This is a genomic window from Cytophagaceae bacterium ABcell3 (assembly GCA_030913385.1).
In the GTDB taxonomy this organism is placed as follows: domain Bacteria; phylum Bacteroidota; class Bacteroidia; order Cytophagales; family Cytophagaceae; genus ABcell3.
This window is the reverse complement of the sequence record CP133159.1, coordinates 1,560,245-1,675,587: the sequence shown is the minus strand read 5'-3', so window position 1 is coordinate 1,675,587 and position 115,343 is coordinate 1,560,245. Positions and strand designations below refer to the sequence as shown.

67 protein-coding genes (2 of these 67 running past the window's edge) are annotated in these 115,343 nt (G+C 41.9%); 22 read left to right on the top strand and 45 right to left on the bottom strand.

Annotation, left to right across the window (positions count from 1 at the left end; genetic code table 11):
* From RCC89_06840 to RCC89_06830, 3 genes are all read right to left on the bottom strand, one after another.
* On the bottom strand, window positions 1-194 hold the 5' end (the start) of the coding sequence (locus tag RCC89_06840) for a response regulator (GenBank protein WMJ72879.1). The gene continues 223 nt to the left of window position 1, outside the view; 194 of the gene's 417 nt are visible here — the first part of the coding sequence; it begins with the start codon at window positions 192-194; the stop codon falls past the left edge of the window.
* 90 nt (window positions 195-284) lie between these two features.
* Window positions 285-1,859: an aldehyde dehydrogenase family protein gene (locus RCC89_06835; GenBank protein WMJ72878.1), complete on the bottom strand. Its 1,575-nt coding sequence runs from the start codon at window positions 1,857-1,859 to the stop codon at window positions 285-287.
* A 126-nt stretch (window positions 1,860-1,985) separates the two neighbouring features.
* Window positions 1,986-3,491 carry a Do family serine endopeptidase gene (locus tag RCC89_06830; protein WMJ72877.1) on the bottom strand — a complete coding sequence of 502 codons (1,506 nt, stop codon included), beginning with the start codon at window positions 3,489-3,491 and terminating at the stop codon, window positions 1,986-1,988.
* Window positions 3,492-3,806: 315 nt separating this feature from the next.
* Here RCC89_06830 and RCC89_06825 point away from each other — a divergent pair, with 315 nt between their 5' ends.
* Window positions 3,807-4,193, top strand: a complete 387-nt coding sequence (locus tag RCC89_06825; protein ID WMJ72876.1) for a hypothetical protein — start codon at window positions 3,807-3,809, stop codon at window positions 4,191-4,193.
* Window positions 4,194-4,224: 31 nt separating this feature from the next.
* Window positions 4,225-5,145 (top strand): transposase, encoded by a 921-nt coding sequence (locus RCC89_06820; protein ID WMJ72875.1) that lies wholly within the window; start codon window positions 4,225-4,227, stop codon window positions 5,143-5,145.
* A gap of 377 nt (window positions 5,146-5,522) precedes the next feature.
* Here the strand turns inward: RCC89_06820 and RCC89_06815 are convergent, their stop codons facing one another.
* From RCC89_06815 to dut, 16 genes are all read right to left on the bottom strand, one after another.
* Window positions 5,523-6,794, bottom strand: a complete 1,272-nt coding sequence (locus tag RCC89_06815) for a M28 family peptidase (GenBank protein WMJ72874.1) — start codon at window positions 6,792-6,794, stop codon at window positions 5,523-5,525.
* Window positions 6,787-7,176, bottom strand: coding sequence for a VanZ family protein (locus tag RCC89_06810; protein ID WMJ72873.1), 390 nt, complete (start codon window positions 7,174-7,176; stop codon window positions 6,787-6,789). Before RCC89_06810 ends, RCC89_06815 begins: the two co-directional genes overlap by 8 nt.
* Before the next feature lie 9 nt (window positions 7,177-7,185).
* Complete coding sequence (gene gcvH / locus RCC89_06805; GenBank protein WMJ72872.1) at window positions 7,186-7,566, bottom strand: glycine cleavage system protein GcvH; 381 nt, start codon at window positions 7,564-7,566, stop codon at window positions 7,186-7,188.
* An 88-nt stretch (window positions 7,567-7,654) separates the two neighbouring features.
* Entirely contained in the window at window positions 7,655-14,827 is a 7,173-nt protein-coding gene (sprA, locus tag RCC89_06800; GenBank protein WMJ72871.1) for a cell surface protein SprA, read from the bottom strand.
* Between the two features lie 12 nt (window positions 14,828-14,839).
* Window positions 14,840-15,430 (bottom strand): Holliday junction branch migration protein RuvA, encoded by a 591-nt coding sequence (ruvA, locus tag RCC89_06795; protein ID WMJ72870.1) that lies wholly within the window; start codon window positions 15,428-15,430, stop codon window positions 14,840-14,842.
* A gap of 4 nt (window positions 15,431-15,434) precedes the next feature.
* Window positions 15,435-17,708 carry an NADP-dependent malic enzyme gene (locus RCC89_06790; GenBank protein WMJ72869.1) on the bottom strand — a complete coding sequence of 758 codons (2,274 nt, stop codon included), beginning with the start codon at window positions 17,706-17,708 and terminating at the stop codon, window positions 15,435-15,437.
* A gap of 346 nt (window positions 17,709-18,054) precedes the next feature.
* Window positions 18,055-19,413 carry a transglycosylase SLT domain-containing protein gene (locus RCC89_06785; GenBank protein ID WMJ72868.1) on the bottom strand — a complete coding sequence of 453 codons (1,359 nt, stop codon included), beginning with the start codon at window positions 19,411-19,413 and terminating at the stop codon, window positions 18,055-18,057.
* Complete coding sequence (gene gatA / locus RCC89_06780; GenBank protein ID WMJ72867.1) at window positions 19,410-20,840, bottom strand: Asp-tRNA(Asn)/Glu-tRNA(Gln) amidotransferase subunit GatA; 1,431 nt, start codon at window positions 20,838-20,840, stop codon at window positions 19,410-19,412. Before gatA ends, RCC89_06785 begins: the two co-directional genes overlap by 4 nt.
* Window positions 20,841-20,843: 3 nt before the next feature.
* Window positions 20,844-21,047 (bottom strand): twin-arginine translocase TatA/TatE family subunit, encoded by a 204-nt coding sequence (gene tatA / locus RCC89_06775; protein WMJ72866.1) that lies wholly within the window; start codon window positions 21,045-21,047, stop codon window positions 20,844-20,846.
* A 217-nt stretch (window positions 21,048-21,264) separates the two neighbouring features.
* Window positions 21,265-21,825: a hypothetical protein gene (locus RCC89_06770; GenBank protein WMJ72865.1), complete on the bottom strand. Its 561-nt coding sequence runs from the start codon at window positions 21,823-21,825 to the stop codon at window positions 21,265-21,267.
* 304 nt (window positions 21,826-22,129) lie between these two features.
* A complete protein-coding gene (locus RCC89_06765; protein WMJ72864.1) occupies window positions 22,130-23,674 on the bottom strand; it encodes a SulP family inorganic anion transporter in 1,545 nt (514 codons plus the stop codon).
* Between the two features lie 443 nt (window positions 23,675-24,117).
* Window positions 24,118-25,281 (bottom strand): peptidoglycan DD-metalloendopeptidase family protein, encoded by a 1,164-nt coding sequence (locus RCC89_06760; GenBank protein ID WMJ72863.1) that lies wholly within the window; start codon window positions 25,279-25,281, stop codon window positions 24,118-24,120.
* Window positions 25,281-26,042, bottom strand: coding sequence for a DUF4292 domain-containing protein (locus RCC89_06755; protein WMJ72862.1), 762 nt, complete (start codon window positions 26,040-26,042; stop codon window positions 25,281-25,283). Before RCC89_06755 ends, RCC89_06760 begins: the two co-directional genes overlap by 1 nt.
* On the bottom strand, window positions 26,035-27,681 hold the full coding sequence (locus tag RCC89_06750) for a tetratricopeptide repeat protein (GenBank protein ID WMJ72861.1): 1,647 nt from the start codon (window positions 27,679-27,681) through the stop codon (window positions 26,035-26,037). Before RCC89_06750 ends, RCC89_06755 begins: the two co-directional genes overlap by 8 nt.
* 92 nt (window positions 27,682-27,773) lie before the next feature.
* Window positions 27,774-28,778 carry a sugar phosphate nucleotidyltransferase gene (locus RCC89_06745; protein ID WMJ72860.1) on the bottom strand — a complete coding sequence of 335 codons (1,005 nt, stop codon included), beginning with the start codon at window positions 28,776-28,778 and terminating at the stop codon, window positions 27,774-27,776.
* Window positions 28,779-28,875: 97 nt separating this feature from the next.
* Window positions 28,876-29,310 carry a dUTP diphosphatase gene (dut, locus tag RCC89_06740; protein ID WMJ72859.1) on the bottom strand — a complete coding sequence of 145 codons (435 nt, stop codon included), beginning with the start codon at window positions 29,308-29,310 and terminating at the stop codon, window positions 28,876-28,878.
* A 237-nt stretch (window positions 29,311-29,547) separates the two neighbouring features.
* Between dut and RCC89_06735 the strand changes: the two genes are divergently transcribed.
* The 4 genes from RCC89_06735 to RCC89_06720 all read left to right on the top strand — a co-directional run bounded on the left by RCC89_06735 (window position 29,548) and on the right by RCC89_06720 (window position 34,248).
* On the top strand, window positions 29,548-30,681 hold the full coding sequence (locus RCC89_06735; GenBank protein ID WMJ72858.1) for a pyridoxal phosphate-dependent aminotransferase family protein: 1,134 nt from the start codon (window positions 29,548-29,550) through the stop codon (window positions 30,679-30,681).
* Window positions 30,682-30,687: 6 nt separating this feature from the next.
* Entirely contained in the window at window positions 30,688-31,305 is a 618-nt protein-coding gene (bioD, locus tag RCC89_06730) for a dethiobiotin synthase (protein ID WMJ72857.1), read from the top strand.
* Window positions 31,298-32,557: an adenosylmethionine--8-amino-7-oxononanoate transaminase gene (bioA, locus tag RCC89_06725; GenBank protein ID WMJ72856.1), complete on the top strand. Its 1,260-nt coding sequence runs from the start codon at window positions 31,298-31,300 to the stop codon at window positions 32,555-32,557. The genes bioD and bioA overlap by 8 nt, the downstream gene beginning before the upstream one ends.
* Before the next feature lie 125 nt (window positions 32,558-32,682).
* On the top strand, window positions 32,683-34,248 hold the full coding sequence (locus tag RCC89_06720) for a hypothetical protein (GenBank protein WMJ72855.1): 1,566 nt from the start codon (window positions 32,683-32,685) through the stop codon (window positions 34,246-34,248).
* A gap of 496 nt (window positions 34,249-34,744) precedes the next feature.
* Here RCC89_06720 and RCC89_06715 read toward each other — a convergent pair whose 3' ends face one another.
* Together RCC89_06715 and RCC89_06710 are read right to left on the bottom strand one after the other, a co-directional pair.
* The gene (locus RCC89_06715; GenBank protein ID WMJ72854.1) at window positions 34,745-35,818 is read right to left on the bottom strand and encodes a type IX secretion system membrane protein PorP/SprF; all 1,074 of its coding nucleotides are present in this window, start codon (window positions 35,816-35,818) and stop codon (window positions 34,745-34,747) included.
* 5 nt (window positions 35,819-35,823) lie between these two features.
* Window positions 35,824-66,921 (bottom strand): gliding motility-associated C-terminal domain-containing protein, encoded by a 31,098-nt coding sequence (locus tag RCC89_06710; protein ID WMJ72853.1) that lies wholly within the window; start codon window positions 66,919-66,921, stop codon window positions 35,824-35,826.
* Between the two features lie 262 nt (window positions 66,922-67,183).
* Between RCC89_06710 and RCC89_06705 the strand changes: the two genes are divergently transcribed.
* Complete coding sequence (locus tag RCC89_06705) at window positions 67,184-69,106, top strand: OmpA family protein (GenBank protein ID WMJ72852.1); 1,923 nt, start codon at window positions 67,184-67,186, stop codon at window positions 69,104-69,106.
* A 132-nt stretch (window positions 69,107-69,238) separates the two neighbouring features.
* Here RCC89_06705 and hemH read toward each other — a convergent pair whose 3' ends face one another.
* The 3 genes from hemH to RCC89_06690 are packed head-to-tail and all read right to left on the bottom strand — an operon-like array spanning window position 69,239 to window position 72,368.
* Window positions 69,239-70,258 (bottom strand): ferrochelatase, encoded by a 1,020-nt coding sequence (hemH, locus tag RCC89_06700; GenBank protein ID WMJ72851.1) that lies wholly within the window; start codon window positions 70,256-70,258, stop codon window positions 69,239-69,241.
* A gap of 10 nt (window positions 70,259-70,268) precedes the next feature.
* Complete coding sequence (locus RCC89_06695; GenBank protein ID WMJ72850.1) at window positions 70,269-71,507, bottom strand: cation:proton antiporter; 1,239 nt, start codon at window positions 71,505-71,507, stop codon at window positions 70,269-70,271.
* A 9-nt stretch (window positions 71,508-71,516) separates the two neighbouring features.
* Window positions 71,517-72,368, bottom strand: coding sequence for a universal stress protein (locus RCC89_06690; protein WMJ72849.1), 852 nt, complete (start codon window positions 72,366-72,368; stop codon window positions 71,517-71,519).
* Window positions 72,369-72,490: 122 nt separating this feature from the next.
* Here RCC89_06690 and RCC89_06685 point away from each other — a divergent pair, with 122 nt between their 5' ends.
* On the top strand, window positions 72,491-73,969 hold the full coding sequence (locus tag RCC89_06685; protein ID WMJ72848.1) for a glycine--tRNA ligase: 1,479 nt from the start codon (window positions 72,491-72,493) through the stop codon (window positions 73,967-73,969).
* 439 nt (window positions 73,970-74,408) lie between these two features.
* Here the strand turns inward: RCC89_06685 and RCC89_06680 are convergent, their stop codons facing one another.
* The 9 genes from RCC89_06680 to RCC89_06640 form a co-directional block, all read right to left on the bottom strand.
* Window positions 74,409-75,698, bottom strand: a complete 1,290-nt coding sequence (locus RCC89_06680; protein ID WMJ72847.1) for a DUF4105 domain-containing protein — start codon at window positions 75,696-75,698, stop codon at window positions 74,409-74,411.
* Between the two features lie 17 nt (window positions 75,699-75,715).
* Complete coding sequence (locus RCC89_06675) at window positions 75,716-76,912, bottom strand: M20 family metallopeptidase (protein WMJ72846.1); 1,197 nt, start codon at window positions 76,910-76,912, stop codon at window positions 75,716-75,718.
* 9 nt (window positions 76,913-76,921) lie between these two features.
* Complete coding sequence (locus RCC89_06670; GenBank protein WMJ72845.1) at window positions 76,922-77,443, bottom strand: SPOR domain-containing protein; 522 nt, start codon at window positions 77,441-77,443, stop codon at window positions 76,922-76,924.
* Between the two features lie 12 nt (window positions 77,444-77,455).
* The gene (gene secA, locus RCC89_06665; GenBank protein ID WMJ72844.1) at window positions 77,456-80,818 is read right to left on the bottom strand and encodes a preprotein translocase subunit SecA; all 3,363 of its coding nucleotides are present in this window, start codon (window positions 80,816-80,818) and stop codon (window positions 77,456-77,458) included.
* A 109-nt stretch (window positions 80,819-80,927) separates the two neighbouring features.
* Window positions 80,928-81,701: a diaminopimelate epimerase gene (dapF, locus tag RCC89_06660; protein ID WMJ72843.1), complete on the bottom strand. Its 774-nt coding sequence runs from the start codon at window positions 81,699-81,701 to the stop codon at window positions 80,928-80,930.
* A gap of 108 nt (window positions 81,702-81,809) precedes the next feature.
* Window positions 81,810-82,208: a 50S ribosomal protein L19 gene (rplS, locus tag RCC89_06655; GenBank protein ID WMJ72842.1), complete on the bottom strand. Its 399-nt coding sequence runs from the start codon at window positions 82,206-82,208 to the stop codon at window positions 81,810-81,812.
* Window positions 82,209-82,277: 69 nt separating this feature from the next.
* A complete protein-coding gene (trmD, locus tag RCC89_06650) occupies window positions 82,278-82,976 on the bottom strand; it encodes a tRNA (guanosine(37)-N1)-methyltransferase TrmD (protein ID WMJ72841.1) in 699 nt (232 codons plus the stop codon).
* Window positions 82,977-82,982: 6 nt separating this feature from the next.
* A complete protein-coding gene (gene rimM, locus RCC89_06645) occupies window positions 82,983-83,534 on the bottom strand; it encodes a ribosome maturation factor RimM (GenBank protein ID WMJ72840.1) in 552 nt (183 codons plus the stop codon).
* Between the two features lie 16 nt (window positions 83,535-83,550).
* A complete protein-coding gene (locus tag RCC89_06640; protein ID WMJ72839.1) occupies window positions 83,551-84,105 on the bottom strand; it encodes a 30S ribosomal protein S16 in 555 nt (184 codons plus the stop codon).
* Window positions 84,106-84,290: 185 nt separating this feature from the next.
* Here RCC89_06640 and RCC89_06635 point away from each other — a divergent pair, with 185 nt between their 5' ends.
* The 10 genes from RCC89_06635 (at window position 84,291) to prfB (ending at window position 92,097) form a co-directional block, all read left to right on the top strand.
* The gene (locus tag RCC89_06635) at window positions 84,291-84,869 is read left to right on the top strand and encodes a non-canonical purine NTP diphosphatase (protein WMJ72838.1); all 579 of its coding nucleotides are present in this window, start codon (window positions 84,291-84,293) and stop codon (window positions 84,867-84,869) included.
* 17 nt (window positions 84,870-84,886) lie between these two features.
* Window positions 84,887-85,507 (top strand): uridine kinase, encoded by a 621-nt coding sequence (gene udk, locus RCC89_06630; protein WMJ72837.1) that lies wholly within the window; start codon window positions 84,887-84,889, stop codon window positions 85,505-85,507.
* Window positions 85,497-86,189: a TrkA family potassium uptake protein gene (locus RCC89_06625; protein ID WMJ72836.1), complete on the top strand. Its 693-nt coding sequence runs from the start codon at window positions 85,497-85,499 to the stop codon at window positions 86,187-86,189. Before udk ends, RCC89_06625 begins: the two co-directional genes overlap by 11 nt.
* A gap of 66 nt (window positions 86,190-86,255) precedes the next feature.
* On the top strand, window positions 86,256-86,507 hold the full coding sequence (locus tag RCC89_06620) for an acyl-CoA-binding protein (GenBank protein WMJ72835.1): 252 nt from the start codon (window positions 86,256-86,258) through the stop codon (window positions 86,505-86,507).
* Window positions 86,508-86,615: 108 nt separating this feature from the next.
* The gene (locus RCC89_06615) at window positions 86,616-87,005 is read left to right on the top strand and encodes a response regulator (protein ID WMJ72834.1); all 390 of its coding nucleotides are present in this window, start codon (window positions 86,616-86,618) and stop codon (window positions 87,003-87,005) included.
* Entirely contained in the window at window positions 86,995-87,444 is a 450-nt protein-coding gene (locus RCC89_06610) for a response regulator (GenBank protein ID WMJ72833.1), read from the top strand. Before RCC89_06615 ends, RCC89_06610 begins: the two co-directional genes overlap by 11 nt.
* Window positions 87,445-87,759: 315 nt before the next feature.
* Window positions 87,760-88,431, top strand: a complete 672-nt coding sequence (locus tag RCC89_06605; protein ID WMJ72832.1) for a GNAT family N-acetyltransferase — start codon at window positions 87,760-87,762, stop codon at window positions 88,429-88,431.
* A gap of 306 nt (window positions 88,432-88,737) precedes the next feature.
* The gene (argG, locus tag RCC89_06600; protein ID WMJ72831.1) at window positions 88,738-89,931 is read left to right on the top strand and encodes an argininosuccinate synthase; all 1,194 of its coding nucleotides are present in this window, start codon (window positions 88,738-88,740) and stop codon (window positions 89,929-89,931) included.
* Window positions 89,932-89,985: 54 nt separating this feature from the next.
* On the top strand, window positions 89,986-90,957 hold the full coding sequence (gene argC, locus RCC89_06595; protein ID WMJ72830.1) for an N-acetyl-gamma-glutamyl-phosphate reductase: 972 nt from the start codon (window positions 89,986-89,988) through the stop codon (window positions 90,955-90,957).
* 50 nt (window positions 90,958-91,007) lie between these two features.
* Window positions 91,008-92,097, top strand: a protein-coding gene (gene prfB / locus RCC89_06590; protein WMJ72829.1) for a peptide chain release factor 2 whose coding sequence is annotated in 2 segments (ribosomal slippage) — window positions 91,008-91,067 and window positions 91,069-92,097 — 1,089 coding nt in all. Because the reading frame shifts where the segments join, the coding sequence is not laid out codon by codon here.
* Window positions 92,098-92,169: 72 nt separating this feature from the next.
* On the opposite strand, the gene RCC89_06585 is transcribed toward prfB, so the two are convergent.
* The 8 genes from RCC89_06585 to RCC89_06550 all read right to left on the bottom strand — a co-directional run bounded on the left by RCC89_06585 (window position 92,170) and on the right by RCC89_06550 (window position 103,003).
* Window positions 92,170-93,375, bottom strand: coding sequence for a PLP-dependent aspartate aminotransferase family protein (locus RCC89_06585; GenBank protein WMJ72828.1), 1,206 nt, complete (start codon window positions 93,373-93,375; stop codon window positions 92,170-92,172).
* Between the two features lie 800 nt (window positions 93,376-94,175).
* Window positions 94,176-94,901 (bottom strand): SDR family NAD(P)-dependent oxidoreductase, encoded by a 726-nt coding sequence (locus RCC89_06580; GenBank protein ID WMJ72827.1) that lies wholly within the window; start codon window positions 94,899-94,901, stop codon window positions 94,176-94,178.
* Between the two features lie 84 nt (window positions 94,902-94,985).
* Entirely contained in the window at window positions 94,986-95,798 is an 813-nt protein-coding gene (locus tag RCC89_06575) for an ABC transporter ATP-binding protein (GenBank protein ID WMJ72826.1), read from the bottom strand.
* 34 nt (window positions 95,799-95,832) lie between these two features.
* Window positions 95,833-96,690: an ABC transporter ATP-binding protein gene (locus RCC89_06570; protein ID WMJ72825.1), complete on the bottom strand. Its 858-nt coding sequence runs from the start codon at window positions 96,688-96,690 to the stop codon at window positions 95,833-95,835.
* Between the two features lie 260 nt (window positions 96,691-96,950).
* Entirely contained in the window at window positions 96,951-97,964 is a 1,014-nt protein-coding gene (locus RCC89_06565) for an ABC transporter permease (protein WMJ72824.1), read from the bottom strand.
* A 17-nt stretch (window positions 97,965-97,981) separates the two neighbouring features.
* The gene (locus RCC89_06560) at window positions 97,982-99,379 is read right to left on the bottom strand and encodes a CmpA/NrtA family ABC transporter substrate-binding protein (GenBank protein WMJ72823.1); all 1,398 of its coding nucleotides are present in this window, start codon (window positions 99,377-99,379) and stop codon (window positions 97,982-97,984) included.
* A gap of 740 nt (window positions 99,380-100,119) precedes the next feature.
* On the bottom strand, window positions 100,120-101,796 hold the full coding sequence (locus RCC89_06555) for a gliding motility-associated C-terminal domain-containing protein (protein ID WMJ72822.1): 1,677 nt from the start codon (window positions 101,794-101,796) through the stop codon (window positions 100,120-100,122).
* Window positions 101,753-103,003: a hypothetical protein gene (locus tag RCC89_06550; GenBank protein ID WMJ72821.1), complete on the bottom strand. Its 1,251-nt coding sequence runs from the start codon at window positions 103,001-103,003 to the stop codon at window positions 101,753-101,755. Before RCC89_06550 ends, RCC89_06555 begins: the two co-directional genes overlap by 44 nt.
* A gap of 614 nt (window positions 103,004-103,617) precedes the next feature.
* On the opposite strand from RCC89_06550, the gene RCC89_06545 reads away from it, so the two are divergent.
* Both RCC89_06545 and RCC89_06540 read left to right on the top strand, forming a co-directional pair.
* The gene (locus tag RCC89_06545; protein ID WMJ72820.1) at window positions 103,618-105,030 is read left to right on the top strand and encodes a hypothetical protein; all 1,413 of its coding nucleotides are present in this window, start codon (window positions 103,618-103,620) and stop codon (window positions 105,028-105,030) included.
* Window positions 105,031-105,414: 384 nt separating this feature from the next.
* Window positions 105,415-106,032: a hypothetical protein gene (locus tag RCC89_06540; protein ID WMJ72819.1), complete on the top strand. Its 618-nt coding sequence runs from the start codon at window positions 105,415-105,417 to the stop codon at window positions 106,030-106,032.
* Between the two features lie 321 nt (window positions 106,033-106,353).
* On the opposite strand, the gene RCC89_06535 is transcribed toward RCC89_06540, so the two are convergent.
* Window positions 106,354-106,833 carry a GAF domain-containing protein gene (locus RCC89_06535; GenBank protein WMJ72818.1) on the bottom strand — a complete coding sequence of 160 codons (480 nt, stop codon included), beginning with the start codon at window positions 106,831-106,833 and terminating at the stop codon, window positions 106,354-106,356.
* A 277-nt stretch (window positions 106,834-107,110) separates the two neighbouring features.
* On the opposite strand from RCC89_06535, the gene RCC89_06530 reads away from it, so the two are divergent.
* Both RCC89_06530 and RCC89_06525 read left to right on the top strand, forming a co-directional pair.
* On the top strand, window positions 107,111-109,006 hold the full coding sequence (locus tag RCC89_06530) for a transglutaminase domain-containing protein (protein ID WMJ72817.1): 1,896 nt from the start codon (window positions 107,111-107,113) through the stop codon (window positions 109,004-109,006).
* 42 nt (window positions 109,007-109,048) lie between these two features.
* Window positions 109,049-109,864 (top strand): hypothetical protein, encoded by an 816-nt coding sequence (locus tag RCC89_06525; protein ID WMJ72816.1) that lies wholly within the window; start codon window positions 109,049-109,051, stop codon window positions 109,862-109,864.
* A gap of 640 nt (window positions 109,865-110,504) precedes the next feature.
* On the opposite strand, the gene hslU is transcribed toward RCC89_06525, so the two are convergent.
* The 3 genes from hslU to lon all read right to left on the bottom strand — a co-directional run.
* Window positions 110,505-111,914: an ATP-dependent protease ATPase subunit HslU gene (gene hslU / locus RCC89_06520; GenBank protein WMJ72815.1), complete on the bottom strand. Its 1,410-nt coding sequence runs from the start codon at window positions 111,912-111,914 to the stop codon at window positions 110,505-110,507.
* A 5-nt stretch (window positions 111,915-111,919) separates the two neighbouring features.
* Window positions 111,920-112,969 carry a type IX secretion system protein PorQ gene (gene porQ, locus RCC89_06515; GenBank protein ID WMJ72814.1) on the bottom strand — a complete coding sequence of 350 codons (1,050 nt, stop codon included), beginning with the start codon at window positions 112,967-112,969 and terminating at the stop codon, window positions 111,920-111,922.
* Between the two features lie 84 nt (window positions 112,970-113,053).
* Window positions 113,054-115,343, bottom strand: the 3' portion of a protein-coding gene (gene lon, locus RCC89_06510) for an endopeptidase La (protein ID WMJ75646.1). It continues 155 nt past the right edge of the window; 2,290 of the gene's 2,445 nt are visible here — the last part of the coding sequence; its start codon lies off the right edge, out of view; its stop codon occupies window positions 113,054-113,056.

Sequence of the window (115,343 nt, the reverse complement as noted above, 5' to 3'; positions counted from 1 at the left end):
AACATTTCTACAGGTCCTGTAGCAAGTTTTTCGATATTCTTTAAAAACTCAATAGCACTTTTTGCTCCGGAATGCACAAATATATGTTCACACAGATCTGATGCCTCTATCATTTTTTGATTAATAAGATTATCAATCTCATTGTCGTCCACCAGCATTACTGCATGATACTTTTTACCGCCATTTGTAGTCATATTATTCTGCTCCTGTTGAAAAAAATCTAAATACTAAATTATATAAATTAAAAACAACTGCAAAAAATAAATTAATTTACAGTCAATTTATTACACATCAAATTTAATTCCTTGGGCGAGCGGCAACTGGCTACTATAGTTAATAGTATTTGTTTGGCGTCTCATATAGAACTTCCAAGCATCAGAACCAGACTCTCTGCCACCACCAGTTTCTTTTTCACCACCAAAAGCACCTCCTATTTCAGCACCTGATGTACCAATATTAACATTGGCAATTCCACAATCAGATCCTTTGTGAGACAAAAAAGCCTCCGTTTCAGAAATATTTGATGAGAAAATTGAAGAAGATAGTCCTTGTCTTACATCATTTTGGATATCTATAGCGTTTTGTACATCGCCAGAATATTTCATCATATAAAGAATAGGCGCAAAGGTTTCTTCCTGAACAGTTGCGTAGTGGTTTTCAGCTTCAACCAATGCAGGACTTACATAGGTACCAGATTGAAACTCGTCCCCTGACAAAGCTTTTCCTCCTGCTATTAACTTTCCTCCCTCTTTCTGTACATTTTCTAAAGCTTTAAGAAAAGCATTGACAGCATCTTTATCAACCAAAGGCCCTACAAGGATCTTATCTTCTAAAGGGTTACCAATAGGAAGGCCGGAATATATTTTACACAACCTGTTTTTCACTTCATCATAAACAGATTCGTGTACTATCAACCTCCGGGTCGAAGTACATCTTTGACCACATGTTCCTACAGCAGCAAAAGTTATACCCCTTACAGCCAAATCCAAGTCGGCATGTTCTGTAACTATTACGGCATTATTCCCTCCAAGTTCCAACAAAGATTTTCCTAGCCTCGCACCCACAGTTTCAGCTACCTTTTTACCCATGCGGATAGAGCCTGTCGCAGACACTAAAGGAATACGCACATCTTTTGAAATTTGCGCCCCAATTTCTGCATCCCCTGACAAAAAGCTAAAAACACCTTCAGGCACATTGTTCGCCTTAAGAACATCTTTAATAATTTTTTGACAAGCTACTGCTGTAAGAGGCGTTTTCTCAGATGGCTTCCAGATACAGACATCTCCACAAACGGCCGCTATCATTACATTCCACGACCAAACAGCGACAGGGAAATTAAATGCGCTAATAACCCCGACCAAACCAAGTGGGTGATATTGTTCGTACATTCGATGTTCAGGCCTTTCTGAGTGCATGGTAAATCCATACAACTGCCTGGACTGCCCCGTAGCAAAGTCGCATATATCTATCATTTCCTGAACCTCGCCTAAGCCTTCAGGAAGGATTTTGCCTGTTTCAAGCGTCACTAGTTTTCCTAGAGGCTCTTTGTACTTCCTAAGCTGATCACCGATCTGACGCACAACTTCTCCCCTGGCAGGAGCTGGGACTGTCCGCCATTCTTTAAATGCCTTCTGGGCCGTACTTACCACATGCTCATAATCTTGCTTATCGGCCATCTCAACACTGGCAATAAGCTGCCCATTGATAGGAGAGAAAATTTCTTTGACAGTCCTTCTTTTATCAGAAGCGAAAAAATCACAACCAGTGCCTCCTGCCGGATTTACCTTATCCATATTCAGGGATTCCAGCAACGCATCTATATCTTTTTCAAAATCCGGATTTGTAACTTTTATTCTCATAATTCTAAAAATATTTTGGTGTCGCCCTAATTAAATAAAAAAGGCGCTTTAATAAAACTTAAAGCGCCTTTTAATGTTCAGACTTTGTCAATTTAAACTCATAACATAGTCTACGTCTTAATTAGGTCAAAATCCTATAGCATAAAAACCTTTCTGCCCATTGCTGTAAATACCCTCTATCAAGACACCTCCAGTTCGGTTTTCGTCTAAAATACTCATTATATCTTTCGGCTCTTTAACCTTAACTTTATCAATAGAGGTAATAATAAAGCCATCTGATATTCCAGCGTCTCTAAATTTGCCAGGGCCCACTTTCATTACTTTCACACCGCTTTCTATCTTTAATTTCTTTAGTTCCTCGTTTGACAATGAAGACAAGCTAGCCCCTAAAAATTCATTTGTAGAAGCAACTTCTCTTTTTACAATACTAGTATCACCTCTTTTATTTTTCAAAGTTGCGTCCACTTCTTTTACTTTACCCTTTCTCACAAAAGTTATCTTCACCACATCACCTGGGTTGTGCATGGCTATACTCTCCTGCAATTGTGCCGCAGAGTTTACCGCCCTATCATTGACTTTGGTTATCACGTCCCCTTCTTGAATACCAGCACCTGCCGCAGCACTGGTTTCATTGACAGATGCCACATAAACGCCTTTAATATTCTCAAGGCTCTTCTCCCTTGCTAGCTGAGAGTTTATATCAATAATGCTTACCCCTAGCAAGGCGCGCTGAACGGCACCATACTTAATAATATCACCAGTAACCTTTTTGACGATTGCAGCAGGAACTGCAAAAGAGTATCCTGAAAATGACCCGGTAGGCGTAGCAATTGCCGTATTGATACCAACTAGATTGCCACGAAGATCAACCAAAGCCCCACCACTGTTTCCTGGGTTAACGGCAGCATCTGTTTGAATAAAAGATTCTATAGCCAGATTATCCCGGTCCCGAAGTATATTTATATTTCTAGATTTTGCACTTACAATACCCGCAGTAACAGTAGAAGTCAAATTAAATGGGTTTCCAACAGCCAATACCCACTCCCCTATCTTCACTGATTCTGAATTTCCAAACGTTAAATGCTTTAACCCTTCTTCCTCTATTTTTAACACTGCCAAATCTGTAGAAGGGTCTGTACCTACCACTGTAGCGGTGAAAGACCGCTTATCATTGAGGGTCACTTCTATCTTGTCAGCCTTGTCAATAACATGATTGTTAGTAGCAATAAAACCATCAGACGTTATAATAACCCCGGATCCTGTACCTCCTTCCATAGGACTATTACCGCCACCCCGTTCTTCTCCTCTGTGCTGAGGAAATTGCTCTCCAAAATAGTCTCTAAGCATATCTTCAAAGGGACTCCTTTGAGCGCTTCCCCTATTTGATTCAAAATAGGTTTTTATATGCACTACCGCAGGAGTAGAAACTTCAGCGGCCTGAATAAAATTCATACCTTCAGGCACCAGCATGGTAGTATCTGCTATATAATTAGAAAACTTTACTGGCTGTGTGTGCTCAACGGTATGATACACTTTATCTTCCTCCGAGAACATCTTGTACCCAAACAAAGACACACCGCCTCCCATTACAGAGGAAAGCAATGCTATGATCGATATCTGCTTTACATTCATTTTATACAATGGTGATATGAAACAATTTGACAAAAAAAACGGGTAACCGTATAGATAACCGCAACATAATGGTTTAGTTTCTTTTCGTCAATAGTTTTCCTGAATATGTTTCCATCTGATGAACGTAAAGTTGTGCAATATATTTCTTCCAACGCCCAACCTAAATGGCAATGGCACTGTTAGGACTGAGTTTTTGCTTACATATCCAAAATCAGCGCAGAACTCACCTCTGCAAACATTTTTTATGTAGGAGATAAAAGGGCTCACACGTAAAAGTTGGGGAGTTTTGGTTTGATTTGTTAATTTTAAGGCAAGATGAAAGAAAATATTATTGCCCCTTTTTTGCCGGAAGGCATACTAGATTTTTTTGAAATAGAAGCTGTAATAGAGCTATGTGACCTGAACAGCAAAAGATCCTTTTATAAAATCAACCTCATTGAGCAGAACCGGCTATTAGGAAAACATAATCCTGAAGAGTACGAGTCTAAAGGTTTTTATGAACCTAAAATTGTGCAAGATTTCCCTATAAGGGGAAAAGCCGTTTATCTTGAATTTAAGCGACGAAGGTGGAGGCATAAAACATGCAAGAACAAAATAGTTTACAATGACTATTCATTTGTAGCTGAAGGCTCTAAAATCACTCAAGAGCTTTCAGATTTTTTAAAAGGTACAGGTCGAGACCCGCGAAGATACCATTGGTAACATTGGCAGCTATTATGAGGTCAAAGGGGATTTGTTGAGGAGGCACTATAAGAAGAAAAGCAGTGGGTTTAAGCAGTGGGAACAAAAAGAGCATGCAGAAGACTATTTGGTCTTTCCGGACAATATCGGAGAGCATCTCAGTATAGACGAAGTTGCACTGTCAAAAGGAGAGTTGTACACTTTTATTACCAATAAAAACGGGAGAGGCAAAAGAGGCTCTTTGGTAGCTTCTGTAAAAGGCACATTGTCGGCAAATATCATACAAGTTCTGGAGAAAATCCCTCTGGAACAAAGGAATAAAGTAAAGGAAGTAACCCTTGACATGGCAAAAAACATGGAGTCATCCGCAAGAACATGTTTCCCCATGGCAAATTTGGTTACAGACCGCTTTCATGTAGTAAGGCTGGCCCTGGAGGCTCTACAACATATAAGGGTCAATCAAAGATGGGTTGAACTGGATATGGAAAACAAGGCTATCGAAGCTGCCAAAAAGAATGGCGTTAGGTATAAAGCACCCTTATTGCCCAATGGGGACACCCCAAAGCAACTTTTGGCCCGCTGCAGGTATGTCTTTGCCAAAAAGAAAGCTGATTGGACTCAAAGCCAAGAGCAGAGAGCCAACATAGCTTTTGAAAATTATCCAGACCTCAAAAAAGCTTATGACCATGTTCTTGAGTTTAGGCTAATATATGAAAGCAACACAAAAATTTCCGCTGAAAAAAAGTTTAATGAATGGATCAATAAAACTCATGAGATGGAAATTAAAGAATTTTTAACGGTAGCAAATACAGTAAGCAACCATATGAGCAATATTCTAAACTTCTTTGACAATAGATCTACCAATGCAAATGCGGAATCTTTTAATTCAAAAATAAAGCTCTTCAGGGCAAACTTAAGAGGCGTTGTAGATACCAGGTTTTTCTTGTTCAGGCTCTCTAAGCTTTTTGCTTAAATCCCCAGAAAAATACGGTGACCCGATAAAAGTGCTTACACTCTACAAGTCATTTGCTATAAAAAAGAACTGCAGAGTCACAAATACAGTTTTATTAGGGAAAAACAGATTCAACAAAGAGCTACCAAGCATTTTCAAATAGCTCAGAACAGAACGGGAATCAGAACATAACTCTAATCCACATGCAAGGCCATATGCATGCATTACTTAAACCTGAAATATGCATTAGAACTTTCTATTGCGTGGCAAAATAACTTCAAATCAGACGTTTCGCTCGCATTTGGTTTTTAACCATAGAACCACTACGCTTTGCAAACCAAATACGCTGTTTTTTTGTTCTTTTGCCTCTCATAACAAAATCTAATGCATAACCCAGGTTAAAAACCTCCAACAAACTTATTAAGAAGTGTAAAAACCTCTTCGAATCTTGTAAGAGGGAGTGTTTCAGCCTTATCAAAAACATCATGATAAGCAGCGATACCTCCAAGGGTATATAAGAAAAAACATGGGACACCCCTTAAGTAAAAAAAATAGTGATCGGAATTGGCCGCTTCGCCTCTGGCTTTGATTTGAGGAAGCAAGTTGTGTTCTTTATTGATTGCTTTTAAAGTTTGAAATTCGTTTTCAAACACTTTTCCGTTAACTACCATTACCCCATCATCACCAGTCCCCATCATATCAAGATTCACTAAAAACTTGATATTCTTTAAAGGGAACAAAGGATTGTCCACAAAATATTTAGATCCCACCAAGCCCGCTTCTTCAGCACCAAAAGCAATAAAAGCGATTGAAAAGTTCATTTGATTTTCTGGCTTTGCATAATAATCTGCGAGTTCCAAAAGCATAGCTGTACCACTCGCATTGTCATTAGCACCGGGGAAATAAGTATCTTCTCCCAAACGTCCTAAATGGTCGTAGTGGGCACATATTACCACTAAAGAATCAGGGTTTGTCTTACCTCTCACATACCCAATTACATTTTGCGATTCGTAATCTTTAATTAGCTCAGCCTCTACTTTAAACCTCGCCCTACGGGCACTCTGATCAAAAGAGTCGGCATACACCTGAAAGAAAGGTCGGCTATATTGTTTTGAAGAAAGACCCATCGTCAACTTATTACTTTCCAGTTCAACGACAGCTTTGGCTTCATGCACTTTTTCTACAATTCCTGGAAACTCAATCATGCGACCATAATAATCTCCATCATAGACAACTATTTTCCTTTTTAAATTCTTTTTAAGAAACTCATTGCGCACCTCTGAATCTTGCAATGCCAAGGTATCAAAATATACCAGTCTGCCCCTGCCTTTACCTGCACCGGAAAAAGGTTTTAAAATATAGTCTTCTCCAGGAACAAACTTCCGCCTGTTAGAATGCAACTTCACCTGTCCAGGGAAAGTATTGATATCGAAGGTAAATTTTTGAAAATAACTATTCTTAATTTTTTTAAGGCCAATTTGCTCAAACCTTTCCTGAATATATTCAGCAGCAATCTTATCACCATTGTTTACATATCCCCGGCCATGCATATCAGGTGCGGATAATATCTCAATGGTTTCTCTTGCCCTATTTATATCTTGCGAATAAAGGGAGAAGGACAATAATGTAACCAGAAATAAGGCAAGGCTATAGAAAATCTTTTTACTCATTGTACTCAGACCTAAATTGATAAACGAAATAAAAGCCTACCCAACCAAGCACGCACCCAACAAAATCAGCAACAAGGTCAAAATAATCAAAACCTCTGCCAGGAATAAGACTTTGGAAAAACTCTATAAGAAAACCAAGCAAGAAAGAAAAAAGTATAGCATATCGAACCGGATGCTTTCGCAGTGTATCGAAGGTGTATTGTTTGGTAAACCCAACAATTAGAAGAAAGACCTGAACAGCAAAAACAAAAATATGTGCAAATTTATCAAAGCTAAACATATCCCAGACAGAAAGATCAGGCATCTCCTGTCCGGGAAATAATGTCAGAAATAATACAAGTATTCCCCAGGCAATCGCAAAAATATTGTATCTGAGAAACATTAACTTCTACTATTGCCCAATAACTTTTTTATATCCTTCTGCATCAAGAAGATCATTTATCGAAGAAGGGTCTACAGGCTTCACTTTGATAATCCACCCTTTGCCATAAGGATCAGAGTTTACCAGTTCTGGGTTAGACTCCAACTCTGGATTTACCTCTAGGACTTCAGCGGTAACAGGCATATAAAGATCAGAAACAGTTTTCACAGCTTCTACAGAGCCAAAAACAGAATTGCCGTCCACTGTTACTCCTACAGAGTCGATATCAAGATATACAATATCGCCTAATTCGCTTTGGGCAAAATCAGTGATACCTATATAAGCAACATCGCCCTCGGCTCTAACCCATTCATGTTCCTCAGTGTACTTTAAATTTTCAGGGAAATTCATAAAAAACGCTTTTAGTTAAAAATTTCAATTTTATTACCATTATAAAAACGATTCGTTCAAAAATAGCTATATTTTACCACTATTAATATTAAGAAAGCGTAAATCTTAGCTGCACACCAAATGCGGTTGTCGACCGCTTAAATGAAGTTGAGATCAATGGATCGTTCACACTTCTCTCAAAGTAAAACTGCAAAGTCAACCTTTGGTTGACCATATAGTTAATTGTAGGCCTTAACTGCCAGTTAATATTACCAGCGGTAACGGTACTTTGTTCATCCAGTTTTCTTTGAACGGTCACACCGTTTCTTACAGCAACGTCTAACCGCAAGGTAAGCTCATTTTTCAATACCGTATACGGGTTCCCGTCTATAGGAATAGGAAGCTTCATGCCTGTTTTTGCATACCCCAGACCAAAAATAATCCCTTCGTTCCTAATTTCCGTCACTTGACTGTTCGACATATTCAAAGTTAAAGTACGGTCTTTTGTATAGTCTAGTTTAAATGAAAGCTTGCTTTTTGTCCTAAAGTTGACCCCTATCAGAGGAGCAAAGCGTTCAACGATACTAATCTGGTCCAAAACAAATACCGGGATATAACGTCCGTCTTCATTTGTTAACATATCGCTACCGTCAATAGGGTCAAAAAGTCCCATGTTAGGTCCCACCATGCTCGGCCCATAAATTAACGATGAGGTATAGTTTGAAATGTTATACATACTTTGGTAAGCATGTGAAACAGTAAATGCAGGGAAAATATCTTTCAGCTTCTCAATGCGGGTAAGCCCGTTAAAATCTATCCGCCAGTTTGGAAGGGGCAATCTTTGGGGCGACAGACGTGAAGTACCTTTGTCTTCTCCTGCATAAGTAGCCAAAAAAGCAGGGATTAACACATCTTGCGAATTAAGCCCATATCCTTCAAAATCCTGATCATGCCTCCGTTCGGCATTTAGCCTGGCCCTAAACCTTGCCCTGTTTTGCTCTAACTCACTAAACAACTGGTCAGGGTCTCGAAAGGCAGTTCTAATAGATATAAAAGTGGCACTATAACTACCGTTTTGAAATGGGTTTTCTGAGTTAAACCGATAGTTTTCCCTAGTCGGGTTCTGCACATACGCCGTATCCATCCTGTAAAACTCTTGATAGTTAGACATTTTGGACATTTTAGCATCTACACTTATTTTAAGGTCTTTGAAAGGTTCCAATGCAGCCCGAGCATTAAAATTCTGATTCCGCGAATAGTTAAATGTATTGTTCAGGGCCCGACTGTGCGTCAACCATTGGTTATACGAAGCCATATGCCTTATATCCATGTTTTGAGAACCCAAAACAAATGGCGTCATATCCAACGTGGCATTTCCTCCCGGACTCAAACCAACTACCCGCGGCGTATTCATAAAACCTGGTAAAGAAATACCTTCTGTTTCAGTAAAGCTAGCATTAATGGTTTTAAGACTCATCAACGATCGGATACCCGCTTTCAAACCTTTGAGTTCCTTTTTCTGCTGTTCCGTAGTGTCTTTCTTGGCACTTGGTGGCCCGGGTTTTCGGCGTTTAGGTTTAGGTTTGTTAATTTCTTTCAGGAACTTGTTTTTATTGTACAGCTTCTCAAAATTGATCCTAGAGTTAATAGACCGTTCTCTGCTATTGGCTGTCAAGTGACCCAATGAGTCCGCTACGCTAAGCGCTCCTGCGGTCCAGGTGTATCCTCCCGAATAACGGACATCGGCACCAATCCAGTCAGTAAGTGGTATTTTATCAAAAGGTACTTTATAATTTAATGCAACCATTTGATTGAAATCCTTCATCCTACCACCATACTTTAGCTGATCTAAGAGTATCCTATTGTACCCGTCGGCATCAGGGTCCCCTTCCGGTTCATCTATAAGCGCAAAAGCATTTGCGGTATAATCAACAGACAGGTTTTTCGTCACATTCCAGTTAACAGCATACACCCTGTTAAATGCAAAAGCTTTTTCGTAAAAAGGATCCTGGACAAAACCATCTAATGGATTTCCTTCATAAAACTGTGTTTTTATAATCCTTCGGTCCAGGTCTCCCCGTACGGATATCCTATTTGGCAGAATGCTAAAATTAAAATCCTTAATAAGTCTAAAATATGGGGACTTCAGAAAACGGAACTTCTTAAATGGCTCATATACCTTAGGGGTAAAGGCATAATTATACCCCAGTGCGGCCCTGTAATGCCTGAAATCATACTCTTTAATATCAACATTCGTCCTGGTAGTACGGCTATACCCAAATGACAAAGTCAGGTTTTCAATATCATATATCCGACTTTTGGCCCCTTCTTTGGTTTTTACTTTTTGAATATTGGTAAAGTTCCAACTGTTCCTAGTGGTTTGATCCAATATAAACCGTTCATAGTCTGCCCGTTTTTCTTCAGGCAAACCATCGAGTGCCCGGTCCATAGGAACGTCAGGGTTCAAAGGGTTAAACTCAGGCGTAATAACCATACGGTCATGACTAACATAAAACGGTAATTTCAATCCCAATTTTTCAGGTAAGAACTTATCTACACTGACATTGGAGGCGATACCATATTCTAAAGTATTATGCCGTTGGCGCTCAGAAATCCTTTGGTCTAGTGAACCGAAGCCTGCCGAAACATATCTAGCAGAAGCCGTAACATTAGCGACATCTGCCAATTTGGTATTCAGAATGGCGGTTGCTGCCCAACCATTTTGGGTTTGGAACTCTGCCAACCTAAGTTCATTTAGCCAAACACATATAGATCGTTCAGCACGAGACGGTCCTTCTCTGGCAGGGTTTCGTATACCCAGCATAATAGTCTGTACGGAACTCAGTTCAGGTCTACCCCTTACGGCAATGGTCCGGTTTCCATGCTGTTCTATATAAGTATTAGCAAAACCGTAATCCTCAGAACGGTCTCTATTAATCTTTACCTCTACAAGGTCTTCGAGCAAAATATCCAGCTCATTTTCAGACCTCCAAACTTCATGCTCGTCAGTAGCACCTATAGGAGTCAAATATAAAGGAATAGAGATTTCATAATAGTTTTCAACAAAGTCAGTACCCAACCTAATAAAGACCTGCATATCTTCATCTTGCACATTAATATCTTGGGTATGGGCATGAATAAACATCCTTAACCTCCGATAGTTGACAAAGTCCATATTTACGTTCTTAAATACTGCCCTTGATCTTCCGTCAGGCAATCGCTCCGCACAAAGGCTAAGAGACTGCTCATTAAGCTCCCTCGGCTGTGGAGATGTCACATCCATATCTCTATGAAAGCCAGGAGGCAATGTATAAGCAGGTGCATTCTCAGACGCTTGTCCATGTTGTTCGATGTTAACCGAAGATACCGTAAATGTTTCTGTACCAGCCTCATTAACAACCCTAAAATCAGGGTCATTAATATCATCGTGCTGATAGGTTCTCCACTGGTTGGCAACCATTTGAAACTTTGCCAAACGTAGCACAATAGGTTTTTCAAACCCGGTCATATACATCCGCATAAACCTGATAGACTTAAAACCACTGATATTACCAACTGTATTATCTGGCTCACGGATTGGAATTCTAAAAAGGTACCAAGTCACTTCATCTCCATTCACATTGCTCTGCACGTTCTGGTCTACTATGTAGTTTTGACCAACAGAAAACCTATTAGGATCTATATCTATTCTATACTCATAGTATTCTTCCAGGTCATTAACTGTGTTGTCTTGGTTAAGGTCTTCATTATCGGGAAGCTGATTATTTGCTTGTGGCACATTTCCTGTACTTGTAGGCGAGTTGTTCTCAAGACCGTTGAAGCGTTTATAACGTTCCAAAACAGAGGCTTCCCTTTCATCATACTCCTGATCATGGAAGAACTTAAAGTCATCACCTGAAGGGTCCTCCTGAACGATATTCCTCGCACTTCCAGGAAGTTGATTCAAGAAATCATTAAAGAACTCTCTTTCTTCTTCATTAGACAAACCATCAAGACCGACGTCTTGACGATCTCTACCTGTGTTATCAAACGCATTGGTTAGATACTGTTGTCTTGGCACATGACCCCAAGGAGTAACATCCACCCCTTCATCATCGGGCTCTGTAGGGAGTCCATTCTCAAAAGAGTGACGTCCGTCTTTCAAAACATCTTCAGATATACTACCTAAGTTAAAATACAGTTGTCCTCGGGTATTATGGTCAAATGGCTCCCCTTCAATCATTGTATTTTCATTAGAGTTTATATAGGGACTCATTAACCAAAACTCAACATACTGCACATTTGAATTGTCAAAATCGATATCACCAGATACCGCCCGTGTTATGGCACCAAAGTTTTCTTGGGGATTTTTAAGTTTTCCATCAGACGTTAGGTCTGGATTATAATTGTAAGGCCCCCGCTCAGAAGGATAGTAAGCGAGGTCAAGGACAGGCTCATTGATGTTACCTAGCAATTCTTGAAACCCAGGCGCCACCTCCTGAGGGTCTACCCGTCTTACAAAGTGATTATCAACATCTTCTTGTGTTATATGATCTGGCCGCCCCCTATCAGTATAAAATGAAAGGTCTACAGTGTACCACGCCAGCCGAGCTCTTTTATACGCATATTCAAGGCCATGACTTCTCGCTTCAGGAAACCGCATTGGAGTAGCTCCCAGGTGCCACTTGAGTGTTGGAGTCCTTGTGAGGTCAAAAGGCGTTTCCGCACCTTCAAAATCATCAATATAAGAGGTACCTCCTTCGTCTTGGTTTAGGTTAAGCCCTCGCGAATAGCCAGGGATAAGGTGCGCAAATTCCCCACTAGCCGTAACAGAAGAAGGTGCTTTGGTCTGTATCAATGGGAATTTATCAATTATCTTAGTGATAATCCTGGACTCTGATGCATAATTCGCATCCAAGCCCCAAATGGTATTGGCAGAAGGCTCATCTCCAAAAGCTACCCTGGAAACCTGAGGCCGCTCACTTTGATGGAGTATAGTCGCCCCAAAATTTATATCATCGCTGACCCTATAATCAAAACGGGAACCCAAAAAATATTTTTGCCGAAAATTTACAAGATCCGCTTTTTCAAAACGGATCCGTATCTCATTTCCAGAAGCCAACACCCCTTCATTGATAATCTTTAAACGGCCCATGTTATAGTCTACGGTATAGTCTACCCCCTCCTGCAAAGGGGAACTACCAGCAGTAACTATTACTGAACCTGGTGAAATATTGATACCAGGCAACATGACTTCGCTAGAAGAGGCTGACTGGTAACGACCGCTCAGGAAATATTTGTTCTTACTGGCTATCTGCTCCGCATCGATCCTGGTCATATCATACAGCTCCTGAAAAATATATTTATTGACCAGGTGAGATTCATTAATTGTATCAAAATGCTGCTTCAAGCTCGACCCAAAAGGTTCAAGTACAGGGAACATAATCCGGCCATACCTAGAGTCTACCGTTACCCCTTCAATGTAGTCAAAGTTACCATCTGCCGGAGGGTCATTGTTAGGGTTTAACTGGTCTAATCCCAAAAGTCTCAAAAGAGGAGCTTTGCTTGCCGCACCCTCTTGGATATTAGGCCTGTCCGCACCGGAGATATCGTCTTTATAGATAATCCGCATTTGAAAATTTTCCCGCGTCAACTGGTTTGTCTCTAGCTGATAGATGTTTTTCATCATCAGGTCCCAAGTTGGCAGGTTCAGTCGAACAGTAGAGGGCTTCAACATTTTTAATATCATCACCTCTTCATCCTTAAGGTTTTGAGTTTCATCCTGTAGCTGTCCAACCCTATAATTCTTACCATTGTAAGTATACTCATAAGCCACGGCCAAAACCTCATCAGCCCTAAGAGGCGTGTTAAGGGAAATATACCCAAGGTCTTCATGGTAGTGAAACTCCCGGTTAGGTTCTAACCTTCTGGCGTTATTAATAATCTCAAAATCCTCACCAGCCTCCAGCCCTGAAGCGGCAAGATTTTCTCTAAGGCTCGTGGTCTGTGTATATTGTCTAATTGACCGGAACAACTTATTTGCAGCATTGTCTGCTGGTGTAAGGCGCCCTCCGTTACCTTCCCTAAATGTTTCTTTGTGTGGGTTTGCTTCTCCCAAATCTAGGTAGGCGACCATGTTTCTCGTATTTTCAGTAACATTGGTCCTGTTGGTGATATAAACCTGAAGTCTGGTAATTTTAACCCCAGACATGATCACAGGAGTAGTTTTTAAAGACCGTTCATAATTGTTCCTGAAAAACTGTCCTATAAAAAAGTGCTTGTTTTCATCATACTTATCAGCCCTTAACTCAAATTGGCGACTTTGGGACCCACCTTCAATCCTAATTTCATCGGCCTGCCCCCTTTGAGACGCAGCTATCGAAGTCACCGATAGCCTACCAAACTGTAACCTGGTCTTGATACCAAAAAGATTTTGAGAACCAGAAATCAACTGCGTATTAAGAGGCATGCTTACATTACCAGCCTCAATTTTCTGAATGATGTCCTCTTCATAACCAGTAAACTCAAGTTTTAGGTTATTTTGAAATTCAAATTGAGCTTTGGTATCCCAGTTAGCCGTCAGTTGAAGCTTATCTCCAATGGTACCGACAACGTTCATACCAATCATCTGATCAAACTCGAAACCTCCCATCCGCTGCATATTGATAGGCATAGCGGGGTTCTGTGTACGTTGCCACCTACCACCAAAGTCTAATGTAACATAACCATTGGGCTTGATCTCAACAAAGTCTTTACCAAAAATAGACCCAAGACCAGGTGCCGGAAGCCTAAGACTGGCTTCTCCAATGGTATTGTCTTCCAACTCTTTGTCACCAGCACTCTTATCTTTCCAGTACTGGCGCATCATTTGCCTATTTTTATAACGGGAATATTCCTCAAAAGTCATCTCAGAGTCAGGCCTGGCGTCAATATCATCACCAACTTTCTCGTGAATGATATAGTTGTCCAGCGTAGTATCAAGCTCTACATCGAGGTGTAAGTTACTAGGTTTAGGGCCTAGCAAGGGAGACTCAGGAGATTCATTAGAAAAAGGGTCGCCTTCCCTATCATGTTCATAGTAAATAGGGCGTCTGCTTTCTTTTCTTTGCCGTTCTAGCTCTTTTTCCTTCTCCCGCTGTTCTTTCTCTTTGTCTTTTTCCTTATCACTGGTATCCGCTGGGGCTAATTCCTTATCCCACGGAACAATTTTGCTGCTTGCCGTGTTAGCATTAGAGAGCCATACAGCAAGTATTAAGCAAAAGATACCCGTAAACAGAAAACTATTTTTACTGAACTTTGACAAAGTCGGAAAAAATTATGCTGATTTCAGTGCGTATTTAATTAATTGTTCTAAAGAGATATTCCCTTCTTTTTTCAGAATACTATCAATGCTCTTTTCAGCAGCACCTTTAGCTATTCCTAAAGTCATCAATGCGGATAACGCCTCATTTCTTAATGTATTGTGCGAGATTCCGGATATATGGGAGGCTTCTCCTGCAGGCAATTCCTTCTTCATTTTATCCTTTAGTTCCAAGATAATCCTTTGCGCAGTTTTAGCTCCTATCCCCTTGATACTCTGAACAGTTTTAACATCTTCATTCACAATGGCCTGAACAATCTCGGAGGCATTCATGGAAGACAAACAGGTAAGTGCGGTGTTAGGCCCTACCCCAGAAATGGAGATTAAGTCCATGAACACCTTTTTTTCTTTTTCTGTAGAAAAACCATATAGGGTATGGGCATCTTCTTTAATGTGGAGGAAGGTAATCAGCTTACAACGTTCGCCCTCCTGAAGTGAAGAATAAGTTTGCAAAGATATCCTGATTTGATAACCTATTCCGTGGGTTTCAATAATAACAAAGGTTGGATCTTTTTGAACCAACCTTCCATCAACAAAAGCAATCATTTATTTAATTCTTTGAACTGTAAGACTGAGCTTCAACAACAGCTATTGCCACCATATTGACGATTTCCCTTACAGAGCTTCCTAACTGAAGGATGTGTACAGGTTTACGCATGCCCATCAACACTGGCCCAATGGCTTCGGCGCCCCCTACTTCTTGCAGGAGTTTATATGCAATGTTACCAGATGCCAAATCAGGGAAAATTAGGGTATTTGCCCCTTGTTCTGCCAATACGCTGAAAGGATAGTTTTCCTTAAGAAGTTTTGTATTAAGCGCAATATTAGCCTGCACATCTCCATCTATTAAGAGGTCTGGGAAACGCTCTCTTGCTTTTTCGGCAGCAAGTGCTGTCTTGAGTGGTACCTCGCCCTTGTTCGAGCCAAAGTTTGAATAAGATAACATGGCAATACGTGGCTCTACATCGAAAAACCGAACTGTCCGTGCTGTAAGTCCAACGATCTCAGAAAGCTCATCTGCCGTAGGGTTTTCATTTACTGTAGTATCTGAGAAAAAGTAGGTATTGTTTTTATTCAAAATAATGTACATACCTGCAACCCGACCTGTTCCTTTTTCAACACCAATAGTTTGTAAAGCTGGTTTAATGGCAGAAGCATAATCTCTGGTCAAGCCGGATATAAACGCATCTGCTTCGCCAGTTTCGACCATCATAGAGCCAAAATAGTTTCTTTGGCGCATCATTTGTCGGGCTTCGTATAGAGTAACCCCTTTACGCTGACGTTTTTTATAAAGCAGCTCACCAAACCTCTTTATCTTTTCTTTCTCTTCACGAGGGTTCATGATCAGACAATCCCCTAAGTCAAGGTTGTGCTCCTCAATCAATCTTTTGATTTTCTGTCTATTCCCTAATAAAATAGGCTCACCGATACCTTCGTCAATAATAATCTGTGCAGCTTTGAGTATTTTGTAATGATCAGCTTCGGCAAATACCACCCTTTTAGGATGCTGCCTAGCCCTACTGATTACCCTTGACATCAGTTTCTGGTCAATACCAATCCTTTTCTGCAGTTCCATGTGGTATTCATCCCAGTCCGTAATGGCCGTTCTTGCCAGTCCTGTTTCCATAGCCGCTTTGGCTACTGCAGGGGAAATAGTGGTAATTAACCTAGGGTCTAATGGTTTTGGGATAAGATAGTTTCTACCAAATGTAAGCTTATGGTCACTATATGCTTTATTGACAATATCAGGCACTGGCTCTTTAGTAAGCTCACACAAAGCTTTTACAGCAGCCAGCTTCATTTCTTCATTAATACCAGAAGCCCTTACATCTAAAGCACCCCTAAAAATATATGGGAAACCTAGTACATTATTGACCTGGTTAGGAAAATCAGAACGTCCAGTAGCCATGATCACATCATCTCGGGTACTAATGGCTAGGTTATAATCAATTTCAGGCACAGGGTTTGCTAAAGCAAAAACAATAGGGTTAGAAGCCATTGTTTTAAGCATTTCGGCAGTCAATACATTGCCAGTACTGCATCCGATAAAGACATCTGCACCATCCACAGCTTCTGCCAATGAGGTAATATCTTTATCTGTAGCAAAAGCAACGTGCGTAGGGTCTATAGATGGTCTGTCAGAACGGATCACGCCGTCCTTGTCCACCATAATAAGGTTTTCTTTTTTTACCCCCAAAGACATATACAGCTTTGTACAAGATATGGCCGCAGCCCCAGCCCCACAAATAACAAATTTTACAGAACTGATATCTTTGTCGATCAACTCAAGGGCATTTAAAAGTGCCGCCGCAGATATGATAGCCGTACCATGCTGATCGTCATGCATGACAGGGATATTGGTCTGTTTCTTGAGTTCTTCTTCTATAAGAAAGCACTCCGGAGCCTTAATATCTTCCAGGTTAATACCTCCAAAAGTTGGCTCCAAAGCCCTAACTATTTCTATAAATTTTTTAGGGTCTGTACAATCAACCTCTATATCAAAAACATCTATCCCTGCAAACTTCTTAAACAAAACACCCTTTCCCTCCATGACAGGTTTGGATGCGTCAGGTCCAATATTTCCTAAACCTAAAACAGCCGTACCATTAGAAATTACAGCTACAAGGTTTCCTTTAGAAGTATATTTATATGCTTCATCTTTATTAGCTGATATTTCCTTGCATGGTTCTGCCACACCAGGAGAATAAGCCAAAGCCAAATCAATTTGGGAGCTAAGGATTTTTGTAGGAACAACTTCAATTTTACCAGGTTGCCCATGTGAATGGTAGTTCAGGGCATCTTCTTTTCTAATTGTTATAGCCATAAGAGGACAAAAATAACTAATTTAATTTTCAAAAAAATGCTTATTTATCACTTATTCTTAAACAACAAAGCAAGCAATTGCTATTAGAAACGGATTAATCTAAATTTATTGTCAATTTTAATCCTAAATATCTCACAGGCCTTCTACTGCAGCAATTCCCAAAACCTAAGGCATAAAACATCCCAGACATCGGCAAAATACTATTCTTCCCAACTTCCAATGCCCTTCATTTAGAAAAGTTTTAAGCCGCAAGAGGTATGTTTCATAGCCAAAGATAAGGCCATGGTATCTAAAAAAACAAAAAAGAGGCCTTTTGAGCCTCTCGTTAAATAAAAACAATCATTCTTTATCCTATTACCAGCTTCATACCTACCTTAAGGTTGTTGCTTTTAAGGTTATTAATCTGCTTTAACCGTTCTATTGGGATATTATTGTTTCTAGAAATAGCCCAAAGTGTATCTCCTGGCTGCACCAAGTACACATGAGATTTGCCAGATTTACCATTGTTAGAGGCCAAAGTAGGAGCCTGTCCAGTACTATTTGAATACACGGTCAACTTCTGTCCAGAGTAAATTGTTGTTGATTTAATATTGTTCCATCTTTTCAAGTCAGCCACAGAAACTTTATACTGCATGGCAATTTTACCCAAGTTATCACCAGGCCTAACCGTATAAACCCTTTTTGTAGGCATAGCTGCAGCTTGTTCAGCAGCAATAGCCAGCTGAATCTTCTTCATATCCTTCACTACGGACGAACCCATAATCACCTCCCTGTTCTCTGCCAGAAAGTCCATTCTGTCTGCAGGGATACGCAAAACAAGGTTCCATTCTTCAGGAATGATATTTCTTTTAATTGAAGGGTTTAACTTTAAAATATCCTCAGGACAAACATCTAACTGCTCTGCCAACACTTCTACATCTATGGTTTTAGAAACCAAAAGTGTATCATAATACATAGGGTATTCTAAAGAATCTGCAAAAATGTTATGATCCTTTAAATGGTTCATCGCATAAGTTACAGCTACAAATTGAGGTACATACCCTCTGGTTTCTTTAGGAAGGAAATTATATATTCCCCAAAAAGTATCTTTGTATCCAGACCTCCTGATAGCCCTTCTGACATTACCTGGCCCACAATTGTAAGAAGCTAAAGCAAGCTCCCAGTCACCGAAAATACGGTAAAGATCTTTAAGGTATACACAAGCTGCTTCAGTAGCTTTGTAAGGATCAAAACGCTCGTCTATAAAAGCATCCTGCTTAAGTTTGTAATGTTTGCCGGTAGTAGGCATAAACTGCCACAATCCACCCGCCCCAGCCCTGGAAATGGCCTTGGGGTTAAGACCTGACTCCACAATAGCCAAGTATTTTAGTTCATCAGGCATTTCATGCTTTTCGAGGTATTCCTCAAAAATAGGGAAGTAAAGGTTTTTGCGCCTCTCCATTTCCACCATGTAGTTCCTGTTACGGATAGTAAAGTAGTCTATAAAGCTACGGATCTTATCATTATAGGTAAGTTTAATATCTTTTTCAAGACACCCCAACCTGTCGATTATCAGTTCATCAGAAACCACAGGCACTTCATCTTCCCACACTGCAAAGTACTCAGGTTCCTGCTCTGATTGAGCTATAGCATTACTTACAAATAATGGCTGTGTAAAAGCAGCCATCATCATCATAAACCCGGGTACTATTTGCTTTATTTTCATAGTTTTTGCTTGTCGGATAAGTATTTACTAAACGCCAGCAATTCCTGTTCACCAAACCATTTCGTCAATACTTGCAGTCCAATTGGAAGTCCATTACTGTCATTGCCCACAGGGAATGATACGCCTGGAATTCCTGTAAGGTTTGCCTGTACTGTAAAAACATCTGCCAGGTACATTGCAAGAGGGTCTTCTGTGTTCTCTCCCAACTTAAACGCTGTAGTAGGGCTTGCAGGTATAACTAAGAAGTCATATTCTTTAAGAATTTTTTCAGTTTCTTCCTGAATAAGCCTTCTTACTTTTTGAGCTTTTGTATAATAGGCATCATAAAAACCGGCACTAAGCACAAAAGTACCTAACATGATCCTGCGTTTAACTTCATTTCCAAAACCCTCTGACCTAGACTTTTTATACATGGTCTCAAGGTTGGTCGCATCAGGACTCCTGTATCCATATTTAACGCCATCAAAGCGAGAAAGGTTAGAACTTGCCTCGGCAGTTGTTAAAATATAGTATGCAGGAAGAAAATAATCAAGCAACGGAAAGTCCACAGCCTCAACTGTATGACCATCCTTTTTTAGTTGTTCTAAGGTTTTAGAAGTTTTTTCTCTGATTTCAGGACTCACGCCTTCACTTTCCACTGAAGCTTTAAGGTAACCAACCTTAACTTTCCTGTCCAGCGCTAACTTTTGAGAATACTTAGGAACTTCTCTAAACGATACAGTACTGTCGTAATCATCAGGACCAGCAATAGTTTCTAATACCAAAGCCGAATCTTCAATACTTTTAGAAAACACACCTATACAATCAAATGATGAAGCATAGGCGATAAGACCGTAACGAGAAATCCTAGAGTAAGTAGGCTTCAAGCCAACAACGCCACAAAAAGCGGCTGGCTGTCTTACAGAACCTCCTGTATCAGAACCAAGAGAAACAAAACACATCTCGGCCTGTACAGCTACAGCGGAGCCACCAGAAGATCCACCAGGAACACGGTTTTTATCGGCAGCATTTAATGTTGGTCCAAAAGATGAATTTTCCGTTGAAGATCCCATGGCAAATTCGTCACAATTTTGACGGCCTATGATAATAGCATCCTCATCGATAATCCGTTGAACCGCTGTACCATTGAACTGAGAGACAAAACCATCAAGTATTTTACTGGCAGCTTGGAGCTTGTGGTCTTTATGGCACAAGACATCTTTGAGGCCTATAACCATGCCTGCCAGTTTTCCGGCTGTACCAGCTTTAATTTTGGCGTCAACCTCATCCGCTTTTGCCAAAGCTTCTTCTTCATAGACTTCAAGAAAAGCATTCAGGTCTTGGTTTGCCTTAATATTGTCCAAATAGTACTGGGTCAGTTGCCTGCAGGAAAGTTTCCCAGTGTCTATATCTTCCCTAATCTCCCTGAGCGTTCTGTAAGATTTCAATGTTTATTTCTTTTCGTCCTTTACACTATTTTCAATTTCATCCTTAATGTCTTTGGAAGCATCTTTGAACTCTTTAATTCCTCTTCCAAGACCTTTTGCAAGTTCAGGTATTTTCTTTGCACCAAAGAGAAGCACCACGATCAGTAAGATTACGATCATTTCATTGAGACCCAGTGGGCCTAGAAGGGCTAAAACAGATTGTGTCATAATAGATAGATTTAATATGCAAATATAAGTAATAAAACAACGGCCACAAAGCAAGCTGGACCTAAGTGTTAACGAAAATCATAGCTATAACCTTATTAATACCTCCGATGTTCTGTTGGGTATGTAATTTAACCTGAAATATGCACTAGAACTTTCAATTACGAAATCTAATGCATAATCCAGGTTAAAGAGGCAGCCAAAATAGGCCGCCTCTTTTCTATGGAAGCTTTCTGTCCCTTGGCTCTACCTTTGGAGCCGGTAAATCTGGAAGATTAAATGTTTCTTTCACATTTTCATAACTGTTCCAATCGGGTCCCTTACGCCAATCATCTCCCCACCAAGCTGGAATCATTACAATTCTCATTACCCAGTCATCTGTCAGGTTAGGGTCCGTAAAGAAGTTATCATTTGTGGCCGTCATAATAAAGCGAATCTCTTCTAATGAAGCTGCAAAAGTATAATTTGCGACGCCCTCACTTCCAAGCACAGTCATAGGCAAAGGCTCCCATTCCGGTTCATTATAGTGATTAAAGCCTACCAAGGCATATGCTAAAAACATATCTTCATCATAAAAATCTACATCCTGATAAGGCAATGGCCAAAAATATTGATATTCTCCATGCCTCAACCTAAAATCAAAAGGGTTTGTTTCCCACATTAAAGCACCCGGCCCTTCCGGCCCTTCTGGCCCCCTGGGTCCTGGAGGGCCTTCTGGCCCCCTACATGAAAAACCTATGACCACCAAAATTCCAATGAGTAATAATTGTTTGATATTCATCGTATTATTTATGTTTGTTAAAAGCAAAAAGTTAATTACAAAAAGTAAACCATTTTTTCATCTGAGCATAATATTAATATTATGCAATACAATTTCCTAGCGCTTTTCATTCACTTTCTTCTCCAAAAATCAGCATTTTTTATCGAAAAGAGACATATACAGTAAAAGGCGGTGAGCAATATCATAAACAAAGGCTCATGCAATGATAAAATGGTTCACTTCGTCAACAAACCTATTGTACGAAAAAAACAAAAGCCGGTTCTTTTTTTTAAGAGCCGGCTTTATTATCAAAAAAATTAAAGTATCAAGAAGCTGTAACTACAGGACTATCACTGTTCGGATTCACATCTTCCGTATAGTGAATTTTTATAATAGAAGCGGCATTGTTCAAGAGCTTCCTACAGTCGCCACCTACATTTTTCAGTTTTACACTTTTACCCACCCTATGGTACCTTTCGGTAATCATGTTAAGGGCTTCAATAGCCGAATGGTCAGCCACACGAGACTCTTTAAAATCAATCACAATATGTTCTGGATCATTAAGGATATCAAACTTTTCATTAAAAGCCGCAACAGACCCGAAAAACAAGGGTCCATGGATCTGATAATGTTTCACGCCACTTTCATCAAAAATTTTGCGTGCCCGTATCTTTTTTGCATTGTCCCATGCAAAGTGCAAAGCCGAAATAACCACACCAACAATAACCGCCACTGCTAAATTATGAAAAACAACAGTGATACCAGCAACAATGAACATGACAAATACATCAGTGGCAGGCACTTTCTTAATGATCTTCAAACTAGCCCATTCAAATGTACCGATTGAAACCATAAACATTAGCCCCACCAGTGCAGCCATAGGTACCATTTCAATCCAGGTTGATCCTACAAGTACAAAAGTCAGAAGCGCAAAAGCTGCAACAATACCAGAAAGTCTGGAACGTCCTCCTGAACTCACGTTGATAATGCTCTGACCTATCATTGCGCATCCTCCCATACCTCCAAAAAAACCAGTTACTGTATTGGCAACACCCTGCGCTACACATTCCTTATTACCGTTTCCCCTAGTTTCTGTCATTTCATCTACTACTGTGAGGGTAAGCAAACTTTCTATCAGACCAACCAGTGCCATTACTAGAGAAAAGGGGAAAACAATAGTCAAAGTTTCCCAGTTGAACGGTACCATAGGAATATGGAATTCAGGAAAACCACCAGATATGCTGGCGATGTCTCCCACTGTCTTTGTTTCAATGCCACCAAAAATAACTACAACTGACACACTCAAAATAGCAACAAGCGATGCAGGAACAGCTTTAGTAAGCTTAGGAAGGAAAAAGATAATAGCCATAGTTACTATAGCCAAACAAATCATCATATACAAAGGAGTTCCTGTAAGCCACTCCATTGTCCCATCAGCCCCTGTTATTTTAAACTGGTTTAACTGGGCCATAAAAATTACAATGGCCAAACCGTTCACGAAACCAAACATAACAGAATGAGGCACCAAGCGAATAAATTTTGCCAGCTTAAAAAAGCCAATGGCCAATTGAATCAACCCCATCAGCACAACCGCTGCAAAGAGGTACTCAACACCATGCAATATCACTAGACTAACCACTACTACTGCAATAGCTCCAGTAGCTCCAGAAATCATACCCGGACGACCTCCCATTATAGATGTGATAAGGCCAATAATAAAAGCGGAGTAAAGGCCTATAAGTGGACTAACGCCTGCAATAAGTGAAAAAGCAACAGCCTCAGGTACAAGTGCCAAAGCCACTGTTAGACCTGACAGCACTTCGTTTTTATAGTTAATGTCGTTCTTTTTTAAGTGTTTAAATATGAGCATAAAATGTAAATAAATTATGTTTTTAGAAATGCATAGATAAAAGAATCCCTGTCTCTATTGTTCAACAGAGTTAGACACAAATCACAGCCAACATGTAATATCAGGATTGACTTAAAGTCAAGGTGGAGTAAGGGGGGCGTTCGTTAATAATCTCTTCATAACAGTGCGCAAATTTATGATTTAAATCATTGCCTGCAAAACAAAAATTGTATTTAATAAGGAAATTACAATCATCCCTATAGATATTTCAATTTAAAACAGCAGTTGCAGAGTACTACTATAACAGATAAAAGCTGAAAAAATTCACTTGGCTCCAGCTGAAAGCAGTTCAGGAATTAAAGAATACAGATAGAAGAAAACAGAAACAATAAATGCTTCCCTAGTAGTGGCAAGAGTTGTAACTCTGATTTTGTAACAGGATTCGTGATGAGGGACAAGTTTTATTACTTCTTTTGCAGCCACTTTTCGGGGTCCAGTTTCTCATTGTTTTTCCAAATCTGGAATTGCAATTCCGAAACATCGTTCTTATCAGTGTATACTTCACCAAGGATATCATTAACATTCACCTCATCCCCGGTCTTAACCTTTACATTTTTCAATTTTGCATACACAGTAAAATACTCTCCATGCTGAATCATAACGACATTGTTCATGCCAGGAACTGAGGCTACAGTAATTACTTTACCTTTGAATACAGCCCTAACAGGTTCACCTCTTAGGGTTATTATATCTACCCCTAAATTATCAACATACACATTTTTTAGCACTGGATGGGGCTGCTTACCAAATTTATGAGAAATCTCCCCTCTACTCACGGGCCATTTAAGCTTTTTTGCACTTTCTTCGAATGAGCTGGAAGCGATTTCTGCGGCTCTTTTAGCACGCTCCATTTCCTTTCTGACCAAGTCTGCAATAAGAATTTCCAGCTTATCAACGGCTTTCTTTCTCGAATCCAGTTCGCTTTTCAACTGTTTTTCCCTACTACTCAATTGCTTTAGCACCCGGTCTTGCTCTTTCAACAAGTTATTAAGGTTTTCGTTTTCAATGGTTTTACTTGCCAACAATGAACTTTTGGCATCTTTCTTTTTAGAAAGCTGTTCTTTTTGTTCGCTGAGGTAAACTTTTAGCTTTTCAATTTGCTCTACCTGCATTTGTCGCATATCAGCATAGTGCCTAAAATACCTCAAGCGCCTGATCAACTGATTGAAGGTTTCTGCGGAAAAAATAAAAGTAAGTCTATCGTGCGAGTGGTTAATTTTGGAAGCTGCATAGATCATTGCTGCATATTCCTCTTTGAGCGCTTCTAGATCTGACTCCAAGGCATCTATAAGATCTTGACGCTCGGACACTTCATTGCTCAACAAGCTTATCTCCCTGGAAATAGAGGCTATTAAGCCTTGTCTGGCCATTATTTGCTGCTGAATGGCGCTTAACTGCCCAAGGGTCGCCTCCTTACGAGAACGTGTCTCCTGAATAATTTTCTCTGTTTCCCGTATTTTCTTTAAGTTCTCAGATTTCTCCTTCTCCAACTGAGACTTAGACTTCTGAGAATAAGCTGGCAGGGAAAATATCAGAACAAAAAATAATACAGGAAACAGATATCTCATTAATTAGGCATATTAAAAGGAAAGCTCAATTCCTTATCTGTTATGTTGGGTCTATTATGGATAATCGATATATTAACATCCTGGCTACCATCCTCACCTGCTACTGTGCCAGAAATCACATTTCGGTACGGGAAAGAATAATCATCCAAATCCCCAAAGTCATTATAGTTAATAGTAAAAGCATTTCCAGTTAAAGCATCTCTTATATCCAACTTCACAAGCTTCATGTTTTCGTGCTGCACGTAATTATTTACAAAAATATTACCATTTTCCTGATGCAACTGATAAACACCGTTTGCCATATCGTTCATCAAACGGTCTTGCTCTCCCTTTGGCATAGGTAAGTTGCCTAACAAGATTGCTTGAAGGTTCTGGAAAGAAAGATCAAGGTCAAAGGTTTGGTTAATAAAGTCAAGACCATAAGCGGTGTTGCTATTATTGATTTTATCGTGAATATAAATAGAGTCAGGCTTGACCAAAATGCGGGCACCTTCAATACCTAAAGGGTGCGTTAGAGAAGCCCAAATAACTTCATCCTTTTTAATTCGGATGTTCATATTGGCATTCATATCATTGTTCCCATCTTTATAATGAACTTTAGCTTTAGATGAGAAGTATTGAAAGTCGATTTGCTGAACGTCAAAATTGGCAACGGCTTCTTCGTCTGCCTTTGTGGTAGATTTAGTTATATTTTGTCTGCTACAAGAGAATGTAAATACACAAGCTAAAAGCAGAAGGGATAGAATGTTCGTTTTACTCATAAAGTTTTTTATCCTGAATTTTCTTATCAATCTGATCTGTAGTATCGCCAAACTCTTTGGCTTTACGCCATTTTTCTAAGGCTTTTTCTACATCACCGAGCTTGAAAAGTACATCGCCATAATGCTCCCAAATGGTTCCGTTTTCAGTCATACTTGCCGCTTTCTTAAGCAGTTCTTTCGCTTCTTCATACTTCTGCTGTTTGTACAATACCCAAGCATGTGTATCAAGATAATTAGGGTTATCAGGATATCTGCTGATTAAAGCAGCGGACATTTCAACAGCTTTATCTAAATTCTCGTTTCGCAGGGATAGAAAGTAGCTAAAGTTGTTGAGTGCATGGGCGTTGTTGCTATCGTATGTAAGCACTTCTGTATAAAGAGCATCAGATTTTTCATAATCTTCGGCTCCGTTATACCCATCTGCAAGGTATAATTTAAACTGCAAGTTTAAATCTTTATTACTGGCAGACATTTTAAGACCTTCTTCAAGAGCGTCAATAGCATCCTCATATTGTTTCTTCATGAGGTGTGCAGAGCCGTTATACAACCAAAGTACAGCTTGGTTTGGGAACAGTTCGAGCGCCTGGTTAGAGTGAGTAATTAAGCTATCAGCATTACCCATTTCTATATCAAGCATCAGTATCTGATTCCATAAGCCAAAATTATCACTGTTAAGTTCCCTTGCTTCCAGATAACTAAGCCATGCATTGTTTTTATCCCCTACCAAAAAATAAACATCACCCGAAGCTGCTAACGAACGTGCATCTTCAGGATGGAGTTCCCTAAGGTTGCCACAGTATGTTTTAAGCCTGTTGTTCCGCTCTTCTGTTTCGGGAAGTTTTTTGAGATTTTCGAGCATGCTTAATTTTGCATCAATATTTACCTCGGGGTGTGCAAACACAGCATCCAAATGAGGAAATGCCTGGTTATACTTTCCTTCTGACAGATAAATTCCCGCTAATATATAATAACCATTACCAAATTCCGGGTTATTAGCGATCAAACCTTCAGCCCTTTTTATGGCTTGCTCAACCCTATCGTTATGATAGAGCATTTCAATATGGTTAATTTGAAAGTCTTTCTCTTCGGGATGTTGCTTAATATATGACTCACCTTCAGCAATTGCTTCATCCAGTTTGTTCATACGTAACAGCAACTGCTGCTTTTGCCTGGTCAGTTCGGCAGTTTTTCCAAAAAAGTCCTCTGCCTTTTGGTAATATTTTAAACCAGCTTCGAAATCACCCTCATAAACATAAAAAGCAGCGAGGTCAAAATAATGCTCTGAGGCATCCGGCACCTCAGAAAGCATTTTTTTGAGTACTTTTATAGCTTCTGCATACTGCTTCTTGTTTTCATACAATTCTGAAAGATGCAGATAATAGTATTTGTTCTTACTGTCATACTTTACGGACTTTACACCGTATTGGACAGCTAAATCATTTTCTTTTTTATGGTTATATACTTTTGAGAGCATATAATTGACCGCTGCATTCTCCGGATGGGCTCCATAAGCTTTCTCAAAGAACCTCTTTGCATCATCATAGTTTTCCAACACATAATAACGCATACCATCTATAAAAAAACCCTCAGCTTCTAGTGCGCTGTTGTCCTTTTTCTTACTAGAAGTATGCGGCTCCATGGACCGGTTGCAAGAAAAAGCTACAAGAAAACCAAGGAACAGAATGTAACGTATCAAATTCATCTTATATTAAAATAAAATCTTTAATGCAATTATAACTTAATTACATTAAAGTCCCCAACGCTAAGGTCCGCAGGCTTACCTTCATATACAGCAGAGTTACCTACCATAGAATTACTGATATTTGCGTCCTTTACTGTTGAGTTTTCCTGAATAATAGATTTTTTTACAACGGAATCAGAAACTTTGGTTCCGTTACCAACAGAAACGTACGGACCCAGCACTGTATTATTTATTTCAACATTATCTCCAATAAATACAGGTGGTATTATTACTGAATTATTAACTTTTGCTGATTTTGAAACCAGGTCAGTGTCTTTAATATACTCCAAATACCTTTCGTTGGTCTGTGCGGTAGAGTCTTTGTTTCCACAATCCAGCCACTCAGATACTTTACCAGGCTCAAATTTTGTGCCTTTGTTCTTCATATTCTCTAGCGCACTGGTAAGTTGGTACTCACCTTTATCCTTAATATCCTTATCAATAATGTATTGAAGCTCATTTTTCAGGTATTCACCATCATTGAAGTAATAGATGCCGATAATCGCTAGGTCTGAAACAAAAGTTTCAGGCTTTTCTACAAAATCTGTAATTACATTGCCTTGATCAAGCTTAACAACACCAAAAGGTTTTGGGTCGTCCACTTTTTGTACCCAAATGATACCTTCTTTTGAAGTATCCAACTTAAAGTCAGCTTTAAATAAGGTATCAGCAAAAGCCACTACACATTTTCCTTGTAGGGAATCTTGTGCACATAATATGGCATGGGCAGTACCTAAAGCTTTATCCTGGTAGTAGATCTTACCTCTAGCACCAATCGATTCGGCTATACCCATTAACCTGTCTTCAACTTCTTTGCCAAAGTTCCCTATAATAAAAGCGACCTCTTCTACTTTCTCGCCACAAACTTTAGCAATATCTTCAACTAGTCTATGAACTATAGGCTTACCTGCAATGGGGATAAGTGGCTTGGGAACTGTAAGTGTATGGGGACGCATACGTTTTCCCATACCAGCCATTGGGACTATTATTCTCATAATTTCTAAAAAAGGTTTTAAAAGTTAGATTAAAAAAACTTAAATATCTTCAAAAACTGAATTCGTCAAAAAGGGAACAGAAATACTTTTCTGCAGATTATTTTGTGCCTGTACTTCCGAAACCACCAGCAGACCTGGCAGATTCTGTTAGTTCATTAACGGTTTTCCACGTAATTTGTTCATGCTTTGCAACCACCATTTGTGCAATCCTTTCGCCATCTTCTACCCTAAATACTGTATTAGAAAGATTTACCAACAAAACCTTTATTTCCCCACGATAATCTGCATCTATCGTGCCAGGACTGTTAAGCACCGTAACACCATGTTTATAAGCTAAACCACTGCGAGGCCTAATTTGAGCTTCGTGCCCTTCTGGCAGCTCTATAAAAAGACCTGTAGGTACCAATACCCTTTCAAGAGGATTCAACTCAATAGGTGCCTCAATATTGGCACGTATATCCATTCCTGCAGAGCAATTCGTTTGGTAGCACGGCAGATCATGCTTTGATTTATTGATAATATTTACTTCCATATCTCTCGAGTTCTCAAAGTAACAAAATTATAAGAAAAAAATTAATAAATAATGCCTTTATCAACATCTATAAAACTTCCATGTCCTATACCCATTTCTTGAAAGTAATGCAAAATCATAATAAACTGATATAAAATAACTTAACTTCCCTATTAATATCCATGGAAAAACTACTACAAAGGATTTCACATTCCATTATATGAAAATTGCTGTTTTCTGATTTACTTTATCCCTTGTATGGAAAAGCTACATAAAAAGCTTATAAAACGTAAAGAAGCCGGCAATATCAGAAATTTGAGTATTAACCCAAACTTAAAAGATTTTTACTCAAATGATTACTTAGGCTTGGCACGTAACAGAGTCCTTTTCGAAAAGATTTGTCAAGCATCTGGCGAACTGGCGGAAACAAACATAAACGGTTCTACAGGTTCACGTCTTCTTTCAGGAAATTCTTTATTAGCTCAAGACCTGGAAAGCAAGTTGGCCAAAATATTCAAGACAGAAAAATGCCTACTGTTTAATTCTGGTTACAATGCCAATTTATCGATTTTGTCCTGCGTGCCCCAAAAAGGTGACACCATCATTCTTGATGAGCTGATCCATGCAAGCTTAAAGGAAAGCGCCAGGTTAAGCTTTGCAAACCATTTCACTTTTAAACACAACAACCTTCAACACCTGGAACAAAAAATCCGCCGCGCCTCAGGAGAGGTCTTTGTTGTGGTAGAGTCTATCTACTCCATGGATGGCGATATGACACCAGTTAAGGAAATGATAGATTTATGTCAAAAGTACAATGCACATATTATTGTGGACGAAGCACATAGCACAGGTATACTAGGAGAAAAGGGGAATGGCCTGGTGTGTTCCTTAGGGCTAGAGGAATATATTTTTGCAAGAATACATACTTTTGGCAAAGCAATGGGAGTGCACGGCGCATGCATTGCTGGATCTGAAACACTCATTGACTACCTCATCAACTTTGCTAGACCCTTTATCTATACCACTGCCCTACCCCCGCACAGCCTTATTTCTATAGAAGAGGCTTTCAAGTATTTGCAAGAACACGAAAAACTACAAACTATTATTGGTCAAAAAACAAAAAAGTTTTCTCAAACCTTGATGAATGTTTTGCCTAATCATTATAATTTTAAACAAAGCGATACGCCAATACATGTAATAAAGGTTTCAGGAAACGAAAAAGCTAAACACATAGCGAAAAATCTTCAAAAAGACGGGTTTGATGTGAGGCCAATATTATCGCCCACAGTCAAAAAAGGGGAAGAAAGGTTAAGAGTTTGCCTTCACATATTTAACACTGATGAAGATATTGATCAATTATCTTCTTCTATAGTTAAAGCTTTAAATATTTAAATAAATATGAAAAAATATTTTGTAACAGCCATAGGTACAGACAGTGGCAAAACTGTAGTAAGTACAATACTTGCCCATGCCCTTCAGGCCGATTATTGGAAGCCAATCCAATGCGGCACTCCAAAAGATAGTGATACTGTTTTTAAACTCTTGAGAAGCCGCCACTCTATTATCTATGATGAAGCTTACTTCCTAAAAAGCCCCATGTCTCCACATGCAGCAGCTAAAATAGAAAATACAACTATAGACCTGGGTCAGATAAAAACTCCTCCGACAGATGGGAATGATCTTATAATAGAAGGTGCAGGTGGGGTACTCGTCCCTCTCAATGACCAAGACTTTGTCATTGATCTCGCAGCACAATTAGATGCAGAAGTGGTGCTTGTTTCGAACCATTACCTTGGAAGCATAAACCATACACTTTTGACTATAAACGAATTAAAACGAAAAAATATTAAAGTCAAGGGAATTATCTTTAACGGTTCAGAAAACCCTTATACAGAGGAGATCATCCTAAAGCATTCAGGATACAAAAGCCTTCTACGAATAAACAAAGAAGAAAATCTGAATGAAGATACCATCAATAAATACGCTATAAAACTTTTTGAGAGCTGGAATGAGTAAAGAACTTCAACATATCGACACAGAGCATATTTGGCATCCTTTCACTCCTTTGCTGGAAGACAAACCACCATTTTTAGTAAAGTCAGCAGAAGGTGTTTACTTATACACTGCCGACGGAAAAAAGATATTGGACGCAGTTTCGTCATGGTGGGTAAATATCCATGGTCATGCCAATAAAAAAATTGCAGAAGCCATTTACAAACAAGCCATGGAACTTGAGCAAGTAATATTTGCAGGCTTTACCCATGAACCAGCCATTAAGCTTGCCAAAAGCTTGATTGAAATACTGCCGGGCCAGCAAAGACGGATATTTTATTCGGACAATGGAAGCACAGCAGTAGAGGCTGCCTTAAAAATGGCCATGCAATATTGGTACAACCAGAAAAAGGAGAAACGCACCATAGTAGCATTAGAAGGTGCTTACCATGGCGATACTTTTGGAGCCATGTCCACAGGTTCCAGAAGTACATTTACCCGCCCTTTTGACCATTGGTTATTCAACGTGGAGTTTGTTTCTTTAGAAAACCCTATAGAATCATTTGAAAAAATTGCCCAAGGCAAAGATGTCGCAGCTTTCTTATACGAGCCTTTAGTCCAAGGCACTGCCGGAATGAAGATTTATCCCAAAGAGCTCCTTGAACAGCTTATCCAGATTGCCAAAAGCAATGACATTATTTGTATAGCAGATGAGGTAATGACAGGATTTGGACGTACCGGAAAGTTATTTGCTTCTGAATATTGCGCTACCCCACCAGATATAATTTGCATGTCAAAAGGAATAACCGGGGGCTTTATTCCACTGGGGGCAACGGCTTGCAATGCAAAAATAGAACAAGCCTTCTTGAGCAGCAGTAGGGAAAATATGTTTTTCCACGGACATTCCTACACAGGAAATCCCCTTGCCTGTGCCGCAGCCAATGCAAGTATGGAAATACTAAAAGCTCCAGAAACGCTAAGCCAAATAAACATGATTTCTGAAATGCATAAGGCATTTATGAAATCTTTAGAGCATCACCCTAAAATAGCTCACATTAAAAGCCTTGGCACAATTCTGTCTATAGAAATTAAAACAAATAATGAGCCTGGATACTTTAACAATATTAGAGACTACATGTATGACTTCTTTATTAATAATGACATTTTATTGAGGCCACTAGGGAATACTATATACCTTCTGCCTCCTTATGTCATAGAAGCACATGAAATAAAGTACATTTATTCAAAAATAAGTGAACTATTAGAACAATTATGATTTTTTGGGTATAAACATATAACACAACCAATAATTTTACCGTATCTGAAACAGATTATAAAGGTTGTATAATAATATTTATACCCATATTTCGTATATTTCTTTAAAGTTAAAAAAGGGCAAACGTGGCTAAAACCTCACTTTTTTTCATATCGGCTATTATTCTTATACTTGGTAATGCAAATGCTCAAGTGTTAAAAAACACAGCCCAATTTTCTCTTTCATCTCCTTTTATCGAAACAGATAAAAGAGTGGAGATGGTAAAAATTAATAAAAATGAATTTGTTATACTAGCTAAAACGAAGGGAAACTTATCAGGAAACTCCCGCTTTGTACTTGAAAAGTATAACCAAGAGCTTGAAACTGTTTTTTCAGAACCTTTAACAGCAAGCGCAAATGAAGATTACAAAGAGTTATTTTTCAATGGAGAAGATATAATCTTGTTTTCCGTCAACCATAATACTTCTAAAAAGACCAGCCACTTAATCGCTTACGGGTTTGACATATCAACTGGAGAAAAGAAGTGGGAAAAAACAATCCAGGAAAAAGAAATAGCTCCTTTTACAGGAGGTTTGACCAAAGGAAAGGTGAAAGAAAGCTTTGAAAACAGCATATCTTCCTGCTTAAAGTCAGACTTTGTCCCTCATTTCCAATATCAATACCAATTAGTCTATTCTCCTGACAGTAACCTGATCATGTCCTACATATATGACTATGGGCAGAATAAACTATTGGCAGATGCAGTAGTATTTGACAGGAAGTTAAATGTTGTTCATACCGCTTCTATTCCAATAGACAATAATTTCACCAATTATGGGCTATATATTAATAATAAAGGAGAGGTATATATTTTAAATGCTGATAGGGCTGGAAGAATTGTCCTAATCAAATATGATATTCCCTCAAAAGAAGGCAAACTCCTTGACATTAAGACAGCCAGCACTCACAGAGAAAATTTGGTCTTAAAAGTTTTTTCAGACGATATAATCTATGTAGCTAACACCAACCTTAAAAACAACCGACTGGCCGGAATAATGTACTCCAAGTTTGATTTTAAGGAGCATCTGGTAGAAAAAATACATTATCATGAAATCTCAACGGGCCTAAAGCAAACCTTAAACGCCTTAAGAGACTCAAAGAACAACCTAAAAGGGAAAGAAAGCTGGGAAAACTACCATATTACTGATTTCATAATCAATGAGTATGAAAAGATTATACTTGTTTTAGAAAAAAGAGAAATATTAAGTATGGACTTTGCCTACCAGATCAATGCCACAAACGATCCAGACCAATGGGTGGAGAAACAAGGAAAAGTTAATACAGAAGCAATTCTCATGTTTTCCTTTAACATGAAAGATGATGTACTTTGGGAGAATGTTTACCTTAAATCACAATTAGCAGATGTAAGTTCTGGACTCAATACGACTTCATTCAATCTTGACAATACGGAAGAAGGTAAAATAAGAATTATTTACGGTTCTTCTGAAAAGGACAATATGAACTTCAACCTGATCAATTACATAGAATATGATGAATATAACGGAAATAAGTTAAAAGACATTCAACTAGAGAATGAAGACAAGCTAACTTTTGTTAGAAATTATACCGTCTGGAATGACAAACAATTTATTATAGCAGGAAAAAAAGGCGTCTTAGGCAAAAAATCATTTTTATACCACTACAAGTTCTAGGCTCACAAGCACTTCCCGAAACCAAATTGACCTGCGAAAGGATTATTCAGTTGATAAAGAACATTAAAAGCTTATAAAACCTGAAATAATCAACTAACAGCAACCGCCTACATTTCATAAGTGCAATACTAAAAAATGTCCAAAATATTGATCTGTTTATATTGTATAAACTATTATAAGGTATAGGTACAAGGGGGCTCGGTTATTTCTTATTTTAAATAATCGAGAAGTTTTTAATCCAATCCTTTTTTTGGGACTGGCCACAAACGCACAATCAACTTTATGGCCATACATTCGAAATATTCAAATACGCCTTCATGTAGGCCAGACGTAGTATAGCCGCCAAGCATGCTTGTGACTAACCACACTTGTGACTTTTTCAGCAGGCCCTAGGTAATAAACATACACCTCTCCCGCTACCCTACATCTACGAAATCATGTTGCGCAATCAAATCAAGGTAAAGAGAAGCTAAAACAACTTCCCTTTGCAAATACTCTACCACACATAACTTGGTTTACATCCGGTAGTCGGTTTATTGACCATACGGAAGCCCACCACTACTTCATGCGTACCACTATTATGCCTGCGAAGACCCGAAGTTGTATGGTCATATGAATACATAAAGTCAATCTTATTATTATAAGAAAAGCCTAACAAGAAAACCATAGCATCGCCAGCTCTCAAAGAGCCCCCTGCCCATAAAATATCCATGTAGTTAAACTTCATGGTCAAGTCAACAGCCGGCATTGTACCGTGCAAATACCTGACCATGGTGGAAGGGACCACTGCGATCTCGTCTGTCAACTTGATCCTATAACCTGCCATACCAAACATATGTGGTGTCAAATGAGCTTGCCCTGTAATCTGCTCCAATTCAGTCCTGAAAGAAAGCTCGTTACTAAAAATTTGATTAACCGACATACCTACATAAAATTTAGGAGCATACACCATTAACCCCAACATTCCGTCAGGAGCCAACCCGCGCAAATCACCCAAGTTTCCCAAAGCATTGTCGCCAGGAACAGTAAAGGTCATCCTGTTAACCGAGACATTGTACTGCTTAATACCTACAAATGCTCCAGCAGAAGCATATATTTCTTTGGTAATAGGAATATGGTAAGCATAAGAGCCATAAACACCTAAAGTAGAAAAAGGACCAATCCAGTCACTCATCAACTGCACCCCTACACCATGGTGCGGACGTACCCGGTAACTTCCAGGGGAAGTAGGGTATTTCCTTTTCTTAAAGCCCATCAACTTGCCCACTTTGCTGACAGGCTTTCTGTCCTTAGGCCCGCGTTGCCGGTTCACAACATCGGTATCCTCTCTATTGATCAGCTTCTTGCCTACTTGGCCATTCATCGTAAATGTAAAAGTCCGGGGGGCGCCTTCCAAACCTACCCACTGGTTTCGGTAACCAGCACGGAAATCCAAGTATTTTTCGGCTCCACCTATAGCTGGGTTGATAAGATAACTGTTCCAGATATACTGCGAATACTGAGGAACCTGTTGGCCATAAACATAGCCACCTGTGAAAAATATTATTAAAAGTGTTATATATCTTTTCATAAAACTTATCGGATTATGCTTACAGAACCAGCTACAGGTTCCATGTCTTCAGAAAAATCAATTACGTAGAAATAAGTACCGACAGGCATTTCCCTACCGTTTACCCTACCGTCCCAAGAGGTAAAGTCCTTATCCCATCTGACCAGCAATATTCCCCACCTATTGTAAATTTCCACTGTCGTGTTAGGATATTCCTCAATGTTATCTATCATCCATTCATCGTTCATTCCATCATTGTTAGGAGAGAATGTGTTAGGGATAAATGGCTTTGGACGTCCCGATACATTGACAGTAACATCTGCAACAGCAGTACAACCATGCTCATTGGTAACTTCCACAAAATAGGTCGTGGTTTCCAAAGGACGTGCTACAGGATTGGCAATGTTCAATTCATCCAAGGAAGCATCTTGATCCCACAAGTAACTTACCCCTCCTGACGCCTGAAGCTGGGCAGCATCCCCTTCATAAATAAGAGTATCTTCACCGGCATAGGCATTAGGCGCAGGGTTAACGACATATTCCACAGGTTCGGTATATTCATGGTTACAAGAACCGCTCTGTACCAGCACACGATAACGAACATTTTGGGTCAACGCACCTGGCTGTAAACTAGTACCGCCTTCCTGTACAGTCCGCCAGTTCGTATAAGGGCTAAATGAAATTTCCCATCTTACAACCGTACCAATGTAATTAACCAATTGAAGTTCTTCGGCAGGTTCATTGTAACACACAGGCCCATTGCCAACCAAATTCCCTGCAACAGTTTGAGGATACACCTGAAGATCCATTTCTATAACCTCCTCATGCACGCAACCATTGGCATCCATAACTTGTACCGTATACGTGCCAGAAGATAAGTTGTTCCACATAGATGTACTACCAAAACCTTGTCCCTCAAAATTGTACTGGTAAGGCGACACGCCTCCCGAAGCATTTACCCTAATAAAGCCATCATCTCCACCATTACAACTCATCTCACTATGGTGAACACTAGCTGTCAAAGGTTCAGTAGGTGCGGAAATACTAGCAGAAGCAGCATCAGTGACCACACAGCCATTGGCATCCATAACATCTATGGAATACGTGCCAGCACCGAGATTGTCAAAGACATTAGATGACTGGTCAACACCATTTAATGTATAAATATACGGTTCTGTACCGCCTTGTGCATTTACTGTAATACTACCATCATTGTACCCATAACATGTAATATCATTAGCAGTAGCAGAAGCAGCCAAGGTCTCAGAAGGCTCGGTAATTTCTACAGAAAGCGCAGTCTCCAACTCGCAGCCGTTCTCGTCTCTTACCTGGATTTCATAAGTTCCAGCTGATAGGTCAGAGAAAGTATTGCTTGATTGCTCAGTACCGTCAATGATATAAACATAAGGTTCTGTTCCGCCTTGCGCGGTTACCGTGATCTCTCCGTCTGTTCCGCCAAAGCAGTTAACGCCGGTTTCTTCAGTCGAAGCAGTCAATGTTTCGGAAGGCTCGGTAATTTCTACAGAAAGTGCCGTCTCCAACTCGCAACCGTTCTCGTCCCTAACTTGGATTTCATAAGTTCCGGCTGATAGGTCTGTGAAGATGTTGCTTGATTGCTCAGTGCCGTCAATGATATAAACATAAGGTTCAGTACCACCTTGTGCGGTCACCGTGATCTCACCGTCTGTTCCGCCAAAGCAGTTAACGTCGGTTTCTTCAGTCGAAGCAGTCAATGTTTCTGAAGGCTCGGTAATCTCTACAGAAAGTGCTGTTGCAAGCTCACAGCCGTTCTCGTCCCTTACCTGGATTTCGTAAGTTCCGGCAGCAAGATCTGTGAAGGTGTTGCTTGACTGTTCTGCTCCGTCAATGATATAAACATAAGGCTCAGTGCCGCCTTGCGCGGTTACCGTGATCTCACCGTCTGTTCCGCCGTAGCAGTTCACGTCGGTTTCTTCTGTCGAAGCAGTTAACGTTTCTGACGGCTCGGTGATTTCTACAGAAATCGCAGTTGCCAACTCGCAGCCGTTCTCGTCCCTAACCTGAATCTCGTAGGTTCCGGCAGCTAGGTCAACAAAAGTGTTGCTGGACTGCTCTGTTCCGTCAATGATATAAACATAAGGCTCAGTGCCGCCTTGCGCGGTTACCGTGATCTCACCGTCTGTTCCGCCGTAGCAGTTCACGTCGGTTTCTTCTGTCGAAGCAGTTAAAGTCTCTGATGGCTCGGTGATTTCTACAGAAAGTGCCGTCTCCAACTCGCAACCGTTCTCGTCCCTAACCTGGATCTCGTAGGTTCCGGCAGCAAGATCTGTGAAGGTGTTGCTTGACTGCTCAGTGCCATCTATGCTATAGGTGTATGGCTCGGTGCCGCCTTGGGCAGTTACCGTGATCTCTCCGTCTGTTCCACCATAACAGTTAACGTCCGTTTCCTCAGTCGAAGCAGTTAAAGTTTCAGAAGGTTCTGTGATCTCTACAGAAATCGCAGTCTCCAACTCGCAACCGTTCTCGTCCCTAACTTGGATTTCATACGTTCCGGCTGATAGGTCTGTGAAGGTGTTGCTTGACTGCTCAGTGCCGTCAATTATAAAGGTGTATGGTTCAGTACCACCTTGGGCAGTTACCGTGATCTCTCCGTCTGTTCCGCCGAAGCAGTTTACATCCGTTTCCTCAGTTGAAGCAGTTAAAGTTTCTGACGGTTCGCTGATAACAACACTCAATGCTGTTTCCAACTCGCAGCCATTCTCGTCCCTCACCTGGACCTCGTAAGTTCCGGCAGCAAGATCAGCGAAGGTGTTGCTTGACTGCTCGGTGCCGTCTATAATATAAACATAAGGCTCTGTACCACCTTGTGCAGTTACCGTGATCTCTCCGTCTGATCCTCCAAAGCAGTTAACGTCTGTCTCTTCAGTTGAAGCGGTCAACGTCTCTGATGGCTCGGCGATCTCTACAGAAAGTGCCGTCTCCAACTCACAACCGTTATCGTCCCTCACCTGGATCTCATAAGTTCCAGCTGACAAGTCTGTGAAGGTGTTGCCTGACTGCTCAGTACCATCTATTATATAAACATAAGGCTCAGTGCCGCCTTGGGCCGTTACCGTGATTTCCCCGTCTGTTCCGCCGAAGCAGTTTACATCCGTTTCCTCAGTTGAAGCAGTTAAAGTTTCTGACGGTTCGCTGATAGTTACAGAAAGCGCTGTCTCCAACTCACAACCGTTATCGTCCCTTACCTGGATCTCATAAGTTCCAGCTGACAAGTCTGTGAAGGTGTTGCTTGACTGCTCAGCACCATCTATTATAAAGGTGTATGGCTCAGTGCCACCTTGTGCAGTTACCGTGATCTCTCCGTCCGTTCCGCCGAAGCAGTTAACGTCGGTTTCTTCTGTCGAAGCAGCCAACGTCTCAGAAGGCTCTGCGATAGTTACAGAAAGTGCCGTCTCCAACTCACATCCGTTATCGTCCCTCACCTGGATATCATAGGTTCCAGCTGACAAATCAGTAAATACATTACTGGATTGCTCTGTACCATCTATTATAAAGGTGTATGGCTCGGTACCGCCTTGGGCAGTTACCGTGATCTCTCCGTCTGATCCTCCAAAGCAGTTAACGTCTGTCTCTTCAGTTGAAGCAGTCAACGTCTCTGATGGCTCGGTGATCTCTACAGAAAGTGCCGTCTCCAACTCGCAACCGTTATCATCCCTTACCTGGATTTCGTAGGTTCCGGCAGCAAGATCGGTGAAAGTATTGCTGGACTGTTCTGCTCCGTCTATAATGAAGGTATATGGTTCTGTACCGCCTTGTGCGGTTACCGTGATCTCTCCGTCTGTTCCGCCAAAGCAGTTAACATCCGTTTCTTCGGTTGAAGCAGTTAAAGTCTCGGAAGGCTCGGTGATAGTGACAGAAATCGCCGTCTCCAACTCGCAGCCATTCTCGTCCCTAACTTGGATTTCATACGTTCCGGCTGATAGGTCTGTGAAGGTGTTGCTTGATTGCTCAGTGCCGTCAATGATATAAACATAAGGTTCTGTTCCGCCTTGGGCAGTTACCGTGATCTCACCGTCTGTTCCGCCGAAGCAGTTAACATCTGTTTCTTCGGTCGAAGCGGTTAAAGCCTCTGACGGTTCTGCGATAGTTACAGAAAGTGCTGTCTCCAGCTCACAACCGTTCTCGTCCCTAACTTGGATTTCATAAGTTCCGGCTGATAGGTCTGTGAAGATGTTGCTTGATTGCTCAGTGCCGTCAATGATATAAACATAAGGTTCTGTTCCGCCTTGGGCCGTTACCGTGATCTCACCGTCTGTTCCGCCGTAGCAGTTAACGTCGGTTTCTTCGGTCGAAGCGGTTAACGTTTCAGATGGCTCTGTGATTTCTACAGAAAGTGCCGTCTCCAACTCGCAACCGTTCTCGTCCCTTACCTGGATCTCGTAAGCTCCAGCTGACAAGTCAGTAAAAGTGTTTGATGATTGCTCAGCTCCATCTATTATAAAGGTGTACGGCTCGGTACCGCCTTGGGCAGTTACCGTGATCTCACCGTCAGTTCCGCCGTAGCAGTTAACGTCGGTTTCTTCTGTCGAAGCGGTTAACGTTTCTGACAGCTCGGTGATTTCTACAGAAATCGCAGTTGCCAACTCGCAACCGTTCTCGTCCCTTACCTGGATTTCATACGTTCCGGCAGCAAGATCCGTGAAGGTGTTGCTTGACTGTTCTGCTCCATCTATTATAAAGGTGTATGGCTCAGTACCGCCTTGCGCCGTTACCGTGATTTCTCCGTCTGTTCCGCCGTGGCAGTTAACATCTGTTTCTTCAGTCGAAGCGGTCAACGTTTCAGAAGGCTCTCCGATAGTGACAGAAAGTGCAGTCTCCAACTCGCAGCCGTTCTCGTCCCTCACCTGGATCTCATAGGTTCCGGCAGCTAGGTCTGTGAAAGTATTGCTTGATTGCTCAGTGCCATCTATGATATAGATGTACGGTTCTGTTCCGCCTTGCGCAGTAACCGTGATCTCTCCGTCCGATCCGCCAAAGCAGTTAACGTCTGTCTCTTCGGTTGAAGCAGTTAAAGTTTCTGAAGGCTCGGTAATTTCTACAGAAAGCGCAGTCTCCAACTCGCAGCCGTTCTCGTCTCTTACCTGGATTTCATAAGTTCCAGCTGATAGGTCAGAGAAAGTATTGCTTGATTGCTCAGTACCGTCAATGATATAAACATAAGGTTCTGTTCCGCCTTGCGCGGTTACCGTGATCTCTCCGTCTGTTCCGCCAAAGCAGTTAACGCCGGTTTCTTCAGTCGAAGCAGTCAATGTTTCGGAAGGCTCGGTAATTTCTACAGAAAGAGCCGTCTCCAACTCGCAACCGTTCTCGTCCCTAACTTGGATTTCATAAGTTCCGGCTGATAGGTCTGTGAAGATGTTGCTTGATTGCTCAGTGCCGTCAATGATATAAACATAAGGTTCAGTACCACCTTGTGCGGTCACCGTGATCTCACCGTCTGTTCCGCCAAAGCAGTTAACGTCGGTTTCTTCAGTCGAAGCAGTCAATGTTTCTGAAGGCTCGGTAATCTCTACAGAAAGTGCTGTTGCAAGCTCACAGCCGTTCTCGTCCCTTACCTGGATTTCGTAAGTTCCGGCAGCAAGATCTGTGAAGGTGTTGCTTGACTGTTCTGCTCCGTCAATGATATAAACATAAGGCTCAGTGCCGCCTTGCGCGGTTACCGTGATCTCACCGTCTGTTCCGCCGTAGCAGTTCACGTCGGTTTCTTCTGTCGAAGCAGTTAACGTTTCTGACGGCTCGGTGATTTCTACAGAAATCGCAGTTGCCAACTCGCAGCCGTTCTCGTCCCTAACCTGAATCTCGTAGGTTCCGGCAGCTAGGTCAACAAAAGTGTTGCTGGACTGCTCTGTTCCGTCAATGATATAAACATAAGGCTCAGTGCCGCCTTGCGCGGTTACCGTGATCTCACCGTCTGTTCCGCCGTAGCAGTTAACGTCGGTTTCTTCTGTCGAAGCAGTTAACGTTTCAGAAGGCTCTCCGATAGTGACAGAAAGTGCTGTCTCCAACTCGCAGCCATTTTCGTCTCTTACCTGGATTTCATAAGTTCCAGCTGATAGGTCAGAGAAAGTATTGCTTGATTGCTCAGTACCGTCAATGATATAAACATAAGGTTCTGTTCCGCCTTGCGCGGTTACCGTGATCTCTCCGTCTGTTCCGCCAAAGCAGTTAACGTCGGTTTCTTCAGTCGAAGCGGTTAAAGTTTCAGAAGGTTCTGTGATCTCTACAGAAATCGCAGTCTCCAACTCGCAGCCGTTCTCGTCCCTAACCTGAATCTCATACGTTCCGGCAGCAAGGTCGGTGAAAGTATTAGAAGATTGCTCTGTTCCATCTATTATAAAGGTGTACGGCTCAGTACCGCCTTGTGCGGTTACCGTGATTTCACCGTCTGTTCCGCCGAAGCAGTTAACGTCCGTTTCCTCAGTCGAAGCGGTTAAAGTTTCAGAAGGTTCTGTGATCTCTACAGAAATCGCAGTCTCCAACTCGCAGCCGTTCTCGTCCCTAACCTGAATCTCATACGTTCCGGCAGCAAGGTCGGTGAAAGTATTAGAAGATTGCTCTGTTCCATCTATTATAAAGGTGTACGGCTCAGTACCGCCTTGTGCGGTTACCGTGATTTCACCGTCTGTTCCGCCGAAGCAGTTAACGTCGGTTTCCTCAGTTGAAGCGGTTAAAGTCTCTGACGGCTCGGTGATTTCTACAGAAAGCGCTGTCTCCAACTCGCAGCCGTTCTCGTCCCTTACCTGGATTTCATACGTTCCGGCTGATAGGTCTGTGAAGGTGTTGCTTGATTGCTCAGTGCCGTCAATGATATAAACATAAGGTTCTGTTCCGCCTTGGGCAGTTACCGTGATCTCTCCGTCTGTTCCACCATAACAGTTAACGTCCGTTTCCTCAGTCGAAGCAGTTAAAGTTTCAGAAGGTTCTGTGATCTCTACAGAAATCGCAGTCTCCAACTCGCAACCGTTCTCGTCCCTTACCTGGATTTCATACGTTCCGGCTGATAGGTCTGTGAAGGTGTTGCTTGACTGCTCAGTGCCGTCAATTATAAAGGTGTATGGTTCAGTACCACCTTGGGCAGTTACCGTGATCTCTCCGTCTGTTCCACCATAACAGTTAACGTCCGTTTCCTCAGTCGAAGCGGTTAAAGTTTCAGAAGGTTCTGTGATCTCTACAGAAATCGCAGTCTCCAACTCGCAACCGTTCTCGTCCCTTACCTGGATTTCATACGTTCCGGCAGCAAGATCCGTGAAGGTGTTGCTTGACTGCTCAGTGCCGTCTATAATAAAGGTGTACAGTTCTGTGCCACCTTGTGCAGTTACCGTAACCTCACCGTCTGATCCGCCGTGGCAGTTTACATCGGTCTCTTCGGTCGAAGCAGTTAAAGTTTCTGAAGGCTCTGCGATAGTGACAGAAATCGCCGTCTCCAACTCGCAGCCATTCTCGTCCCTTACCTGGATCTCGTAGGTTCCGGCAGCTAGGTCAGTGAAAGTATTAGAAGATTGCTCAGTACCATCTATTATAAAGACATATGGCTCAGTTCCACCTTGTGCGGTTACCGTGATCTCTCCGTCTGTTCCGCCAAAGCAGTTAACGTCGGTTTCTTCTGTCGAAGCGGTCAACGTTTCAGAAGGCTCAGTAATTTCTACAGAAAGTACTGTCTCCAACTCACAGCCGTTCTCGTCCCTTACCTGGATTTCGTAAGTTCCAGCTGACAAGTCAGTAAAAGTGTTTGATGACTGCTCAGCTCCATCTATTATAAAGGTGTATGGTTCGGTACCGCCTTGTGCGGTTACCGTGATTTCACCGTCTGTTCCGCCGAAGCAGTTAACGTCGGTTTCTTCGGTCGAAGCAGTCAATGTCTCAGAAGGCTCAGTAATTTCTACAGAAAGTGCCGTCTCCAACTCGCAACCGTTCTCGTCCCTCACCTGGATTTCATAAGTTCCGGCTGATAGGTCTGTGAAGGTGTTGCTTGATTGCTCAGTGCCATCAATTATATACGTGTATGGTTCGGTACCGCCTTGTGCCGTTACCGTGATCTCACCGTCAGTTCCGCCGTAGCAGTTAACGTCGGTTTCTTCGGTCGAAGCAGTCAATGTCTCAGAAGGCTCAGTAATTTCTACAGAAAGTGCCGTCTCCAACTCGCAACCGTTCTCGTCCCTAACTTGGATTTCATACGTTCCGGCTGATAGGTCTGTGAAGGTGTTGCTTGATTGCTCAGTGCCGTCAATAATATAAACATAAGGTTCAGTACCGCCTTGTGCGGTTACCGTGATCTCACCGTCTGTTCCGCCGAAGCAGTTAACGTCGGTTTCTTCTGTCGAAGCGGTTAAAGTTTCAGATGGCTCTGTGATTTCTACAGAAAGTGCCGTCTCCAACTCGCAACCGTTCTCGTCCCTAACTTGGATTTCATAAGTTCCGGCTGATAGGTCTGTGAAGATGTTGCTTGATTGCTCAGTGCCGTCAATGATATAAACATAAGGTTCAGTACCACCTTGTGCGGTCACCGTGATCTCACCGTCTGTTCCGCCGTAGCAGTTCACGTCGGTTTCTTCTGTCGAAGCAGTTAAAGTTTCTGAAGGCTCGGTGATTTCTACAGAAAGTGCCGTCTCCAACTCGCAGCCGTTCTCGTCCCTTACCTGGATTTCGTAAGTTCCGGCAGCAAGATCCGTGAAAGTGTTGCTTGACTGCTCGGTGCCATCTATTATAAAGGTGTACGGCTCAGTTCCACCTTGCGCGGTTACCGTGATCTCACCGTCAGTTCCGCCGTAGCAGTTAACGTCGGTTTCTTCAGTCGAAGCAGTTAAAGTCTCTGATGGCTCGGTGATTTCTACAGAAAGTGCCGTCTCCAACTCGCAACCGTTATCGTCCCTTACCTGAATTTCATAAGTTCCAGCTGATAGATCAGAGAAAGTATTGCTTGATTGCTCAGTGCCATCAATTATATACGTGTATGGTTCGGTACCGCCTTGTGCCGTTACCGTGATCTCTCCGTCCGATCCGCCATAACAGTTAACGTCCGTTTCTTCTGTCGAAGCAGTTAAAGTCTCTGATGGCTCGGTGATTTCTACAGAAAGTGCAGTCTCCAACTCGCAGCCGTTCTCGTCCCTTACCTGGATTTCATAAGTTCCGGCAGCAAGGTCAGTGAAGGTGTTGCTTGACTGCTCGGTGCCGTCTATGATAAAGGTGTACGGTTCTGTGCCACCTTGTGCAGTTACCGTAATCTCACCGTCTGATCCGCCGTGGCAGTTAACATCTGTTTCTTCAGTCGAAGCGGTTAAAGTTTCTGAAGGTTCAGAAATAGTTACAGATAGCGCTGTTTCAAGTTCGCAACCGTTCTCGTCCCTTACCTGGATCTCATAAGTTCCGGCTGATAGGTCTGTGAAAGTATTGTTTGACTGCTCAGTACCGTCAATGATATAGGTGTACGGCTCGGTGCCACCTTGTGCAGTTACCGTGATCTCACCGTCAGTTCCGCCGTAGCAGTTAACGTCGGTTTCTTCGGTCGAAGCAGTCAATGTTTCAGAAGGTTCTGTAATTTCTACAGAAAGTGCAGCTTCAAGTTCGCAACCGTTCTCGTCCCTTACCTGGATTTCATACGTTCCGGCAGCAAGATCCGTGAAGGTGTTGCTTGACTGCTCAGTGCCGTCTATAATAAAGGTGTACGGTTCTGTGCCACCTTGTGCAGTTACCGTAATCTCACCGTCTGATCCGCCGTGGCAGTTTACATCGGTCTCTTCGGTCGAAGCAGTTAAAGTTTCTGAAGGCTCTGCGATAGTTACTGAAAGTGTTGTCTCCAACTCGCAACCGTTCTCGTCCCTCACCTGGATTTCATAAGTTCCGGCAGCAAGGTCTGTGAAGATGTTGCTTGATTGCTCAGTGCCGTCAATGATATAAACATAAGGTTCTGTGCCGCCTTGTGCGGTCACCGTGATCTCTCCGTCTGTTCCGCCGAAACAGTTAACATCCGTTTCTTCGGTTGAAGCAGTTAAAGTCTCTGATGGCTCGGTGATCTCTACAGAAATCGCAGTTGCCAACTCGCAACCGTTCTCGTCCCTAACTTGGATTTCATAAGTTCCGGCTGATAGGTCTGTGAAGGTGTTGCTTGACTGTTCTGCTCCGTCAATGACATAAACATAAGGCTCAGTACCGCCTTGCGCGGTTACCGTGATCTCACCGTCTGTTCCGCCGTGGCAGTTCACGTCGGTTTCTTCGGTTGAAGCAGTTAAAGTTTCTGAAGGCTCATTGATAGTGACGGAAAGTGCTGTCTCCAACTCACAACCATTTTCGTCCCTTACCTGGATCTCATAAGTTCCGGCAGCTAGATCTGTGAAAACATTGCTTGACTGCTCGGTGCCGTCTATGATATAGGTGTACGGCTCGGTTCCGCCTTGCGCAGTAACCGCAATTTCCCCATCAGATCCGCCGAAACAGTTAACATCCGTTTCTTCGGTTGAAGCAGTTAAAGTCTCTGATGGCTCGGTGATCTCTACAGAAATCGCAGTTGCCAACTCGCAACCGTTCTCGTCCCTAACTTGGATTTCATAAGTTCCGGCTGATAGGTCTGTGAAGATGTTGCTTGATTGCTCAGTGCCGTCAATGATATAAACATAAGGTTCTGTGCCGCCTTGTGCAGTTACCGTAACCTCACCGTCTGATCCGCCGTGGCAGTTTACATCGGTCTCTTCGGTCGAAGCAGTTAAAGTTTCTGAAGGCTCTGCGATAGTGACAGAAATCGCCGTCTCCAACTCGCAGCCATTCTCGTCCCTTACCTGGATCTCGTAGGTTCCGGCAGCTAGGTCAGTGAAAGTATTAGAAGATTGCTCAGTACCATCTATTATAAAGACATATGGCTCAGTTCCACCTTGTGCGGTTACCGTGATCTCTCCGTCTGTTCCGCCAAAGCAGTTAACGTCGGTTTCTTCGGTTGAAGCAGTTAAAGTTTCTGAAGGCTCAGTAATTTCTACAGAAAGTACTGTCTCCAACTCACAGCCGTTCTCGTCCCTTACCTGGATTTCGTAAGTTCCAGCTGACAAGTCAGTAAAAGTGTTTGATGACTGCTCAGCTCCATCTATTATAAAGGTGTATGGTTCGGTACCGCCTTGTGCCGTTACCGTGATTTCACCGTCTGTTCCGCCGAAGCAGTTAACGTCGGTTTCTTCGGTCGAAGCAGTCAATGTCTCAGAAGGCTCAGTAATTTCTACAGAAAGTGCCGTCTCCAACTCGCAACCGTTCTCGTCCCTCACCTGGATTTCATAAGTTCCGGCTGATAGGTCTGTGAAGGTGTTGCTTGATTGCTCAGTGCCGTCAATGATATAAACATAAGGTTCTGTTCCGCCTTGGGCAGTTACCGTGATCTCACCGTCAGTTCCGCCGTAGCAGTTAACGTCGGTTTCTTCTGTCGAAGCGGTTAACGTTTCAGATGGCTCTGTGATCTCTACAGAAAGTGCTGTTGCAAGCTCGCAACCGTTCTCGTCCCTTACCTGGATCTCGTAAGTTCCGGCAGCAAGATCCGTGAAAGTGTTGCTTGACTGCTCGGTGCCATCTATTATAAAGGTGTACGGCTCAGTTCCACCTTGCGCGGTTACCGTGATCTCACCGTCTGTTCCGCCGTAGCAGTTAACGTCGGTTTCTTCAGTCGAAGCAGTTAAAGTTTCAGAAGGTTCTGTGATCTCTACAGAAATCGCTGTCTCCAACTCGCAGCCATTTTCGTCTCTTACCTGGATTTCATAAGTTCCGGCTGATAGGTCAGAGAAAGTATTGCTTGACTGCTCGGTGCCATCTATTATAAAGGTGTACGGCTCAGTTCCACCTTGCGCGGTTACCGTGATCTCACCGTCAGTTCCGCCGTAGCAGTTAACGTCGGTTTCTTCTGTTGATGCAGTCAACGTTTCTGACGGTTCTGCAATTTCTACAGAAAGCGCTGTCGCCAACTCGCAACCGTTCTCATCCCTTACCTGGATTTCGTAAGTTCCGGCAGCTAGATCTGTGAAAGTGTTGCTTGATTGCTCAGTGCCATCTATGATATAGATGTACGGTTCTGTTCCGCCTTGCGCAGTAACCGCAATTTCCCCATCAGATCCGCCGAAACAGTTAACATCCGTTTCTTCGGTTGAAGCAGTTAAAGTTTCTGAAGGCTCGGTAATTTCTACAGAAAGCGCAGTCTCCAACTCGCAGCCGTTCTCGTCCCTTACCTGAATTTCATAAGTTCCAGCTGATAGATCAGAGAAAGTATTGCTTGATTGCTCAGTGCCGTCAATGATATAAACATATGGCTCGATTCCACCTTGGGCAGTTACCGTGATTTCACCGTCTGTTCCGCCGTGGCAGTTAACATCGGTTTCTTCTGTCGAAGCAGTTAAAGTCTCTGATGGCTCGGTGATTTCTACAGAAAGTGCCGTCTCCAACTCGCAGCCGTTCTCGTCCCTAACTTGGATTTCATAAGTTCCGGCAGCAAGATCCGTGAAGGTGTTGCTTGACTGCTCAGTGCCGTCTATAATAAAGGTGTACGGTTCTGTGCCACCTTGTGCAGTTACCGTAATCTCACCGTCTGATCCGCCGTGGCAGTTTACATCGGTCTCTTCGGTCGAAGCAGTTAAAGTTTCTGAAGGCTCTGCGATAGTTACTGAAAGTGTTGTCTCCAACTCGCAACCGTTCTCGTCCCTCACCTGGATTTCATAAGTTCCGGCAGCAAGGTCTGTGAAGATGTTGCTTGATTGCTCAGTGCCGTCAATGATATAAACATAAGGTTCTGTGCCGCCTTGTGCGGTCACCGTGATCTCTCCGTCTGTTCCGCCGAAACAGTTAACATCCGTTTCTTCGGTTGAAGCAGTTAAAGTCTCTGATGGCTCGGTGATCTCTACAGAAATCGCAGTTGCCAACTCGCAACCGTTCTCGTCCCTAACTTGGATTTCATAAGTTCCGGCTGATAGGTCTGTGAAGGTGTTGCTTGACTGTTCTGCTCCGTCAATGACATAAACATAAGGCTCAGTACCGCCTTGCGCGGTTACCGTGATCTCACCGTCTGTTCCGCCGTGGCAGTTCACGTCGGTTTCTTCGGTTGAAGCAGTTAAAGTTTCTGAAGGCTCATTGATAGTGACGGAAAGTGCTGTCTCCAACTCACAACCATTTTCGTCCCTTACCTGGATCTCATAAGTTCCGGCAGCTAGATCTGTGAAAACATTGCTTGACTGCTCGGTGCCGTCTATGATATAGGTGTACGGCTCGGTTCCGCCTTGCGCAGTAACCGCAATTTCCCCATCAGATCCGCCGAAACAGTTAACATCCGTTTCTTCGGTTGAAGCAGTTAAAGTCTCTGATGGCTCGGTGATCTCTACAGAAATCGCAGTTGCCAACTCGCAACCGTTCTCGTCCCTAACTTGGATTTCATAAGTTCCGGCTGATAGGTCTGTGAAGATGTTGCTTGATTGCTCAGTGCCGTCAATGATATAAACATAAGGTTCTGTGCCGCCTTGTGCGGTCACCGTGATCTCTCCGTCTGTTCCGCCGTGGCAGTTAACATCTGTTTCTTCGGTCGAAGCAGTTAAAGTCTCTGATGGCTCGGTGATTTCTACAGAAAGTGCCGTCTCCAACTCGCAGCTGTTCTCGTCCCTAACCTGAATCTCATACGTTCCGGCAGCTAGATCTGTGAAAGTGTTGCTTGACTGCTCTGCTCCATCTATTATAAAGGTGTACGGCTCAGTACCGCCTTGTACGGTTACCGTGATCTCTCCGTCTGTTCCGCCAAAGCAGTTAACGTCGGTTTCTTCGGTTGAAGCAGTTAAAGTTTCTGAAGGCTCGGTGATTTCTACAGAAAGTGCCGTCTCCAACTCGCAGCCGTTCTCGTCCCTTACCTGGATTTCATACGTTCCGGCTGACAGGTCAGTAAAAGTGTTTGATGATTGCTCAGCTCCATCTATTATAAAGGTGTATGGTTCGGTACCGCCTTGTGCCGTTACCGTGATCTCTCCGTCTGTTCCGCCGTAGCAGTTAACGTCGGTTTCTTCAGTCGAAGCAGTTAAAGTCTCTGATGGCTCGGTGATTTCTACAGAAAGTGCAGTCTCCAACTCGCAGCCGTTCTCGTCCCTTACTTGGATTTCATAAGTTCCGGCAGCAAGATCAGTGAAGGTGTTTGATGATTGCTCAGTGCCATCAATTATATACGTGTATGGTTCGGTACCGCCTTGTGCCGTTACCGTGATCTCACCGTCAGTTCCGCCGTAGCAGTTAACATCCGTTTCTTCAGTTGAAGCAGTCAACGTCTCTGATGGCTCGGTGATCTCTACAGAAAGTGCCGTCTCCAACTCACAACCGTTATCGTCCCTCACCTGGATCTCATAAGTTCCGGCTGACAAGTCAGTAAATACATTACTGGATTGCTCAGAACCATCTATTATAAAGACATATGGCTCAGTTCCACCTTGTGCCGTTACCGTGATCTCTCCGTCCGATCCGCCATAACAGTTAACGTCCGTTTCCTCAGTCGAAGCGGTTAAAGTTTCAGAAGGTTCTGTGATCTCTACAGAAATCGCTGTCTCCAACTCGCAGCCGTTCTCGTCCCTTACCTGGATTTCGTAAGTTCCGGCAGCAAGATCCGTGAAAGTGTTGCTTGACTGCTCGGTGCCATCTATTATAAAGGTGTACGGCTCAGTACCGCCTTGCGCGGTTACCGTGATCTCACCGTCAGTTCCGCCGTAGCAGTTAACGTCGGTTTCTTCTGTCGAAGCAGTTAAGGTCTCAGAAGGTTCTGCGATAATGACAGATAGTGCAGTCTCTAGTTCACAACCGTTCTCGTCCCTTACCTGGATCTCATAAGTTCCGGCTGATAGGTCTGTGAAGGTGTTGCTTGATTGCTCAGTGCCGTCAATGATATAAACATAAGGCTCAGTACCACCTTGTGCGGTCACCGTAATCTCACCGTCTGTTCCGCCAAAGCAGTTAACGTCGGTTTCTTCGGTTGAAGCAGTTAAAGTTTCTGAAGGCTCGGTGATTTCTACAGAAAGTGCCGTCTCCAACTCGCAGCCGTTCTCGTCCCTTACCTGGATTTCATACGTTCCGGCTGACAGGTCAGTAAAAGTGTTTGATGATTGCTCAGCTCCATCTATTATAAAGGTGTATGGTTCGGTACCGCCTTGTGCCGTTACCGTGATCTCTCCGTCTGTTCCGCCGTAGCAGTTAACGTCGGTTTCTTCAGTCGAAGCAGTTAAAGTCTCTGATGGCTCGGTGATTTCTACAGAAAGTGCAGTCTCCAACTCGCAGCCGTTCTCGTCCCTTACTTGGATTTCATAAGTTCCGGCAGCAAGATCAGTGAAGGTGTTTGATGATTGCTCAGTGCCATCAATTATATACGTGTATGGTTCGGTACCGCCTTGTGCCGTTACCGTGATCTCACCGTCAGTTCCGCCGTAGCAGTTAACATCCGTTTCTTCAGTTGAAGCAGTCAACGTCTCTGATGGCTCGGTGATCTCTACAGAAAGTGCCGTCTCCAACTCACAACCGTTATCGTCCCTCACCTGGATCTCATAAGTTCCGGCTGACAAGTCAGTAAATACATTACTGGATTGCTCAGAACCATCTATTATAAAGACATATGGCTCAGTTCCACCTTGTGCCGTTACCGTGATCTCTCCGTCCGATCCGCCATAACAGTTAACGTCCGTTTCCTCAGTCGAAGCGGTTAAAGTTTCAGAAGGTTCTGTGATCTCTACAGAAATCGCTGTCTCCAACTCGCAGCCGTTCTCGTCCCTTACCTGGATTTCGTAAGTTCCGGCAGCAAGATCCGTGAAAGTGTTGCTTGACTGCTCGGTGCCATCTATTATAAAGGTGTACGGCTCAGTACCGCCTTGCGCGGTTACCGTGATCTCACCGTCAGTTCCGCCGTAGCAGTTAACGTCGGTTTCTTCTGTCGAAGCAGTTAAGGTCTCAGAAGGTTCTGCGATAATGACAGATAGTGCAGTCTCTAGTTCACAACCGTTCTCGTCCCTTACCTGGATCTCATAAGTTCCGGCTGATAGGTCTGTGAAGGTGTTGCTTGATTGCTCAGTGCCGTCAATGATATAAACATAAGGCTCAGTACCACCTTGTGCGGTCACCGTAATCTCACCGTCTGTTCCGCCGTAGCAGTTAACATCTGTTTCTTCGGTCGATGCAGTTAAAGTTTCTGACGGCTCCGTGATCTCTACAGAAATCGCAGTTGCCAACTCGCAACCGTTCTCGTCCCTAACTTGGATTTCATACGTTCCGGCAGCAAGGTCGGTGAAAGTATTAGAAGATTGCTCTGCTCCATCTATTATAAAGGTGTACGGCTCGGTACCACCTTGTGCAGTCACCGTAATCTCACCGTCTGTTCCGCCGTAGCAATTAACATCTGTTTCTTCAGTTGAAGCAGTCAACGTTTCAGAAGGCTCTCCGATAATGACAGAAAGTGCAGTCTCCAACTCGCAACCGTTATCGTCCCTTACCTGGATCTCGTAAGTTCCGGCAGCAAGATCTGTGAAGGTGTTGCTTGACTGCTCAGTGCCATCTATGCTATAGGTGTATGGCTCGGTGCCGCCTTGTGCAGTTACCGTGATCTCTCCGTCTGTTCCGCCGTAGCAGTTAACGTCGGTTTCTTCGGTCGATGCAGTTAAAGTTTCTGACGGCTCCGTGATCTCTACAGAAATCGCAGTTGCTAACTCGCAACCGTTCTCGTCCCTAACTTGGATTTCATAAGTTCCGGCTGATAGGTCTGTGAAGATGTTGCTTGATTGCTCAGTGCCGTCAATGATATAAACATAAGGTTCTGTTCCGCCTTGTGCGGTTACCGTAATCTCTCCGTCTGTTCCGCCAAAGCAGTTAACGTCGGTTTCTTCTGTTGATGCAGTCAACGTTTCTGACGGTTCTGCAATTTCTACAGAAAGTGCTGTCTCCAACTCACATCCGTTCTCGTCCCTAACGTGGATTTCATAAGTTCCGGCTGATAGGTCTGTGAAGATGTTGCTTGATTGCTCAGTGCCGTCAATGATATAAACATAAGGTTCTGTTCCGCCTTGGGCAGTTACCGTGATCTCTCCGTCTGTTCCGCCGTAGCAGTTAACGTCGGTTTCTTCTGTCGAAGCGGTTAACGTTTCTGACGGCTCCGTGATCTCTACAGAAATCGCAGTTGCCAACTCGCAACCGTTCTCGTCCCTAACTTGGATTTCATAAGTTCCGGCGGAAAGGTCTGTGAAGGTGTTGCTTGATTGCTCAGTGCCGTCAATGATATAAACATAAGGTTCAGTACCGCCTTGTGCGGTTACCGTGATCTCACCGTCTGTTCCGCCGAAGCAGTTAACGTCGGTTTCTTCTGTCGAAGCGGTTAACGTTTCAGATGGCTCGGTGATTTCTACAGAAAGTGCCGTCTCCAACTCGCAACCGTTCTCGTCCCTTACTTGGATTTCATAAGTTCCGGCGGAAAGGTCTGTGAAAGTATTGCTTGATTGCTCAGTACCGTCTATAATAAAGGTGTACGGTTCTGTACCACCTTGCGCAGTTACCGTGATTTCACCATCTGACCCTCCAAAGCAGTTAACGTCGGTTTCTTCTGTTGAAGCGGTCAGTGTTTCAGATGGCTCATTGATAGTGACAGAAAGTGCCGTCTCCAACTCGCAACCGTTATCGTCCCTTACCTGAATCTCGTAAGTTCCGGCAGCAAGATCAGCGAAGGTGTTGCTTGACTGCTCGGTGCCGTCTATAATATAAACATAAGGCTCAGTACCACCTTGTGCGGTCACCGTGACCTCTCCGTCCGTTCCGCCGAAGCAATTCACGTCGCTTTCTTCTGTTGAAGCAGTTAAAGTTTCTGACGGTTCAGTGATCTCTACAGAAAGTGCCGTCTCCAACTCGCAGCCATTCTCGTCCCTTACCTGGATCTCGTAAGTTCCGGCAGCTAAGTCAACAAAAGTATTGCTTGACTGCTCAGCACCATCTATTATAAAGGTGTATGGCTCAGTGCCACCTTGGGCAGTTACCGTGATCTCTCCGTCTGATCCGCCGAAGCAGTTTACATCCGTTTCTTCAGTTGAAGCAGTTAAAGTTTCAGAAGGTTCTGTAATTTCTACAGAAAGTGCTGTCTCCAACTCGCAACCGTTCTCGTCCCTAACTTGGATTTCATACGTTCCGGCTGATAGGTCTGTGAAGGTGTTGCTTGATTGCTCAGTGCCGTCAATGATATAAACATAAGGTTCAGTACCACCTTGTGCAGTTACCGTGATCTCTCCGTCTGTTCCGCCGTAGCAGTTCACGTCAGTTTCCTCAGTTGAAGCAGTTAAAGTCTCTGATGGCTCGGTGATAGTTACAGAAAGTGCAGTCTCCAACTCGCAGCCGTTCTCGTCCCTAACCTGAATCTCATACGTTCCGGCAGCAAGGTCGGTGAAAGTATTAGAAGATTGCTCTGCTCCATCTATTATAAAGGTGTACGGCTCAGTACCGCCTTGTGCGGTTACCGTGATTTCACCATCTGTTCCGCCGAAGCAGTTAACATCCGTTTCCTCAGTTGAAGCAGCTAAAGTTTCTGACGGCTCGGTGATTTCTACAGAAAGTGCTGTCTCCAACTCACATCCGTTCTCGTCCCTTACCTGGATCTCGTAAGTTCCAGCTGACAAGTCAGTAAAAGTGTTTGATGACTGTTCTGCTCCGTCTATTATATAGGTGTATGGTTCAGTACCACCTTGTGCGGTCACCGTGATCTCGCCGTCTGTTCCGCCGTAGCAGTTAACATCGGTTTCCTCAGTCGAAGCAGTTAAAGTTTCTGACGGTTCAGTGATTTCTACAGAAAGTGCCGTCTCCAACTCACAACCGTTATCGTCCCTTACCTGGATTTCATACGTTCCGGCTGACAGGTCAGTAAAAGTGTTTGATGATTGCTCAGCTCCATCTATTATAAAGGTGTATGGTTCGGTACCGCCTTGTGCCGTTACCGTGATCTCTCCGTCTGTTCCGCCGTAGCAGTTAACGTCGGTTTCTTCAGTCGAAGCAGTTAAAGTCTCTGATGGCTCGGTGATTTCTACAGAAAGTGCAGTCTCCAACTCGCAGCCGTTCTCGTCCCTTACTTGGATTTCATAAGTTCCGGCAGCAAGATCAGTGAAGGTGTTTGATGATTGCTCAGTGCCATCAATTATATACGTGTATGGTTCGGTACCGCCTTGTGCCGTTACCGTGATCTCACCGTCAGTTCCGCCGTAGCAGTTAACATCCGTTTCTTCAGTTGAAGCAGTCAACGTCTCTGATGGCTCGGTGATCTCTACAGAAAGTGCCGTCTCCAACTCACAACCGTTATCGTCCCTCACCTGGATCTCATAAGTTCCGGCTGACAAGTCAGTAAATACATTACTGGATTGCTCAGAACCATCTATTATAAAGACATATGGCTCAGTTCCACCTTGTGCCGTTACCGTGATCTCTCCGTCCGATCCGCCATAACAGTTAACGTCCGTTTCCTCAGTCGAAGCGGTTAAAGTTTCAGAAGGTTCTGTGATCTCTACAGAAATCGCTGTCTCCAACTCGCAGCCGTTCTCGTCCCTTACCTGGATTTCGTAAGTTCCGGCAGCAAGATCCGTGAAAGTGTTGCTTGACTGCTCGGTGCCATCTATTATAAAGGTGTACGGCTCAGTACCGCCTTGCGCGGTTACCGTGATCTCACCGTCAGTTCCGCCGTAGCAGTTAACGTCGGTTTCTTCTGTCGAAGCAGTTAAGGTCTCAGAAGGTTCTGCGATAATGACAGATAGTGCAGTCTCTAGTTCACAACCGTTCTCGTCCCTTACCTGGATCTCATAAGTTCCGGCTGATAGGTCTGTGAAGGTGTTGCTTGATTGCTCAGTGCCGTCAATGATATAAACATAAGGCTCAGTACCACCTTGTGCGGTCACCGTAATCTCACCGTCTGTTCCGCCGTAGCAGTTAACATCTGTTTCTTCGGTCGATGCAGTTAAAGTTTCTGACGGCTCCGTGATCTCTACAGAAATCGCAGTTGCCAACTCGCAACCGTTCTCGTCCCTAACTTGGATTTCATACGTTCCGGCAGCAAGGTCGGTGAAAGTATTAGAAGATTGCTCTGCTCCATCTATTATAAAGGTGTACGGCTCGGTACCACCTTGTGCAGTCACCGTAATCTCACCGTCTGTTCCGCCGTAGCAATTAACATCTGTTTCTTCAGTTGAAGCAGTCAACGTTTCAGAAGGCTCTCCGATAATGACAGAAAGTGCAGTCTCCAACTCGCAACCGTTATCGTCCCTTACCTGGATCTCGTAAGTTCCGGCAGCAAGATCTGTGAAGGTGTTGCTTGACTGCTCAGTGCCATCTATGCTATAGGTGTATGGCTCGGTGCCGCCTTGTGCAGTTACCGTGATCTCTCCGTCTGTTCCGCCGTAGCAGTTAACGTCGGTTTCTTCGGTCGATGCAGTTAAAGTTTCTGACGGCTCCGTGATCTCTACAGAAATCGCAGTTGCTAACTCGCAACCGTTCTCGTCCCTAACTTGGATTTCATAAGTTCCGGCTGATAGGTCTGTGAAGATGTTGCTTGATTGCTCAGTGCCGTCAATGATATAAACATAAGGTTCTGTTCCGCCTTGTGCGGTTACCGTAATCTCTCCGTCTGTTCCGCCAAAGCAGTTAACGTCGGTTTCTTCTGTTGATGCAGTCAACGTTTCTGACGGTTCTGCAATTTCTACAGAAAGTGCTGTCTCCAACTCACATCCGTTCTCGTCCCTAACGTGGATTTCATAAGTTCCGGCTGATAGGTCTGTGAAGATGTTGCTTGATTGCTCAGTGCCGTCAATGATATAAACATAAGGTTCTGTTCCGCCTTGGGCAGTTACCGTGATCTCTCCGTCTGTTCCGCCGTAGCAGTTAACGTCGGTTTCTTCTGTCGAAGCGGTTAACGTTTCTGACGGCTCCGTGATCTCTACAGAAATCGCAGTTGCCAACTCGCAACCGTTCTCGTCCCTAACTTGGATTTCATAAGTTCCGGCGGAAAGGTCTGTGAAGGTGTTGCTTGATTGCTCAGTGCCGTCAATGATATAAACATAAGGTTCAGTACCGCCTTGTGCGGTTACCGTGATCTCACCGTCTGTTCCGCCGAAGCAGTTAACGTCGGTTTCTTCTGTCGAAGCGGTTAACGTTTCAGATGGCTCGGTGATTTCTACAGAAAGTGCCGTCTCCAACTCGCAACCGTTCTCGTCCCTTACTTGGATTTCATAAGTTCCGGCGGAAAGGTCTGTGAAAGTATTGCTTGATTGCTCAGTACCGTCTATAATAAAGGTGTACGGTTCTGTACCACCTTGCGCAGTTACCGTGATTTCACCATCTGACCCTCCAAAGCAGTTAACGTCGGTTTCTTCTGTTGAAGCGGTCAGTGTTTCAGATGGCTCATTGATAGTGACAGAAAGTGCCGTCTCCAACTCGCAACCGTTATCGTCCCTTACCTGAATCTCGTAAGTTCCGGCAGCAAGATCAGCGAAGGTGTTGCTTGACTGCTCGGTGCCGTCTATAATATAAACATAAGGCTCAGTACCACCTTGTGCGGTCACCGTGACCTCTCCGTCCGTTCCGCCGAAGCAATTCACGTCGCTTTCTTCTGTTGAAGCAGTTAAAGTTTCTGACGGTTCAGTGATCTCTACAGAAAGTGCCGTCTCCAACTCGCAGCCATTCTCGTCCCTTACCTGGATCTCGTAAGTTCCGGCAGCTAAGTCAACAAAAGTATTGCTTGACTGCTCAGCACCATCTATTATAAAGGTGTATGGCTCAGTGCCACCTTGGGCAGTTACCGTGATCTCTCCGTCTGATCCGCCGAAGCAGTTTACATCCGTTTCTTCAGTTGAAGCAGTTAAAGTTTCAGAAGGTTCTGTAATTTCTACAGAAAGTGCTGTCTCCAACTCGCAACCGTTCTCGTCCCTAACTTGGATTTCATACGTTCCGGCTGATAGGTCTGTGAAGGTGTTGCTTGATTGCTCAGTGCCGTCAATGATATAAACATAAGGTTCAGTACCACCTTGTGCAGTTACCGTGATCTCTCCGTCTGTTCCGCCGTAGCAGTTCACGTCAGTTTCCTCAGTTGAAGCAGTTAAAGTCTCTGATGGCTCGGTGATAGTTACAGAAAGTGCAGTCTCCAACTCGCAGCCGTTCTCGTCCCTAACCTGAATCTCATACGTTCCGGCAGCAAGGTCGGTGAAAGTATTAGAAGATTGCTCTGCTCCATCTATTATAAAGGTGTACGGCTCAGTACCGCCTTGTGCGGTTACCGTGATTTCACCATCTGTTCCGCCGAAGCAGTTAACATCCGTTTCCTCAGTTGAAGCAGCTAAAGTTTCTGACGGCTCGGTGATTTCTACAGAAAGTGCTGTCTCCAACTCACATCCGTTCTCGTCCCTTACCTGGATCTCGTAAGTTCCAGCTGACAAGTCAGTAAAAGTGTTTGATGACTGTTCTGCTCCGTCTATTATATAGGTGTATGGTTCAGTACCACCTTGTGCGGTCACCGTGATCTCGCCGTCTGTTCCGCCGTAGCAGTTAACATCGGTTTCCTCAGTCGAAGCAGTTAAAGTTTCTGACGGTTCAGTGATTTCTACAGAAAGTGCCGTCTCCAACTCACAACCGTTATCGTCCCTTACCTGGATCTCATAAGTTCCGGCTGACAAGTCAGTGAAGGTATTAGAAGATTGCTCAGCACCATCTATTATAAAGGTGTATGGCTCAGTTCCGCCTTGCGCAGTTACCGTGATTTCACCATCTGACCCGCCGAAGCAGTTAACGTCGGTTTCTTCTGTCGAAGCAGTTAATGTCTCGGACGGCTCGTTGATAACAACACTCAATGCTGTTTCTAGCTCGCAACCGTTATCGTCCCTTACCTGGATTTCATAGGTTCCGGCAGCAAGATCGGTGAAAGTATTGCCTGACTGCTCAGTACCATCTATTATATAAACATAAGGCTCCGTGCCACCTTGGGCCGTTACCGTGATTTCCCCGTCCGTTCCGCCGAAGCAATTCACGTCGCTTTCTTCTGTTGAAGCAGTTAAAGTTTCTGACGGTTCAGTGATCTCTACAGAAAGTGCTGTCTCCAACTCACATCCGTTCTCGTCCCTTACCTGGATTTCGTAAGTTCCGGCGGCAAGGTCGGTGAAAGTATTAGAAGATTGCTCTGCTCCATCTATTATAAAGGTGTACGGCTCAGTACCGCCTTGTGCCGTTACCGTGATCTCTCCGTCTGTTCCACCGAAGCAATTAACATCGGTTTCTTCTGTCGATGCAGTTAAAGTTTCTGACGGCTCCGTGATCTCTACAGAAATCGCAGTTGCCAACTCGCAACCGTTCTCGTCCCTAACCTGAATCTCATACGTTCCGGCAGCAAGGTCGGTGAAAGTATTAGAAGATTGCTCAGCTCCATCTATTATAAAGGTGTATGGTTCGGTACCGCCTTGTGCGGTTACCGTGATTTCACCGTCTGTTCCGCCGTAGCAGTTAACGTCGGTTTCTTCTGTCGATGCAGTTAAAGTCTCTGATGGCTCGGTGATTTCTACAGAAAGTGCCGTCTCCAACTCGCAACCGTTCTCGTCCCTTACCTGGATCTCGTAAGTTCCAGCTGACAAGTCAGTAAAAGTGTTTGATGACTGTTCTGCTCCGTCAATTATATAGGTGTATGGTTCGGTACCGTCTTGTGCAGTTACCGTAATCTCTCCGTCTGTTCCGCCGAAGCAGTTAACATCGGTCTCTTCTGTCGAAGCGGTCAACGTTTCAGAAGGCTCAGTAATTTCTACAGAAAGTGCAGCTTCAAGCTCGCAACCGTTCTCGTCCCTAACTTGGATTTCATAAGTTCCGGCTGATAGGTCAGAGAAAGTATTGCTTGATTGCTCAGTACCGTCAATGATATAAACATAAGGTTCTGTTCCGCCTTGTGCGGTTACCGTGATTTCACCGTCTGTTCCGCCGTGGCAGTTAACATCGGTTTCTTCGGTCGATGCAGTTAAAGTCTCTGATGGCTCGGTGATTTCTACAGAAAGTGCCGTCTCCAACTCGCAACCGTTATCGTCCCTAACTTGGATTTCATAAGTTCCGGCTGATAGGTCAACAAAAGTGTTGCTGGACTGCTCTGTTCCGTCAATGATATAAACAAAAGGCTCAGTGCCACCTTGTGCGGTCACCGTAATCTCACCGTCCGATCCGCCATAACAGTTAACGTCGGTTTCTTCGGTCGATGCAGTTAACGTTTCTGACGGCTCTGCGATAGTTACTGAAAGTGTTGTCTCCAACTCGCAACCGTTCTCGTCCCTAACTTGGATTTCATACGTTCCGGCAGCAAGGTCGGTGAAAACATTGCTTGACTGCTCGGTGCCGTCTATAATAAAGGTGTACGGTTCTGTGCCACCTTGTGCAGTTACCGTAATCTCACCGTCTGATCCGCCGTGGCAGTTAACATCGGTCTCTTCGGTCGAAGCAGTTAAAGTTTCAGATGGCTCTGTGATTTCTACAGAAAGTGCCGTCTCCAACTCGCAACCGTTCTCGTCCCTTACCTGGATCTCATAAGTTCCGGCTGATAGGTCTGTGAAGGTGTTGCTTGATTGCTCAGTGCCGTCAATGATATAAACATAAGGCTCAGTACCGCCTTGTGCAGTTACCGTGATCTCACCGTCTGTTCCGCCGAAGCAGTTAACATCGGTTTCTTCGGTTGAAGCAGTCAACGTCTCAAAAGGCTCAGTAATTTCTACAGAAAGTGCAGCTTCCAACTCGCAACCGTTCTCGTCCCTTACCTGGATTTCGTAAGTTCCGGCAGCTAGATCTGTGAAAGTGTTGCTTGATTGCTCAGTGCCATCTATGATATAGATGTACGGTTCTGTTCCGCCTTGCGCAGTTACCGTAATCTCACCGTCAGTTCCGCCGTAGCAGTTAACGTCGGTTTCTTCAGTCGAAGCAGTTAAAGTCTCTGATGGCTCGGTGATTTCTACAGAAAGTGCCGTCTCCAACTCGCAGCCGTTCTCGTCCCTAACTTGGATTTCATACGTTCCGGCTGATAGATCTGTGAAGGTGTTGCTTGATTGCTCAGTGCCGTCAATGATATAAACATAAGGTTCAGTACCGCCTTGGGCGGTTACCGTGATCTCACCGTCAGTTCCGCCGTAGCAGTTAACATCGGTTTCCTCAGTCGAAGCAGTTAAAGTTTCAGAAGGTTCTGTGATCTCTACAGAAATCGCAGTCTCCAACTCGCAGCCGTTCTCGTCCCTTACCTGGATTTCATAAGTTCCGGCTGACAGGTCAGTAAAAGTGTTTGATGACTGCTCTGCTCCATCTATTATAAAGGTGTACGGCTCAGTACCGCCTTGTGCGGTTACCGTGATCTCACCGTCTGTTCCGCCGTGGCAGTTCACGTCGGTTTCTTCGGTTGAAGCAGTTAAAGTTTCTGAAGGCTCATTGATAGTGACTGAAAGTGCTGTCTCCAACTCACAACCATTTTCGTCTCTTACCTGGATCTCGTAGGTTCCAGCGGCAAGATCTGTGAAGGTGTTGCTTGACTGTTCTGCTCCGTCAATGATATAAACATAAGGCTCAGTACCGCCTTGTGCAGTTACCGTGATCTCACCGTCTGTTCCGCCGTGGCAGTTAACATCTGTTTCTTCTGTCGAAGCAGTTAAAGTCTCTGATGGCTCGGTGATTTCTACAAAAAGTGCAGCTTCAAGCTCGCAACCGTTCTCGTCCCTTACCTGGATCTCATAAGTTCCGGCAGCTAGATCTGTGAAAGTGTTGCTTGACTGTTCTGCTCCATCTATTATAAAGGTGTATGGCTCAGTACCGCCTTGCGCCGTTACCGTGATCTCTCCGTCTGTTCCGCCGTGGCAGTTAACATCTGTTTCTTCAGTCGAAGCGGTTAAAGTTTCTGAAGGTTCAGAAATAGTTACAGATAGCGCTGTTTCAAGTTCGCAACCGTTCTCGTCCCTTACCTGGATCTCATAAGTTCCGGCTGATAGGTCTGTGAAGGTGTTGCTTGATTGCTCAGTGCCGTCAATGATATAAACATAAGGCTCAGTACCGCCTTGTGCAGTTACCGTGATCTCACCGTCTGTTCCGCCGTAGCAGTTCACGTCGGTTTCTTCTGTCGAAGCAGTTAAAGTCTCTGATGGCTCTTTGATTTCTACAAAAAGTGCAGCTTCAAGCTCGCAACCGTTCTCGTCCCTTACCTGGATCTCATAAGTTCCGGCAGCAAGATCTGTGAAGGTGTTGCTTGACTGTTCTGCTCCATCTATTATAAAGGTGTATGGCTCAGTACCGCCTTGCGCCGTTACCGTGATCTCTCCGTCTGTTCCGCCGTGGCAGTTAACATCTGTTTCTTCTGTCGAAGCGGTCAACGTTTCAGAAGGCTCTCCGATAGTGACAGAAAGTGCAGTCTCCAACTCGCAGCCGTTTTCGTCTCTTACCTGGATTTCATAAGTTCCGGCTGATAGGTCAGTAAAAGTGTTTGATGACTGTTCTGCTCCGTCTATTATATAGGTGTATGGTTCAGTACCACCTTGGGCAGTTACCGTGATCTCTCCGTCTGTTCCACCATAACAGTTAACGTCCGTTTCCTCAGTCGAAGCGGTTAAAGTTTCTGAAGGTTCTGTGATCTCTACAGAAATCGCAGTCTCCAACTCGCAACCGTTCTCGTCCCTTACCTGGATCTCGTAGGTTCCGGCAGCAAGGTCAACAAAAGTGTTGCTTGACTGCTCAGTACCGTCAATGATATAAACATAAGGTTCTGTTCCGCCTTGCGCGGTTACCGTAATCTCTCCGTCTGTTCCGCCGTAGCAGTTCACGTCAGTTTCCTCAGTTGAAGCAGTTAAAGTCTCTGATGGCTCGGTGATAGTTACAGAAAGTGCAGTCTCCAACTCGCAGCCGTTCTCGTCCCTAACCTGAATCTCATACGTTCCGGCAGCAAGGTCGGTGAAAGTATTAGAAGATTGCTCTGCTCCATCTATTATAAAGGTGTACGGCTCAGTACCACCTTGTGCGGTCACCGTAATCTCACCGTCAGTTCCGCCGTAGCAGTTAACGTCGGTTTCTTCGGTCGAAGCAGTCAATGTTTCTGAAGGCTCGGTAATTTCTACAGAAAGCGCAGTCTCCAACTCGCAGCCGTTCTCGTCCCTTACTTGGACCTCGTAAGTTCCGGCAGCAAGATCAGCGAAGGTGTTGCTTGACTGCTCGGTGCCGTCTATAATATAAACATAAGGTTCTGTACCGCCTTGTGCGGTTACCGTGATCTCACCGTCTGTTCCGCCGTAGCAGTTAACGTCGGTTTCTTCGGTCGAAGCGGTTAACGTTTCAGATGGCTCTGTGATTTCTACAGAAAGTGCCGTCTCCAACTCGCAACCGTTCTCGTCCCTTACCTGGATCTCGTAGGTTCCAGCTGACAAGTCAGTAAAAGTGTTTGATGACTGTTCTGCTCCGTCTATTATATAGGTGTATGGTTCAGTACCACCTTGGGCAGTTACCGTGATCTCTCCGTCTGTTCCACCATAACAGTTAACGTCCGTTTCCTCAGTCGAAGCGGTTAAAGTTTCAGAAGGTTCTGTGATCTCTACAGAAATCGCAGTCTCCAACTCGCAACCGTTCTCGTCCCTTACCTGGATCTCGTAAGTTCCAGCTGACAAGTCAGTAAAAGTGTTTGATGACTGTTCTGCTCCGTCTATTATATAGGTGTATGGTTCAGTACCACCTTGTGCGGTCACCGTAATCTCACCGTCAGTTCCGCCGTAGCAGTTAACGTCGGTTTCTTCGGTCGAAGCAGTCAATGTTTCAGAAGGTTCTGTAATTTCTACAGATAGCGCAGTCTCCAACTCGCAACCGTTCTCGTCCCTTACCTGGATCTCGTAGGTTCCGGCAGCAAGGTCAACAAAAGTGTTGCTTGACTGCTCAGTACCGTCAATGATATAAACATAAGGTTCTGTTCCGCCTTGCGCGGTTACCGTAATCTCTCCGTCTGTTCCGCCGTAGCAGTTAACATCGGTTTCTTCTGTCGAAGCAGTTAAAGTCTCTGATGGCTCTGTGATTTCTACAGAAAGTGCCGTCTCCAACTCGCAACCGTTCTCGTCCCTAACCTGAATCTCATACGTTCCGGCAGCAAGGTCGGTGAAAGTATTAGAAGATTGGTCTGCTCCATCTATTATAAAGGTGTACGGCTCAGTACCGCCTTGTGCCGTTACCGTGATCTCTCCGTCTGTTCCGCCGTAGCAGTTAACATCGGTTTCTTCGGTTGAAGCAGTCAACGTCTCAGAAGGCTCAGTAATTTCTACAGAAAGTGCAGCTTCCAACTCGCAACCATTCTCGTCCCTTACCTGGATCTCGTAGGTTCCGGCTGATAGGTCTGTGAAGGTGTTGCTTGACTGTTCTGCTCCGTCAATGACATAAACATAAGGCTCAGTACCGCCTTGCGCGGTTACCGTGATCTCACCGTCTGTTCCGCCGTGGCAGTTCACGTCGGTTTCTTCGGTTGAAGCAGTTAAAGTTTCTGAAGGCTCATTGATAGTGACGGAAAGTGCTGTCTCCAACTCACAACCATTTTCGTCCCTTACCTGGATCTCATAAGTTCCGGCAGCAAGATCCGTGAAAGTGTTGCTTGACTGCTCGGTGCCATCTATTATAAAGGTGTACGGCTCAGTTCCACCTTGGGCAGTTACCGTGATCTCACCGTCTGTTCCGCCGAAGCAGTTAACGTCGGTTTCTTCTGTCGAAGCGGTTAACGTTTCAGAAGGCTCTCCGATAGTGACAGAAAGTGCTGTCTCCAACTCGCAGCCATTTTCGTCTCTTACCTGGATTTCATAAGTTCCGGCTGATAGGTCAGAGAAAGTATTGCTTGATTGCTCAGTACCGTCAATGATATAAACATAAGGTTCTGTTCCGCCTTGCGCGGTTACCGTGATCTCACCGTCAGTTCCGCCGTAGCAGTTAACGTCGGTTTCTTCGGTCGAAGCAGTCAATGTTTCAGAAGGTTCTGTGATTTCTACAGAAAGTGCAGCTTCAAGTTCGCAACCGTTCTCGTCCCTTACCTGGATCTCGTAAGTTCCGGCAGCAAGATCAGTGAAGGTGTTTGATGATTGCTCAGTGCCATCAATTATATACGTGTATGGTTCGGTACCGCCTTGGGCAGTTACCGTGATCTCTCCGTCTGTTCCACCATAACAGTTAACGTCCGTTTCCTCAGTCGAAGCAGTTAAAGTTTCAGAAGGTTCTGTGATCTCTACAGAAATCGCAGTCTCCAACTCGCAACCGTTATCGTCCCTTACCTGAATTTCATAAGTTCCAGCTGATAGATCAGAGAAAGTATTGCTTGATTGCTCAGTGCCATCAATTATAAAGGTGTACGGCTCAGTTCCACCTTGCGCGGTTACCGTGATCTCACCGTCAGTTCCGCCGTAGCAGTTAACGTCGGTTTCTTCAGTCGAAGCAGTTAATGTTTCGGAAGGCTCAGTAATAGTTTGTGATGGTAAAGAGGCTTCGCAACCATTGGCATCTCTAATAGAAAGCTCATAAGTGTCAGGGCTGAGACTTTCAAAAGTATTATTCGAATCAAAACTTCCTCCGTTAATAGAAAACTCAAAAGGTGCTTCTCCTGTTTCTGGAGTAATAGTAATAGCTCCATTTTCCTCCCCATGACAAGTTACATCTGAAGATTCAACACTTGCTGTTGGGTTAGGACTAATCTCAATCGTGCCTGTCTCACTAACTTGGTCACAGTCATTATCACTGGTAGTGGTAACTGTGTAATCAAACACACCAAACTCTGTAGCTGTACCACTTATAGAAAAAACACCCGAACTGAAGTTTCCTTCAATTCCAGTTGGAAGGCCTGTAACTGACGCTCCGGTGCCACCACCTCCAATAGCATATGTAATTTCGTTTATAGCGTTCCCTTCACATGAAAGTTGCGAGGCTGTTTCAGGGGCAGAAGTAAGGGCAATGGTGCTATGTTGGTTTACTGTAAGTGTAGCTACCTCAGAATACTCATTATCAGGACAACTATTTACAAAAACCCGATACTCATTATCATTCTGCGATGGATTAATATCCGAAACAGTATAAGAAGAAGAGTTAGCCCCGGAGATATCTGTCCATTCTCCACCACTCTCTCTCACTTGCCACTGATAAACTGCAGGACTTGTCGAACTTAAACTGACAGAAAAAACCACATCTTCTCCTTCACACATAACCTGGCTTTCGGGATGCTGATCAAAAGTAACTTCGCCCCCACCTACTGTAAGGTTTTCGGTATCGTAATTTCCCCAATTAGGATTAGGTTCTTTATTAATAACCAATCCATCTCCACCTTCCAAGGTTCCACCAGAGTTTACAGTAAATGTCCCCCCTACATTTAGATATGGACATATACCACCTGACCCTGTAATTTTAGCAGGATTACTCACCGTTGCATTACCGATAACATTTACTATTCCTCCTACATGAAGCGTACCCGATGTAATATCCATAGAGGCAAAGTTTGTGGTACCATCCAAACTTGTAAAACCAGTACCTTCATCAATCCTAAACTCGCCTCCGGTATTAAATGTACCACTATTGGTAATAATCCCGGGCGATCCACTGATCGCCACCTGACTACTTCCCTGAAAGTCAGCCGTACCAAAATTATGAAACACACCGGTTATAGTCGCACCACCTGTAACAGTAAGGTCTCCGTAATTATTTAAAGTATTATCAGCTCCAATATTAAGCTGAGATCCCAAGTTCGTCGTACCGTAATTATTAAAAACTGCGGTATTATATGAAATCATAGGATTAGCCAAAGACCTGTTCCAAGTTCCGTAGTTGTTAACAGTATAATTATCGCCCCAACTGTTGTCAATTGAAACTCCAGCAGCTATGGTAGTCCCTTCTGCAATACAAAGTACAACATTGTTTCTACCGTTGAAATTGATGGTTCCACTAAAGGTACCAGGAGTATTAATACACAACGTCTGCCCGTGGGCATTAGCAGTAATAGTCCCTCCCGTGGTGTTGATTGTTTGATCACACGACGTACATTGCCCCCACGAATAACCAGAAATTGTTAAAGTCGAGATAAAAAGAAAAAAAGAAACTAAAAGGCGAAACTTGTTCATGAATTAAATGATACTACTTATAAACTGTATTTAGCATACCAATCTTGTACGGAAAGCACAAAAAAAGGTACATATATATACATCGAATACTCCACAGGCTCTATCGAAATAACACCTGTTAAGTTTATGATTTAAAGAAAAATATGATAAGAAATTATTCTGGCGGATGGACAAAAAAAAGAAAAAATTCTGAATTATTATCTTTTTTTTACTTTTTTTTGAATAAATTTTACATCAGGCCTCGTTGTTACAATAGACTATTATGAAAAAAATACTCCCTTTTCTTACACTGTGTTTACTACTTGCTTCTAAGGATATATTGGCTCAAAAAGTAAACAAAGCAGCCAAAAAATCCTATAACAAAGGAATGTCCCATTATATGGATAATGATTTCACCGAAGCGATCAAGTACTTTTCGGTAGCAGAGGAGAATGATCCGAAAAATCCACTGATCCATTATTATAAGGGTGTGTCACTACTAAAGCATCACAGGTTGCCTTTAGCTATTGAAAGCCTAAAGAAAGCAAAATCACTAAAGCTTGAAAATGAACCTGAGTTGCATTACTATCTAGGAAGAGCATACCACTTGTATCATAAATTCAATGAAGCTATCACTAGTTACCAAACTTATTATACTCTTTTAAAGGATGCCGAAAAAAACAAAAAAGCCAAGGTGAAAAAGCTTATTGCCAATTGTGAAACGGGTATAGTCCTCATGTTTAATCCTTTGGAGGTAGAAATAGAAAACCTAGGCGAAAACATTAATACAGAAGACCCTGAATACAACCCGGTAATTTCAGCAGACGAGACAACATTATATTTTACAAGTAGAAGAAGTTCTAGCACAGGCGGTTTAATAGACCCTGAAGACGGCTACTTTTATGAAGACATTTATGTTTCTCACAAAAATGACTCTGCTTGGTCAGAGGTGGAGAAAATTGGGGGTAAAATTAACACTGAAAACCATGACGCATGTATAGGCTTATCTGCAGATGGCCAACAAATGCTGATATATAATTCTACTTCAAATAATGGGGACATATATATAAGTACACTCGAAGGAGAAAACTGGTCAAAACCAACCAGCCTCGGCCCAAATGTAAACACCGATGGATGGGAGTCTAGTGCTAGTTTGTCGGCAGACAACCAAACTTTATTTTTTACCAGCGACAGAAAAGGAGGATATGGAGGCACGGATATTTATATGTCAAAAAGAAGCAAAGCAGGCGAGTTTGGCGAGGCAATATTGCTAGGTCCCCAGGTGAACACGCCGGACGACGAAATTGCACCTTTCATACACGCTGATGGCAAAACTTTATATTTCAGTTCCCAAGGGCATAAGTCCATGGGTGGTTTTGATATTTTTTCAGTAGAAATAGATCTTGAAACAGGTGAAATACTTTCAGATCCGGAAAATATAGGTTACCCAATCAATACTGCGGATGATGACACTTATTTCGTGTGGTCTGCCGATAACACTAGGGCATATTTTTCTTCTATCAGGGAAGAAGGATTAGGAGACAAAGACATATACATGCTTGAGCGTAACATTGCATTTGCCCCACTTATTGTATGGAAAGGAAGTATAAAAGATGCCGTTACCAACAAAGCAGTAGAAGCTCAAATAGTTGTAACAGACAACAAAACGGGCAAAGAAATCGGGCGCTACACATCAAATTCAAGTTCAGGGAATTATGTGGTAATTTTACCTGCAGGAAGAAACTACGGGCTAGCCATCGAAGCGGAAGGTTATGCATTTTTCTCTAAAAACATAGACATTCCTGACCTTGAAACCTATGAAGAAATCACAGATCAAGTAGCACTGAACCCGCTGGTTAAAGGAAGTGTAATTGTACTCCGAAATGTATTTTTTGATACGGACAAGGCAGATTTGAGAAAGGAGTCTATTGCTGAACTTAATAGGCTAGCACAAATGCTTAAAGAGGAAGAAAAGGTAAAAAAAGTTGAAATAGGAGGCCACACAGATAGTGATGGCGAAGCAGAACATAATTTAAAACTATCTAAAGAAAGGGCTAAAAGTGTATATGAATACTTAATTTCTATAGGTGTGAATGAAAAAATGCTTTCGTACAAAGGCTATGGAGAAACCAAACCTCAAGTACCGAATGACAGCCCTAAAAATAAGCAGTTAAACAGAAGAACTGAAATATCGGTAATTGAATAAATGAGACCTTTATCTTAAATAAAGCATGGCATATTTGAATTACACAAAGCAATATTCTATAAATGTAGTCTCAAGGAGGCTACATTTATAGAATAAAATACCCTTAACAGGGCTTCTTTCGAACCTACTTGTTTATTGCTCTAAAATCATTTCTTTCAAGCTATCTACCCACACAGGGTGGACATTTAAGCTCTCTACCAATTGAAGCTTCTCACCTCCATGCTCTTGGAACAGCTCTTTATACTCCTCGCCAATTTCAATGGTAGTTTCCAGACAGTCTGCAACAAAAGAAGGAGAAAATGCCAAAATCTTCTTAACACCTTTATTAGCCAATTCAATTATAATATCATCAGAGTAAGGCTTTATCCACGGCGTTTTCCCTAGCCGTGACTGAAAAGCTATGGTGTATTTATCCTTTTCAATCCCCAGATTGCCAACTAACTGCCGGGTAGTCTCAAAGCATTGAGCCCTATAGCAGTATCGGTTTTTTGAGTGGTATTTAGAACAGCATTTCTCACTCAATTGACAGTAGTTATCAATGGAGGACTTAGTAATCTGCCTTTCCGGCAAACCATGATATGTAAACAAATAATGATCATACTGGTCCTCCTCCAAATACTTTTTCCCAATTTCTGCAAATGACTTGATAAACAGTGGATGATCAGCATAAGCCCCCATAAATTTGATTTCTGGTATAATCTCCCATTTACTAACAATCCTCATTGTTTCCTCATATGCAGAACCTGTAGTCGCAGAAGCATACTGAGGGAAAAGAGGCGCAACAATTAACTTATCAATACCTTTTCCTTCAAAGGCTTTCAGTGTTGAGGCCAGTGATGGGTTTTGATACCTCATTCCCAACTCCACTTGATAATCTTTTCCCAAAGCTTGCTGCAGGAGATCTTTTAGTTGAGCGCCATAAAACATAAGCGGCGAGCCTTTTTCTTCCCAAAGCTCTTGGTAAACTTTTGCTGATTTCGGCGCCCGAAAAGGTGCGATAATGAAGTTAATCAACATATACCTGTTTACAGGAGGTATATCGATAACCCTTCTATCCATCAAAAATTCTCTTAAATACTTTCTTACATCCGACACTGAAGGACTATCTGGCGTACCCAGATTTATTAAAAATATACCTGTCTTCTTTTTCATATACCTAAAATCAGCTTATTTTTCTATTACCTATAAAATACTTCATCATAGGGCCACTGGTAATACTTGTAAACAAAGCCATTACCACTATAGCCACAAACATTTCCTCATTAATAATTTGCGCTTGAAGGGCCAATAGTCCCAAAATTATTTCCATAGCCCCTCTTGCGTTCATTCCAGAACTTATGGCAAGCGACTCCCGGTTATTATATCCTGACAACCGTGCGCCAATGCTTCCCCCAATGAGTTTTCCTGCAAAAGCAATAACAATTACCAAAAAGGTTAGTTTAAAGTCGAAATTTTGAATAAAGTCCGTCCTTAACCCAATTCCAACAAAAAAGATCGGGGCAAAAATATTGTTTACAAAATGATGGATAATTTCTTTGGCCTTATCTTTAAAATGAAAAGAACTAGAAAGGGCTACTCCTAAAATAAAAGCTCCAAAAATTCCATGGATACCAATAAACTCCGTAAAAGATGCCGCCAGTAGACATAAAGCAATCGAAATGGACAATATTCCACCAGGCCATGCAAAGTTGGTATTTATCCAAGGTAAAATTTTATTGAACAAAAACCTGCCAAAAGTGAGCATCAGCAAAGAAAAGCCTATCGTAGTACCTAATGTTGCCCAAAGGTTTGTGCCAGCTGAAGGGGTAATCATGGTCAGTATAACTGCAAAAAACATCCAGCCAAGCAAATCATTTACCATAGCTGAAGTAATGATAATAACCCCAAAACCGGTTTTGAAAAGATTCAGGTCCATCAATATCCTCGCTATGACAGGGAGTGCCGTAATGGACAAAGCCGTGCCAAAGAAAAGGGAAAAGATAAATTTGTTTTCAGGCTCCACTTCCAGCAAGTCCGGCCAAAGCATTGGAACGCCAAAACCTATGGCAAATGGAACAATAATACTAAAAAAACTAATTATCGAAGCCTTTTTCCCTTGTTGCATAACCACATCCAACTCTACTTCTAGCCCAGCAATAAACAGCAAAAGAATTACTGATACTTGGGTAAAACCATCCAGCACTAAGGCTACATTGTTTTCAGAAGGGAAAATCATCTGAAAGGCTTCAGGGAAAAACATACCTAAAACAGTTGGTCCAAGTATGACTCCTGCTAAAATCTCCCCAATAACCGAAGGTTGACCTATTTTACGAAAAACTTCACCCACTAAACGGCCTCCGAACAAAATAATGCTCAAAGCCAATAATAAGTTAATTAAATCTGCATGGGTAAGTTGACTCATAACACTAGATCAGACTCTGGAATGCACAATGAGTAAACTGCACGGAAGGTTTTCCAATACATATTCCAACTCATCTGGAAAAATACGTTCAAAAAATCCTTTATGAGAATCAGCCGAATTTATTATTAAAAGGTCTGCACGATTACTCCTGGCAAAGCGCCCCATTTCATACCCCGGCTTGCCTTCTAAAAGTACAGGCTTCACCTCTGTGTTTTCCACTCCTGCTTGCTTTATTAGTTTATCCATGCGCGCATATTCTTCTTTCACCACCTGCTTTTTATAATTATTTCTGCTATCCTCAAAATCCTCATTTATAAAAGTAGCCAAACCTGAAAGCTCATTCTCCTTAACCAGAAAAACTTCAGACGTATATTCCCGTTCAGCAAAATAGGCAGCAGCTTTAACGGTATGTACTGTCTTAGGGTGTTCTGGCCCACTTACCACCATTGTGTTAAACGGCTTTGGATGCAAAGATGGCTCTTTTAACAATAATACAGAACACTTAGCCTTGCGCGAAAGTTTTCGGGAAACGGAGCCAAGATAATATCTTAGATAGCTTTCTTTTTCTAAAGCACCAGCAATCAAGAGATCAGCGGCATTCTTTTTGGATATTTTCAAAATAGAATCTACCACGTCTCCTTTTTCAAGAACCAGTTCATGCTTTACCGCCTCGGCATATTTGTCAATCAACCTTTTCAGCAGCTCCAAGTCTTCCCCTTCTTGACTGATATGAATAAAAATGAGTGATGCATCAAAGAGTTTTGCGAACCTAACAGACTCACAGATAATCTCTTCCACACGAGGAGAAAGAGCCACTGCAACAGCTATTTTTTCAAAAGGAATAGGAGCTTTTTTGATCATTTTATTAACTTCCGCAGAATTTGTTCAAAATAACACTTTTTATCATCAATTTTCAATTACACAAAATTCATTTTTTAATCCTGAAATACAAACATCTGTTCATTTTATATATCTTTGTAGCCATGGAAAAAAGGGAAGAAACACAAACTGACAATCTTTTTAAAAAGATAATAGCGCACACCAAGGAATATGGTTTTATATTTCCTTCAAGCGAAATTTATGAAGGCCTCCAATCTGTATACGACTACGGCCAAAATGGTGTAGAGCTGAAAAACAACATCAAGCACGCATGGTATAAAGCCATGACCCAGATGAACGAGAATGTAGTTGGGCTTGATTCTGCTATTTTCATGCATCCGACCACTTGGAAGGCTTCAGGTCATATAGATAGTTTCAACGATCCTATGATCGACAACAAAGACAGTAAGAAGCGTTACCGTGCAGATGTTCTTATAGAAGATAAAGCAGCTCAATATGAGCAAGAGGGGAAAAAAGAAAAAGCTGACCAACTGGTAAAAAAACTGGCCAGCCTATTAGACAACGAAGATTTACAGGGTGTTCAAGAGCTAATTGTAAATGAAGGTATAACTTGCCCAATTTCTGGTACTTCTAACTGGACTGAAGTAAGGCAGTTTAACCTGATGTTTTCTACCCAAGTAGGCTCTGTAGCGGATGACGCCAGCACCATCTATCTTCGTCCAGAGACTGCACAAGGAATTTTTGTAAACTTCTTAAATGTGCAAAAGAGTGGCCGGATGAAAGTTCCTTTTGGCATTGCACAAATAGGTAAAGCGTTTAGAAACGAAATTGTCGCCCGTCAGTTCACCTTTAGGATGAGAGAGTTTGAACAGATGGAAATGCAGTTTTTTGTACGCCCTGGCACCGAAATGGAATGGTACCAAAATTGGAAAGAAACCAGAATGAAGTGGCATAAAGCCATTGGCCTTCCTACAGAAAAGCTTCGCTTCCATGACCATGAAAAGCTAGCCCACTATGCCAATGCAGCAGTAGATGTAGAGTTCCAGTTCCCATTTGGTTTCAAAGAAATTGAAGGTATCCATTCTCGTACCGACTTTGACCTTGCAAGCCATGAGAAACATTCAAGAAAGAAGCTACAGTACTTTGACAATGAGATAAACAAAAACTATGTGCCTTATGTGGTAGAAACATCTATAGGTGCGGATAGGGTTTTCCTTGCTGTTCTTTGCAATGCCTACACCGAAGAAATGGTTGGGGAAGGCGAAAAGGCCAAAGAAAGGGTTTACCTAAAACTTCACCCGGCACTGGCTCCTGTCAAAGCAGCTATTTTACCACTTACTAAAAAAGACGGGCTTCCTGAAAAAGCCAGAAAAATATATGATGACCTGAAGTTTGACATGAACATCATATATGAAGAAAGAGACTCTATTGGAAAGCGGTACACAAGACAAGACCTTATAGGAACACCGTTTTGCATAGCTGTAGACCACCAGTCTTTGGAAGATGATACCGTAACCATCAGGCATCGGGATTCTACAGACCAAGAAAGAGTTTCCATAGCAGAACTCAAACAAAAGCTTCGCAGGGAAGTGTCCTTTAAAAGGATTTTTGAGAAACTGTAATAAATTAAACCTGAAATATGCATTAGAACTTTCTATTGCGTGGCAAAATATAATGCATAATTCAGGTTAAAAAAAGCTGTAGAAATACAGCTTTTTTTATGCTCTTTAGACTCCTGACTTACCATAGGGCCTGCTGAAAAAGTCACAAGTGTGCAAGATACGCATGGCCTTACATGAAGACGTATTGGAATACTTCTAATGTAAGGCCATAAAGTAGATTGTGCGCTTGTGGCTAGCCCAAAAAAAGTAGTGGGTTAAAAGCTTCTGAATTTACTGTGCACGGAAAAATAAGAAATAACCGAAAAACCCTTGCACCTATACCTCCTAGTTTTTTTACAAATATAAACAGGTCAGTATTTTGGGCGTTTTTCAGCGCGCCCTACCATAAACCTGAAACATTCAATAAAACTTGTGTCTTAAACATAGCGCCATAGCGCTACTATGCCTTGCGACCCAAAAGAGTCGATTTATTGTTGATTTCCTTATAACGAAACCTATCGCATATTTCAGGATAAAAGAAAACCCAAGCCAACACTCTGACAGAAAGTATTAGGACAATAGGATAAACAGCCTGGTGAAATTCCTGAGGCACTAATGTTCCAGATCCTAAAAGAACAATGGTATAGCTTAAAAAACAAAAAAGAGCATATGCTTTAAAAGCGTTGTGACGCTGTAAAAGAAAAGGGAAGATAAGGTTCAAAGGTGACGCCCACAAAATATTAAAGTTCCAGGCAGTAGATTGGTGATCTGTCCCAAACCAAAGAAACAAAAACAAAACGCCCAATAAACCAGAGATACTAAATAGCGCATAATCAAAAAGCAATAAGAAGTTACGCCTCTTAAATATGCCCAACGCAGACACTACAAGCACCAACGCAAAAAGCCCCCAGAAAAATAAAACGGGTGAAGGGAATGCATTAGCAGAGGTTTCTCTAGGAATCGGTACAAATAAATCTGATGATGAACGAATAAGCGGAGCTAAAGAATCGCTGATCAGAACCTTAGAATCGGCAATTAAATGATAAAGGTTGTATGGTAAAAAGGCACCTTCTACAGCGCTCGTTTTTTTATCAGTAGGCGTGCCCAAGGCAATAGACATACCAAAATACACCCACGGAAAGTCAGGCAAGGCTATATGTTGCCTAAAAGTTTTCCCTCCACCTTCTTCCACTGGCCAAATAAGCCGCTCCCCTAACACATCGTTAAGGAGCTTTATCTCTCGGGTGGCGCAATTATCATAAAAGAAATCATACAAATAATACCTATTCTCTAAAAGATGGTTATTGAGAAGATACTGGTAAACTTGATTACGCTCCTCTACTGAAAGATTTAGAACTTGCTCTTTAAGGCTACGGTTGTCATACGCATAGGACGCATAAAAATTATCATAAGAGCCAACTGAAAGGTAGTACTGGAGCTTTCCCTTAATAAACTTTGAGTAGAAATCAGGATCGGAAAAGCTGAAAGTGCCATAATTATAAACCAAGTCCAGATTACGCTCAGGATCACTAACCCTTATGGCAGAATGCCCATAAGCCTCATATAACTCCTCCCCTGGCCCACAAGTGATAATGCTCACCTTGCTATGCACAGACAAAGTATCAGAAAAACAGACATTGCACACACCTACACAGCATAGGGTTAATAAAATGAGCCTGGCCGATACACAAAAAAATTCCTTCAACCAATGACTGGAAGAAGGAATTTTAAAAGGTTGTAGAACATTCATATCAATAAAACGTCAGGTCAGGAATTCTGTAATTCCTTGATGGCCAACCAAGCCATAAGGCCAGCACCTGTTTGCAAGGCGTTTTCATCTATATCAAAAGTAGGCGTATGAACACCAGAAACGATACCTCTTTCTTCATTCCTGATTCCCAAGCGGTAGAAACAAGCATCTATGTGCTGGGAATAGAATGAGAAATCTTCCGCCGCCATCCATATATCAAGGTCTACCACATTCTCCGCGCCCATATATTCTATTGCAGCGTTCTTCACCCTATCGGTAAGCTCAGGGGCATTTTTAAGAAAAGGATATCCCTTTTTAATATCAAATTCACAAGATCCTCCCATTCCTTCAGCGATAGCCTCAGCCATTTTTTTCATTTTTTCATGTGCATCAGCCCTCCACGCTTCATTCATAGTCCGGAAAGTACCATCTATTTTCACCTCCTCAGGAATAACATTGGTAGCGCCATTGGCTATTATTTTACCAAAAGAAAGTACAGAAGGCACTCGTGGGTCACAGTTTCGGCTGATAATCTGCTGAAGGGCAACGATGATATGAGAAGCAATAAGTATAGGGTCAATATTTTTTTCAGGCATGGCAGCATGGCCGCCCTTTCCCTTCACAGTCACATATATTTCATCGGCACTGGCCATATACATTCCTGAGCGGAAACCTACTTTACCGGCAGGTAGAGAAGCCAGTACATGTTGCCCCAGAATACTAGAAGGCTCAGGGTTCTTTAAAACCCCTTCTTTAATCATTAAAGAAGCACCGCCGGGAAGTTTCTCTTCCCCAGGCTGGAAAATTAATTTTATAGTTCCCTCAAACTGGTCTTTTACGTCATTAAGAATCCGTGCCGCACCTAGTAAAGAAGAACTGTGTACATCGTGTCCACACGCATGCATAACACCTTCCACCTTACTTTTGTAAGACACATCGTTCGCCTCTACGATAGGCAAGGCGTCGATATCAGCACGTAAAGCAATGATCTTTTTCTCAGGGTTTTTACCTTTGATCAATGCTACAAGACCAGTTTCTGCTACTCCTGCCTCATGCTCTATACCAGCCTTCGCAAGCTGGTCTGATATGTAGTTACAGGTATTAAATTCTTTGAAAGATAACTCAGGATTGGCATGCAAATGCCTTCTATCCTTTTTTACAGTATCAAAATATTCTATTGCGAGCTTTTTTACTTGCTCCTTAAGATCACTCATTTTAAAAATTTATTCAATATTAATCTGATCAGGCACAACCAAAGCATTTGGGAATTCATCTTTCAACTGAACTAGCAAATAATTTGCCTCCAGCCTGTCTAAGCAATCCCCTACCCTAACTTTAAAGCTTGGCTGCCTGTAAGTAGTATATACATTTTCTTCTGGCAAAAAGTCATAAACGGTTTTCTTGACTTTTTTAGCTTCTTCACTGCTATTTCCTGAATAGATCAAAACTCTGTAACCTTTAACTGTTTTTACAGATTTATTCTTTTCTGAAATAGCATCCAGTTTATCATGAAGTACCTCGGTAACATCGCTCGCAATGTCTACAGTTTCTTCTTCTACATTTCTTACCTGCACATCATCCATTTCCTCCTCTTCCAGGATTTCATACTTAATCCGATATATAGAAAGATCCTCTTTATGAGGCTTTGAAGGAGATGCCTGAGGGGGATTACCCGTTGCACATGCACCCAAAGTAAAAACAGTACAAAGAAGACCGCTATAGAAAATTTTATGTACCGAAATCATAATGAATCTCTTTTAGTCATTAATTATAACGCAGCGGTTGTTGCGAATATCATCTTCCACTGTCTTAAATTTAACATCTTTTTTAATACTACCGTCTTGATACTGCACAGAAACCTTATCATTACGCCCAGCTATCTTATTAGAACGGATAGGCGCTACCTTTTCTGGTGCTTGAGTTTTGTTGGCCGCCACATTGCCACCATAGCTCAAAGGAGACTGAATATCTTCTTTATTCTCCTTCAAAGGAGCAGTTCTTGTACGAGGTTGACGCATTTCTCTAACGTCTTCCGCATCTTTGACTGGTATATCTGCCCTGGTCAGGAATGACACAATGCCTTCGTTTACTTTGCCAAGGAAAGATTTAAACAACTCAAAACCTTCAAACTTATAGATCAACAAAGGATCCTTTTGTTCATATACGGCATTTTGAACAGACTGTTTTAAATCATCCATATCCCTCAAGTGCTCTTTCCACTCAGAGTCTATGATAGACAGCGCAATATTTTTTTCCATATTATTTACCAGCTCTCTTGAATCTGGCGCTAATAGCTTCTGAATATCGCTAGAAATTTGAATAATCTTCTTACCGTCTGTAAACGGTACTACAATTCTTTCGACACCTACCCGGTTAGCTGCTATATCTTGGAATACCGGCAATGTCTTTTGAACAAGTTCTTGATTCTTTTTCTCATAGTGGACATAAACTTCGTCATAAAGTTTCAATCCTATATCTTCAGCTTTAAGCGCAAGGAATTCCTCTTTGGTAATTTTAGTATCCATACCAAAGGTACTTATGATGCTCAACCTGAAGTTGTCATAATTATCGACCGACTTATTGTTCAAGGCAATTTCTTCAGCAATATCGAACATCATGTTCATAATGTCTAGCTGCAAACGTTGCCCTTCAAGTGCATTCTTTCTACGCTTATAGATAACCTCCCTTTGGGAATTCATCACATCGTCATATTCCAGAAGCCTCTTACGCATAGCAAAGTTATTCTCCTCCACTTTTTTCTGCGCCCGCTCTATAGACTTAGAAATCATAGAGTGCTGGATAACCTCCCCTTCTTGTAGCCCCATACGGTCCATAAGACTAGCAATTCTATCAGATCCAAACAACCTCATCAGGTTGTCTTCAAGCGATACGAAGAACTGAGAAGAACCCGGGTCACCCTGACGACCGGCACGACCTCTAAGCTGCCTGTCCACACGCCTTGATTCATGTCTTTCCGTACCAATAATAGCCAAACCTCCCGCTTCCTTAGACTCAGCAGTCAACTTGATATCGGTACCCCTACCTGCCATATTCGTTGCAATAGTAACCGTAGACGTCTTACCAGCTTCAGCTACAATTTCGGCTTCTTTCTGGTGATATTTTGCATTAAGCACTTGGTGTTTAATGTTCCTCAACTTGAGCATCCGGCTCACAATTTCAGATATCTCCACCGAGGTTGTACCCACCAGCACAGGCCTTCCTGCTTGCGTGAGTTCCATAATCTCCTCTACTACCGCATTAAACTTCTCCCTCATGGTTTTATACACCTTATCTTGAAGGTCTAGTCTTGAGATAGGTCTATTCGTAGGAATAACAACCACATCAAGTTTGTAAATTTCCCAAAACTCGCCCGCCTCAGTTTCTGCTGTACCAGTCATACCAGCCAGCTTATGGTACATCCTAAAATAGTTCTGCAAAGTAATGGTAGCATACGTTTGGGTAGCTTCTTCCACCTTCACGTTTTCCTTGGCTTCCAATGCCTGATGCAGACCATCAGAATACCTTCTTCCTTCCATAACCCTTCCCGTCTGCTCATCAACGATCTTTACTTTGGCGTCTACTATAATATAATCAACATCTTTCTCAAAAAGAGTATATGCCTTCAAGAGCTGGTTTACCGAATGTATACGCTGAGCCTTTTCAGTATATTCTTTTAGTAAACTTTCTTTTTTATGGATCCGTTCTTCATCAGGAAGCGATGTATCCTCCTCTATCGCCGTAATTTCAGTGGCAATATCAGGTAGGATAAACAAGTTAGGATCTTCTCCTTCTCCTGTAATAAAGTCCAAACCTTTATCGGTAAGTTCAATATTGTTATTTTTTTCATCTATGGTAAAATACAAAGGCGCATCAGCCTCAGGCATCATCTTTGCATTTTCCTGTAAATAGACATTTTCTGTTTTTTGGAGCGTGGTTCTGTTACCAGTTTCACTCAGAAACTTAATAAGCGGTTTATTTTTAGGAAGACCTCTGTGCGCTCTCAATAAAGCAAGCCCACCATCTTTGTCATCACCCTCAGCCAGTTTCTTTTTGGCTTCAAGAAGGAAGTTTCCTACAACTTTCTTTTGAGCATCTACCAGTCTCGCCACCCTAGGTTTTAGGTCATAGAACTCATGCTCGTCACCTTTGGGAACCGGCCCTGAAATAATCAATGGCGTACGTGCATCGTCAATCAATACAGAGTCAACCTCATCGACCATGGCAAAGTGATGCTTGCGCTGCACGAGTTCATCAGAGCTTTTGGCCAAATTGTCCCTGAGGTAATCAAAGCCGAATTCGTTATTAGTACCATATATGATATCGCCCCTGTATGCAGCCTTTCTTTCGTCAGAATGTGGCTCATATTTATCAATACAGTCTACCCTTAGTCCATGAAATTCAAATAAAGGCGCCATCCACTCAGAGTCCCTTTTGGCGAGGTAATCATTGACAGTAACAATATGTACACCTCTTTCAGAGAGGGCATTAAGGTAAGCAGGCAAGGTAGCAACGAGGGTTTTACCTTCACCTGTAGCCATTTCTGCAATTTTACCCTGGTGTAGTACCACACCACCGATAAGCTGAACATCGTAATGCAGCATATCCCAGGTAATCTCCTGCCCGGCAGCGAACCAAGTATTTTTCCAGATAGCACGTTCCCCTTCTATAATCACATTGTCTTTCTTGGCAGCAAGCTCCTTGTCGTAATAGTTGGCCTCTACGATCAACTCTCCCTTTTCTTTCAATCGTCTAGCCGTTTCTTTGACCACAGCAAAAGCCATAGGCAAAACCTTAATCAAGCTATCTTCAAGATCTTTGTTCCTATCCTCCTCAAGCTTATCGATCTGTTGAAAAACAGCTTCTTTTTCAGTAACGTGCATTTTAGGGTTTTCCTCTACCCTTTTGTTCAAAGCAACAATATCGTCATCAATATGCTTAAGGTCGGCCTTGATTATATCTTTGATCTGCTGGGTCCTTAATCGTAAATCATCGTCACTGATAGGCCTCAGCTTCTCATATTCGTCATTAATTAATTGCACATAAGGAGTAAGCTCCTTTAGATCTCTTTCATTTTTTGTTCCAAAAAGAAGTGTTATACCTTTAGTAAGAAAGTCAAGCATCGCTCTGTACCGATTTCTGGTTAATAATTTTTTTCAAATAGTCGCTAAGGACAAAAAGTTTCTATACTAAAAACTTTAAGGGATATATTAGGTTTATAATAAACGTGTTTTATATTTCAATTTCACCTTTATAAACCTGTACGGCAGGACCGTTCAAATATACATTGTAATACAAACTATCATTTTTCTTAAAAGACACTGAAAGGTCACCTCCTAATGTTTTAATTTTAACAGGTTCATCAACACCTTCAGGAAAAGCAGCTATTGCCGAAGCAGTAACGCCCGTTCCACAACTCCATGTTTCATCTTCCACCCCCCGTTCATACGTTCTAACGACAAGTGAACTAGACCCTTCCTTCCGGACAAAGTTTACATTGGTCCCCTCTTTCTTAAACCTATCATTATATCGAATTTTCCGTCCTTCCTCTACTACAGGGAAATCTTTTATGGAATCAACAAATTGTATATAATGGGGAGAGCCCGTATCTAGGAAACGATCATTTCCAATAAGCTCTAAACCCTTCACGTCTACCATCTTGAGGTGAACAATGCCATTTTTCACACAGGCCTCATGCTCACCGTCTATGGCAATAAAAGAAGTAGTATCTCCAATTACGCGCAAATCGTAGGCAAATTTAACAATACACCTGCCTCCGTTACCACACATAGAACTCTGCCTGCCATCGGAGTTAAAGTAGACCATTTGGAAATCATAATTGGTATGGTCTTCTAAAAGTATAAGTCCGTCCCCGCCGATACCGAAACGCCTGTCGCACAATTTTGCAATTAATTGATGATCTTCAGGATCCAAAAGCTCCTTCCGGTTATCGATCATCACAAAATCATTACCTGTTCCCTGATATTTGTAAAAGTGTAAAATCATAATGTTCTAAAACAGGCTATAAAAATAACAAAATGAAACCGATTGTTTGTTTAAAAGGTAAAAAAAAAGCTCCAAAAAGGAGCTTTTTTTATAAAGTCGGTAGATATTTTAAGCTTTAGCTTTAGCCTTTTCTTTAGCTTTTGCACTATAAGCTTTTTTGTCTTCTTTGATTCTTGCGCTTTTACCAGTCTTACTTCTAAGATAAAATAGACGGGCACGCCTTACAACACCTTTTCTTACAAGTTCGATTTTCTCGATGCTTGGAGAAAGAATAGGGAAAATTCTCTCAACAGCGACACTAGCAGAAACCTTTCTTACGGTGAAAGTTTCACCGGTAGTACCTTGATTTCTTCTTTGTATAACAACGCCTTGATACTGCTGTACCCTTTCTTTATTACCTTCAGTAATTCTCACATGCACGTTTACTGTATCACCTGCTTTGAATTTAGGCACATTAGTAAGCTTCTCGGCATATTCAGCTTCTACGATTTTGAGTAATTCGCTCATTTTTATGGATATCTTTAAATCTCGAAAAAAACGGATTGCAAATATAAGTAAATAATACTGACAATAACACTAACTGCCAGATATTTTTTTATTTTTTTCTATTAAGTCCGGCCTTCTCAGCCTAGTCCTTTCAAGCGCCTGTTCGTGACGCCAGTCATTAATATGTTTTTCATTGCCCGAAAGCAATATTTCCGGCACTTTCATTCCTTTAAACTCAGCCGGACGGGTATATACAGGCGGTGCGAGCATATCGTCCTGAAAAGAATCAGACAAGGCCGATGTTTCATCAGACAGCACTCCAGGAATAAGCCTCAGCAAGGCATCTGTAAAAACTGCGGCAGGCAACTCTCCCCCTGACAGCACATAGTCGCCAATGCTGATTTCGTGGGTAATCAAACTTGTCCTCACCCTTTCGTCAACACCTTTATAATGACCACAGAGGATAATAATATTCTTGAGCAACGAAAAACGGTTTGCCATTCCCTGCTCAAGGCGCTGTCCGTCTGGCGACATATAAACAATCGCATCATAATCCCTTTCCGCTTTAAGCGCGGAGATACATTTATCTACAGGCTCTATCATCAAGACCATTCCAGCCCCTCCCCCATAAGCATAATCGTCGACCTGACGATGTTTAAAATCAGAATAATCCCTCAAGTCATGGACATGAAGCGATGCGAGTCCTTTGTCCTGCGCCCTTTTCAATATGGAATGTCCGAAAAAACTATCCAACAATTTGGGCAGGCATGTTATAATATCTATACGCATAAGCAATCAATCCTCTTCTTCAGTAGCATCATCATTGAGGTATAAGTCCAACAAACCTGCGGGAAGTTCAGTAAGCAAGATTTTTTTTCTATAATCAGCCTCCAGCAAAATGTTGCCATTTACAGGTATCAGCACCTCTTTTCCCTGATATGTCATGCCAATCAGGTCTTGCCCCGGCATTTCATAAACCTCATCTACCACACCCAATACCCCATGCACTTTATCATGCACGGCACATCCGACCAGTTGATTCAGCAGTACTTCTCCTTCATCCGGCTCAGGCAGCAATTCATTAGGCAGGAATATGCTTTTTCCGATTAACTCAGTGGCTTGTTCAGAATTATCAACGTCTTCAAACTTCAGAATAATGCGCTGCTGCTGTTTCAGTCGATAATCTTCAATAAAAAAAGGAATCAGCTGCTTGTTTATTTCAACAAACAGTGATTCCAAGTCAATAAATTCTTCAGGATATTTTACATCTACCTGCGCAATAACGTCGCCTTTCAGCCCATGAACTTTGGAGATAAACCCGAATTTAAAACAGGAATCCTTGTCCATAGCTCAAAAACAGATGTTATTCTGCAGTGTCTCCTTCTTTATTGTCAACAGCGTCAGCGGCTTCGCCAGCTTCTTCGGTTTTAGCATCAGCATCTTCCAAAGCAGCAGCAACTTCTGCTTGCTTAGCTTTCTGAGCTTCAATTCTAGCTTGGTTAACCTTTTCTTCAGCTTCTTGTCTAGCCTTAGCTTCTGCTGCTTTCTTATCAGTAATAGCAGTAACTTTAGCAGTTGCAGATTTTTCTTTAGCAGCTTTCCACTCTTCAAACTTCTTGTCAGCTTGCTCTTGAGTAATAGCGCCTTTGTTTACACCAACCTGAAGGTGCTTCTTAAGCATAACACCGCCATCAGACAGTAAGCTTCTAGCAGTATCAGTAGGCTGGGCACCGTTCATAACCCACTTAAGTGCTCTTTCAGCGTCAAGATCCACATCTGCTGGATTGGTATTTGGGTTATAAGTTCCCAGTTTTTCAATAAACCTACCATCACGAGGTGCTCTTGCATCTGCAACTACAATGTCATACATTGCTCTTTGTTTGCGTCCACGACGCGCTAGTCTGATTTTAACAGCCATAATTAATTAACTTTAAGTTAGCGACGGAACCCGTCCGTCTTCGGTTTTCTCAAAAGAACTGCAAAAGTACTGAAAATACTTAACAATGCAATACTAAACTTTCATATTACCAAGTAAAACACCATATTTAAATATGAGGTTTCAAGAATTTACTTAATATTGCGATATAAAATCATTCAGTCTTTATGAAACTGTGTTTTGCAACCAACAACCCAGGCAAGCTCAAAGAGATCCAAAATATCCTTGGAGACCGCTTTACGATATTAAGCCTCAAAGATATCGGATGCCATGAGGAATTGCCTGAAGAACATGAAACACTAGAAGAGAACTCTCTTCAAAAAGCAGATTATGTATATAACAAATATAATGTATCATGCTTTGCTGATGACACTGGCCTAGAAACTGAGTGTTTAAATGGCGCACCTGGTGTTTATTCGGCGCGATATGCGGGGCCAGAATGCCGTCCAGAAGACAATATAGACCTGCTCCTAAAAAACATGGAAGCCTGCTCTAACAGAAACGCCCGTTTCAGGACATCTATTACCCTAATATTAAATGGACAGGTAAAGCAATTTGAAGGTATCGTAGAAGGAAGGATTTTAGAAGGAAGAAAAGGAGACAAAGGTTTTGGGTATGACCCGATATTCAGCCCTTTGAACGACGAACGGTCTTTTGCAGAACTTACGATGGAAGAGAAAAACAAAATCAGCCACCGGGGCATAGCTGTTAGAAAGCTAACTGAATATTTACAGAGTATACAGTAATATAAAACTTACAGCCAATGAAACCCTATCTGGTCGGAATAACAGGTGGAAGCGCCTCAGGAAAAACCTTGCTACTTCAAAAGCTTCTAAGTGCTTTTGAGGAAAATGAGATATGCTTGGTTTCCCAGGACAATTACTATAAAGACCAGTCTCTACAACCCCTAGATGATAATGGCATACCAAACTATGATCAACCAGAGTCTATTGACCAAGAAAAATTTAAGGAAGACTTAAAAAAAATAAAATCTGGAGCATCTATTGAAATTAAAGAATACACTTTTAACAACCCAAACAGAGAAGCATGTACTGTTACCTGCAAACCTGCCCCCATTATCATTGCAGAAGGCATATTTATTTTTTATTATGAAGCTTTGGCCAAACAGTTTGACCTAAAAATATTTCTCGATGCCCAAGAACATATCAAATTAAAGAGAAGAATCGCCAGAGATCAAAAAGAAAGGGGATATAACGTGGAAGATGTCCTATACCGTTATGAACATCATGTGTCTCCTACTTATAAAAAATACATTGAACCGTTCAAAGAAGAGGCTGATTTAATCATTCCCAATAACAAACATTTGGACAAAGCCTTAGAAGTATTAATTGCTTTTCTAAAACATAAAATACATGGTAAATAAATTTGCTGTAATCGGTCTTGGAAAATTTGGCACTTCCATTGCGCGAAGCCTTGCCACACGTGGTGCAGAAGTGCTTGCCTTGGATTTAGACCCTGTAAAAGTAGACCAGGTAAAGGATGAAGTAGCTTACGCAGTAGTAATGAACTCTACCGATACCAAAACACTCATTGCCCATAACATTCAAAGTATGGACGCGGTAGTGGTGGCCATAGGCGACAATTTCGAATCGCTCATGCTCACTACCGTAATCTTGCTGGAATTAAAAATAAAAAGGATCATAGCAAGGGCAGGAAGTGCCCAGCAAAAAATGATCTTGGAAAAAATGGGCGTTACTGAAATTCTGTCACCGGAAGATGAAGTCGGGAAAACAGTGGCAGAAATCCTGCTCCACCCCACTATGAAAACCTTTTTGCCCCTCCCTGACGATTATGAAATTGTAGAAATCCAAACACCTGTTAAAATTTCGAACCGTGCAGTAAAAGACATAGGGCTACGCGAACGCTACAACCTGAACCTGATAACGATTAAAAGAAATTTTGAGGAAGTGCGCGAAGGCGAAACAGTCAACGTAGAGCATGTAATAGGTGTACCTAAAGGAGATACCATATTATATGAGAATGACATCATCATAATTTTAGGAAAAGCAAAAGACGTAGACAAATTTGTCGAAGTAAACAGCTAAACAGGTGTGGAAACCAAACTTTTTCAAGGGTAAATTATTAATCAATATAAAACAATCAATAAGACCATGGAGCTAAAACAAGAGTTTGAAAACGCGGTAGCAAAATCTCAGTCATTGCCTAACCAGCCCAACGATAACCTACTGAGGATTTACAGCTTGTACAAGCAAGCTACAGAAGGTGATGTAAATATAGACAAACCTAGCAACCCATTTGATATCAAAGGCAATGCAAAATACGCAGCTTGGGAAAGCTTAAAGGGCATGTCTAAAGAAGAAGCGATGAAAGAATATATCGACTTCGTCAACAAGCTATCTTAATCTTACCAAGACATTTTATAATTTTTTTTATAAATTTACACCAGGTTCGGATATTTTTAGGTATCAGCTCCTGCTAAAAAGACTACTTAAACTAACCATGAGGGATAGATGTATAAATTTAAGACCGTTCTTTTAGTAGACGATGATTATGTGAGCAACTTTATTGCCGACCATCTGCTCCAGAAATTCAAGGTATGCGAGAATGTTGTGTTTTGCCGTAATGGAGACGAGGCATTGAGGTATCTCCGCGAGGCAGAGCATTTCCCAGAATTGATCTTCTTAGACATCAATATGCCGGTAATGGATGGGTTCGAGTTCATTGACTCTTTCCAACATTACAATATGGACAAAAATAAAACCCGCATAATCATTTACACTTCTTCATTCAGTGAAAAAGATATTAACATTTTGAAAAACATAGGTTTTAACGATTATATAATAAAACCGCTGAACGAAGAAAAACTAATGAACATTCTCAAACTTTTTGATGAAAAGTAAGTTCTTAAAAAAGAATCATCTTTTATTGGAACTTATGTACAACACATACTTTAATACAATTCTTCTTGTTGATGATGACTATGTAAACAACTTCGTAACCGAAAGGCTTTTGAGAAAGTCTGGGCTAGCACGAGAAATAAAAGCCGTCAGAAACGGAGAAGATGCTCTTACATATCTAGCAGAATCAAAGAACAAGTTGCCCGAGTTGATTCTTTTAGACATCAACATGCCGGAGATGGACGGGATCAATTTCTTAAAATACTTCAAGAAGATGATTCTTGACAAGAACATCAGGATTATTTTGTTAACAGGTACAGTTACCCCGGAATACATTAATATTTTGAACAACTTAGGTTTTCCTGACATTATCGAAAAGCCATTTACCGACCAAAAACTTCAAAATATCTTAAAAAAAGACCTTGAAGCAAAAAGAGCATAACAAACTGTATTACAGGAAAATACTAAAACAACATTGCAAATGTGCCCTAACTGGGGCACATTTTTTTTTGAAAAAAAGAAATTAAAAGTTAACTTTGAGTGTTCATAAACTTGCCATGCAGAACAATTCTACATATATGAATATGATTTTCGCTCCCGCAAAAGCAGGAGCTGGCAGGAACCTTCCTGGGCGCTGCCCAAGGCCCTAGGCCGCTTAATTAACTATGCTGCCTACGTGGCGGCAACATCACCTCGATTTTAAATCCGAACAAATTTCTCAAAAATTCTATTTATCTATTTATTAGATTCTGAAAAAATGTCCGATTTCAAAATAATTGTAGCAAGTAAAGAACACTTACACCTTGCAAAAGATATATGTAATGAAATGGAAATTAGTGCCAAAGCACGTGGCACTGGAATAGCCAAACGGGACCCGAGCTATATTAGAAAGAAAATGGAAGAAGGCAAAGCCGTCATTGCAACTACACTTGATGGTCAATTTGCAGGCTTCTGCTACATAGAAACTTGGGGACATGAAAAATATGTCGCCAACTCTGGGCTTATCGTTTCTGGCAATTTCCGTAAATACGGCTTGGCTACTCAAATCAAGTACAAAGCTTTTGAACTGTCACGAGCTAAATATCCAGATGCAAAACTTTTTGGCCTTACAACAAGTCTGGCAGTAATGAAAATCAACTCAGACTTAGGATATAGACCTGTAACTTTCTCAGAACTTACTGACGATGAATCGTTCTGGAAAGGATGTTCCAGTTGCGTAAACTATGATATTCTTAACCGAATGAACCATAAAATGTGCTTATGTACAGGCATGGTTTACGACCCCAAAGAAAAAAACAAGAGCAAATGGGATTTCATGAAGAGGTCTGCACTGTATGAAAGGTGGCAAAAGTTTAAAAAACATAAACTTTTAAAGTCCTTAAAAGTTCCGGCAAAAGCTTTGTCTTTAGCTTCTTTTAAAATCTTTTGATCTTATCGTGGTCAAGTAAAGGAACTTTACCTTACAGCAATAGAACGGCAGCATCTCTATTGTTTTAACAAACTGTAACCTGAAATATGCAATAGAACTTTCTATTATGTAGCAAAACAACTTCAATTCAGTCGCTTCGATCACATTTGTGTCTTAAACATAGCGCTGTTTATTGCTATTTTGCTCCTCATGATGAAATCTATCGCATAATTCAGGTTTAAGGGCTTTCGACAATTGCTGAAAGTCCTTTTTTTATTATCATTCAAAAAATTTTATTCCTAATTTTGCTAGCTAAAATCCTTAACAATGAACAATAAAGTAATACTTGCGTTTAGTGGCGGCTTAGACACTTCTTACTGTGTAAAATATTTATCCGAAGAAAAAGGGCTTGAGGTTTACTCTGCCATTGTTGATACCGGCGGATTTTCACCTGAAGAACTCAAAGAAATTGAAGAAAAAGCGTATAAGCTAGGTGTAAAAAAACATGTCACGCTAGATGTAGTAGACCAGTATTATCAAGAATGCCTGCGTTACCTTATTTTTGGGAACATCCTTAAAAATCAAACCTACCCACTTTCTGTAAGTGCTGAAAGGGTATTTCAGGCTATGGCTATCGCAAAGTATGCTAAAGAGGTTGATGCCAGTCATATCGCACACGGAAGTACAGGTGCCGGAAATGACCAGGTACGCTTTGACATGATATTTAACATTCTACATCCAGAAGCAAATATCATTACGCCTATCAGAGACATGAAGCTTTCCAGAGAAGCCGAAATCGAATACCTAAAATCAAAAGGTGTAGAACAAGATTGGGCAAAAGCTCAATACTCTATAAACAAAGGGATTTGGGGCACAAGTGTAGGTGGAAAAGAAACACTTACCTCTGACCAATATCTACCTGAATCGGCATTCCCTACCCAAGTAACAAAAACAGAAAGCGAAGAAATAGAACTGTTTTTTGACAAAGGAGAACTGAAAGGCATCAACGGTAAAAAATATGACAATCCTGTTCACGCCATTCAAGACTTAAATGATATTGCAGCTCCGTATGGGGTTGGCAGGGACATCCATGTAGGTGACACGATTATAGGGATAAAAGGAAGAGTAGGTTTTGAAGCAGCAGCTCCTGTGGTAATTATCAAAGCACACCATACACTTGAAAAACATACACTTACCAAATGGCAATTGTACTGGAAAGAGCAACTAGCAAGCTGGTATGGCAATGCTGTACACGAAGGACAGTTTCTCGACCCTATCATGCGCAATATGGAGAAATTCATGGAAGACACACAAGCCTGTGTGACAGGAACGGTAAAAGTCTTTTTAGCTCCTTATAGATTCCACATTATAGGCATCCAGTCTGACAATGACTTAATGTCATCTCAGTTCGGAAGCTATGGAGAAATGAACAATGCCTGGTCTGGAGAAGACGTGAAAGGCTTTTCAAAAATATTTGGCAACCAGACCATGATCTGGAACAAAGTAAATTCTAAATCATAAACTTGCCACTTTGCCAACCCTTGTGTGGCATTGTGAGGCACAAAGAACAAAAAAATGGAGAAAATTAAAGTAGGAATAGCCGGAGGCGCAGGTTATACCGGTGGGGAAATGCTAAGAATATTGGTTTTCCATCCTAATGTTGAAATTGCATTTGTACACAGTAACAGTAATGCAGGAAACCCTGTGAGCCATGTACACGCTGACCTTTTAGGTGTAACAGACCTAAAGTTTTCAGACACCTTGTCTAATGATATTGACGTATTGTTTTTATGCGTAGGTCACGGCGACGCAGCCAAGTTCCTAGAGGCAAACAAAGTTGCAGACCACGTTAAAATCGTTGACCTAAGCCACGACTTTAGGATTAAAAGAGAAGGCAATGATTTCGTATATGGCCTTCCTGAACTACAAAAAGAAAAAATAAAAGAAGCTCAAAAGATTGCTAACCCAGGCTGCTTTGCTACCTGTATTCAGTTAGGTCTTTTGCCATTGGCTTCTGCCGGTGAGTTGAACAATGAAATTCACATTTCGGCCATTACAGGATCTACAGGTGCTGGACAAAGCTTGAGCCCTACTTCTCATTTTAGCTGGAGAAACAATAACATATCTGTTTACAAAGCTTTTACCCATCAGCATTTGAAAGAAATTGGTCAAAGCTTAAAGTCTCTGCAACCAGGCATGGAACAGGACATCAACTTCATCCCATACCGTGGAGATTTTACAAGAGGGATCTTTGCTTCTATTTACTTAAAATCTGATTTAAGTGAAGCAGACGCTGTTGCTCTTTACAAAGACTACTACAGCTCGCATCCGTTTACCAATGTATCTGATGTGAACCCTAACATGAAACAGGTAGTTAATACTAATAATGCTATCGTCCATGTAGAGAAGCATGACGGCAAAGTGTTCGTTGTGAGCATGATCGACAACCTTTTGAAAGGTGCTTCAGGACAAGCTGTCCAAAACATGAACTTAATGTGCGGACTGGAGGAAACAACAGGGCTGAGACTTAAAGCGCCGTTGTTCTAATAGAGCATAAAAAATTTTATTATAAACAAATTGTTAAACCCACTACTGTAATGACTACAGAAGATTTTAAAGATTTAAAAGCAAGAGTAAATGCTTTGAGGAGGTATCTTTGACTACGATCGTAAGATTGCCAATGTAAAAGAAGAGGAAGAAAAGTCTGCCTCCCCCGGCTTTTGGGACGACCCTAAAGAAGCCGAAAAAATAATGAAAGGGATCAAGATCCTGAAGTTCTGGACAGATGCATTTGACAAAGTCCAGACGCTATATGAAGATTTTGAAACCTTATATGAATTCCATGAGGCTGGCGAAGTGTCTGCGGAAGACATAGACCAAGAGTACAAAAAGGTGCTAAAAGCGGTGGAAGAGCTAGAATACAAAAAAATGCTCTCCAACGAGGAAGACCAACTCAGTGCTATTATCGAGATAAACCCAGGTGCAGGTGGCACAGAAAGTAATGACTGGGCCGGCATGCTTATGAGGATGTATATCATGTGGGCAGAAAGCCATGGGTTTTCCGTTCGGGAAATCAACTATCAAGCCGGTGAGGTAGCTGGCGTGAAATCGGTTACCCTTGAAATTGATGGCCCTTTTGCTTTTGGGTACTTAAAGTCTGAAATTGGAGTTCACCGCTTGGTAAGAATTTCGCCATTTGACTCAGGTGGCAGAAGGCATACCTCGTTTGCTTCGGTTTTTGCCTATCCGGTGGTAGATGACACTATCAATATAGATGTTAACCCTGCCGACATAGAATGGGATACTTTCCGCTCAGGCGGTGCCGGTGGACAGAATGTAAACAAAGTAGAAACCGCTGTAAGACTACACCATAAACCTTCGGGTTTAATTATCGAATGTCAGCAGGAACGTTCGCAGCTTCAGAACAAGGAAAAGGCTATTAAGATGCTGAAAAGTCGTCTTTACCAGCTCGAAATTGAAAAGCGGAATGAAGCAAGGGCTGCGGTAGAAAGCACCAAAAAACGTGTGGACTTTGGTTCTCAAATAAGGAATTATGTCCTTCACCCATATAAGCTCATTAAAGATATCCGCACAGGCGTAGAAAGAACTGATGTGCAGAATGTCCTTGATGGGGATCTGGATGAATATATTAAAGCTTATTTAATGGAAACTGAAGTTTCTGAATGATACTAAAGAGGCTGTCCACGGGGCAGCCTTTTTTATTTCCTCACCCAAATACAGGCATTAGCATAATCCAAGTTACATTTTGATTTTTTGCAAAGCTTGCGCTAAATCTTCAATGAGCAAGTCAGGGTTTTCTAGGCCAACATACACCCGAACCAGGTTAAACTTCTCCATGTTCATGTCCCTTTCTTCGAAAGTAGCACATGCAGGAAAAATTAAGGACTCGTAGCCTCCCCATGAACAAGCGAGTGCAAACCGCTTCAAGGTATTACAAAACAGTTCTACATCATCAACAGTGCTAGCCTTAAGTGCAATGGTAAATAAACCAGGACATTTTTTCATCTGTTTCTTTGCTAAGTCGTACTGAGGATGGGTCGGTAAGAAAGGGTACCTGACGCTTTCCACTGCTTTGTGTTGTTGCAAAAAAGCAGTAACCTTTGCTGCTGAATCAGCAATACGGTCCATTCGCACTTCCAATGTCCGCAAACCCCGGAGCAGCAGCCAGGCATTGAACGGCGAAATTACACCTCCTAGTGTCATATATTCAGAAGCAAAAATCTTCCGCATCATGTCACTCCTACCACATATCACACCACCCATAGCATCACTATGCCCACCTATATATTTTGTTGCAGAATGCACCACTATGTCTACCCCCATTTTTATAGGGTTTTGAAAAAGAGGGCCAGCGTAGCTATTATCCAAAATTGTAGTAATATTATGTTCCTTAGCCAACAAGGATACCTGCGCTATATCTTGAAGGACAAAAGTGTAAGAATTAGGAGACTCCAAAAAGATCACTTTGGTTTCAGGCCTAATAGCTTCTTTAAAATTACTTATATCGGTACCGTCAACCATAGTCACCGTTATACCAAAGCGTGGAAGAAAAGCAGTTAGAAATTTATTGGTCCAACTGTAAGGTGCATAAACAGAAATGATATGATCGCCATGTTGGAGATTGCTCAAAACAGCAACCGAAATGGCAGCACTCCCACTTGCCAGTACCAAGGCATCCTCAGCTCCTTCAAGAGCGGCCATTTTCTTCCTCACCATCTCCACGACAGGATTATTCCCACGGGTGTAAAAGTGGGTATCATACTCTGTAAGCTGGGCCTGACGCATTTCTGCGACCGTTTTAAAAGAGAAGTTAGAGGTTTGTACTATCGGCGGCGCTACAGCATTGAAGTAATGCTCGTTCTCTTCACCCAATTGGAATAATATCTGCGACAAGTCCATAGGAACTAAGTTTGATCCATATGAGGTGTATACGAAAAAAAACATTGTCATGATGGGACTATTCGATGATTATTACAACTCATAATAACCTGTCATTCCGAGGAACGAGGAATCTGTCAGAGGCTGGCACCAAAGCATAAAAAGAACAAAAGATAGATAACTAGCATACTAAACCAGCAATCTCATCGTCAGGCTTGATATTTCGCACCCTAAAAATCAAGCAACACAGCTTAACGCAAACAGATTGTCGCGGCATTATTTCATAGAAACTTAAGTCTTTAAAATCAAAACCAAGAACTTTACCCACCGCTACCAGGCGCCTTGCAATGACGGTTAAACTCTGGTTTTCTGCTGCTTATAATCAATGATTTAACACTGACGCTGTCAGGTCCAAAGGACGCTGACAGGTAAACAACACTTTTTTCATAAGAAACTTAAGTCTTTAAAATAAAAATCAAGAACTTTATCCACCGCTACCAGGCGCCTTGCAATGACGGTTAAACTCTGGTTTTCTGCTAACTATAATTATTGATTATAATAAAGTCAACTATTAAACCAAACTACTACCCTTACCCAACCACGTCCTTGCGAGGAGACACGACGAAGCAATCTCATCGTCAGGTTATTAAACACTTACGCTGTCAGGTCCAAGGGACGCTGACAGGTAAACAACACTTTTTTTATAAAAACTAAAGACTTACGTTTTAACCCAAGAACTTTACCCAACGCTACCTGGCGCCTCGCAATGACGGTTAAATTGTGGTTTTCTGCTGTTTATAACAAATCATTACTATACAAAAACCTGCCTTATTTACCCCCATTACCCTACAAATGCTTCCTCTCCTTTACAGCTCTCTAACAGAAACTAAAGGCTTTTGGACTTTATCTTCTTCATCTAGCAACTGAAGGAGTTGACTTGCTACTTTTTCAGGGGACACCAGCATGTTTTCCTTTTTGTATTCGATAAATTCATCTATTCTGGAAAAGTCTTCTTTATTGACTGTCCTGATTTCTGACTGCATATCGGTGTCTAGTATACCTGGAGAAACTGCATAGTGCCTGATATCAAATTTATGAAACTTAGACTCTTTGGCGCCTACTTGAGCAAGCATATCCAAGCCTGCTTTTGAGGAACAGTAGGCACTCCATCCGTCCACTGGCTGTTTGGCGGCTCCGGTACTTATATTGATTATTGTCTTATGCACGGGGAGGTCTCGGTACGCTTTAATAAACTCATTGACCAGGATCGCTGGGGAAGTAAGGTTTACATTGATTGCCCTCTGCATGTTCTCACTTTCTATACTCCCAAGATACCCCACTTGCCCGAGTGTTCCTGCATTGTTGATCAGGACAATTTTTTCTAAGCCTTCCTCTGTTTCAAAAATTTCAGGTGCTGTTTTCAATATTAAATCTGAGTCAGCAAGATCAAGCGTTATGTGGCTGTAATGATCATGCATAATCCCTTGCTTTCGGGAGATCCCTGTTACCCTCGATTGTGGGTTATCCAATAACTCAAGGGCCATTGCCTTTCCCAAACCACGACTAGCGCCTGTAATAAAATAGCGGACCATATTTTTTTCCTTTTTTATTTAAAAAGAAGTGATCCGCACCAATTGTTTACGCAGAGAAGGTTTTAAATTCCTTTGGCAAATTCATCAATGGCCTTCCAAGAAACTGATAAGATGTTCTCTTAAAACATAGTAGTCAGGGTGCTCCAGAACAGCTTTTTTCTCACGAGGTCTTGGCAAATGCACGTTTAGCTCGTCTCCTACCTTGGCATAAGGGCCGCCGGTCATCATAATAACCCGGTCCGAAAGGAAAATGGCTTCATCCACATCGTGGGTAACCATAATAGCTGTTATCTTTTCCTTGAGCCAAACCTCCATAAGCACCTCTTGAAGTTCGGCACGTGTAAGGCTGTCCAACATCCCAAATGGCTCGTCCAGTAAAAGTATCTTGGGCTTTAAAGCAAAAGCCCGTGCAATACCTACCCTTTGCTGCATTCCATTAGACATCTCGGATGCTTTTTTATTGAAAGAATCCCCTAAGCCTACTTTGTCTAGGTAGTATTTACAGATATCCTCCCTTTGCTTTTTGGTTGCATGAGGAAACACCTGCCTGACACCGAGCATTACATTTTCCAATGCAGACATCCATGGAAATAAACTTGGCGACTGAAAAACCACAGCACGGTCAGGACCGGGACCATCTATATGTTTTCCATCAAGGACGATTCCACCTTTGGATATGTCGTTAAGCCCTGCGATCATAGAAAGCACCGTAGATTTACCGCAACCCGAATGCCCTATAATAGAGATAAACTCCCCTTGCTTGATCTTCATGTTAAAGCCTTCCAATACTACAAAAGGCCCTTTAGGTGTTGGATAAACCTTAGATAGGTCTATGCAGTTCAACATTACCTTGTCAGACTTTACCGTCTTTTTATTTACTATTGATTCTGTTATCATGATGTCTTTAGCTTGGAAATTTTACAAAAAAATATCAAGAAAAGGAGAAAACTTTACTTCCCACCCTTAAGTCGATAGGTTCTAAATCAGGGAGTTCATATTTGCCTTTGCTGGCCTTTCCACTTTCGGCACCGGCATCTAACAAGTATTTGGTAACTTCATTCCTGATCCGTATGAAATCAGGATTACTGTTCATAGCCACTTTGTCCCTTGGCCGCTCTATATTGATATCAAAGGCTGGCCCTAGTTTGGCATTTGGCCCAGGGTTCAAAGGGATGATCCTGTCTGACAAAAGAATTCCTTCGTCCACATCGTTGGTAATCATTACAATGGTCTTCTTTTCTGCCTCCCTGATATGGTCAATTTCTTTTTGGATAGACCCTCTAGTCAAGGCATCTAAGGCGCTAAGCGGCTCGTCCATCAGTAGAATCTGAGGTTGCATGGCCAATGCCCTGGCTACAGACACCCTTTGCCGCATACCTCCTGAAAGCTCGGCAGGGTATTTATTGATCGCATGGGAAAGGTTTACCATTTCCATGTATTTTTCCAGGTGAGACCTATACTGAGATTTGCTCCAGTCCGGGAATACTTCCTTTACAGCCATCAGCACATTTTCACCAGAAGTCAGCCAAGGCAACAAAGAGTAGTTTTGGAAAACCACCCCACGGTCTGGGCCGGGGCCTTCGATAGGTTTGCCATTGAGAAGCACCTGACCCCTGTCGGGCATGAGCAATCCATTGATGAGATTGATAAGCGTAGTTTTTCCACTTCCTGTGAACCCTACTATAGATACAAACTCCCCTTCCTCTACATGAAGGTTGATGTTTTCCAATACCTCAACCCGGTTTGATCCTGTACCGTACCCTTTATATACATTTAGTAGTTGCAGCATGATTATTAGTTTTTAAGGTTTGAACCCAACATTACACCAAGGTTTCTAGCTGACCTATTCCATTAAGACACTTGCCCTCATGTTTTTTAGTCTGCGAAAACTGTTGACCTGAAGGGTGATTGAACCTGAAATATGCATTAGAACTTTCTATTGCATAATCTAGGTTAAAAATCGACTAGTCCCCTCCTCTAGCCGATTTTAAGCTGGATTATCCGACATTCCCTCATACCTGGCGGTTCAATCCACTTTTTTTAAAATGATTATGATACTTGCTTAAAGCTAACAAGCTTCTGAAGCATAACCATGACCCTGTCTAAAGCAAAGCCAACAATTCCTACAGTAAACACTGCCACCATAATCCTGGCAAGCGACTGACTGCTTCCGTTTTGAAACTCATCCCAAACGAACTTTCCAAGACCTGGGTTCTGGGCCAACATTTCAGCAGCAATAAGCACCATCCACCCCACACCAAGCGAGATCCTAAGACCTGCAAAAATCAAAGGCATAGAAGCAGGCAGTACGATTTTGAACGTTTTGCGCAGTGGACTTAATTTTAAAACCTTGGCCACATTCAGGTAATCCTTATCAATAGAGGCTACACCCAGCGCCGTATTGATCAATCCTGGCCATAAAGAACAAAGCGATACGGTAATAGCTGAAATGATGAAAGATTTGGCAAACCAGCCATCATTACTAACATAAAGCGCACTCACAATCATGGTCACAATAGGCAGCCAAGCCAAAGGAGAAACAGGCTTGAATACCTGAATAAGTGGGTTAAAGGCAGCCATCACGTTTCGGCTCATTCCACAAATGAGACCGAGAGGAATAGCAATACAAGAAGCAATGGTAAACCCTGCAAACACAGTCAAAAGACTGGTCCAGATCTGGTCGAGATAAGTAGGCTTACCCGCATAGTCCCTTACTTTAATCTGGGCATTGGGATTACTTGCCAAAATAGCTTGGTTCCGCGCCGCCTGTCTTTCATTAAAAGATGCTTTTTTTGCCCTTTCTGCCAAATGATCAGCATACAAACCTTGAGCAGCCGCATAGACTTCTATAGGTCCTGGCACTTTTCCAAGGCTGGTATCTATTTTAGAAGCGCCATACCCCCAAAGCAAAAGGAAAATAAAAATGGAAACTACCGGGATACCCAGCCCACGCCAAATGCTCATTAACTGTTCTTTGTTGACCTCTCCTGTAAAGATTTTAAAGAAAGGCACACTCCAACCAAAACCAGAGATTGTAAGTGTTTGAATAAATTTCTCTTTCATAATTCAAAATTTGATTTTTAAAGAACTTCATCTTTAAGCCCTACCTCAAGTTTATTCAAATATGCATTAGGTTGCTTTCCGTCATATAGGATACCATCGATAAATTCATCCGTTGGTGCCCTGTAACCATCTGTTTCAGGAAGTTCTGATGGCGTCAGGTGACCGTCTTCAACCAATGCCTGGGCTGCTTTTCTCCATACATCAGGCAGGTATACGCTTTTCGCCGTTTCCTTATACCAGTCATCCGTTTGAGCTTCGCCTATCTGTCCCCATCTTCTCATCTGGGTCAAGTACCAAATACAGTCACTATAAAATGGATAAGTAGCATCATATTTGTAAAATACATTGAAATCAGGCAGTGGTCTTTTGTCGCCTTTTTCATACTCATAAGTACCGGTCATACTTGCAGCGATTACCTCATAGTCTGCCCCTACGTATTCAGATTGAGATAAAATTCTTACCGCCTCTTCCCTATTAGCGCCATCGTTAGCATCTAGCCATTTGGCCGCTCTGATCAGTGCTTTAGTCACCGCTATCATCGTATTTGGGTGTTCGTCTGCCCATTTCTTGGTCACACCAAACACCTTTTCAGGATTATTTTTCCATATTTCATAGTCTGTCACCACCGGAACGCCAATACCTTTGACCACAGCTTGCTGGTTCCATGGTTCCCCTACACAATATCCGTCTATAGTACCAGATTCAAGCGTAGCAGGCATTTGTGGTGGTGGAGTCACAGAAAGTAATACATCCGCATTGGTAGTACCTGTAACATCATTTTCTGTATAAAGTCCTGGGTGAATTCCTGCGGCTGCCAACCAGTAGCGAAGTTCGTAGTTATGCGTTGACACCGGAAAAACCATACCCATCTTAAACTTCTTACCTTTATCATCATATTCCTCTAACACAGGGAGCAAAGCGTCTGCCTTAATTGGATGCACTGGTTTACCGTCTTCCATAGGCAGGTTTTTCTTCATTAGCTCCCACACTTCATTAGAAACCGTAATACCATTTCCGTTTAAGTCCATACTAAAAGGTGTAACCACATCTGCTTTGGTACCAAAGCCAATAGATGCCGCTATAGGTTGACCGGCCAGCATGTGCGCACCATCCAATTCGCCAGAAATAACCCGATCCAAAAGCACTTTCCAGTTCGCCTGTGCTTCCAGCGTCACATATAAGCCTTCATCTTCAAAAAAACCTTTTTCTTTAGCAATTGCCAACGGCACCATATCCGTAAGCTTGATAAAACCAAACTTCAACTCATCTTTTTCAAGTTCTAATAAGGTTTCAGGAATATCAGCGGTTCCTGTATACACATTTTCAGTTTCCGATCCGCCCCCACAACCGTTGAGCATCAGGGTTATTAAAAATAGAGGCAAAAGATTTCTGATGTTGTACATAATTACTTTCATTTAGAGATTGTTACCTTTTATAAATTAAGTTCTATGACAATTGCGAGCGTTATAACTTCGTGCAATTACGTATCAAACATAATAAGTATTTTACACATTTACTAAGTATTTATACTTAATATTCTAAAAAATCTTAATTTTCTTTCTTAAGTGCTATAAAATATCCTTTTCATATAAAACTAGAACCAATCAAGGACTAAACATGCGCTGAATCAATAAAAAACAGGCGATACGATTTACTAAACGACAATTAAGAACTGAAGTAATTAGGCAGAAGGATGCATAATAAGCAATTACATGTGTTACGTATAAATACGCAAAATCCCAAAAATATACGTAAAAAAAGACGAGACTAAGGAAAGGCGCACATAGTATACCAACAAACGGTGCCTTACTTAAAGGTTTCGTTGGCTTCGGGGCAAATATTGACTTTTGGGAAAATTTCAATATTAATATTACCCCCACTTACCGGCATTCTTTTGGTTACCTATTTTCAGAAAGTAACGTGAAGCTAAATTCTTGTGGAGTTATGCTTGGCTTAACTTATAAAATGAATTAATGAATATTGGTGGACCTAAATATTAACAACACCAGCTAATGCAGACGACCCTGCAAGCTAGAAGATCGACAGAGTGCACCTCTCACAGTTTTATTCCGCTACAAGCAAGACACACTAATCGGTAAAGTAAGGCCATATTAGAGGTAATGGGGAAAAACTTTATGACTGAAGTGGTTTTGCCTTACCTCAAAAGATGGATCCACCCCTTATGGTAGGTGTTTCCCTTCTTTAACTGATAATAATAAACGCCATCGCTGAGTCCTTTACCATCCCAATTGTTTTTATAGTCTCTGTCTGAAAATACTCTTTTCCCGTGCCGGTTGTAAATATTTATTTCCCAACCTCCATATTGGGCGCACTCAAAATAGAAATAATCGTTTCTCTGGTCACCATTGGGTGTGATCAGGTTGGGGATGTCGTCTGCCTCACAGCACTCTTCAAGTTGAACCCGGTGCGATTCTCTTAAACTTCCACACCTGTTTGAAGCTTCTACAAAATATTCACCCGAATGCACAACCGTTCTAATGCTGTCAGCGCTGCCATTGTCCCATATAAAGTCAAAATCCCCTGCTACTTTTAGCAGAACCGTATCACCTAAACAACCTTCTTGCACACCTGTTATTTCCAGTTCCGGGAAAAATTCTAAAAACACCTCAAAGGTATCATTAGCTGAACCACAAAGATTTTCCCTAAATACATGGAAAACCTCTGGCTGTTCTGTTGTAAAAGTGGGATGTGTGCTGCCGTCGCTCCATTGGAGCGACACACCTTCCTGGGCGAGATCCACTTCCTGAAACTCCCCCTCGCAAATAAAAAATTGCTTTTGTTCAGGCTGAAAGGGGGGCTCAATGATTGATAGGAATATGCTGTCTGAACGTGTGCAATATCCCTTGTTAACCTGGACATGGTGTAATCCCTCGTCAAATGCAGCATATTCAGGAGCTTCGGATGAATCCTGCCAGAGATACGCTGCTTCTGGACTATAGACGTTCAGCCACAAAGTGTCCCCTTGACAGAGGGTGGTATCAAGGCCGAGATTGACTTCCGGAGCATCATAAAAGGCGACCGTTAAGGAGTCGGCAATTTGACATCCACCTAAAAGTATGTCCACACGGATTTGTTCAGGAGATACAACGCTGTAAGACGGCTCAGTGGATCCGTCGTGCCAGTGGTACTCCGCGCCTTCCTGGGAAACATCAAGCACAAGCGTATCGCCAGTGCACAAAGAGGTATCTGTCCCAAGATCTGCCACAGGCATGGCTGGGGTAACACCCAGGTACATGGAGTCCCTGACAGAACAAGGACCCAGGGTAACAGCTGCATAATGGTTACCCGCTTCTGAAAGATATGTCTGCGCAATGGTGTCACCGTTGCTCCAATAATAGGTCGCTTCAGGAAGAAGTGGCAATTCCAAGGGATACGGAAGGTCATCAAAACAGATTAAGGTATCTGGCCCCAAGTCGACGGTATGATTCTGCTGAAAATGAACAGCTATACCTTGACGTCCTTGATAGCACCCGTTAGAGGTTTCATACACAATGGTATCATTGACCGTAATCTCGTGATATTCATTTTCTACGGATTCACTGAAACCATATAGCGTTTCGGGATCACAGGACTGAAAACGAAATGTATCTCCGGAACAAAGTGTCGTATCGTTTACAATACTATCGAGAGGTCCCCTGATGCGCACATTGCTTCCATAGGTTTTACTTTCCCCATTGGCATAATGAAGCGTACACCGGACATAATGGTCTCCGGCTGAAGAAAAGGTATAAGCAGGATTTAAACTATTTACTGTTTCTGATCCCGGATCATCGAAATCCCAATCTGCACTGACCACTGTAGTATCTGTCAAGGTAAAAATGGTTTCCTCTCCAAGGCAGGTATTCTGGAAGGAAAAAGCCGGTTGGAGATAAGACGATATAAATCCTGGATAGGTAAAAGAAAAAAAAAAGCCAAGACTTTTCCTCAAATTCAACATGGCACAATATGCCTTCTCGGTTAGGATCGTGTATCACTCCCATTGAACTATTCACCAAACCCTCAAAGAAATAAATCTTTCCGTTTTGTGCGAGCTGTAGTCGAGTGAAATATGATGAAGGGCAGGGTTTTACCTGCGTCCTTTGAATATCAGATGTGTCGGTATGGCTTATATTTACCTGATAAATACCTGCACCAAGGCTATAATACAATAGTTTAGAATCTGGCGAAAATTCTGCATCATAAATCACTTCTCCACTATTTAATATGTTTTCCAACATTCTTCCATTGCTTACTTCACCAGTTTCGGAATTAAAATCAAATAGATATATAAATTGTGCCCAACTATATTCTGCGGAGACTAGTATCGCTAATTTCTTCTGATCTGGTGACACTTTGTAGTTCAACTCGCCTCTACCTTCCCACCAGTCAGGGAATTCAAAAGTAAAGGAACTGGTTATTGCGTTTTCATCAATGCCACTACCTGTTATTTTGCGTGACTTGAAAAGCGCTTCCGCCTTATCATAGTAAAAAAACCAGAAGTGCTCTCCATCTGAATGCTTGACGATGGTAAACCCTGGAGTGGGATATCCGGAAAAAATATTGGTATTTTCTATCACTTCTCCATAACCTCCATTTTTTCTCATATCAACCACTGAATAATCAAGTTTGGTATTCCGAAGAACGGAACGCCTATAAAGCGAAAAAATGTAGAAAAGATTTTGGGTACCAGGTACAGGGATCGTCAGGCTTTGATAAATACGACTCAAACTGTCGGTTTCCTGGAGTCCCGGCATTAAGCGGTGGTCGCGGGTATATGTTCTGCTGATTGTATAGAACAAAAGATTCCCTTCCCTGTCTGACATAGAGGAACTAGTTAAATTTGGTTCATAAAAAATAGGTGAATCGTCGTTTCTGATATTGATTTCCTCTTCTAGAGTATTACCGTTAAAACTAAACTTTACATGATACAGCTCCTCGTTGTCGGCATAGAGAGGCATTATCCAGTTTGCCGTCTCATTTTGGGCAGAGGATGTTGAAGCAAAAAATATTAAAAAAAGTACTCCTATAAAAAATGGCATGACAGACAGTGTTAAGGCCTTCGGTTCCGAAACGTTAACAGGCAGGTTTTATTTTCTCACGGTTTACAACATGGCTCCCATGAGTGGAAAAGGGCACACGCTAAGTATTGTCAGAAAGTAACGTGAAGCTAAATTCTTTTGGAGTTATGCTTGGCTTGACTTACAAAATGAATTAACAATATTGGCAGACCTAAATATAAACAACACCAGCTAATTTTGCAGACGACCCTGCCAGCTAGAAGACCAGCAGAGTACACCTCTCACAATTTTATCCCGCTATAAGCAAGACACACTAATCGGCAAAGCAAGGCCATATTGGAGGTAATGCGGAAAAAGCTTTATAGCTGAAGTGGTTTTGCCGCTTATAATCTATTTCACAAGAATGGAAAAACAGTAAAACATTTGCCTTGCGGCAATTTCTCCATTTTTACATATTTCACCACCCACATATCGACGATTATACAACACCTTCCCACCTTTGTAAAGCCAAAACCTTACTTTGTAAAACAGCCACAAATCAAGTCAATCATTTTGATTTACTTTGACTTATAAAACCGCATGCAATGCTCATGCGATCTAAATAAATATTTTTTTAAAACTTTTTAAAAAAAACTATGAAAAAAACACTCAATCTGGCCCTCTGGCTATTTTTAGCATTTGCAATTTTTACAACATCCTGCAGAAAAAAGGAAAAAGACAACCTCCCAGGAGGCGGAGGAGATACCGAAACAGTGGGTGTCCAAGATAAAGGAAAATCCATTGAAGAGCTAGCTGAACAATATTTCAGCGAACATAAAGACGAAAGCAAATACGCAGAAAAACTAATATCTGTAGCCAATGATTTCTTTGTACATAACAAAAAAACAGAGGAGTTTGGCAAAAAGAAACCTTGCCACATACAACCTATATATGCATATGGTATAGATGGTGTAGCCTACTATGAAATATGGCTTACCGAAGACGATCAAAACGTTAAAGGTTGGTTGCTTATCAGTGCCACCGAAAATGATTTCCCTTTAGTCAATTTCTCTCAAGGCGTCCCTTATTCTTCAAGACTTATAACAGAGCACGCTGTGGATGGCAAGGTATATAGGTTTGGCCCAAGTTATTTTGCATTGGAAAAAAATGGCCAGAAAACTGCCGAATACGGACAGATGCCTTCTATTGTTTACAATACAAAAGATGGGAGGCTTGGGGTAGAAGGTAGCAGTAAAGATAGAAAGAGCGAAGTACCAGCCCCTAAAGAGGGAGTAGATTATTTCACAGTAAAAGGCTACGAATCCCTGAAGGAACTATATGGAAAATACTATTTTTCGGAAGGCAGAAAGAGTACTGCAAAAACAATGAATGCTGAATTGACCAAAAGAAAATCCAGTTCAGCAAATGCGAGGATTGCAAGCGATTATGTCTATTATTGGGTAGATGGGCCATTCTGCTATTATACCCAAATACCACCCAATACAGGTCACAATACATATCCCTGCTGGTCTGGGTGCAACAACAATGCTTGGGCTAGCCTATTTGGCTGGTGGGATTTAAATAAAGGGAAACACAACCTTATACCTACGACTTCTGATGGCGAAACGAGCCCACAATATCGTAACACTTTAGCTAGACAAAACTCTGTTGACCCCGTACAAATGAAAATCAGGGAATTATGTGGAACATATTGCCAACATTCGTCAAAAGGAGTGGGCGGAAGTACAAATTGGTCAAGCATGCATAGAGGCACCCTTTATGCAGAAAGTCTTGGATATGAATGCGAGAGCCAATACCAGTGGTGTTGGTTTTCAGGATGTAGGTCACATCTTGCAAATGTACTTACCCGTGGGATAGCCAACAATGGCACTCCGGTGATTGTTGGCGCCAACTCCCATATGTATGTAGGATGGGGATATGCCCAAATGCCTGGTAACACAAGCGCTACTTGGGCCTATTGCTATCCAGCCTGGAAAGAAAACCATGACGATGATCTTTGGATTCCATGGCAAGATTTCAATGCAACGACAAATTTAACTATAAAGTAAATTAACTGCATAATTAGGGGAAATGGGTTTAACTCCCGTTTCTCCTTATTATAGACCCCCTAAAAACATATCTTGGTAGAAAAGCCCCTTGTCTTTAGCCTTCCTATACAGAACATATTACCTGCCGACCTAAGCTTCTCTGTGGCCATGTGAATGAAAGCAATCAATGTACCATCATGGAACCTACCATCATTACATCAAATCCCGGCCTCTAGCTTTGGTAATGGCATCAGGTATCTGCACATATTACCCAATTCGATGTCCATAGGGGATAAAAAATATAAAGCATAATGTTTTCCGTATTTTCAGGTCTTTAACTAACTTAGCGCATCAACCAAGTTAAAACCTACGTTTTAACCCCTAACCGTTTCACAATACAGAAAAATGAAGGTTTTACGACTAAGCTTAATTCTTGCTATCACTCTTACGCAAGCTTGTAAGACATTGAAAACTACCAGCGGAAATAAGCAAACTAACAGCATTGCATTAACTATTTTCCAAAGTGGCAAGGAAACTCCTGTTAAAAACTACTCAGAAACCATAGAAATCTATAAAAAAGAGTTCTCACTTAGGTTTTTCAATAAGAAATATGACTCCGAAAACAAAAAGTTTTATTCTGCCCAGATAGCCGCATTTATGGAGAAAGCTGAATTCGACAAGATTAAAGAAGGGATGCTGACATCAGATTTACCTTGTTTTGAGCCAGGTTCAGGAATGGCTCCTTATAGAAGCGGAAAATATGAATCATTGATTTTCAATAACAATGGAAGTCATTACGCATTTTACGAGAATTCCGAAAGTAAAAGACTCAACCTATTGGAGGACTCGGGGGAATACCCAAAACTTGAATTCGAAATAAACTCCTTGTTCTATGACAACAATGAAGTTAATATGACAGACACCGAGTTAGAAGAATTCTACATTGCTTTCTTCATTGACAAAGACCTTAACGGGAAAATTGACAAAGGTGAGTTATACAAACTGACAGTTAGGGTAAAGTAAACAGATAGTCAACAGACGACTCAGTAAGTTTAACAAAACCAGTTTCGAAAATTTCACGCCTTTGTGCTGAAAGGTTTGGCTCTCAAAGACAGCATTTAATTCTACGCCGTCAGGTCTGTCGACGATGACGGGTATTTAAACGAAAATAGAAATAGCAACAAATTACGCCCCTTCAGGGCTTTCTAGATCGATATTAACGCTAGCTATAATCATAACGCCCCTCCGGGGCTTGGGGTAAAGTCAACTGATTCAAAGGAGGCAAAAGACTGACTTGCCATTTCACTAAAATAAAGTTGTAGAACTAATTTAAGAACCTTACTTCTATTGGGGATTTGTGCGAATGTAATAGCTAATTTCTTCCCCAATCCTCATTAAAGACTCTTTTTCATCATCCGTAAAATCATAGGCGACTGGTTTGGCAATCCCAAGCGTGCCGTACAACGCTCCGTCATAAAGCATGGGAACAGCTATAGAGCCTTCTACTTTCGTTTCTCTTGCTGCAGGTCTTGCCACACCTGAGGCGTCTGTTTGTAAGTTACACATTTCAACAGGCTTCCTCCGTTCTGCCGCTACACCGGCCATACCTTTGCCTACTGGAATTTCCTGCATTTTAGGAAGTAAAAAATCAGGGATTCCTTGCTGCGCCTGAAGCTTCAAAAGTTTTGATCGATGATCAAACATGTGAATGGTACCTGTAGAGCAATCAAAAGATGAAATAACATTTGACAAGAGTTGCTGCCAGTCAACTGCAATCCCTTGCTCCCGAAGGTTATTAAGAATAGATAAAGTTGGAGAACTCATAACTCAAAATCATTAAACCTATACAGTAACATATAAAATGAAAAATTGTTATAAGACGGTTTTCGCCAATATCTCAATGGCGACAAACGGAGCTTCCTTGCTATTGTAACAAGATAGATGTTGCACCCTCTAGAATAATATGGTATCTTCGATAAACGAAATTCTGGTACGTATGTAGCAAGAGTTACCTATCGTGCAAAAAAGTCTCAGAGTTCAAAACCAGCAACCATTATATAATGGATCTGCTATCTAATAACCAGCAGACCGTTTTTTAGTCATGCGCTTTATATTTAACTATTCCTGCCTTAACGTTACATTGAAGAAGTTCTTCATAATATTATTCCTTTTATTTGACTTAAGCTGTTTTCAAGCGGAAAGTCAAATTCCTAATCCTATCCCACCCTCTATAAACAGGTTAAGCAAAAAGTTTGTAAAGAAATATGACAACGACAGTCTTCGTGCAGTAGCCATTTGTAAGTGGACAACCAAGTACATGAGATATGACCTTAAATCATTCGAAAAGTATAAATTTAAGGTCAACAATTATTCATCCAAGAGAAACTTATACCGTAGAAAGGCTCTGTGTTACGGTATAGCCAACTTGTATAAAGAGATATGCGAGGGCGCCGGTATCGAAGCGCAGCTAATAACTGGCTATCCGCTAGAAAATCCAGACAACCCATACATACATTACTACTACAACAGCCATATATGGGTGGCCGTAAAAATCAACAACCGATGGTGGCTGCTTGACCCTACTTATGACCTGGGCTTTGTTCGCATGAAGAGAAGAAGGTTTTTCTTCATTTATAAAATATTGGGTAAGCCTAGCCTGTATAGCAGGTCAAAATTCAAACACTTACCCACAGAGAAGTTCTTGTTCAAAGATGGGCAGACTTTTATGACAACTCATTACCCCATTCTGATCAACGCCCAGTTAACGGATACAAAAGTTGAAATCGACAGCTTCAAAGCTCAAAGCTATTCCATAGGCAGCGGTTACAATACCCTCCTAGACTCTTCCCTTGTTTCACTTAACAAGTTTTCAACGTACGACAAGCATTACCAACTAAAAATAGAAGCCGAACAATCACCATATTCCAATCCAAAAAACAATTGGATAAAATCTGTCAATTATGCCAATTATGTAATGGTAAACAGCCATGATGTCAACAAATCAGACCTAGACACTATTCTTAAATACAGCCCCTTATTTTTAAAAGACAACCGAAAGCTACACAACATCAACAAATCGAGGCTAAAAATTGAAAACAATAAACTCCAAGGTCAATGGAGAAAAGTATACCGCCACAATAACAGCAACAGAAGAACATATATCACAACTTTCAAAGGTTCAAAAGGTAAAATCAGAACAACCGCCTTGGTTAATAAAAGAAATGAAATAAAAACACATAAAGCCTACCAAAAAGCTACTGAAACGCCTAATAAACTTAGAAAGATCGACTCTGCTGGTTTCAGCCAAATAGTATCCCACTATCAGTCCATAGAGCATCAATGCGATTCTTTGAGGGAAAACATAAAATCTAAGTTTTCAGCATTAAATGAGCTACAAAGTCTAGAAAATCAACTTTTTATTGAAACCTACAATCTATATGCACTAAGAAGGCAGCTTATGAAGGCAATTAAGGTTCAAGAGCTTCAACTGTCTTCATATTCTACCCTTAACGCAAGCTACGACAAAGTAGAAGTATTAACAAAGCAAATCGACAGTACCACTAAACTATTACAGCGAGCAACCAAACAACACCTTTCAATGAAGCGAAAAACAATATCTGTTGCAAGCAAAGGTTTTAATAGCTCGAAAGGAATGTTTAACAGAATCAAGACGGTTTACTACCCAGAAAGTCAACCTGAGCTCAAAAGCATAACAGATGCTTGCCTGAATACTACTGTTGAGTTTAAAAACTATTTAATTAGGGCTTACCATTCAGACGAACAACTGTACCATACCCAAAGAACCCACTACAAGGCGCTTAAAAAGTTATTGAGAAAAGAAGGTAAGGCCATACGTCATGCATCAGTAGCTAGAGAAGGAGCCTATGGCAATAAATTAAAATACGAAACAAACAGATACAAAGGCTACAACAGGATATGCACCAAAATCCTCAACAATGCTAAAACGCTAAAAAAGGATTTGAGGACTAATTTATAAAAAAAATGCCTCTTCTATAATTATGTCGCCCCTTCCGGGACTTTGGACAAAGTAAAATCCGAAAATTGGAATGCCATTTTGCAGGACAAACAGGAAGAAATACAAAAAATGAAAGCGAAGTATTTACTCTTATCAAGAAACCCTGAAGCCACTCCCCTCATTGAGATGATGACATTCCTAAAGTCAAAAGGAATTTCTTGTTTCATAGATAACAAGAAAAATCCTGTTTTACTAACAAGTTCCCCAGATGATGTTTTCGAGCTTTATGTTCTAAGGAGCGAAGTTAGCTTGGCTATAAAATTATTAGAACCAAAGGAACTTTTAAACGTAAATAACACATTACCAACACCTAACACATTCCCTAACAAAGTAGATTTTCAAGTAAATTCTTTAAAATACGATATAACTTTCAAGGAAACCGAAATTATTTTAAGAAGAGAGAAACATACTTTTACTTCTACTTTATTTTTTACTGGATCAGTTACAGCAATAACAGCTTATTTTGCATTCACTAGCAAATTTACAGTTAACAACATACTACTTTATATCCTACCAGTACCATTTTTAATAGCTTTTTTCATAGAACTGTCTAACTTTTTTAAGGCTACTGAGATAGTTATCAATTCCAAAAGTAAAGTTATCTATAAAAACAATAAGCCATTCATCCCTTTTAAAGAAATAAAATGCATTTCTCTATATAAAACTTTATCAAATGAAGATAATAACGAAACATTTACATTAGAATTAGAATTAAAAAACAAATCAAGCTTTACAATTGGTGAAACAGATGATATTAATATATATGAGCTTGGCCAGAAAATTTCTAAAATAACAGGAATAAAGATAAGAGTACATTAACCTAATAATGCATTCCACCCCCTCCAAAGGACTGCTGTCACTTGAAGGGGTATGGAGCTTACCGAAAATTCAATCCGCTCATTATTAAGACATTGCGTTACTACTACCCTCAGCCCAATACTTTTATACTGATCCCGATTGAAATTAAGATCTTATGAAAGTTAATTGTTTAGCTGAAAGCTACATTGGATGTTCGTTTTATATGCTAGTGGTCAATTCCGTAGCTGCAAGCGACAGATATCTCGGGTATAGGACATCTGTCGCCCTCTCGGGGCTTATTTATATTTAAATGCCTTTCTATAATCGTATCGCCCTTTCGAGGCTATAGGAAACGATAAATTCCGAAGATTAGAATTACATTTTGCAGGTCAAGAAGAAAGGTTCTACAAAATCCCAAAGGGATGAAATGATCATAGCTTTTGAGCAGTGACCCCGATAAAAGTTGAAATTTTACGAAATTTGATTGTGTAGCTGCAAGCTACATTGGATGTTCGTTTTATATACGAGTGGGCAACTCCGTAGCTGCAAGCTACCGATATCTAGGCATTCAAGGATGGAGGGAATCTATGGTGGTATGTATTATACTAGATAAAAAAATACCGGCCGAAGCCGGTATCTTTAAGAAAATATATTATTTCAATTACAAAATGTATTGGCTCAAGTCCCGGTTCTGAACTAGGCCGGACAGTCGCTCTTCTACAAGTTCTTTGGTAACCACAATCTTTGAATTAGGGCTAATTTTTTCTGGAACATCAAACAGAAACTCATTGAGCAGGTGGCTCATCACGGTATGCAGCCTTCTGGCACCGATATTCTCAACTTCAGCATTTATTTGAAATGCAATTTCTGCTATCTTTTCCAGTGCATCATCTTGATATGTCAACTCTACACTTTCAGATTTCAACAAAGCTTCGTATTGTTTGGTCAAGGCATTTTTAGGTGTTTTCAATATCTTGAAAAAGTCTTCCTTGGACAAACTATCTAGCTCCACCCGTATAGGAAACCTACCTTGAAGTTCAGGGATCAAATCTGAGGGCTTAGAGATATGAAAAGCCCCCGCTGCAACAAAAAGTATATGTTGGGTATTGATAACGCCGTATTTGGTGTTAACCACACTTCCTTCTACAATAGGCAGAAGGTCTCTTTGTACACCTTCGCGGCTAACATCAGGACCACCGCCACCTTTTCTTGCACCTGACGCTACTTTATCAATTTCATCAATAAATATAATACCTGTGTTTTCACAACGCCTGATCGCCTCATCTTTCACTTCATCCATATCGATCAATTTTGCTGCTTCTTCTTCGAGCAAAATTTTCCGTGCATCTGCAATGGTAACTTTCCGCTTCTTGGCCTTCTTAGGCATCAGTCCGCTGATCATTTCCTGGATATTCATCATAGACATTTCATCCATGCCACCACCTATGACCCCGACACCAGGATTAGCGTTCTGCTGCACATTGATTTCAATTTTCCGGTCTTCCATTTCACCGTTACGGATCTTTTCCCGAAAACGCTCACGGGTTTTCTCGTTAAGTTCAGCGTCCTCACCACTATCAGCAGAAGGCGGTATGGCGGTTGACGACCCAGGGAAGACTTTTGCGTCTCCAGGAGTTTTTCTGACAGGTGGGATAAGTGCATCTAAAATGATTTCTTCAACAGCTTGCGAAGCTTTAGATTTCACTTCTTCCTTCTTCTGGCTTTTAACCATGTTTACCGATTGCTCTACAAGGTCACGCACCATGCTTTCCACATCACGGCCTACATATCCGACTTCGGTAAATTTTGAAGCCTCCACTTTAACAAAAGGAGCATTGGCAACACTTGCAAGTCTTCTGGCAATTTCAGTCTTACCGACCCCGGTCGCTCCTATCATCAAAATATTATTCGGCACAATTTCTTTTTGCATATCTGTAGGAGCCAGCATTCTACGCCATCTATTTCTCAAGGCTATCGCTACATTCTTTTTAGCATCATGCTGCCCAATAATATACTTGTCCAGTTCTCCTACAATCTGTTTGGGAGTAAGGTATGAAGGGTTATCTATCATTTTAATCAGTCAGTTATTTTACGATCTTTTCTTTTCACAAAAGCGCCTAAGTCAGAGGTGATGGTCAGGTTGTCCGTACCTCCGGCCAGGTGATAAAAAGCCTTGCTATAGGCAAATTCAAAAGTTTTTACACGCATCATAAATCCAACAGAGAAACCAGCCGGGCCTGTACGGTCTGGCAATCTCATTTCGCGTCTCATCATATGGTTGTATCCAACCCTTATATTAAAATTATCACTTAACAAAAATTCGCCACCAAAAGTAAAATGCCTGGCAACCATATCAAAAACTGTTTTTCTAGGCTTTATTTCATTTCCTTCCAAATCAGTAGCTGTCGGAGCATTTGGATCTAAATATACAATATCTGGCCTATGCAGGTTATGAACAGTTACTGAAAACCGAAAAGGCATATGTTCCGGCTTGTAAGTAAGTCCTAACCTAGCATCAAAAGGCATTGCCAACTGTGTTCCGGGAGTATAGGACGAAAAAGCAAAACCGGCATTCCTGAACACCATACCCACAGAAAAGTCTTTTTCGGGATGTTGAAAAACACCTCCCAGGTCAAACAAGACCCCAAATGCATTGCTAGCCCCAAAATGGGATCCTACAAACTTCAGATTAAGGCCTATGGATATATTGTCAATAGTATGGGAACGCGATGCTATAAATGCATAGTCCCGTGCAGAAAAAGTCCCTGCATCTGTACCATCTTCCAATCTTTTGTCCATGACCCCATAGTCCATATAATGCACACCAAAGCCCCAAGTGTTGCCCCCTATGTTTGTAACATAAGCCAAGGTAGTCGTATGTATGCCTGCAAAGTAAGGCAGATAATTGATAGATAAGCGTTTTTCCATCTGATCGTTCAAAGCACCAGGGTTTTGGAAAAACATATTCACATCATTATCGGCCAGAGACACATTCATACCGCCTATTCCGGCCAGCCTAGCATTAACAGGTACATCAAGAAACCTAAAAGAACTCGATCCCCCAACTTGTGCCATAGAGGGGACGGCAATAAACAATAAAAGAATAAAAGTTACCTGTTTTAACATTACCTTTAAAATAGACTTTTGTTTAGCCCTACAAAAGCCTAACAACGTATCTTTATCATTTCCATTGTGTAAATTTTGCCGTTACTACACCGCACTTTTGGCCGTATTTTCTTTATCCAATTTAATATCCATGGCTTTTTTCACCTTTTGTTTCAGCAAGGCTATTTCCAAAACCTCTTCGGCGTCTTCTACATAATGAATTTTAAGGCCTTTAATATATTTTTCACTTATTTCATCAATATCCTTTTTATTCTTCTTGCAAAGGATTATCTCTTTGATACCTGCGCGTTTTGCTGCCAATATCTTTTCTTTAATACCTCCTACAGGCAATACCTTTCCACGCAACGTAATTTCACCGGTCATGGCCAATTTCTCCCTGACCTTCCTCTGCGTATAGATGGAGGCAAGAGATGTCAAAATGGTAATACCGGCCGAAGGGCCATCTTTCGGAACAGCACCAGCAGGCACGTGCACATGCAGGTCATACTGGTCGAATATCCGATAGTCTAAATCTAAAGAATCGGCATTTGCCCTTAACCAGCTTAAAGCGGCCACGGCAGACTCTTTCATAACATCGCCCAGTTGGCCGGAAAGGGTTAACTTTCCTTTTCCACGATTGATACTGGACTCTACAAAGAGTATTTCACCGCCCACTTGGGTCCATGCCAATCCGGTAACGACACCCGCAACTTCATTGTCCTGATAAATTTCTTTATCAAAGTCTTCTGAACCAAGAATTTTAACAACATCTTCAGGAGTGATTTTTTCTATCTGCTCCTCCCCTTCCATGGCTTTTGTTTTAGCCACATATCTAGCTATTGCAGCCACTTTCCGTTCCAAGTTCCTTACACCCGACTCACGGGTATATCCATCAATAAGCTTAACGATAGCAGGGTTTGAAAATGAAACATCTTTAGGTTTTAGCCCGTGTTCTTCTTTTTGTTTAGGGATCAAGTGCCTTTTGGCAATTTCCACTTTTTCTTCAAGTGTATAACCATTGATTTCTATAATCTCCATTCGGTCTCTAAGGGCAGGATGAATGGTTTCCAATGAGTTGGCCGTGGCTATAAACAAGATGTTCGACAGGTCATATTCTATTTCCAGATAATTATCTGAAAAAGTAGAGTTTTGCTCCGGGTCCAGCACCTCCAATAGCGCAGAAGAAGGGTCGCCCCTAAAATCAGCGCCTATTTTATCAATTTCATCCAATATGAAAACAGGGTTGGAAGAGCTGACCTTTTTTATGCCTTGTACAATTCTGCCAGGCATAGCACCGACATAAGTTTTTCTATGGCCTCTGATTTCAGCTTCATCTTTGACACCCCCTAATGACATTCTGACATATTTTCTACCAAGGGCTTTTGCCACCGACCGCCCCAAAGAAGTTTTACCCACACCAGGAGGGCCATATAAACATAAAATAGGGGCTTTCATGTTTTGCTTCAACTTCAGAACAGCCAAATACTCAACAATCCGTTCCTTTACCTTGTCCAAGCCAAAGTGGTCAGAATCCAAGACTTTTTTCGCCCTTTGTAGGTTAAAATTATCTTTGGTGTACTCATTCCATGGTAGGTCAAGAAGAAACTCTACATAGTTGACAGAGAGAGGATACTCGGAAGCCATTGGGTTCATACGCTCCAGCTTATGTACCTCTTTATCAAAATGCTTTGCCACATATTCTGGCCATTTCTTTTTCTTTGCCCTGATCTTAAAGTTTTCAATTTCCTGATCAGAAGACTCATACCCCAGCTCATCCTGAATTACCTTGATTTGCTGACGCAAATAATAATCACGCTGTTGTTGGTCTATATCGGAGTGCACTTTGCTCTGAATCTCAAATTTCAATTCGAGCATCTGAATCTCTTTGAGCAGAAACTCTAGCAACCGGGTAGCCCGTTCTATACCATCGTTGATTTCCAAAAGCATCTGCTTGTCCTTCACATCTACATTTAAGTTAGACGACAAGAAATGTGTCAGGAAGGCAGGGCTTTCTATGTTGTTCAGGGCAACTTCCGCATCTTGGGGAATTTCAGGATTTAGTTTCAGTATCTTGGCAGCCGAATCTTTTAAAGAAGAAATAAGGGCTTTGATTTCTTTTTTCTTCTTTTGAGGAAATTGCTCTTCCAGTTGTTTGATCCTGGCAACCATAAATGGTTTCTCTTTCAGGACTTCCTCTATTTCAAAACGCTTCTGCCCTTGAATGATAATAGTAGTATTACCATCAGGAAGAATGAGCATTCTAATAATTTTTGCCACAGTCCCTACTTTATATAAATCATTGATAGTAGGGTCTTCTGTATTAGGCGTATTTTGAGCTACTACTCCTATTATTCGGTCTCCTTCATAAGCTTTTTTTACTAGGCGGATAGATTTT

Coding starts and splice junctions, on each gene's coding strand:
- RCC89_06835 (WMJ72878.1), bottom strand. CDS start 1,859: ATGAGAATAAAAGTTACAAATCCGGATTTTGAAAAAGATATAGATGCG.
- RCC89_06830 (WMJ72877.1), bottom strand. CDS start 3,491: ATGAATGTAAAGCAGATATCGATCATAGCATTGCTTTCCTCTGTAATG.
- RCC89_06825 (WMJ72876.1), top strand. CDS start 3,807: ATGAAAGAAAATATTATTGCCCCTTTTTTGCCGGAAGGCATACTAGAT.
- RCC89_06815 (WMJ72874.1), bottom strand. CDS start 6,794: ATGAGTAAAAAGATTTTCTATAGCCTTGCCTTATTTCTGGTTACATTA.
- RCC89_06810 (WMJ72873.1), bottom strand. CDS start 7,176: ATGTTTCTCAGATACAATATTTTTGCGATTGCCTGGGGAATACTTGTA.
- gcvH (WMJ72872.1), bottom strand. CDS start 7,566: ATGAATTTCCCTGAAAATTTAAAGTACACTGAGGAACATGAATGGGTT.
- ruvA (WMJ72870.1), bottom strand. CDS start 15,430: ATGATTGCTTTTGTTGATGGAAGGTTGGTTCAAAAAGATCCAACCTTT.
- RCC89_06790 (WMJ72869.1), bottom strand. CDS start 17,708: ATGGCTATAACAATTAGAAAAGAAGATGCCCTGAACTACCATTCACAT.
- RCC89_06785 (WMJ72868.1), bottom strand. CDS start 19,413: ATGAAAATAAAGCAAATAGTACCCGGGTTTATGATGATGATGGCTGCT.
- tatA (WMJ72866.1), bottom strand. CDS start 21,047: ATGACACAATCTGTTTTAGCCCTTCTAGGCCCACTGGGTCTCAATGAA.
- RCC89_06770 (WMJ72865.1), bottom strand. CDS start 21,825: ATGAATATCAAACAATTATTACTCATTGGAATTTTGGTGGTCATAGGT.
- RCC89_06765 (WMJ72864.1), bottom strand. CDS start 23,674: ATGCTCATATTTAAACACTTAAAAAAGAACGACATTAACTATAAAAAC.
- RCC89_06760 (WMJ72863.1), bottom strand. CDS start 25,281: ATGAGATATCTGTTTCCTGTATTATTTTTTGTTCTGATATTTTCCCTG.
- RCC89_06755 (WMJ72862.1), bottom strand. CDS start 26,042: ATGAGTAAAACGAACATTCTATCCCTTCTGCTTTTAGCTTGTGTATTT.
- RCC89_06750 (WMJ72861.1), bottom strand. CDS start 27,681: ATGGAGCCGCATACTTCTAGTAAGAAAAAGGACAACAGCGCACTAGAA.
- RCC89_06745 (WMJ72860.1), bottom strand. CDS start 28,778: ATGAGAATAATAGTCCCAATGGCTGGTATGGGAAAACGTATGCGTCCC.
- dut (WMJ72859.1), bottom strand. CDS start 29,310: ATGGAAGTAAATATTATCAATAAATCAAAGCATGATCTGCCGTGCTAC.
- RCC89_06735 (WMJ72858.1), top strand. CDS start 29,548: ATGGAAAAGCTACATAAAAAGCTTATAAAACGTAAAGAAGCCGGCAAT.
- bioD (WMJ72857.1), top strand. CDS start 30,688: ATGAAAAAATATTTTGTAACAGCCATAGGTACAGACAGTGGCAAAACT.
- bioA (WMJ72856.1), top strand. CDS start 31,298: ATGAGTAAAGAACTTCAACATATCGACACAGAGCATATTTGGCATCCT.
- RCC89_06715 (WMJ72854.1), bottom strand. CDS start 35,818: ATGAAAAGATATATAACACTTTTAATAATATTTTTCACAGGTGGCTAT.
- RCC89_06710 (WMJ72853.1), bottom strand. CDS start 66,921: ATGAACAAGTTTCGCCTTTTAGTTTCTTTTTTTCTTTTTATCTCGACT.
- RCC89_06705 (WMJ72852.1), top strand. CDS start 67,184: ATGAAAAAAATACTCCCTTTTCTTACACTGTGTTTACTACTTGCTTCT.
- hemH (WMJ72851.1), bottom strand. CDS start 70,258: ATGAAAAAGAAGACAGGTATATTTTTAATAAATCTGGGTACGCCAGAT.
- RCC89_06695 (WMJ72850.1), bottom strand. CDS start 71,507: ATGAGTCAACTTACCCATGCAGATTTAATTAACTTATTATTGGCTTTG.
- RCC89_06690 (WMJ72849.1), bottom strand. CDS start 72,368: ATGATCAAAAAAGCTCCTATTCCTTTTGAAAAAATAGCTGTTGCAGTG.
- RCC89_06685 (WMJ72848.1), top strand. CDS start 72,491: ATGGAAAAAAGGGAAGAAACACAAACTGACAATCTTTTTAAAAAGATA.
- RCC89_06680 (WMJ72847.1), bottom strand. CDS start 75,698: ATGAATGTTCTACAACCTTTTAAAATTCCTTCTTCCAGTCATTGGTTG.
- RCC89_06675 (WMJ72846.1), bottom strand. CDS start 76,912: ATGAGTGATCTTAAGGAGCAAGTAAAAAAGCTCGCAATAGAATATTTT.
- RCC89_06670 (WMJ72845.1), bottom strand. CDS start 77,443: ATGATTTCGGTACATAAAATTTTCTATAGCGGTCTTCTTTGTACTGTT.
- secA (WMJ72844.1), bottom strand. CDS start 80,818: ATGCTTGACTTTCTTACTAAAGGTATAACACTTCTTTTTGGAACAAAA.
- dapF (WMJ72843.1), bottom strand. CDS start 81,701: ATGATTTTACACTTTTACAAATATCAGGGAACAGGTAATGATTTTGTG.
- rplS (WMJ72842.1), bottom strand. CDS start 82,208: ATGAGCGAATTACTCAAAATCGTAGAAGCTGAATATGCCGAGAAGCTT.
- trmD (WMJ72841.1), bottom strand. CDS start 82,976: ATGCGTATAGATATTATAACATGCCTGCCCAAATTGTTGGATAGTTTT.
- rimM (WMJ72840.1), bottom strand. CDS start 83,534: ATGGACAAGGATTCCTGTTTTAAATTCGGGTTTATCTCCAAAGTTCAT.
- RCC89_06640 (WMJ72839.1), bottom strand. CDS start 84,105: ATGGCTGTTAAAATCAGACTAGCGCGTCGTGGACGCAAACAAAGAGCA.
- RCC89_06635 (WMJ72838.1), top strand. CDS start 84,291: ATGAAACTGTGTTTTGCAACCAACAACCCAGGCAAGCTCAAAGAGATC.
- udk (WMJ72837.1), top strand. CDS start 84,887: ATGAAACCCTATCTGGTCGGAATAACAGGTGGAAGCGCCTCAGGAAAA.
- RCC89_06625 (WMJ72836.1), top strand. CDS start 85,497: ATGGTAAATAAATTTGCTGTAATCGGTCTTGGAAAATTTGGCACTTCC.
- RCC89_06620 (WMJ72835.1), top strand. CDS start 86,256: ATGGAGCTAAAACAAGAGTTTGAAAACGCGGTAGCAAAATCTCAGTCA.
- RCC89_06615 (WMJ72834.1), top strand. CDS start 86,616: ATGTATAAATTTAAGACCGTTCTTTTAGTAGACGATGATTATGTGAGC.
- RCC89_06610 (WMJ72833.1), top strand. CDS start 86,995: ATGAAAAGTAAGTTCTTAAAAAAGAATCATCTTTTATTGGAACTTATG.
- RCC89_06605 (WMJ72832.1), top strand. CDS start 87,760: ATGTCCGATTTCAAAATAATTGTAGCAAGTAAAGAACACTTACACCTT.
- argG (WMJ72831.1), top strand. CDS start 88,738: ATGAACAATAAAGTAATACTTGCGTTTAGTGGCGGCTTAGACACTTCT.
- argC (WMJ72830.1), top strand. CDS start 89,986: ATGGAGAAAATTAAAGTAGGAATAGCCGGAGGCGCAGGTTATACCGGT.
- RCC89_06585 (WMJ72828.1), bottom strand. CDS start 93,375: ATGTTTTTTTTCGTATACACCTCATATGGATCAAACTTAGTTCCTATG.
- RCC89_06580 (WMJ72827.1), bottom strand. CDS start 94,901: ATGGTCCGCTATTTTATTACAGGCGCTAGTCGTGGTTTGGGAAAGGCA.
- RCC89_06575 (WMJ72826.1), bottom strand. CDS start 95,798: ATGATAACAGAATCAATAGTAAATAAAAAGACGGTAAAGTCTGACAAG.
- RCC89_06570 (WMJ72825.1), bottom strand. CDS start 96,690: ATGCTGCAACTACTAAATGTATATAAAGGGTACGGTACAGGATCAAAC.
- RCC89_06565 (WMJ72824.1), bottom strand. CDS start 97,964: ATGAAAGAGAAATTTATTCAAACACTTACAATCTCTGGTTTTGGTTGG.
- RCC89_06560 (WMJ72823.1), bottom strand. CDS start 99,379: ATGAAAGTAATTATGTACAACATCAGAAATCTTTTGCCTCTATTTTTA.
- RCC89_06550 (WMJ72821.1), bottom strand. CDS start 103,003: ATGCCATTTTTTATAGGAGTACTTTTTTTAATATTTTTTGCTTCAACA.
- RCC89_06545 (WMJ72820.1), top strand. CDS start 103,618: ATGAAAAAAACACTCAATCTGGCCCTCTGGCTATTTTTAGCATTTGCA.
- RCC89_06540 (WMJ72819.1), top strand. CDS start 105,415: ATGAAGGTTTTACGACTAAGCTTAATTCTTGCTATCACTCTTACGCAA.
- RCC89_06535 (WMJ72818.1), bottom strand. CDS start 106,833: ATGAGTTCTCCAACTTTATCTATTCTTAATAACCTTCGGGAGCAAGGG.
- RCC89_06530 (WMJ72817.1), top strand. CDS start 107,111: ATGCGCTTTATATTTAACTATTCCTGCCTTAACGTTACATTGAAGAAG.
- hslU (WMJ72815.1), bottom strand. CDS start 111,914: ATGATAGATAACCCTTCATACCTTACTCCCAAACAGATTGTAGGAGAA.
- porQ (WMJ72814.1), bottom strand. CDS start 112,969: ATGTTAAAACAGGTAACTTTTATTCTTTTATTGTTTATTGCCGTCCCC.